Consider the following 111918-nt stretch of genomic DNA (forward strand, 5'->3'; position numbering starts at 1 on the left):
TCATGTCGCTTGCCTTGGTGCAGTGGCTGGTGGTCGAGCCTGATGTGCTCGAGCGCGAACGGCAGGAACGGTTGAAGGGCGGCCTCAGAATAGACTGGGTCGGTTTCATCCTGGTCGCCACGGCACTCGGCTGCCTGGAGATCTTTCTCGATGAGGGCCAGCGCAACGACTGGTTCGCATCAGGTTTCATCGTGACCTTCGCGGCGATTTCGGCGGTCTCATTCCTGCTGCTGATCCCGTGGGAATTCAGTCGCCGCGATCCGATCGTCGACGTCCGCCTGCTGTTCAGCCGCCAGTTCGGCACATCGTTCCTGGTGATGATGGCGGTGGGCGCCGTGCTGTTCAGCACCACCCAGTTGATGCCGCAACTGCAGCAGACCGCCTTCAACTATACGGCGACCCTGTCGGGCCTGTCGATGATGCCGGGTGGCATCGCAATGTTGATGCTTATGCCGATTTCCGGATTTGCCGGCGCCATCGTCCAGCCCAAATACCTGATCATGGCAGGCATGTCCGTCGTCGCTGTCGCGCTCTGGCATATGACATCGCTCACCCCGGACGTCAGTTTCGGCTTCTTTGCCTTCGCGCGCATCTTCCTGATGATCGGTTTGCCGTTCCTGTTCATCCCCATCTCGACGGCGGCTTACGTCGGTCTTGCTCCGCAGCAGACGAACCAGGCGTCGGCACTCATCAACGTTGCCCGTAACATCGGCGGAAGCATCGGTGTGTCGCTGTCCAACACGGTGATAGCCCAGAACGCGCAAATCCATCAGGCAAACCTCGTCGGCCACACGGCACAGTCGTCACCGGCCTACCAGCAGGTTCTGCGTCAGGCGACCGAGCACTTCGTGGCTCAAGGCTCGCCGATGATCGACGCAAAACAGCAGGCGCTCGGCTGGATAGGACAGTTGATAGCGCGGCAGGCCTCATTGCTCGCCTATATCGATGTCTTTCGGTATTGCGCGGTAGCGACCGCACTGCTCGTTCCCCTCGCCTTGCTGCTGCGCTCTCCCCGGCCCGAAAAGCGTTAGCTCGCGCCGCGGCGGTGTATGGCGCTGCCCCGCCATGCGGCTTCGGCTTCGCGAACTTCCGTTGGAACCAGCGCGTCGAGTCGACGTTCAGCCCTTGTGCAACAGGAGGAGCTGGCCATGCCACGAGGCGACAAATCGAAGTACACTGACAAGCAGGAGCGTAAAGCCGACCACATTGCCGAAGGTTATGAGAAGCGCGGGGTTTCCGACAAGGAGGCAGAGCGGCGCGCATGGGCAACCGTCAACAAGGACGATGGCGGCGGCAAGAAGGAAGGCGGTTCGGGCCGCGGCAAACACACGGGCCATCCGGCGGCGCACAAAGGCGGCAAAAGCGGCGGCAAGGCATCGGCATCACGATCTGCCGCAAGCCGATCGGAATCGGCAAAGAAAGCTGCAGCGACCCGCAAGCGCAATGCGGAACACCGTGCCCATTGATCTGACGGCGGCGCTCAATGGGGCCGAACGATGGAAGGACAGGGATGAAATCGCAGCTCGTCAATGAGATCGGCGGACAAAGGACATTTGTCCTGGTGCTCGACCCAGGCGAAGAAGCGTTCGCGGCACTGACCGCCTTCGCGGTCGACCAGAAGATCGGCAGCGCGTCCCTGACCGCCATAGGGGCTTTCGAAAAAGCCACCGTGGGCTGGTTTGATCCGGACGCGAAGACCTACCGCAAAATCCCTATCGACGAACAGTGCGAGGTTCTGAGCGCGATCGGCGATGTCGCACTGGGTGATGACGATAAGCCCAGCCTGCACGTCCATGCGGTGCTGGGATTGAGCGATGGCACCACCCGGGGTGGACATCTGCTTGACGGCATCGTTCGACCAACGCTCGAAATCACCCTGGTGGAAGCGCCCGGCCATCTGCGCCGCAGCAAGCGCCCGGATCTCGGTGTCGCGCTCATCGATCTGGACGATTGATCTCCAGCCGCTCTGGCTCGTTCTCAGGCCTTCTTGCTCCGCTCAGCAGGTGCTGTGTCCGGCGCCGCTTCCCACCCGAACACGCTGCGCCCGCCAAGCAGATGCGACTGGTCGAATTCTCCCGCGACAATTTCCTTCAGGCTGGGGCCGGTTGCGTATCGTTCGACTTGCCGCGACTGATCGTCGAGCCGCCTCAAGGCACCGATTTCCTCATCGCGACCGAGCTTTGCCTTTTGCACGGCCGACTTCAGAACCCCGATCGTCTCATCATAGACCTTCAGCGGCACTGGAAATGGATGCCTGTCCTTGCCGCCATGCGCCAGCGAGAAGCGGCCGGGATCGGAAAAGCGGCAAGGCGCGCCATGCACCACCTCGGCAACGAGGGCCAGCGCGCGCACCGTGCGCGCGCCGACGCCGGGGACCAGAAGGAGCTCGGCGAAATCGGTGGGACCGCGGTCTGCGGCGGCGGCGATATTGCCGTGAAGACGATGCATGACGACATCGCTTTCGCGAACGTCATGATGGGCCGGCATGACCAAATGCGGCAGCAGCGGCTGCTCCGGTTCCTGCCGGCGCCTCGGCTCCGCGCAACGCTCCAATGCCGCAAGCTCGCCCAGGATGCGATCGGGTCCGAGCTCCTGCAAAAGGTTCAGTTGCCCTTGGCGCGACGCGTCGGCGCGCCTGTCGGTCAGGTTGACGATCTCGCCTTGATTGATGCCCTCGATGGCGGCATGCGGCTGGTCGACAAAACTCTTGAGCCCCTCGGAGAGCCAATGGTAGCGGCGCGCCGCCTTGCTGTCACCGTTCATGCCTTGCTGCACCACGACCCAGCGACCGTCATCGGTGACGATGAAACCATGCAGGTAAAGATCGAAACCGTCCTGGACTGCGGCGCTGTCGACCTTGGCGACAAGACGGCTGACGGTGGCCAGGCCCGCTCCGTCAAAGCCGACGCGTTGGCCGATGGCTTCGAGTTCATGCGGGGTTTTTCGCGAATGCGCGCCGCGACCACCGCAGACATGAATGCCGAGCTCGCCGGAAAGCGGCGTGAGGCCACGCTTCAAAGCGCCCACGACGCTGGTCGTGATCCCCGACGAGTGCCAATCCATGCCCATGACAGCACCAAAGGACTGAAACCAGAACGGATGTGCCAGCCGCAGCAGCAGTTCGTCTCGACCATAGTGATGAATGATCGCTTCGCACATCACGGCGCCAAGACGCGTCATGCGGTCGCCGAGCCATTTTGGCACGCGCCCGCCATGGAGTGGAAGATCAGCACTTCCCGATCGTTGCGTCACGTCTGCTACCCGTTCTGGTGTCCGTTATTCTCTTAACAGATAGGCAGCCAAACCGCGCAAGGAAGCATGGACACTTTCCGCCGAGCCGAGTTAGCGAACGTCAAGTCCAGTTCGAGAGAACCGTTTCCATCTCAACCGTCTCGACCTGCTGCGCGAAACGTTGGTGGTAAACGGTCAGCAGTGCGTCGTGGGTTGCATCGGAAGAACTGCATAGCGCGTCCGTGACGAGAACCACGCGATAGCCGAAATCGATGGCTCCGAGCACCGTGGCCAGAACGCAAACATCCGTTTCGCCACCGGTGATGACGAGCGTATCGATGCCGCGCTCCACCAGGAAGGCTCTGAGGCGCCCTTCGAACCAGGGCGAGTAGATGTGCTTGTCGATGATCGCCGCTGGCGGGCAGTAGCCGGCTAAAGACGGCAACAGTTCGGTCATTTCAGGCCCGATCGTCTCGATCGTCTGTGAAGCCCAGCGCTCATAATAGCGCTTCCATGTGCCGACGCCCTGCCCCGGCTTCTTGGCTGGCAGGAAGCGTGTAAAGACCGTCTGCGGCGCGCGTCTTTCGACCAGCGTCTCGATCTGCGGGAGAACCCGGGTGATCCAGGGTGTTGCCCATTGAGACGGCTCGGCAAACAGCCGCTGCATGTCCACGCAGACATGCATGCATCGATCGCCCAGGGGACCGTATGCCAGCCCCGGCATCGACATCAGTGCTTCTCCGACCGGCCAAGCATTCCCTGACTCCTCATTTTGCCAGCAAAGACACGCAACGCCGCGCGCAAGCACTGGTTCCTGAGATAGCCAACAGGAACCGACGCAAATGACCGGCGTTTTCGCTGTGATGAATGGAGGTGCTCGCATGAGACCGCGCGAGAGGCGTTGGAGCCGCAAGTCAACCGGGGCGCCAAAATGGAACTGAGCGGAGGATGTCTCTGCGGCACGATCCGCTTCCGCGTTGGAAGCGAACCGAGAGTGCATTACTGCCATTGTGATATGTGCCGGCGAGCGACCGGCAGTGCGTTCGCGGTTCTGGCCTGGGTGCCTTCCCAAAGCGTGACCTGGACCGATGCGACGCCGACCTATCGCAGGTCTTCGCCGATTGCCTGCAGGGGGTTTTGCTCCGCCTGCGGATCGCTGCTCAGCCTCGCCTATGACGCATCGCCGGGAGAGATCGCGCTTCATGTCGGAACGTTCGACGATCCGGCTCGCCTGGAGCCGCGCTACAATTATGGATCGAGGCAGCGACTTGGCTGGGTTTGCTGCGGAATGGACCTGCCGCACCACGACACCGAGGAGCGATGGTGAAACCATGTCTGAAGGGGAAGCCTGATGAGCATGTTTTACCGGGCGGCCAAGATTGCCGAAGAGGTCCACCAGGCACAGCGCGACAAGACCGGGCGACCTTATATCGAGCACTGTCGCCGTGTCGTTGACGCGGTCGAAACCAAGGATCAGAAGGTCGTCGCCTATCTCCATGACGTCCTGGAAAAGGGCGAAGGCTGGGACCGGACCAGATTGGAAGAGGCCGGTTTTGGCCCGACGATCGCGTCGGCCGTCGACGCCATGTCGCGCAGGGACGGCGAGGATTACTTCGCGTTCGTGCGACGAGCGGCATCGAATCCATTGGCGCTGCCGGTGAAGCGCGCGGATCTGGCGGACAATATCTGGCAGGCACGACAGGCCGGGGCATCAACCGTCAGATACGAGGAGGCACTACGCATCCTTGATGAAGAGTTTCCACGCGGTTAGCACCTGCCTTGAATTTCAGCTCGCGCCGATGAGAACGGGCCATCTACTCCGTGACGTGGGGCGTATGCCTTCTGTCCTCCGCGGGCTCGACATCGATGCGCGCCTTTTCCGGATCGAATGCACCATGACGTGCAATGGCCCGCGCCGCGGTTTCAGGCGTCTCGTATGCCCACATGAAATCGTCAGCCGAGCTGCCCACGGCATGGACGCGCCAGTAGCTCGCGGTACCTTTCAAAGGGGAGCGGCTGGTGGTGTTCGTTTTTTCGAAAAGGTCAAAATAGATGTCTTCGAAAGGAATATAGAACACGGGCTCATGTCCTTCTTCCTGAAGCACTTTCGCCCGTTCCGTGGCAGCGACTATGGCGTCGGAAAATCGTACCGTCACCGTGCCCGCAAACGGTTCTATGGCCAACTGGCCAGCATGGTGTCTTGAGATTGCGCCTGAAGCTTGCATCCAAATTCTCCCTGGCTGCCGATTGATTGCGAGACCGCATTTCGGTTCGTCATGCATGGAGACGAAATGCGCGGCGATGCGTCAGGTTCCGGCCTTTACTATGGGGTCGACGGCGCCCCTCCTTCAGCGCGTGCCATGGCTATCGAGAAACGCAGCCAACATTCGTGAAACCTGATCAGAAGCCTCACGCGTCGGGAAGTGTCCGATGCCATCCAGAACCACCCGCCTGTAGAACGCGGTGAAATGCTCTTCGAGCCCCTCTGAAGACTGGGCAAACACAACGCGGTCGTCACCACCGTGAAGCGTCAGGATCGGCACGGTGATGATCTTGACCGTTGCTTGCCGGCGGGCGAGTTCGGCATAACGCGGATCGGGCTCGGCCTCTTCCCACCGGACCCGATAGGAATGCAACGTCACATCCGCCCAGTCAGGATTTTCGAACGAGCTCGCAACGCCATCGAAAATGGCGTCGTCGAACCAGCCTAATGGACCCCAGCTGTCCCACTGATACCTGGCGAATTCCTTGCCGTTCTTTCGTACGAACTCGGCGCCCCGTGCGGTCGCCATGAACCATTGATACCAAAATGCTTTCGCCTGTTCGGGCGTCGGCGTTGCTGGTTTGCCTGGTTGCCAGCCGAGGGACAGCGCAGCACAGCACTTGATGCGGTCCGGAAAAACCGACGCGAGCAGATAGGATATCCGAGCGCCCCAGTCATGTCCGACAACTGCAAAGCGGCTGATGCCAAGCGCATCTGCAAAATCCAGCACATCCTGCGCCATCGCGGCAATCTCGCCCGAGCGCATGGTTTCTTTAGACAGGAACGATGTCGGCCCAAAGCCTCGCAACCAAGGGGAAAACGTCCGGAAGCCAGCTTCATGAAGCATCGGCGAAATACGAGCGTATGTCGTCGCGTCGTCGGGCCAGCCATGCAGCAGGATAACCGGGGCGCCGTCCTGCGGTCCACCATCGAGATAGGCGACGCGCAGCAGAGGTGTGTCGCAATGTGAGACGGAGTTCATTTGCTCTGAGGCACCGTAGCTGGCTGGTCGCCGCCAGTCGTGGGGCCTGGTCTGGCGGCCTGATCAACCTGTGGGTTCTTGTTGCCGGTGGCTTTCATCGGCTCGGTGTTGTTGTCGCAGGCGCCGAGCGCAAGGGCAGCGGCCAAGACCAGGAATGAAAAGAACCTCTTCATCGAAACCTCCTCTGGTTGATGCCCGGCAAACGAGGTTCCGCCAATTTGGTTGCCCGACCGGGGTCCTCAAGACGCCATGGGATTGCCGATCAACGCTTCGAGCTATTGGAATCGGCCGCAACTGTCGGGTCAGGCAGAACCGGGCCACGTTCAGTCTCCGAACCCTCAGCTTCGATCTCCTGCACGGCCCGATCCCAGTGCTCCTGCTCGCGGCCTACCGGCCGGCCCTCTTGTTCCCAGATTTCATGGGCCCGTCGTTTGATCTTTTCGTCCCTGCTGTCCATGGCTAGATCCTCCAATTCGTCAGTCTCAATTCCGGGCCATATTTTTTGTTCCTCCTCTGTCGGCAACAGCCGCTGCCGGATTTCGGGAAGGCCCTTGTAGATTGCATGGGATGACCGGCTTGGTAAATTTCGTACCGATATTTTTTCGTGACACACCTATGCTCGCAGTTTTATGAATCAGGCTATCGGCCAGCGCCGAGCACGTCCCTCTCCGATCCCACTGCCCGGCGCTCAAAGCCGGATCGCCCGTCGCATCGACATGGCGGGCTGTTGCTTCGATTGGAGGTGACGCTCATGCGGGAATTGCCGAAAGACATCGACGCCGATGTGGTCATCGAAATCAGCAAGCTGCTGGACGACAGCCCGCTTTTCGTCCCGGTGCGGGTTCATGAACTTGCGGCCAGGGTGAGGCAGAGGGTGAAGACCGGCCTGCCAGACCTTTCGATTGAAGAACTGATCGTGGAGATGGCCTCCGTACGTCAGCTGGCCATGGCCTTTGATCTGCCTGGATCGGAGAATGTCGTGCAAATCCCGGTGCGGTATCGCCGCTAGCACTGCGACATCAAACGCTCCATCCGGAGGTCAGAACAAGCGACGCCTCAAACATCTGCGCACCGATCTCATCGCGTACCTTGACGGTTATCTTGACGAAATCGCAGTCGGGCATTTCGTCTTGCGCGACATCCTGCAAAATACGAATTGCTTCCGCTCTGGCTTGTTCCCGGGATTCGAACAGCTGCCCGTCATCGTCGGGTACCGCGCCGTCACCGTTTTGAAGATCAAAATAGTACCGTTTCATTTTTCCTGCCGCGCTGGAACATCTGGCGTTTCAATGATTCCGCTTCATGGTGGTTCCTGCCCGCTGGCCGTGCTGGTGACGACGTGGTCGTTCAACGCACCGCAGGGCGAAGCGCCGATATGAAAAGCACCAGCAACGCCAAGGCGTTGAGGCCTGCGGCGATGGCATGCGAATACTCCCATTGGCGCCGCAGCAGCTCCCAGTTTTCAGGGAGGACAGTCCAGTTCCGGGTCGCCTGATTGATTGGATAGGTCAGCGTCCAGAAGGCAAACTGCGTGGCGCCGATGCTTAGAAAGGCGACAACAACCAAGCCGAAAGATGCGCTCGCTCGATAGAGCAGGATCGCCAGGGCGGCCGTGGAGAGCAATGCTCCCAGCACCACGATGCCGAACAGGCTCCATCCATCATAGGCGCGCTGCGCAGCCAGATAGTTTGGCCCGTCGAGCTTCATCTTGTTGAACATAGCGAAGAAATGCGCGGCGGCCGGAGCGAAAGCCAGGGCAACGAAAATGAAGCTGACCACTCTCAGACTATAGATTGCCATGTCGGTCTCCTCTCCGGAGACAGCTAGGGCAATCGCCAAGGTTGAAAAGGTCGCTTTAACGGCGGCTTCCGCCCGCGATCGTATGATCTCAAGCGGGGTCGTTTTTTAGCACTCACGCATCTATCTCGGAACATTTTTTTTGGGTGCTGGTTCTACCCAGTGAAGGGACGAACCTTACCCAGGGAGATTTCCCATGAAACGTGTTCTCATTACCAGCATGCTGGCCATCGGGCTCGGCTGTGGAACGGCGGTGGCTCAGACACAACAGACCGAAAGCCAATCTGGCGCAGACGCCAACTGCGCTTCCGGGCAGGCTGACTGCCAGAACGGCTCCAAGATGGGCGAGCAGGCCCAGGGCAAAGCCAAGCTGAAGACCGACGAGCAGGCTCAGGGCAAGGCCGGCACCACCACCGACCAGCAGGCCCAGGGCAAGGCCAAGCTGAAGACCGATGAGCAGGCTCAGGGCAAGGCCAGCACCACCGACCAGCAGGCCCAGGGCAAAGCCAAGCTGAAGACCGACGAGCAGGCTCAGGGCAAGGCCGGCACCACCACCGACCAGCAGGCCCAGGGCAAGGCCGGCACCACCACCGACCAGCAGGCCCAGGGCAAGGCCTCGACACAGGATACGACGTCGACCGGTTCCATCAACAACGTGACGGTGGAGCAGAAAACCCAAGTCACTCAGATCATCCGGGAGACGAAGGTCGAGCCTGTGTCCAATGTCAATTTTGACATCAGCGTCGGCGTCGAAGTTCCGCGGCACAAGGTCAGGCTGCATCGGCTGCCGGCTCGTATCGTCAAGATCGTTCCCGCTTACGAAAGCTACGAGTATTTCGTGCTTGCGGACGGTCGGATCGTCATCGTTGATCCGGATACGTTCAAGATCGTGCTGATTTTGACCTGATATGTCCGACGAGTGGTCCGCCCTCCAGAGGGCGGACCGTCATTGCCGGACTGCTATGGATTCAAAGCAACTCCGAAGAGAACCGCAAGCGGCAGGTGATACAATCTGCCACCGCATGGCGGACTCGGCTAGAGACGCCCGAGCACGACCAGGATTATGACTATAAGCAGCAGAAGACCGAGGCCGCCGCCCCCGTAATAGCCGGTGCCGTAGAATGGCCCGCCGCCAAGTCCACTAAAGCCGCCAAGCAATGCGATAATCAGAATGATGATAAGAATTGTGCCGAGACCCATGACTTGCTCTCCTGTTTGCGGCTTCGCGCCGTGTAGACGGAGCGGCGGTCGCCGGCTGATGAGAATATGAACTCGCTACAAGCCTTCCTGTTCCCGATTGAGACCTCATCGACGCTGCAAGGTCTGGCCGCTCAAAGTTGTTTAGGCGAACAAAGGTCATCCCGAGACGCCCGAATAGCCCTGGTCTTTCAGCAATCCAGCGAGATGGGCGGCGTTTGAGGCTGCCATTTCGATCGCACCCGAGACTTTTTCCGGAGTAGCCGGCAGGTCGACATAGTTGACGTCCTCCATCGCCTCGCCAACCCAGTAGACCCCGCCATTGGCCGGGATGGTGAAGCCGACATCGTTCAATGCCTGAAAGCATTCCGCGTGGCAGTGATGCGCACCGTCCTCATTACCGACGATGGCCACCAGGGCCACCTTTCCTGCTGCCGGCATTCGCCCTCTGTCATCCGTCTCCTCGAGAAAGGCATCCATCCGCTCCAGGACGCGCTTGGCCACACTCGAGGGCTGGCCAAGCCAGATCGGAAGCCCGAGCACGAAGATGTCGGCCGCCAGTATCTTCTTTCTGAGTTTCGGCCAATCGTCGCCCTCGCCCATGTCGGAGAGCACGCCGGGCTTGATATCGTGGCTGAGCGCACGCACGATCTCGCCCTTCACATCGTATTGCATCAACGCCGCCAGGACATCGGCGAGCAACCGATCGGTGGAGGATTTTTCCCTGTCGTTCGAAGCTTTGAGCGAGCAATTGAGTGCGAAGGCCGTAAGCGGCATGTGAATCTCCCTGCATTGTCCTAATTGCAAACCGCCGCGACGACTTCGCGACTGCCCATTCGCCCGTTGCGGGATCGCCCGGCATTCTAACGCCAGGGTTAAATGCTTGTTCCGCAGGCGGACCAACAGGGCCGGTGGATGGCCCCCTCCTCCCACTTGGTGACGGTCGAGCCGGCTCAGAAAGCGGGCTGGTCCTTGAGCACAGACGTTGGAGAACGGACAGCGGCGAGCGACGCAGACTGAACTGGTGGGGCAACCTATTCGTTCGCTCTTCGTTTTCTTCTGAGTTCCCGAAAATGGATAGACGATGCTCGTCCAGACCCTCGAAGCAGGCGATATGCAGCTGGCGGTATCCACGGCCGGCGATCCGCGCCGACCGGCCTTGATCCTTCTGCACGGCTGGCCCCATTCCCGGAAAATCTATGATGGTGTGCTCGATGAACTCGGCACGCGATACTTTACGCTGGCTTTCGATCTTCCGGAGATCGGTGAATCGCGTGGCACTCCGCCGTCGGCGGAAAAGAAGGTTCTTGCCGATATTGTGATTTCAGCCGCCGAGGCGCTTGGGGCCAAATCCATCGTCGTTGCAGGCTTTGATGTGGGCGGCATGATTGCCTTCGCTGCTGCTCGCCATCATGGCGGTCGCATCGTCGGCGCGGTGCCGATGAATACGGTTATCCCCGGCCTTCATCCATGGACGAAGGTAGTCGCAAACCCGGGCATCTGGCACTTTGCGTTTCATGCGGTGCCTGAGTTACCGGAGTTGCTGGTGACGGGCCATCAACGCGCCTACTTCGATTTTTTCTTCGATCTGCTCGCCGGCCGTCCCGAAGCATTGACCAATGAAATGCGGGAGACGTTGACGCAGGCCTATGCGAGGCCGGAGGCACTTAAGGCCGGCTTTGATTGGTATCGCGCGTTCAAGCAGGATGCCGAGGCCAATGCCCCGGCGCGCATCGAAGTTCCGATCCTTTATATCCGCGGCGACGCGGATTTTGGATCGATCGACGATTACCTCGAAGGTCTGAGGATGTCTGGCGCAAAGAACCTGCAAGGTCACATGATCGCCAACTGCGGCGAATTCCTGCCGATCGAGGCACCGGCAGAATTCGTCAAGGCGCTGGTGGAATTCGCACCGAGATAGTGAAGCGATCCGCGTTATGCAGGTGCCTACTGGCTCGTGGAAGTTACGCGCCAGACCGTGTTCCCGACATCGTCGGCGATCAGCAGCGCGCCGGATTTGTCGACGGCAACGCCGACAGGCCGCCCGTGCGCCTTGTTATCCTTGCCGAGGAACCCGGTGACGACGTCCTGCGGCTTGCCATCTGGATGACCGTCTTTGAACGGCACGAAAACGACCTTGTAGCCGTTGAAGCTCTTGCGGTTCCAGCTACCATGCTCGCCAACAAAGGCGCCGTTGCGATAGAGCTCCGGCAGGTTGGTTCCAGTGTAGAACGTCAAGCCCAGAGGTGCGACGTGGGAACTCAAGGCATAGTCGGGAGGGATCGCCTTGGCGACGAGGTCCGGCCGCTGCGGCATCACGCGCGGGTCGACATGCTGACCATAGTAGCTGTACGGCCAACCATAGAACGCGCCGTCCTTGACCGAGGTCATGTAGTCGGGAACCAGGTTAGGACCGAGCTCGTCGCGCTCGTTGATCACAGCCCACAGCGCGCCGCTCTGCGGCTCCCAACTCAGCCCGTTGGGATTGCGCAGGCCGCTCGCGAAAATACGATAGCGGCCAGTGGCCCTGTCGACTTCCCAGATGGCGGCCCGGTCCTTTTCCGCCTGGATGCCGTTCTCGGTGATGTTGCTGTTGGATCCGATGCCGACATACAGCCGAGACCCGTCGGGGCTGGCCACGAGAGACTTTGTCCAGTGGTGATCGATAGGTCCGCCGGGCAATGGCGTCAGCACGGCGCCCGGCGCGGTGATCTTGGTGTCGCCCGACGTGTAGGGATAACGCACGATGGCGTCGGTGTTGGCGACGTAGAGATCGTTGCCGACCAGGGCCACGCCAAAGGGCGAATTGAGATGATCGAGGAAGACCTCCTGGACATCGGGCAGACCATCGCCGTTCGTATCCCGCAGCAGGGTGATACGGTTGCTTCCTTCGGTGCCGCCGCCCGAGGTCGCCATCGACTCGATCCAGCCCATGATCAGGTCTTTCGGCCGCTTGATCGCGGCACCGGGAGGCGCCACGGATTCGACCACCAGAACGTCACCATTCGGCAATGTGTAAAGCGAGCGCGGATGCCTCAAGCCCTTGGCAAAGGCCTGGATTTGCAAACCCTTGGCGACGGTCGGCTTCTCGTCTTGTTTCCAACCGACGACCGACGCGACATGCATGGGCGGCACCAGATACTGAATAGGTTCAGGCAGCGTCGGGTTTGCTCCGACCTGATCGGTGGGATCCGGTTCGTTATCGCTGCATGCGGGCAGCGCCAAAATCGATCCGAACAGCAGACCGAGGCTCGCGATACGCCGGATATGTCTGGCGGAGACATTCATTCGACCACCTCCACGTGAGTGCGACCGGAGCTCCATCCCAGCAGTCCCAGCAAGAGGATAACGATCACGGCGACGGCGGACAGGATGAGCCCCGTCGGCACGACCGAGGTCCAGGCATCACGGCTGTGCACCAGTGCGTTGAAGAGCGATATGACGAGCACGACGAGGCTGCCAAGGAGATATGGCCATGCAGGCCCGGCTTGACGGGCAAGTCGGCCGGTAGACAAATCGACAAGTGCTGCAAGGACCGCGAGCACGCCTACAACCAGGCCGGCAAGGAGCAGCCAGGCGGAAAAATCTGCCCACATCATTTCAGCGCTTCGCCAATAGGCAACGTCGGTCAGCAATGTGCCGACGAAACATGCGTTTGCGACCGCCATCGGCGTTTTATGGAACGGACGCCTGGCTGCCACCAACACGGATCGGGCACGGGCCATGGACATTCTCCACCTTTGAAGCTGTACCTGTCCTCCAAACCAACTTGTGGTTGGGAGGTTCCCGGAACCGTTTTGCGTTCAAGAACTCGTGATGGCGCTGGCAATGCGACAGAACGGCTCGGCGCGCGATGCTCATGCGGAGTTGGCGCGCAATGTCCTCAAGGTGATCGAGTAGCGGTGCAGGTCAACCGCCGGAATGCTGTGCTCCCATTCCATGCGCGATGGTCCGGTCATGAGATACGCCGACCTTGGTTCGACGACGATGGTCCGGCGGTCCCATTTGGTGCCATTCTTCCGCCGGAGCCGGAAGCTGCAAGGCGCCAGCAACGAAACACCCGCAACGTCTTCGAAATGAGGCTTGTCTCGATGCCAGCCGATGCCGGCGCCGGGCCGGTATTCGTTGATCAACACTTGCGCGAAGGCGTTGGCGGGCCGGCCTGCCAACGCTGCGATCTTGTCGCGCAGGGACAGCAGGAAGTCAGGGATCGGCGGCGCCTCGACGACCTGGCGTCTGTCGTAGTCGTAACGCAGGCCAAAACCGACGACGCGCCGGTTTGCCAGATGGCCATGGAAATCGAACGCCTCGAACGGCAGGCCTTCCAGATGCCGGGCAAGTTCCGTTTCTTCTTGCGCCGTGATCAACTCGGGCTGATAGAAGAAACCTTCCGGTAGGTCGTCGGCAGCACCAAAGAGATCGTGCTGAAGCCCGGATGAGCCGGAGTCGGGTGTTTTCGATTTGGGTGTCGCCATCCCAGCTAAGATGGTGAAGGCCAGCCCGCCTGGCAATATCGGAACCTGGCCAGCCAATCTGCACCCACCCTGCGGACGTCACCCCAACGACGGACAGGGCCTGCCAATCCGGACTTTATCGAGGGACTGTATTCAACTCAGGATTTCGCGAGCATGCCTTGAACGCGACCGAGGGAGTTGCGTGCATGTACGTACGGTTCTTACCAAACCGTGAGCTTTCGTTGCCAGTTGCTTGTCGGCAACTAGATTGGCAACGCGGCATCCCCAAAACATGCCGCAGTGGCCGGCGCGGGTTTAGGCAACGGTGTCTCACCGGCATCATCGCGCCGGCCACTCGAAATGTCCGCTGGCGGCTCTGGCGGAGAAGCCTCCGTTGGCCCGGCGCGCTCAAACGAGAGGCCGCTCCTGCCTCGCGGGATGCTTCGAGCCCAAATCTCCGACCAGCCGGCGGTACTGGGTTTCGGGTGGACCGTAAGAATCTCGCGCCAACGTCATGAGACCGTCTCGATCGCGGATCGTAATCTCTCCGCGGCGCGCTCGGATATAACCGTAACTTTCGATCATCTGGAGGCCGACGGTAACCCCCGGACGCCTCACACCAAGCATGATGGACAGAAATTCATGGGTTATCATAAGCCTGTCGCCGACAGTGCGGTCGCTGCACATCAAAAGCCATCTTGCCAGTCGAACTTCCAGGCTCTGCCGCGCGTTGATCGATGCCGTATAGCTTGTCTGAACATGGAAATATTGGACATAGCGCAACAGGAACGACCGCAATGTAGGGCTGTCCTCCAGGGCTTCGACGAAGGGGACAGCCTCTATCCGGAGAGCCTCGCATGTCGACTGGACGTAACAATCAAAGTTGGCCTGGTCGTCCCCCATGACCAGGGCCGAACCGGTCATTCCTTCGAACCCGATGATTCCGACTTCGGCTTCGGTCGCAGGCGAAGTCCTCGCCACTACCGAGGCCAGCCCGCTTTCCAGAAAATAGACGGCTTCGATCTTCTGCCCCGCGGTCTCCAGCGGCGCGCGCAACTCAAGAAAAACACTCGCCAGATGCGGACGTAGCCGCGCGAAATCGTCCGCGCTCATCCGGCGAAGCAATTCGCTCTTGGCTTGCAGTGTCTGGTAATCCACGAGACTCTTTTCCCTTGGGCAAGAGCACTGGGATCTCTTAGCCGGCCGCGCCCGTCGAACGAGCGGACGGTAACGAACCATAGACTTCGTCTCGCGCAGCACTAGACGGGCGGGCGCGTTGGTATGAAACCGACAGTTACTGCTGAAGACTCGAAGGCCTTGTTGGCTGACTATCTTTCGCCAGCAAACGAGCCTCCCGCAGAATAGAGGCGCGATCGAACCCGAGGAGCGATATGATTTCGCGTATCTGTTGTTCAGTGGCGCCTGTATCCCGCGCCAGCGCGGTCATCGCGCCCACTGGCAGACCGGGGTGCTCGGGCTCCTTCGCCGTGCAACACCATGCCTCGTGATGGGCAAGAGCGATGGTCACTCCCAAGCGTCAGCGCCCCAACTGTGCTGCTGACGATTTCCTTTTGTACGCTTCCGTACGGAGCTTTGCGAGTCAATTCGGACGGAGGCTGAGTTGAGGCTTCTAGCGTCCTTGCGTCGTCCGTCCGTCGCCCCCGGAATTGTTCGGAACGATTGCTCGGCTGAGAGGTTCAAATATTCCACCCAACAGGAGTCTCGAAAGATGGATCACACCAACCACGTACGCCTCACAAGCACCGAGCTGACACCAGACATTCTCGAAGACGCCACGATTTACGACGCAGACGACAACAAAGTCGGCAGCGTTTCGCATGTGCACGGCTCAGGAGCCGCCAGTCAGGTCGTCATCGATGTCGGCGGCTTTCTCGGCATTGGCGCCAAGCCGGTGGCCGTTCCCGCAAGCCAGTTGGAATTCATGCGCGATGAAGACGGCGACGTTCACGCGGTGACGAACTGGACCAAGGATCAGCTCAAGAGCATGCCCGAGCATCACGATGCATGATTTCAAGGACTTCACCTTGAACGGGAGCGGCCACTCGGCCGCTCTCTCTTAGGCGCAACAGGGTGGACAGACGATGCGGCGCGAAACCGGAGCCTGCTTCTGCGGAGGGATCGCCGCAGCCCTGGACGGAGAGCCTTTCTGGATATGCTACGATCACGACGACGATTGCCGCCGGGCCATCGGAAGTCCGCTGACGATCTGGGTTGGTTACCGGCCGAAGCAATTTCAGCTCCTTAGAGGGACGCCGAAGGCCTTTTCCCAAACGCCAGGCGTCACCCGCACGTTCTGCCCAGACTGTGGAAGCTCGATAGGCTATAGCGACGAAGGCCTGCCGGACGAGTTCTATGTGACGATCGGCTTCTTTGACAACCCTGAAGGGTTTCGGCCGCAAGCCCATGCCTATTGGGACCTGAGGCTGCCGTGGATCGAGTTTGATGACAGCCTGCCACGCATCGACCGATATTCAAGGAAACCCGCGCGACCGGTAGTCGCGGTGCGTGACGCCAGGATATCGGCGGAACCTGACGATCGCTAACGGGTTATTCGGGCAGACCTGTCGGGTGCGACCATGCCATCGACCGTGATCCGAAATGCGCAATACGATCCCGCCACCAGGATCCTGTCGGTCTGGTTTGTGCCGAGCGGCATACGCTACGAATATGAGGATGTTGCACCGGCAACTTATGCCGCTTTCACCAAAGCTTCCTCAAAAGGCCGCTTCTTCAATGAGTTCATCCGCGACCGCCATCGGTACCGCCGCGTGGCGTGACAAGTTTGGACATGAGCAGGCGATGCACGGAACCTGACCGGCATCGTCTCGTTGACGTCTCGTCATCGAAGCAAGCCAGGCCACGACAGTGTTCATCTGGACATGCTCAGGTGTTCGCACCGGCAAAGATCGATCGGAAAAGGCTTCAAGGGAGTTCAAGAGCCATGACGGCCAAGAAGCAGAAGACCGAAAGCAAGGACAAGAAGGCATTGCGCTTGGCAGAGACCACCGACGTCTCACCCAAGCAAGCCAAGGAGCTCATGCAAAAGCATGGCAAGGACAACCCCAAGGTCGAGAAGGAAGCCAGAAACTTCAAGGCGGAAGGATAGGATCCGCATGAGGCGACCTGTATGGCCCCTGCAGGTGATCGGCCAGGCAATTCGGGATTAAGGGGGTGCCCCGGCCTTTTCGGCCGCGAGCGCAAAAGGAAAGCGCAGCACCAGGTTGCGGTTCTCGTCAAAAATCTCGAAGGTCAATCCGGTACGCAGCGGCCTGCCATGCAGCAGCTCTTCGGCAAGGATTTCCTTCGCCGACGCCATCGCGTTTTCCTCAGCGCTCGCGAGATCAGAAAATTCCTGGCCCTCGGGATCCTCCTGCAAGCTTCCGCTCTCATCTCGAAGGTCGAAAAAGTACCTGGACATGCCGACTGAACTCCTGCTCATCGCGACGGTAGCATCGGAAGCGCCAGCCTCAGACTTCAGTGCCTGATGTCCCCGGATTGTCGAAGAGCACAGCGAGGCCATGCTCGATGGCGCAGGCCGCTATCAGATCATCGAAGGCCTTTCCGGAAAGCGGGCAACTTGGCATCACCTCTCGAATTGCGGTCCCGGCCTTGGCGGTAGAGATCACATCGTGGCGTTTCTTGCGTGTCTCGACATATTGCTCGACCAGGATTTTCAGGCGCCTCACCGCAACGTCGTCCGTAAACATGGATTCCTCAGCCAACGCCTGAAGTAAGGCTGTCGGCCTGATCATCGGCCGACGATCTCGGGGTTAGCCGGGATTGCTCGCACAATATTTCTATGGGCAGTTGGTTCCCCCGACCGCTTGCTTGGTAATTTTCGTACAGGGAATACCCTTGCCCGCGCTTTCATCGGGCCGAATCGACAGCCGATTTTCCGATGCCGAGGCGAGCGTTCAGGCTTGCATCACCATGCGGCTGTGACGTGCAACGACACTTTCCTCATCGGTCGCAATCACCCGTACTTCCACCTTGCTCTCGGGACGACTGAGGATCTCGGCGTGGGTGTTGTTGGCGCGATCTTCAAGCACCACGCCAAGCCAGGTCAATTTTTCGCATATGGCCTTGCGGATGGCCGCGGACCGTTCGCCGATGCCGGCGGTGAACACCAGGCATTCAAGGCCACCCATCGTGTTTGCAAGCGCCGCGGCCTCTCTCGCGGCGCGAAAGGCGAAAAGCGCCATCGCCTCTTGCGCGCGAGGATCATTGCTCGCTTCGAGCGTCCTCATGTCGCCGGAAATACCGGATACGCCGAGCAGGCCCGACTTCTCGTAGAGCATCGCCTGCAGTTCTTCCGCCGCGATGCCTCTTTCCAGCAGGAAATACAACAGCACGCCGGGATCGATGGCGCCGCACCGCGTGCCCATGACGAGGCCATCCAGGGCCGAAAAACCCATCGTGGTATCGATGCTTTTGCCCCCGTGCAGGGCGCAAAGACTTGCCCCATTGCCGAGATGGGCGACGATCGTGTGTTTCGCCGCGAAAATTGGCGATATCTCGCTGAGCCGCCCGGCGATGTATTCATAGGAGAGACCGTGGAACCCGTAGCGGCGCAAGCCTTGCTCTTCATACTGGCGCGGAAGGGCAAAGCGCCGCACGAGCGGATCGATCGTCTGGTGGAAAGCGGTGTCGAAACAGCCAACCTGTGGCAGGTCCGGTTGCAAGGCGGCTATTGCACGGACGGGCGCGAGACTGCGAGGCTGATGCAGCGGAGCAAGCGGCGTAAGTTTGTCGATGGCGTCGATGATGTCTGGGGTCAGACGGACAGGTTCGATGAACTCGCTTCCGCCATGCACGATGCGATGGCCGGCGCAGATCAGGTTTCGTTCCCCAATTTCGCCCTGCACCCAGTTCAGCATCTCGCCTATGGCCGCGTCACGCCGCTTGTCGGCGGTGAGCGGCCGATCGCACTGCACCGTTCCGTCGGCCGCTTTTGCGCGCAGTGTGGGTTTGTCGCCCAGGTCCAGCGTGCCGCGTGAAACGAGTTGCATATCCCGTGATGAGACAAGATCGTAAAGCGCGAACTTGATGCTGGACGAGCCGGCATTCAGCGCCAGGATCGACCGACGCATCATTGGCGCCCCTTTGTCGCGGCTTTGTCGGGCCAGCTCCATTTCTGGATTTCGGGCATGTCTTCGCCGTGCTCGCGCACATAGGCCTTGTGCTTCGCCAACCTGCCGTGGAGTTCGCCGGCAAGCCCTTCGGCCCTTTTGGCCAGTCCCGGCACGCGTTCGATGGCGGCGAGCGCGAGATGGTAGCGGTCGAGTTCATTGAGCACCACCATGTCGAATGGCGTCGTCGTGGTGCCCTCCTCGCGGAAGCCATGCACATGCATGTTGTCATGGTTGGCGCGGCGGTATGTCAGGCGATGAATGAGATAGGGATAGCCGTGATAGGCGAAGATGACGGGCCGTGTTTTCGTGAACAACGCGTCGAAGTCCCCGTCGGGCAGGCCGTGCGGATGCTCCGTGTTCGACTGCAATGTCATCAGGTCGACAACATTGACGACGCGGATTTTCAGGTCGGGGATCGCGGAGCGCAGAATGTCTGTCGCGGCCAGTGTTTCCAGGGTCGGCACATCGCCGGCGCAGGCCATGACCACATCGGGCTCCTCGTGCTGAGCAACCGTGCCGGCCCATTCCCAGATGCCCGCTCCAGCTTTGCAATGCGCTCCGGCTTCTTCAATGGACAGCCATTGCGGTCCCGGCTGCTTGCCGGCGGTGATGACATTGATGCGGTTATAGGTTCTCAGGCAATGATCGGTGATCCACAACAGGGTGTTGGCGTCCGGCGGGAAATAGAGCCTTACCGTGTCGGCCTTCTTGTTGGCGACCAGATCGGCAAAGCCCGGATCCTGATGGCTGAAACCATTGTGATCCTGCCGCCAGACATGCGAGGTCAAAAGGTAATTGAGCGAGGCGATCGGCTTGCGCCAAGCGAGCTCGCCGGAGGTCTTCAGCCATTTGGCATGCTGGTTGACCATCGAATCGACGATATGAATGAAGGCCTCATAGCATGAAAACAGGCCATGGCGGCCGGTGAGCAGATAGCCTTCAAGCCAGCCCTGGCAGAGATGCTCGCTCAGCACTTCCATGACGCGACCATCACGGGAAAGATGGACGTCATAGGGCTCGATGCGCTCCATCCAGATCCGATCGGTGACCTCGAACACGTCGTCGAGGCGGTTGGAGGATGTCTCGTCCGGCCCCATCAGGCGGAAGTTTCGCGCCTCGGCATTGAGGCGGAACACCTCGCGAAGATAGCTTCCGCAAATCCGCGTCGCCTCGGCAATGACGCCACCTGGACGCGGCACTTCCAGCGCCAGGCTTTTCCAATCTGGAAGCATCAGATCGCGCTTCAGCAGGCCGCCATTTGCGTACGGGCTTGCGCCCATGCGCCTTGTCCCTGTCGGGGCAAGTGCCGCAAGCTCCGGCAACAGGTGCCCGCTTTCGTCGAACAGCTCTCCCGGTTCGTAGCTTCGCATCCAGTTTTCGAGGATCTTGCGGTGCTCCTCATTCCCTCGAGCGTTCGATACCGGCACTTGATGCGAGCGCCAGAAACCCTCGACTTTTTCGCCATCGACCTCCTTCGGCCCGGTCCATCCCTTGGGGCTGCGCAGCACGATCATCGGCCATTTCGGGCGTTGACCATGCCATCCCGGAGCCCGTGCCTGCTCCTGAATGGAACGGATGCGATCGAGCACCGTGTCGAGCGTCGCGGCCATGGACCGGTGCATGGCAAGCGGCTCGTGGCCTTCGACGAAGAACGGTTCGTAGCCATAGCCGGCGAAAAGGTCTCGCAATTCCTGATCGTCCATGCGGCCGAGGATCGTCGGATTGGCGATCTTGTAGCCGTTTAGATGCAGGATCGGCAGGACGGCGCCGTCCGACGCTGGGTTCAGGAACTTGTTGGAATGCCATGCCGCCGCCAGCGGACCGGTCTCGGCTTCGCCGTCACCAACGACGCAGGCAACCACCAGACCCGGATTGTCGAAGGCCGCACCGAAGGCATGAACCAATGCATATCCCAATTCGCCGCCCTCATGGATGGAGCCTGGCGTCTCGGGCGCGGCATGGCTTGGCACGCCACCGGGAAAGGAAAACTGCCGGAACAGTTTCCTGAGGCCGTCTTCGCCCTGCCCGATATCGGGATAGATCTCGCTATAGGTGCCCTCGAGCCATGTGTTGGCGACCATTGCGGGACCGCCATGGCCCGGGCCGCAGATAAACAGAACATCGAGGTCGCGTTCGCGGATAACGCGGTTCAGATGCAGGTAGAGAAAATTCAGGCCCGGCGTCGTGCCCCAATGGCCAAGTAACCGAGGCTTGACGTGCTCGGCCTTCAACGGTTCGCGCAACAGCGGATTGTCGAGCAGATAGATCTGGCCGACCGAGATGTAATTCGCGGCGCGCCAGTAACGGTCCATGAGGTCGATCCGTTCGTGGCCGATAGCCTGCGGCGTCGCGGCAGCCTTGTCGTTCATCGACATCTCCAGCTTTCGGTTCGCTGGTGATAACTGGGGCATCTTTGCGCTTGAGCAACCCCCGACTGCCGCCGTCCGGGACAGTGTCGCGACCCGAGCGGCCAAGAGACCGGTCGCTATCCCGCTGGAGCGAGCGGCTCTGTCCGCAAATAGGCGGGAACCTTGAAGTCCTCCAGCGGTTAGAAACTGGAATCGCGAAGGCCAGGTTCAAGGCAGCTACCGCGAAGGACAACCTCGAAGCGTTGCACCAAAGGGAGCTAAAAAATGCTCGATCTTCCTCGTGCCCGTGATCGAATGGTCAATATCCACGTCGGCCGGCGTGGCATCCATGACCGTGAAATTCTGCAGGCGATGCGCGAAGTTCCACGCGAGGCCTTCGTAGAACCCGGTTTCGAGGAATTTGCTTATGAAGACACGCCGCTGCCGATCGCCGACGGCCAGACCATATCGCAACCCTACATCGTCGCATTCATGATCGAAATGGCGGACGTCAAACCGGGTGACCACGTGCTCGAAATCGGCACCGGCTCGGGTTACGCCGCCGCTGTGATGAGCCGGATCGTCGAACAGGTCTACACCATAGAGCGTCATCCCGGTTTGGCAGAAACGGCGAAACGGCGGTTTGAAAAACTCGGCTATCGAAACATCGAGGTCCGGACAGGCGATGGCACCAAGGGCTGGCCGCAGGCGGCGCCGTTCGATGCCATCGTGGTGACAGCCAGCGGTCCCGGCGCACCGCTCGCCCTTCAGGAGCAACTCGATGTCGGCGGCAGGCTCGTCATTCCGGTCGGCGACGACCCCGATCTGCAACGCCTGCTCAAAGTCACCCGGACAGGTGCCGCAACCTACAGCGAGGAGGATTTCGGCGGCGTGCGCTTCGTCCCTCTCATCGGCGAGCAGGGTTGGTCGGAAAACGGCACCGTCACCAAGGTCGGTCGTCCACTTCGACATCCGCATCCAATCAGCCTGCCCGATATGATCGCGGCCGCGGCTGAACCGCTGCCCGATTTCGACGATCCGGCCTTCGGCGCATTGTTCGATCGGTTCGCCGACCGGCGCGTCGTTCTGCTTGGCGAGGCAAGCCATGGCACGTCCGAGTTCTACAGGGCGCGCGCGGCGATCACCCGCAGGCTCGTCGAACGGCACGGCTTCACCATCGTCGCGGTCGAGGCGGACTGGCCCGATGCGGCGGCGATCGACCGCTACGTTCGCCATCGTCGGCCGCGAACAGGCGCCGGTGCGCCATTCCAGCGGTTTCCGACGTGGATGTGGCGCAACACCGATGTCGCGGCCTTCTCCGACTGGATGCGCCGTCGCAACGAGAAGCTAGAACCTTCGGAGCAAGCAGGGTTCTACGGCCTGGACATCTACAATATGAGCGGGTCCATAGGCGCGGTCCTCGACTATCTCGACCGGGTCGATCCCCAGGCAGCCAAGATTGCACGCGAACGGTATGGTTGCCTGACGCCCTGGCAACACGAACCGTCTACCTACGGCCGTGCGGTGCTCACCGCCGGCTATAAAAAATGCGAGAAAGCCGTGCTGGAACAATGCCGGGACTTGCTCGCCAGACAACTCGATTATGCAAAACAGGACGGAACCGACTTTCTCGACGCCAGTCAGAATGCCCGGCTGATCGCGTCCGCCGAACACTACTACCGGATCATGTACTATGGCGGTGCGGAGTCCTGGAACCTGCGCGACACCCACATGTTCGAGACCTTGGAACATTTGTTGGACGCCGGCGGCCCCAACTCCAAGGCGGTGGTGTGGGCGCACAATTCCCATATCGGCGATGCCCGCTTTACCGAGATGGGTGTCGTCAGGGACGAACTGAACATCGGTCAGCTCTGCCGGCAGCGTTTCGGCGATGAGGCAGCGCTAGTCGGTATGGGCACGCATTCCGGCACTGTAGCGGCCGCAAGCGACTGGGATGGCGAAATGGAGGTGAAGCAGGTTCGCGCGTCGCACGCCGACAGCTACGAACGGCTTTGCCACGATTCTCTCGTATCGCGGTTCCTGCTCGACCTCGGGCGCGACAAGACGCTGCGTGAGCGGCTGCTGGAACGCAGGCTGGAGCGATTCATCGGGGTAATCTACCGGCCGGAAACCGAGCTGGGCAGCCACTATGCGGACGCTTCCCTGCCCCAGCAGTTCGACGCGTTCCTATGGTTCGACAAAACCGCGGCAGTGACGCCGCTTGGCCCGGAGCATGCAAGAACCGGCGTTCCCGACACCTATCCATTCGGGCTCTAACCGGCGCGCGCGGCGAGCCGATGAAGCAGAGCCCTGGAACCGGAACGGCCCATCTGGCTTGCATTTTTAAACTGAAATCCCGTCGAAGGAGTTTTCTCATGACCGGAACCAAACATCCGAAATGGAAAAAACCGAGCGATGCCGACTTGGCGAACAATCCTGGTATCGGGACTTCCAAGGGAACGATCAAGGAAGGCGAAGAGTTCGAGCTTGAAGGCGAGAACACGGTCGAAGGCGATGTCGAGAACGACACGACCGCTGCTGGCGGGATCGATCCAAGACAAAAGATGCGGACCAACAAATAGCATGCCGTTGGCATCGCTGCGATCAACTTCCCCGGAAGGAGTGAACCATGCCACTTGCCCTCAGCAGCGCCGCCTTTGCCGAAGGCGGACCAATTCCCGAAAGATATACACGAGACGGCAAAAACGTATCGCCGCCGCTGAAATGGTCTGGAGTACCGGACGACGCCAAAAGCCTCGTTCTCGTCCTTCAGGATCCTGATGCGCCGAGCGGAACGTTTGGTCATTGGGCGGTATTCAACATCTCCGCGGAGACAAGGGAACTTCCCGAGGCGGAAAGCGGCAAGCCAGGTCCCGGTGCCCTTAGGCAAGCAACAAATGATTTTGGCAACGCCTATTACGACGGCCCTGAACCCCCGGTCGGACATGGCGTCCACCATTACCATTTCCGGCTGGCCGCGCTCGACACGCCGAGCCTTGCCATTCCGGCCAGCGCAGGCGTCGAGCGCATCTGGCGGGAGGCGCAGAAACACTCGCTCGAGCAGGCAGAACTCATCGGAACCTACGAACGCAATCCGTAAGTTGATGACCGAGGTGGCATTACCCTGCTGCTGCGCGGAACGGTTCTCCTCCTTGCCGGTTGTCTGGGAAAGGAGATGCCGCCATGTTTGGAGATATCATGTGGTTGGTCGTCGTTGCCGGCGGCCCATTGTTGCTGATCGTGCTGTTGGCCTATGCCGTTATCGCACGCCGCCGGCGTGGGCCCGCCGAACGAAGGGAAAGCGACCGGGCGACCGACCGGCTATACCAGGACAAGCGTTGATCCGCATCGCAAGATATCCGATCGGACGACATCCAATCGGCAAGACATCCAATCGGCAAGACAGGGGATCGTAAGCCGCAGCGGGCGACGACGATCCCCAACTGGGTCAGCGCATTATCCTTTGCCGCAACCACGCAAAGAACCTGCCGCTGACGGCTGAGCGGACTCGCGTCGCAGCCCAGCGCGCTTTCATGGTTGAGCCGACGTGGCAATCGCAGACGATGTCGTGCAACTGCCAGTCGTTCAGCTCGAAAAAGCGCTTTGCCTCGCCGTAGGTATCGTCTTTCAAACCCGATGCGCGCAGCACTGGATCTTCGAAAGCAACCGAAATTGCGGTTCCCTCGCCCCGCATCATTGCACGTGCTTCGGGGTGCAGATGTTCGGTGCCTGCAAACGCGCCAAGGCATCGCTCGGGATTACGCTCCAGCAGTTCAGCCCAGCGCTCGATGCGCTGATTTCGTGTCATTGCGGAATATGCAGCCGACGATTCAATCTTGGCGACGGCATGCAGTTGGTCGAGTGTTTGATGTTTCATGGCCAGCTCCTGTTGAGGCAGCGAAGCGCCCACGCCTTCAAGGGAATTACCGCGCCGTAATGCTTCGACAAGAGCGCCAGGCTGGAGAATTCGACACAACCGGATTGGGCCGGCGGGATCATAAACACACGTGCTGCGTTCATCGGCGGGGGCTGCTTGTGACAAGCCGCTGATCCGCGACGGGATGCATCCATGTTCATCCAGCCAATCGACTATTTCCTTGCCGTCTGGTTCGCTCTTGCCGCCGCCTCGACGCTCTATGTCGGCTTCGATCAATACCGCAACAATCCCGAACCGGTGGTGATGAAATGGGGTTTCATCCTGGTGACCCTCTATATGGGTCCATTGGGGCTGCTGCTTTATGTGCTTGCAGACAAGGAGCCACGACCGGGCGAGCATGAAGACTTCACCAGGCCGCTATGGAAGCAGGGCGTCGGTTCGACCATCCACTGCGTTGCCGGCGATGCAACCGGCATCATTCTCGCGGCGGTCATCACGGCAACGCTTGGCCTGCCGATGTGGCTCGACCTCATCGTCGAATATCTGGCGGGTTTCGCCTTCGGCCTGTTCATCTTCCAGTCGCTGTTCATGAAATCGATGATGGGCGGCACCTACTGGGAGAATGTGCGCAAGAGCTTCCTGCCCGAGTTCATCTCGATGAATTTCATGATGGCCGGCATGGCGCCCGTCATGAGCTTCCTGATGATGGGGCGCGACATGCGCGCGATGGAGCCGACCGAGCTCTTGTTCTGGGGCGTGATGTCGATCGGCGTCATTGCCGGCTTCACACTTGCTTATCCCGCCAATGTCTGGCTGGTCGCCCGCGGACTGAAGCACGGGTTGATGACGCAGCGCCCGGAGGCGGCCGAAATGAGCAGTCGAGAGCCGACCGCCCAGCAACAGCACGCTACGCATCATGCCCGCGCCGGCGATGATCGACGACAAGGCCACGCCAACACATCCCACAAATCCAAACGCAACGGCCATCAGATGGAGACGGACGCCACGACGCCGCAGATAGCAGCCCTCGGCATGGTCTCGGTGCTGGCGCTGGCGATTGGCATGGCCGCACCGGCGAACTGGCTGAACCTGACGCTTTCGGCACGTGACGTCGGCGGGGCGATCATGCCGCAAGGCATGATCATGGGCCGCGACACGCCGGCGGAAGCCATGCGTGACATGGCTGCAACCAATCCGCATCGCGTCACGGCATCCTATGGCCTTGCCGCCAAGGGCGACCAGGAACTGCCATTCCGCCTGGAGAACGGCGTCAAGGTGTTCGACCTCAGGCCCTCAGTGGTCCGCTGGCAGATCCTGCCCAATGTCGCGGTCGACGCCTATGCCTACAACGGCCAGATCCCCGGTCCGCGCATCCACATTCGCCAGGGCGATAAGGTTCGCATCGACGTCACCAATGACCTGCCTGAGGAGACCACGGTGCATTGGCACGGCATGATCCTGCCGAACCAGATGGATGGGCCCGCCGAGATCACCCAGCCGCCGATCGAGCCTGGGCAATCCTATTCCTACGAATTCACCGCGACCCAGCACGGGACCTATTTCTATCATCCGCATGCCAAGCCGGACCGTACCCAGGCGCTGGGGCTCTATGGGGCGCTGATCATCGACCCTGCCAATCCCGCCGACGAGGTTCAGGCTGACCACGACTATGTGATCGAACTTCAGGAATGGCTGGTGCGCGATGGACTGACCTATCCTTCGATGCCGATGGAAGGCGGTATGCCGAACTTCTTCACCATCAACGGCAAGGCCTATCCCGCAACCGACGCCATCCCCATGAAGGTGGGCGAGACGCTGAAGGTGCGTTTCATCGGCACCAATAATGGCTTCGTCCATCCCATGCATATCCATGGCGGACCCTTCGAGGTCGTCGCTCGTGACGGTGAGACGCTTCCTCCCTCGGCGCGCTTTCTGGCCGATACGATCAATGTCGGGCCAGGACAGCGCTATGACGTCGTCTGGAAGGCACGGCGTCCCGGCAAGTGGCTCATCCATTGCCACATCCCGCATCACACGACGAACAACAATGTCGAGGAAAAGGGCGGCGGCGGGCTGATGGTCGTGATCGACGTCGGTTAGATCTGCCACCCCCCTGTGGATTTACCTGTGTCATCGGGGGGCGCGTTGTTGCGCGCTACTTCTTGATAATGGTTCCGTTGCGCAAGTCGAATGCTTCGGTACCGCGAGCCTGGCGATAGAAATCATCCTGCAATTCACCCCATTCGCCGAGAAAGGCGCCGCAATTGCTGCAATGAATTGGCGTCGACTCGTTGGCGTCGTCGGGAATGTCCATTTGGATGGTCCCACAAGCCTTGCAATCGAGTTTGTCGTCCAGCCGTCGTCCCATTTCCCAATGATTGCGCATTTTCGACCATGAGCCAATTGTCGATTTCGTACCAAATCGCATCGACCATGGCTCATCGGTCAATCGCGAGAGTCAAAAAGGACGGCCAGACCCAGTTCCCGTGCCAGCTCGATGATCGTCTCCATCAATTCATCATCTGTATCCTGCAAATAAGGCGCGTCCCTGCGAGCGGCCTCTATCGCCGCTTTGACCGAAACGATGTCGCCGTATCGCGCACTTCGAAGCTCTTCTGCCAGAAACGCCTTGGCGGTACCGACAGGTCTTATTGCCCATCTGGCGATGCTCATGCGGCTCCCTCCCATGGTCACCTCAGCTTCATTTTGATCCTGTCCAAGGTGCAGATCAATCGATGGTACGATTCCGTACGGAGCTACCCAACCGGTTGGAGACAGCCGTGTGACGAACGCCTTGGCCAGGGTTTTCGGCGTCTCTCTGGGGTGAGTTGGGGCGAAATCGCCCGGTGGGACCGGCCTTGCGGAACCATCGCTCAGCATGGGGGTTTCTTCAAAATCTCCCTCGAAGAATGCAAGGAGCGACCATGCGCATGTTGACGATAGCTGTCGCGCTTTCCGGGGCGGTCACCATTCAGCCCGTCTACGCCCAAACTATCGGACCGCAGCTTCCCCAGGTGACGCCACCGCAGGGCGAAGCGCAGCCGGAGCTGGCGCCGCCCGATCCAGGCTCTGCCGGTTTGAATTTCACCGGCGTCGCCATTGTCGCCGTCGAGGATTTGCCGGACGAAATCAAGGCGCAGGCCGATGCCGTGATTAACCAGACCAGCGCCGAAGATTTGCTTCGCCTGCAAAGCTCCGTCGATGCCTCACCTCAGGCGACGTCGGCTTTGAGAGCGAATGGGCTCAATTCCTCGCAGGTTGTCGCTGCAAACATAGATGGCGATGGCACGCTGACGCTGATCATTCAGACGACGACTTGAGGCATCGAACCATACGCATCACTGAATCGACGAAATGCAGTCGCGGAGAGCAGCAATGGTCGAAGCCGCCGTTCGCAACTTCACCATCAATTTCGGGCCACAGCATCCCTCCGCCCATGGTGTTCTTCGGTTGGTGCTCGAACTGGACGGCGAGATCGTCGAGCGTGCCGATCCGCATATTGGCTTGCTCCATCGAGGCACCGAAAAACTCATAGAGCACAAGAACTATTTGCAAGCGCTGCCCTATTTCGATCGGCTCGACTATGTCGCGCCGATGAACCAGGAGCATGCGTTCTGCCTCGCCGCCGAAAAACTGCTCGACATAACAGTTCCAAAGCGTGGGCAGCTTGTCCGTGTTCTTTTTTGCGAAATTGGCCGGCTTCTGTCGCATCTCCTCAATGTCACGACCCAGGCCATGGATATCGGCGCCCTGACGCCGCCGCTTTGGGGATTTGCGGAGCGCGAGAAGCTGATGGTCTTTTACGAGCGCGCCTCCGGCGCTCGCATGCATGCGAATTACTTCAGAATCGGCGGCGTGCACCAGGATTTGCCTGCGAAGCTTCTCGACGACATCTGGGCTTTCTGCGATCCGTTCCTCAAAGTCTGTGACAACCTCGACGATCTGCTCACCGGCAGCCGCATCTTCAAGCAGCGCAATGTCGATGTTGGTGTGATCGGGCTGGATGATGCCTGGCGCTGGGGATTTTCCGGCGTGATGGTACGCGGATCGGGCGCGGCATGGGATTTGCGCAAGGCACAGCCATACGAATGTTACCCTGACATGGATTTCGACATCCCCGTCGGCAAGAACGGAGACTGCTATGACCGTTATCTCGTCCGTATGGAGGAGATGCGCCAGTCGGTGCGGATCATGAAGCAATGCCTGGAAAAACTGCGGTCATCCGAAGGCCAGGGGCCGGTCGCGATTCCGAACCAGAAGATCACGCCGCCGCGGCGCGCCACGATGAAACGCTCTATGGAAGCGACCATCCAGCATTTCAAACTTTATACCGAGGGGCATCGCGTGCCGGCGGGAGAAGTCTACGCCGCGGTTGAAGCGCCAAAGGGAGAATTCGGCGTTTATCTGGTTTCTGACGGGGGCAACGTCCCTTACCGGTGCAAAATACGTGCGCCATCTTTCGCCCATCTGCAGGCGATGGATTTCCTGTCTCGAGGGCACATGATCGCCGACGTTGCCGCGATCATCGGGTCGCTCGACATCGTGTTTGGCGAGATAGATCGTTAGTCCTCGGCAGGTTGCGCGCTTGCCCCGCGATGCAGAAATTCCCTCTCATGCGTGGACGGGAGGCTCTTCATTCTCGTCGGGGTTGGGCAGCGGAGTCTCGTCCGGAAGCGTTTCCGGTTCGGGTTCCTCGATCGGCTCCGGCTTCCATGTTGGAGGCGGCACGGGCATATCGCGATTTGGGTCTGGCTGTCTTGGCTGTGGCATCTAACTGTCTCCGTTCAGTCGGAACAACTCGTCCGCCGTGGCATGGTTCCTGGCAGAATACAGCCATCGAGATCGTTGCGCCCTCAAGGCAGGCGCACGTTGGTCCGCCCACGGATGCCGGCGCAAAAGTTGCAGATCGTTCGGAACCGGTCGGATTTTCGAGCCGTTGTCGTCGAAATCGACCAAGGAGAAGCGTGATGAAGGACAAGTCAGGAGATATCGACCATACATTGCCGCAGGTCGCCATCGACGATCAGCAGGTGCGACAGCTGGCCGCCACGACCGATTTGCCGTCCAGGCAGGCACGCGAACTGGTGCGCCGTCACGGCAATGATCCGCGGAAGCTGGAAGAGTTGGCGAGGTCGATCAACGCCACCAACTGAGTCCAGGCCAATGGGCATCGACGGCGCAAGCCGTTGGCATCAGATTTCCAGCAAGGCGTAGGGGCGGCCGCCAGGCTTGGCCACATGCATGGCGACGTTGTAGACCTTGGCTCCGCCAGGCGTTTGGCCTTCGTAAGAACCGCGATGTGCATGACCGTGCACGACAGCACTGACCTGGAATCGATCGATCGTTTCGGCCAGACGTGAAGAGCCCAGAAACGGAAATATTTCCAGCGGTTCTCCCGCGACGGTGTCGGCAATCGGCGCGTAGTGAAGGATCACCAGCGTGCGCTTGGCCCGCACCTGGCGCATCGCATTTTCAAGTCGCATTGCCTCGTTCACGCTTTCCGCGACCATCGTCTTGATCGCCGGTTCCCCGAATGAGCCGAGCATGCGTGACCCGAAGCCGCCTATGAATCCCTTCACGCCGACAAAACCGACCTCCTCGATTTCGACTGTCTGCCCGTCGAGGAGGTGAACATGCGCCTGCCGCAGGATCTTCGTGACGTCTTCCACCGCACCGGACTCGTAGTCATGATTGCCGAGGACTGCCACAACCGGAATCGAGCAGTTGCGCAGATCCTCGGCCAGCATCTCCGCTTCACGAGGCTTGCCGAGATTGGTCAGATCTCCCGTGAGAACGAGAATGTCCGCTTCGCTCGATATCTCGCCGAAGAGGTCTCGATACGAGTTTTGCGCATCTTCCCGGACATGGAGATCCCCGACCGCGGCAACTTTGAGCGCGCGTGCGCCGTCCTTGGGCGCGCTGCTCTTGACGGGATCAGCCATCACGGAATTCTCCCACACCACCGACGCCGGCGAAGCCCCATTCCTTGACGTCGATCTCGTAGTCGGTTTGCGAAAGCAGCCGCCCACGGCAGATCTTCATCCTTGGAGACGGCAATTGCCGTTGCTTGGCGAGGCGGTCGAGCAATTCATCGAGCAACCAGGCCGGGATATGATCGCGCTCGCTCGGATAGATCCATCTGAAATTGATAAGCTGCATCAACAGAACCTCCCAATGAACCTCCAGATAAGAAAGCAGCCGGTGCCAATCGATCTGATCGCCCGCCTTGAGAATCGTATGAGCGATATCGGCGCCGTCGTGTCGCCCTCTGTCCTGGATAAAGCATTTGGACCAGATGAGTTCGGTCGGGCCGATGATCCGCACCCTGCTGCCCAACAGCTCGGTTTGGCGGGCGTGTTCCAGCCACAGGTCGCCAACAGGCACCGTGCCGTTGGCCGAGCCGAAGATGACGTCGAAGAAATGCGTGCCCTTGAACACCTTGCCGAGCCACCGGTCGTCCTCGATTTCGACGGCATATCCAAGCTGCTTGAAATGGGCGAGGATCCGCGCGTAGTCGCCTGCCTTGCAGAAGATATCGAGGTCCTTGGTCTGGCGGGTGACACCCGTATAGGCGCTTACCGCGTAGGTCCCGGCGACCAGAAAGGGAATGTCGGTGGCGGCAAGCTCGCGGATTGCTTCGGTATAAAATACCTCCGCCTCGGCATTTTTGAGCGTCGGCGCCGCCTTTGCGTCAATCATGGGAAGCGAGACCAGAACGTTTTCAGGCAATGGGCCATTGGTCATGAAACGATGACTCCGAATCCGGCAACCGGCAGTCGCCCGCTGTGGTAACAACGTGAACCCCGCCTGGTTCCGCTACCGGGCGGCCAGCCAAAGGTTCATTCTCGTCACGTACTGGAAATTTCGGGATCGCGCCTGCCGATCCAAGCCCGGCCCAACGTCATCGCCGGCGCGCAAGTCTCTATGTCGCCTCGGAATCGGCCCATGCCGCCGCCAATGTCCCATTGGCCCAAATTTGAAACACCCCGTGGGTGCTCGATCTCGATCGTTTTAGAGTTTATTGGGCTTACCCAATCGGGTACAAAGCTGAAGCCGAGGCGCTTGATCTAACCGCACCCCGATCGGCGTGCGCCAAGCCATCATCAGGACCATCAAGGCATGACCCCCTCGCCTCCCTTTCTCGGCTTTCCCGACCGTCTTGCAGATAGCCGCGTGCCTCGTGCGGTGATCTTCGGGGCCGGTCACGGCAGCACCTATCCCGGCAAGGACAGCAGCGGCTATGCCTTGGCCGCCAACGCCATCCGTGCTGCCAGCCAGGACGATGCCGCGTTCGTCGAGCACTGGGATTTCGATCTTGGCGGCCCGCTGTTCGACGGCAAGCCGGACTCTTGCGTCGACGCCGGCGATATCTTGACCACCATGCATGACAATGCCGGCAACCGGGCCAGGATCGAGGCAAAAACGCGCGAGATCCTGACGTTGCCGGCTGTGCCGATCCTGATCGGCGGCGACTGTTCCATGACCATTCCCTTCCTCGCCGGCTTTGCAGAGCACGGGCCGGTGGGTCCTGCAGGTCGACGCCCATATAGACTGGCGCGACGAGGTTCATGGCGAACGCCACGGCTATTCGAGCCCGATGCGCAGGGCGAGCGAGATGCCGCATGTCGCCGGCATGGTGCAGGTCGGTCTGCGCAGCGTCGGCAGCGCGCGCATCACCGAAATCGAAGCAGCCCGGCGCTATGGCAGCCGCTTCGTGACCGCCCGCGAGGTTCATGCCCAGGGCGTCGAAGCCGCGCTCCGGCATATTCCGGAAGCCGCGCGGGTCGTCGTCACCCTCGACTGCGACAGCCTTGATCCAAGCATCATGCCGGGCGTGGCGGCGCGTACACCGGGCGGCCTCACCTACACGCAGGTAATCGACCTGATCGCCGGCCTCGGCAGGCGGGCCAGGATCGCAGGATTCGACCTTGTCGAGTTCTATCCTCCGGCCGATATCGACGGCCTGTCAGCGCTGACCGCCGCGCGCCTTCTCGTCAATGTGGCCGGCACCGTCGTCCGGCAGGTTTGATGTCAAAATCCCGCTCTTCGCCGCAGAGCGGCCCAAAGGCGCGTGAGCGAGCTTGCGGTTGAAATGCCCTTTTTGACACCTGGGTATTCGATCCTGCCTCGTCCGACCGGCTCGTCGCTCCAGACCAGGTTGAAAGCAATGCCCTTGAGCCCAAGCTCCCCGATCCGGCGTACGATCGTCTCCTGCAGATAAATATCGGATGTTCGCACCCCGTCGGCACGCTCGGGCAGCTTGAATATCTCGGTACCGCCGATTGCGTCCGCTCGAAGGACGAGGCTTTCGATCACCATGACGCCGCCATCGTCAAAGCGAACGATCTTTGAACGTTCCTCGTCCAGCGCATCGATCACGGTGGTGACATTGAAGAGCGATATTGGCTCGTCAGCAGGAAGCGGCAGGAATTCACCGTATGGTTGGAGGGTTGGCCGAAGCAACTTCGACGCCCTCGCTCGCAGGATGAGCACATGCTCGCCAAGCCATGGAAAATCTGAATATTGCCGGAGCGTACCGTCGTCGTGTTCGCGCAGGATCTCCATCCTGGGCGGATGCCATTGTGTCTGCTTCCGGCCGCAGAGCGTCGAAAACAGCTGGTAGTCGTCCGCCTGCCGAGGAAGGACCCATTCCTGTCCTTCGATCACGCTCAGGACATAGATGTTCATCCGGTCCCCCGCACATCATCGCCTTGGTAGGCTCGGCCTGCTGCGCTGCTCTTCGCGCGCGTTCTCACCGCTGATCCGCGACGGCCATTTGCGGCACCGGCGGCAATTCGGGTGCATCCATCCCTTTGAAAGGGTCACGCCAGGCGTCGATGTCTTCAAGTCGACGGTACCAGCGGCTGACAGAGGGATAATCGTCGAGCGGCAGTCTGGCGGCGTCGTTGAACGGTAGGAAGGTCGCCATTCGAAAATCGGCATAGGAAACCGAATTGCCGACCAGCCACTGCCGCTCGGCAAGCACGGCGTCGAGTATTGCCGCAGCCGTATGGAATTGGTTCAGGCCCTCCTCCACCCGCTTCTGATCGATCGGGCCGATGCCGTACCGCTGTTTCGTCCCACGTTCGAAATGCACCGTGTCGCAAGCGAGTGCGAAGTGCTCCTTGCCCCAGCTGAACCACCGGATCATCTCGGGTTCGTCATCGCCGGTGCGCCAGAAATCCGAATGCGCGTGGCGCGACAGCCTGCAGGCTATGGCGTCTGCCTCCCAGAGGCTCTTTCCCTCATCATCCACAAGGATGGGCAGTGAGAGGTTGGGATTTAACCGGCGAAATTTCTCCATTTGCCCGGCAGCGAATGGCGAGGCGAATTCGAAGTCCAGTTTCGTTTCGAGATAGCGTGCGACCGCGACCGCCAATCGAGGATTGGGATTGCGGCTGAAGTACAGCTTCATTGGGCACCGACGATCTGGGCGACCACGCAATAGTCGATCATGAGCAGCCTCTATGCAGCTTCGAAGTCAGCCCAAGCGCCCATGTATCCCAATGGATTGGGCTCGCCTTTCATCATCGTTTTTCGCCAAGCTTCCTGCTCGGCATTCATCAGAGCCAATTCCCAAACACAGGCAATAACAGGTCTCTTAACCGTGTCCATCGGTTCGGTTGCGGAATACAGCTTCCGATAGATGTGCTGACAAAGCACCGAACCCTGTATCCACCAGTGAGCTAAGATGGACACACCGAGCTCACCAGGATGAATGATCACAAAGCCCATGCCATTCTCGTCACCCTCGTCCGCCACACGCGGCAGAACCTCCTGTCGCACGAATGAGTGCGCCAGAGTCGCCATGGGTTCGTCGATCTTTCTGTTGTCTGCGACGAGACCATAGACTTTGAGCTTGAGACCACCAATGTCCCATTGCCCAAATTTGAAACACCACGCGGATGGTAGATCTCGATCGTTTCAGAATTCACTGAGCGCACTCCAATTGGCTATTGGCAGCAGACGTACCCGATAGCTCATCACGCGACTTGCACCCGGCGCGATCAGCATCAGGCCTGGTTTGTCGACAAAATCACCATCGAAATCCACCGGGCTTGCAAGGCCGTGCCAGGGTTCGATGCACAGGAACGGCGCGCCGCCCGGCTTTGACCAGACGCCCAACTCCCGAACCCCTTGCCAGGACATCTCGATCGCCGGGCCACGCTCGGCGGCATAACGCACACTGGAGCTTGCGGGCTGGTCCATGATCACCGCGTCCTCGTCGAACAACCGCTCGGAGAGCGGGAGTATGTTGCCTTCGACAGGCGTCGGCTGTGGCGTTTTCAGCAGCAGTCCGTCCTTAAGGCGGCGGATCGGCGCCGGCTCATCATCGGCAAAGATCAGCCGGTAGTCCGTCTTGGCCTGATCCGGCTGCAAGGGCCAATTGAATGCCGGGTGCGCCCCGATCGATGCCGGCAGGAGCTCATCACCAGTGTTGGTGATGTCGAAAGTCACATCAAGCTGCTGGCGGACCAGCGTGTAGGTCACTTCAAGCCGAAAGGCGAACGGATAGCGCGCCCGGGTGTCGACATCGTCGGTGAGCACCAGCGTGCAGGATCGCGGCCCCTTCCGCGCCCAGGCAAACGGCTTGTCGCGCGCGAACCCGTGCTGCGTCATTGGATAGGTCCGGCCGCGATGGCGCAGATGATCGCCCGCCAGCCGCCCTACGATCGGGAACAGCACCGGCGAGTGACGCCGCCATTCCGGCCCCGCCTGCCACAGGAATTCGAATCCGTGCGCATCTTGCAGCGAAATCAGTTCGGCGCCCTGCGCAACGATGGTCGCCGAGATACCGTCGCCATGAAGCGTTTGGCTGTCCTGTGCCACATTTCCTCGCGGGTCGTTGTTGAAGGCCGGCGCGGTGGGCAGACTAGCAAAAGCGCTTCGGGACTCAAGGTGCAGCCTGGTTCTGCAGGAACGAATTGTGGCCGGAGGATCTCCCTCCGGCCACCTCTCCGCATCAAGAGCAATAACCCTCGCTCTTGCCCACAGCGGATAGTCGTTATTCGCGTTCGCCGGTGAAATTCAGCAGCAGCTGGAAGATGTTGATGAAGTTCAGATAGAGCGAGAAGGCGCCGAAGACGGCAAGTTTCTGGCGCGATTCCGCGTCGAAATTCTCGGCATACTGTTCCTTGATCGTCTGCGTGTCCCAGGCGGTCAGGCCGATGAACACGGCGATGCCGATCACCGAGATGGCGAACTGCAGCGCGGTCGAGCCGAGGAAGATGTTGACGATGCTGGCGATCACCACGCCGATCAGGCCCATGATCAGGAACGACGAGAACTGGGTCAGGTCCCGCTTTGTCGTGTAGCCGTAAAGGCTCGTGGCGCCGAACATGGTGGCTGCGATGAAGAAGGTGCGCGCGATGCTGGTTCCGGTGAACACCAGGAACACGGAGGCGAGCGAGAGGCCCATGACCGCGCAGAAGGCCCAGAACATCGCCTGGGCACTCGCCGCGGACATGGTCTGCATCTTGAACGAGAACAGCATGACGAAGGCGAGCGGTGCCAGCATCACCACCCATTTCAGCGGGCTGGAGAAGATCGGCACGTAGAGCGCCGGCGTCGATGAGATCATGAAGGCGACGAGGCCGGTGACCACCAGGCCGACACCCATGTAGTTGTAGACGCGCAGCATGTGCTGGCGCAGGCCCTCGTCGAAGATGGCTCCGGTTTGGGCGCCGGCGCCGACCCGATATCCCAGATTGGGGGTGTTCATTTGCGTTCTCCTTTGTGGATCGATCAGTAGAGCGTCTTGGCGAGCGTCTCTGCGGCGCGGTCGAGGTCGTGGACCTCGCTTCGTCCGACCACCGCATAAGCCACATCGCCGATCTGGAAATAGGCCGATGAGATGTCGCCCGAGGGCGCGATCGTCGGCTTGACGACGTCGAAGGTTCCAGGCCGGATCGCAAACAGCGACACCAGCCCCATGTCTTTCGTCTCGACCGCCATCTCGACGCTCGGACCAAAGCGGGACGGATAGATCTGCACGTCGCGGACCTTCCAGTCCTTGGGCAGCGACGGCATGACGATGGCGGTCGCGGCGCGAATCTCGCCGGCGTTGTAATTGGGCGCCTCGGGCTGCGACGGCATGCTCTCGCGCACCAGCGTGGTCCTGTGGGCCCGCACTGCGTCGTCGACATAGGCGGGCGGCTGCGGCGAGGCGACGACCTTGGTCACCGACATCGGCCCGATGATACCGTTCGCCAGCCACCCGGCGGCGACGAAGACAGCAACCACCGCGGCGCGCTGCAGCACACCGAAGATGCGGCCGCGGGCAAGCCCCCTCTCCAGCCGCCGCGCGGCATCGGCGGTCGCGGGCCGTGCCATGCCTTTGGAGCCGGCAAGCGCCACGCGCAGTTCATCGCGGGTCCTGAGATCCGACATCACGCGCGCCGCCGCCTCCGGGCGAGCGGACAAGAATGCCTCCACCTCGATGCGGCGGGTGACGTCGATCTGGTCGTCGACATAGGCGTCGAGGTCGATATCCGTCACGGGATCGACAGTTGCGGTCATGAAGGGCCTCCAACGATCCTGAGGTGGTTTTTTGCCTTCGCCGGCTCCTCCATCTCGCGCAGTGCGGCGCGCGCCCTGCCGATGCGCGACATCAGCGTGCCGAGCGGCACGCCGCTGGCATCGGCGGCCTGCTGGTAGGAGAGGCCTTCGATAGCGACGAGGTGCAGCGCTGAACGCTGTTCTTCCGGCAGGCTGAAAAAAGCCTGGCGCACCTGCGCCAGGCGCACCGAATGTTCCTGTGGTGCCGGCGTGCTGCCGTCGGCCAGGTATCCAGCCTGTTCGACGCGCGACGCCTCGGACTTGCGGGCCCGCATCCTGTCGATGAAGGTGTTGTGGACGATCGACAGCAGCCACGCGCGCAGGTTTCCGCCGGAGCGGAAGGTGCTGCGCCGCTCATAAGCGCGCACCAGCGCGTCATGGACAAGGTCCTCGGCGTCGGTGCTGTCGCGCGTCAGCGAGCGCGCATAGCGGCGCAGCGAACCGAGCTGTCCTATGATGTCAAAGCGTGGCATCGGCGGTTTCATGTCCTGTTTACGGAGCATGTGGGGATTTTAATCCCTGCCCTGCCAATTTTCCTTTGGAGGACATCGTTCGAATGCAATGATTGTTGCCGGCATCAATCTTATCATCGGCATCGCCACGATGTGCCATGCCCGGTGGATCGTGCCTACTTCACACGCCTCTTCTCCAGCTTCCGCGCCAGTGTCCGGCGGTGCATGCCGAGCCGTCGTGCCGTCTCGGAAATGTTGAAGTCGGCTTCCACCAGCGTCTCGTGGATGCGCTCCCATTCGAGGTTCTTTATCGAGGTTGGCCGCTCGGCGAGCGGCACCGAAGCATTGCCCTCGACCTGGCCGAAAGCCGCTTCAATGTCGTCTGTATTGGCGGGCTTGGCGAGATACTGGCAGGCGCCGAGCTTGATCGCCTCGACAGCGGTGGCGATGCTGGCAAAGCCGGTCAACACGACGATCCGCATTTCAGGATCGTGTTCGTGCAGCGCCCTGACGCACTCAAGGCCCGAGCCGCTGGCAAGCTTGAGATCGACGACGGCATATTGGAAGGCAACGGTGCCGATCAGCGCCTGCACGCCGTCGACGCTCCGGCAGCTATGCGTTTCGTAATCACGCCGTTCGAAAGACCGGCGCAGTGCGTTGGCAAAGGCGATGTCGTCCTCGACGATCAGCAGCGTGCGTTTAGTCGGCATTGTGCCCTTGCGGAGACAGAGCAGCCAGCGGCAGATGCAACGTAACCGAAGCTCCCCCCTCGGTTCTGTTTCTTACGGTGACGCTGCCCCCCAGCTTGCGGATGACATTGACGACCAGAAACAGGCCGAGCCCGCTACCTGGCCGGTTCTTGGTCGACGTGTAGGGCTTGCCGAATTCAGCAAGCATGGCTTCTTCAAATCCCGGTCCCGCGTCGACAACTTCGATGATGAGATCGTCCGCGTGGCGGCTGACGATCAAACCGACCCATAGAGGCGACGCTTCAAGTGCGTTGTCCAGTACATTGAACATCACCTGTTTGAGCGCGGGATCGGAGACGATCTCCTGGTTGGCGCCGAAACGCCTGGTGTATTCGAAACCTTGCGGCAGCCGTGTCGACTTCCATTCGGCCACCAGCTCCGCCAGAAAGGCATCGACGGAGGTGCGAACCGTGCCTTCGCCGCGCAATTCGCCCGACGACATCAGGATTCCCGAAACGATCTTCTTGCAACGGTCCAACTGGCCCTGCATCTCCCGGATTTCCTGCGCCAGATCCGGATCGGCCTCGAGAACCGGCATGCGCTGCCAGTCGTTGAGGATGACGGAAAGCGTAGCCAGCGGCGTGCCGAGCTCATGCGCGGCGCCAGAGGCGAGCAGGCCCATCCTGACGATGTGAGCCTCCTCCGCCGATTGCTGGCGCAAATCCGCAAGATGAGCGTCGCGGGTGCGAATGTTGTTCTGGACCCTGGTGATGAACAGCACCAGAAGCGTTGCCGCCAGGACGAAACAGATGAACATGCCCTGAATGTGCAGGCTGAACAGCCCGGCACCGTGTGCGGCGGGCAGGCTGATCTCACGGTAGAAGGTGGTCAGCGCGATGAAGCACGTGCTTGCAATGAGGACAAGCGCCCAGACCGACCATGTCTCCAGCAGTACCGCGCCCAGGATGACCTGGAGCAGGTAAAGCGAAATGAAGGGATTGGACGCGCCGCCGCTCAGGTAAAGCTGGACCGTCAACGCGGTGACGTCGAGCAGCAGTCCAAGAAACAGCTCGGTGTTGGTGATCGCGTCCTGGCTGCTGTGCCGGCGCAGGCTGGCGACGTTGAGAGCGATCAGCAGCAGGATCACCACTGCCATCGGCACCAGCGGCAGGCCGATGCCAAGCGCGTAGCGGACGAACAGGATCGTCACGATCTGACCGCCGACGGCGATCCAGCGCAGTTGGATCAGAAGCAGGAAATTCTGCTTGTTGGTCTTGTCGTGCAGCGTCATTGGGCCGGGAGGTCCCCAGCCCTGGCCAAGCAGGTCACTCAAGCGGGAGTCCGATCCAGGCGCTGGTTGAGCCGCAGCGCCAGCAGCGTGCATAGCGCTCCCGACAGCAGATAGGCACCGGACGAGATCAGCCCGAAATGGGCGGACAGGAACAGGGCGACAATGGGGGCGAAGCCGGCGCCGAACAGCCAGGCGAGATCCGAGGTCAGCGCAGCACCTGTATAGCGGTAGTTCTTTGAAAAATTCGAGGCGAGTGCTCCCGAAGACTGGCCGAACGACAGGCCGAGCAGGACGAAGCCCAACACCATGAAGACGGACTCTCCGACGAAGCCGCCATCGAGCAGCTGTGGCGCGAAACCGCTGAACACGGCAATGGCCACCGCCGAGCCTCCAAGCAATGGCCAGCGCCCGACCCGGTCGGCAACGACGCCCGAGATCGCGATTGCCGCCAGGCCGAAGAAGGCTCCGATCGTCTCGATGACCAGGAACCGTGCGGGTCCCTCGCGCGTAAACAGGAATATCCAGGACAGAGGAAACACCGTCACCATGTGGAACAGGGCGAAGCTCGCCAGCGGCGCGAAAGCGCCGAGCACGACAGTGCGCCCTTCGGCGCGCAACGTCTCGCGGACGGAAGTCGGCTCCAGTTCCTGGCCTTCGAACAGTTTGGTGTATTCCGGCGTCACCACGATGCGCAGCCGCGCGAACAGGGCGACGACGTTGATGGCGAAGGCGACGAAGAACGGGTAGCGCCAACCCCAGCTGAAGAAGTCTTCAGCCGACAGGTTGCCGACGAAATATGCAAACAGGGCACTGGCGACGATGAGCCCGAGTGGCGCGCCCAGCTGCGGGATCATCGCATACCAGCCGCGACGCTTTTCGGGGGCATTCAACGCCAGCAGCGAGGCAAGTCCGTCCCATGTCCCGCCCAGCGCCAGTCCCTGACCGATCCGGAACATGGCCAGCAGCCAGGCCGAAGCCGGGCCGATCTGGTCGTAACCGGGCACGAAGGCGATCGACACGGTCGAGGTCCCCAGCAGGAACAGCGCGATGGTGAGCTTGGCGCTGCGTCCGTAGGCGCGGTCGAGCGCGGTGAAGATCGCCGTCCCGATCGGCCGCGCGATGAAGGCAAGCGCGAAGATGGCGAAGGAGTAGAGCGTGCCGGTCAACGGGTCGGCATATGGAAATACGAGCTTGGGGAAAACGATGACGGAAGCGATCGCGTAGACGAAGAAGTCGAAGAATTCCGACGTCCTGCCGATGATGACGCCAACGGCGATTTCGCCGGGCTTCACCTCATGATGCCGCGCATTGATCCGTCTTGCGTCGGCTTCGATCTTCGAAGTTGGGCTCACAGCATTCTCCGTCGCCCCGCCGCGGTCTCATACGATCGCTTGCCATGTGCGCGGGCCAGATGCTTTGATGACGCCTGCCGCGTCATTGCGGCATTGGACAAATTGTCCAATGCCTTCATCGCCGCGGTACGGTTAGCACTGGGGGGAACAACCGACAGGTCATACATTGAGCCGTCTTCGTACCCTTTTCCTGCTGCCCCTGCTGGCATCGCTCGGCTCCTGCAGCATGGTCGTCCTGAACCCTGCCGGCGACGTCGCCGAGCAGCAGCGCGACCTGCTGATGGTGTCCACGGCACTGATGCTGATCGTCATCATACCGGTGATGGCTCTCACCATATTCTTTGCCTGGCGATACCGCCAGTCCAACCGCGAGGCGCGCTACGAGCCGGATTGGGACCACTCGACCCATCTCGAACTCGTCATTTGGGCTGTGCCGCTTCTGATCATCATCTGCCTGGGCGCGGTGACCTGGATGGGCACCCATCTGCTCGACCCCTATCGTCCGATCGGACGTGTAGCGGCCGGCAAGCCGCTGCCGCCGGACGTGCGCCCGCTTGAGGTCGAAGTCGTCGCGCTCGACTGGAAATGGCTGTTCATCTATCCGGAATACGGCGTCGCCGTGGTCAACGAACTGGCTGCGCCGGTCGACCGGCCGATCAGCTTTCGCATCACCTCCGCATCGGTGATGAACTCCTTCTACATTCCAGCACTGGCCGGCCAGATCTATGCGATGCCGGGTATGGAAACCAGGCTGCACGCCGTCATCAACAAGTCCGGCGACTATGAAGGGTTCTCTGCCAATTACAGCGGCGCCGGCTTCTCGGGAATGCGCTTCGCGTTCCACGGCCTCGACGATGCCGGTTTCCAGGCATGGATCGCGAAGGCAAAGGACAGCGGCGGCAAGCTCGACCGAAACGGCTATCTGGAGCTCGAACAGCCCAGCGAGAACCAACCCGTGCGCCACTATGCGACGGTGGATAGCGATCTCTACAAGGCGATCCTCAATATGTGCGTCGAGCCCGGCAAGATGTGCATGAGCGAGATGTCGCAGATCGATGCCAAGGGCGGTCTGGGAATGGCCGGCATCCGCAACACGCTTCCGCTGCTGTACGACAAGTTCGCCCGGCGCGGCACGATATTCGGCCCTGCCCCATCCTATGTCGCCAGCATATGCACGACCGAAGAAGCACTGGCCGCTTCGAAGGCTGATCAATCCGCCACGCCGATGACCTCGACGCCGATAGTCGGCGCTGGTCTGCAACGGCCACTGCCCCTGTCGATCCGACTGCCGTCACCTTCCGCAACCGGCACGCTTCGGTCGCCCTTCAACTCCTGAGGCGCCACGCAAGACATGTTCGACAATCCTGCTCTTCTCAAGGCGATCTTCGGCCGGCTTACGCTCGAGTCGCTGCCGCTGCACGAGCCCATCGTGGTCGCGACCTTCATAGTCGTCGCGCTGGGCGGCATCGCCCTCGTCGGCGCGCTGACCTATTTCAAGCTCTGGGGCTATCTGTGGCGCGAATGGTTCACCAGCGTCGACCACAAGCGCATCGGTGTGATGTACATGGTGCTCGGCATCGTCATGCTGCTGCGCGGCTTCAGCGACGCCATCATGATGCGGCTCCAGCAGGCGATGGCCTTCGGCGGTTCGGAAGGCTATCTCAATTCACATCATTATGACCAGATCTTCACCGCGCACGGCGTCATCATGATCTTCTTCGTGGCGATGCCGCTGGTGACGGGCCTGATGAATTTCGTCGTCCCGCTGCAGATCGGCGCGCGCGACGTGTCGTTTCCGTTCCTCAACAATTTCAGCTTCTGGATGACGGTCGGCGGCGCGGTCATCGTCATGATGTCGCTGTTCGTCGGCGAATTCGCGCGCACCGGCTGGCTCGCCTACCCGCCGCTGTCGGGTATCGGCTACAGTCCCGATGTCGGTGTCGATTATTATATCTGGGCGCTGCAAGTGGCGGGCGTAGGCACGCTGCTGTCGGGCGTGAACCTGGTCTGCACCATCGTCAAGATGCGCGCGCCTGGCATGACCATGATGAGAATGCCGATCTTCACCTGGACCGCGCTCTGCACAAATGTGCTCATCGTCGCCGCCTTCCCGGTGCTGACGGCGGTGCTGGCCCTGCTGGCTCTCGACCGCTATGTCGGCACCAACTTCTTCACGAACGACTTCGGCGGCAATCCGATGATGTACGTGAACCTGATCTGGATCTGGGGCCACCCCGAGGTCTACATCCTGATCCTGCCGGCCTTCGGCATATTTTCCGAAGTGACCTCGGCCTTCTGCGGCAAGCGGCTCTTTGGCTACACCTCGATGGTCTACGCCACCATCGTCATCACCATCCTGTCCTATCTCGTCTGGCTGCATCACTTTTTCACCATGGGGTCGGGAGCGAGCGTCAACTCGTTCTTCGGCATCACCACGATGATCATTTCGATCCCGACAGGCGCCAAGATATTCAACTGGCTGTTCACCATGTACCGCGGCCGCATCCGCTTCGAACTGCCGATGATGTGGACAGTCGCCTTCATGCTGACCTTCACCGTCGGCGGCATGACCGGCGTGCTGCTCGCCGTTCCGCCGGCCGACTTCGTGCTCCACAACAGCCTGTTCCTGGTCGCGCATTTCCACAACGTCATCATCGGCGGCGTGCTGTTCGGCCTGTTTGCCGGTATCAGCTACTGGTTCCCCAAGGCATTCGGCTTCCGGCTCGATCCGTTCTGGGGAAAGATGTCCTTCTGGTTCTGGGTGGTCGGCTTCTGGTTCGCCTTCATGCCGCTGTACATCCTCGGCCTGATGGGCGTAACGCGCCGGCTACGCACCTTCGAGGATCCCTCGCTGCAGATCTGGTTCATCATCGCCGCTTTTGGCGCCTTCCTGATCCTGCTTGGTATCCTGTCCTTCCTCATCCAGATCTTCGTCAGCGTGCGCCGGCGCGAGCAGCTTCGCGACGACACCGGTGATCCGTGGGACGGGCGTACACTCGAATGGGCAACCTCGTCGCCGCCCCCGGCCTACAATTTCGCCTTTACGCCGGTCGTCCACGATCTCGACACCTGGGCGGACATGAAGAATCGCGGTTACCAGCGTCCGTTGACGGGCTTCCACGACATCCACATGCCGCGCAACACCGGAGCCGGCGTCATTCTGGCTGGGTTGAGCGTGGTGCTTGCCGTGGCGCTCATCTGGTACATCTGGTGGCTGGCGATCGTCAGCTTCGTTGCTCTGATCGGCTACGCCATCGCGCATACCTTCAATTACGACCGGGACTTCCACATTCCGTCCAGCGACGTCACCCGCGTCGAGGACGAGCGGACACGCCTGCTCGCAGCCACCAGCCAGGCGGGATGAGCACCATGGCACACGCCGACACGGTGATCGACGACACGATCTTCCACCTGGAAGACGACCACGGCCATGCCGAGAGCGGCAGCAGCACCATGCTCGGCTTCTGGATCTACCTGATGAGCGACTGCCTCATCTTTGCGATGCTGTTTGCAGTCTACGGCGTGCTCGGTGGCAACTACGCCGCCGGGCCTGCGCCGAAGGACCTGTTCGATCTTCCGCTGGTCGCGCTTAACACCACCATGCTGCTCCTGTCCTCCATCACCTACGGCTTCGCGATGCTGGAGATGGCGAAAGGGCGAGTGAGGCCGATGCAGGTGTGGCTGGTGATCACCGGCCTGTTCGGCCTCGCCTTTCTCGGCATCGAACTCTACGAATTCGCCCATTTCATCCACGAGGGGGCGACGCCGCAGCGCAGCGGCTTTCTTTCGTCGTTCTTCACGCTGGTCGGAACGCATGGCCTGCACGTCACCTTCGGCCTGGTCTGGCTGGTGGTGCTGATGGTGCAGGTCTCCAGGCATGGGCTGATCGCCGCGAACCAGCGGCGCCTGATGTGCCTGAGCATGTTCTGGCACTTCCTCGACGTCATCTGGATCGGCGTCTTCACCTTCGTTTATCTGATGGGAATGTTGCGATGAGCGCCGGGCACCAAACAGACACCAGCAACCACAGCCACGCGCATCACGGCGTCAATCACGGCTCGCTGGCCGGCTATCTGACAGGCTTCGGCCTGTCCGTCGTGCTGACCGCCGTTCCCTTCTGGCTGGTCATGACCAACGCGCTCGGCAATCAGATGGCGTCGGCGATTGCCATCATGGCCTTCGCCGTCGTGCAAATCATCGTCCACATGGTGTTCTTCCTGCATATGAACACCAGGTCGGAGAGCGGCTGGACCATGATGGCGCTGATCTTCACCCTCATCCTGGTGATGATCGCGCTGACGGGCTCGCTCTGGGTCATGTACCATCTGAACGTCAACATGATGCCCGGCCATGACATGAGTCAGATACCCTGAGAGAGGGACCTGGCTTTGGACGAACAGGCGCGGACGACACCGCATCCGAATACAGGCGACGGCCAAAGGGTTACGCGTTCGAGATGGACGCTATTGATGCTTTGCCTTTGCGGAGCCATCGGCATCGCAGGGTTCTCGGCGCTCGGTATCTGGCAGCTGGAGCGCCGCGTCTGGAAGCTCGACCTGATCGAGCGTGTCGACCAGCGTCTCAAGGCAGTACCCGTGGCCGCCCCGGCGCCTTCGGCCTGGCCAGCGATCAACGCCAGGGATGACGAGTATCGCCGCCTCGTCGTCACGGGCCGGTTTCTCGGTGATCGCGAGACCCTGGTCCAGGCGGTCACCGATCTCGGCGGTGGCTTCTGGGTAATGGCGCCGTTCCGAGCGGATGATGGCTTCACGATTCTGGTGAACAGGGGCTTCGTGCCGACGGACAAGCGCGATCCGGCAACCCGCTTCGCAGGCAAGCCCTCGGGCGATCACACCGGAATTCATGGCCTGTTGCGCATCAGCGAACCGAAAGGCGGCTTCCTGCGCACCAACGATCCGGCTGCCAACCGCTGGTATTCGCGCGATGTACAGGCGATCGCCGCCAAGCAAGGCGTCGGGCAGGTCGCTCCTTATTTCATCGATGCCGATGCCACGCCCAATCCGGGAGGGTGGCCGGTCGGCGGCCTGACGGTCGTTTCGTTCCACAACAACCATCTGGTCTATGCCCTGACATGGTTCGGGCTGGCCTTGATGGTGCTGGGCGCGGTCGCCTGTCTGTTGCGGCAGGCTGTGAAAGACAGGCCCGGCGGGGGCTGACCGCTGACCGCTGGCCGAGGCAAAGCCGAAATTACGCACGGAAGCGCTCATGCCGGCGCAGAGGATGGCGTGATCGCTCTGCTCGTGCCGGCTGGTCATTTCCGACGCGCATCAATAGGTTTCCCTTCAAACCCTCATCCATGAGCGCGCAGGGCAGGCTTCCCAGCCGTCTCGGGCTGGAGCACCTAGCTAAAACCGCTGGCGAAACGCGACCGATTTGCGTATCACTCCGCCGCCATTGGAGCCCTATCGATGTTTGAGACCCTGCAGCCCGCCCCCGCCGACAAGATCCTGGCCCTGATCGGCCTTTATCGCGCCGATCCGCGCCCCGACAAAGTCGATCTCGGCGTCGGCGTCTACAAGGATCGCGACGGCAAGACGCCGGTTATGCGCGCCGTGCGCGAGGCGGAAAAGCGCCTGCTGCAGGCCCAGGACACCAAGACCTATCTCGGCCTTGCCGGCGATACCGGCTTCAACACGGTGATGGCCAAGCTCGCCTTCGGTCCGGGCGCCGACATGACGCGCATCCGCGCCGCACAGGCGCCTGGCGGCTCCGGCGCGCTGCGGCTGGTGGCGGAATTGCTGAAGCGGACGCGTTCGGACGCAACCATCTGGCTGTCGGACCCGACCTGGCCGAACCACATGCCGGTGATGCGCGCCGCCGGCCTGCAGATCCGTGAATACCCGTATTTCGACGCCGCGTCGGGTGCTGTTCGCTTCGACGACATGCTGGCGGCCCTGCGGACCGCAAAGAGCGGCGACGTCGTGCTGCTGCATGGCTGCTGCCACAACCCAACCGGCGCCAATCTGGATGCGGCACAGTGGGCAGCCGTTACCGATCTGGTCGTCGAGCGCGCGCTGCTGCCGTTCGTCGACATCGCTTATCAGGGCTTTGGCGATGGCCTTGAGGCCGACGCCCTCGGCTTGCGCCTGCTGGCGGCGAAAGTTCCGGAAATGGTCGTCGCGTCGAGCTGTTCGAAGAATTTCGCCGTCTACCGCGACCGCGTCGGCGCAGCAATGATCCTGGCCAAGGACGGCGCACAGGCAGATGTGGCGATGAGCCAGATGCTGTCGGCGGCGCGCGCCATGTATTCGATGCCGCCGGACCACGGGGCAGCAGCCGTACGCATCGTGCTGGAGGACGCCGCCTTGCGTGCAGACTGGGAAGCCGAGCTTGAAGAGATGCGGCTGCGCATGCTGAGACTCCGTGTCCAGTTCGCCGAAGCCCTGCGCCGGCAATCCAATTCCGACCGCTTCGATTTCGTCGCCAGCCATCGCGGCATGTTCTCCCGCCTTGGCCTCACCGAAGCGCAAGTCGAACGGCTGCGCGCCGAGCACGGCGTCTACATGGTCGGCGACAGCCGCATCAATGTCGCCGGCCTGCCCGAAGACGGCATGGACGACCTCGCCAAAGCGATCGTCTCGGTGCTCGACTGACGTGGCTCGCCTGTGGACAAGGCACTCTCGCCGGCTGACAGCGTTGGCCGCGCGGCCGGCCGCGCGATAGCATCAGCCCTATGACGCCATCGAAAGACATTTCGCGCCTGATCGAGATCATGGCGGCGCTGCGGGCGCCGAAGACCGGCTGTCCCTGGGATATCGAACAGGATTTCTCGACCATCGCGCCCTACACGATCGAAGAGGCCTATGAGGTCGCGGATGCCATCGCGCGCGGCGACCTCGACGATCTGCGCGACGAACTCGGCGATCTGCTGCTGCAGGTCGTCTACCACGCGCAAATGGCCGAGGAGGCCGGCGAGTTTGCCTTCCCCGATGTGGTGCAAGCCATCACGACGAAAATGATCCGACGCCATCCGCATGTCTTCGGCGACGAAAAGGCCCGCAGCGCCGGCATGGCCAAGGGCATGTGGGAAAAGATCAAGGCAGAAGAGAAGGCAGAGAAACGAAGCGCCCGCCTCGCGCGCGGTCTCGATCCCGAAGACAATGGCAAGGGGTTTCTGGATAGCGTGCCGGTCGCCCTGCCCGCGCTGACCCGGGCGCTGAAACTTCAGGAGAAGGCCGCCCGCGTCGGCTTCGACTGGAGCGAGGCAGCACCCATCCTCGACAAGATCGAGGAAGAGATCGGCGAATTGCGCGAGGCGCTGGCCAAGGGCGACACCGCCTCGATCAAGGACGAGTTCGGCGACATGCTGTTTGCCGTCGTCAATCTCGGTCGCCACCTCAAGCTCGATTCGGAAGCAGCGCTGAGCGGCACCAACGAGAAATTCCGCTCACGTTTCCGTTATGTCGAGCAGGCTTTGGAGAAAGCCGGCAACACGCTGGACAAGGCTGATCTGGCCGAGATGGAAGCGCTCTGGCAGGAAGCAAAGACCGCGAAGTAGTCTCTCTTTTCGGGCAACTCCCGACGGAAACCGCTATACACTTTTCCTGGAACTGCTCCGGATTATCCGTTGTTTTTACGACGCAATCTGTTTTCGATCTCTTCGCGCGCGCTTTGCGTGGCCTTCAGCGAGATGGTGGCGCTGCCGTCGTCATTGTCGCTTCGCGAAACCACATCGCCATTGCGGTAAAGCCAGTCGACAAGGCCGAACTGTGCCGGCTCGATCGTCACGGTGAGGTCTTCGAGTTCGCCCGCCATCCGCGTTTCGATGATCGCCTTCAGCGCATCGATGCCCTCGCCGGTCACCGCCGACACCGCAATCGGCGGCGCCTTGTTGGCATCGGCGCCGTCTGCAAGCAGCCGGGTCCGGTTGCCTTCGTCGAGCCGGTCGATCTTGTTCCACACTTCGATCACCCGCTTGGCATCACCAGCGTCAACGCCAAGATCTGCAAGGATACGCTCGACATCCTCGGCCTGGGCGGCCGTGTCCGGATCGGAAATGTCGCGCAGATGAAGCACGAGGTCGGCCTCGACCACCTCTTCCAGGGTGGCGCGGAAAGCCGCGATCAGATGTGTCGGCAGGTCCGAAATGAAGCCGACCGTGTCGGAGAGGATGATCGGCGTGCCATGTGGCAGGCGCACGCGGCGCAGCGTCGGGTCGAGCGTGGCGAACAGCATGTCCTGTGCCAGCACATCCGCCCCGGTCAGCCGGTTGAACAGCGTCGACTTGCCGGCATTGGTGTAGCCGACGATCGCCACCAGCGGGAACGGCACCTTCCTGCGCTTGGCGCGGTGCAGGTCGCGCGTGCGCCGCACCGTTTCCAGCTCCTGCTTCAGCTTGATGATCTTTTCCTGCAACTGCCGCCGGTCGGATTCGATCTGTGTTTCGCCGGGGCCCCCAAGGAATCCGGCGCCGCCGCGCTGACGCTCCAAATGGGTCCAGCTACGCACGAGGCGGCCCTTCTGGTAGTTGAGATGGGCGAGCTCGACCTGCAGCGTGCCTTCCTTGGTGCGTGCACGCTCGCCGAATATCTCGAGGATCAGCCCGGTGCGGTCCAGCACCTTGGCGTTCAGCTCTTTCTCGAGATTGCGTTGCTGCACCGGGGTCAGCGGATGATCGACGACGACCACTTCCGCATGTCCCTCTTTGACGATTTCCGCGAACTCGGCGACCTTGCCGCCGCCGAGCAGCGTCGCCGGGCGCGGATCGTTGACGGTCACCACCGCGGTGTGAATCAGATCAAGGTTGATGGCGCGGGCAAGGCCAACGGCCTCGTCGTGACGCGCATCAGCCGAACGCATCAGCCGCGGGCGGTTGGTCTCGTCGTCGTTGCGCTGGTGGCGGGTAAGGACGGGCACAATGACCACGGCCCGGGTCGGGCCCTTGGCCTCAGTCCCGGGGTGATGCGCTGGTTTCCCGCGAACGGTGGCGTCCGCGTCTTTCTCACGTGCCAATCAGGCGCCCTGGCTTTCCTCGCCATCGAACATCTGAACCGGCTGGCTCGGCATGATCGTGGAAATGGCGTGCTTGTAGACGAGCTGGGAGTGACCATCGCGGCGCAGCAGGACACAGAAATTGTCGAACGAAGTGACCACGCCGGTCAGCTTCACGCCGTTGATGAGGAAGATGGTGAGCGGGTTCTTGCTCTTGCGAACTGAATTCAGGAACAGGTCCTGAAGGTTTTGCGATCGTTCCGCCATTGTTCTTGTCTTTCGCCGATCCCCTTCGGTTTGCAAGCCAATGCGCCAAATTAACGGGCGCATGTCAAGCTCGCAAACACCGTCTTGTCGTCAGTAACGACAAGCAGAACGAGATATATTGATGTTCATTCCACCTGTGCGGTTATCAGGCTGGACTTTTTTCCGCAATGTCAAAAAAGGCTTGCCGCAACGAAAGTGTTATTGAGCCGGGGTGCCCATTGGCGACCGTGTCGCCATCGATGGTCACCACCGGCATGGCGATCGTCGTTGCGGAACTGATGAACGCCTCGCGTGCCGTCTTGGCCTCGGCGACGGAAAAGCCGCGCTCCTCGATCTTCAGGCCAAGCTTGGCCGCCACTTCGAACATGGTCGTGCGGGTGATGCCGCGCAGGATGCCATGCTCGGCCGGCCTGGTGACCAGGACGCCGTCCCGGGTGACGATCCAGGCATTGGACGAGCCGCCTTCTTTTACGTTGCCTTCATCGTCGACGAACCAGGCTTCCTGCGCACCGGCTTCCTTGGCCTTCTGCTTGGCCAATACATTGGGCAGCAGCCCGACGGTCTTGATGTCGACGCGATCCCAGCGGTTCTCCGGCACGGTGATGACGGCGATGCCGGTCTCGGCTCGCTTCGCTCCAGCGGCAGGGTCAGCCTTCCTGGCGGTTACCACCAGCGAAGGCTTGGTGTCGGCGGAAGGGAAGACGAAGTCGCGGCTGGCCACGCCGCGCGTCACCTGCACGTAGACCAGGCCATTGGCGACGTGGTTGCGATTGACCACCTCACGCAGAATGAGCGGCAGCACGTGAGAGGTGACCGGCCAGGCGATCGACAATTCGGTCAGCGAACGGTTCAGCCGGGCCAGGTGGCGCGGCATGTCGACGATGAAGCCACGCGCTACTTCGCAGACCTCATAGACACCGTCGGCGAACTGATAGCCGCGATCCTCGATATGCACGGCAGCGTCGGCGTGCGTGACATAGCGCCCGTTGACATAGGCAATGCGCGGCATTGGCGACCCCTCAGAAATTCTCGGGCTTTCTTATGCGATTCCACCGCGGGCGTAACCGGCAAATGGTTGGACCACGCGCGGCGGCTGGACGCGCTCAGACGCCCAGGGACTTCAGCTTGCGATGCAGAGCGGAGCGCTCCATGCCGATGAACTCGGCGGTCTTCGAGATGTTGCCGCCGAACCGGTTGATCTGGGCGATCAGGTAATCCTTCTCGAACTGCTCACGCGCTTCGCGGAGCGGCAGCGCCATGATGTGTTGGTCGGATTGATTCGGGGTGCGCGGCATGACATCGCCGATCTCGGCCGGCAACAGATCAGCGGTGATCGGCGCATCGACGTCGTCGCCGCGCGCCAGGATCATCAGGCGCTCGACATTGTTGCGCAGCTGGCGAACGTTGCCTGGCCAGTTGTGAGCCTGCAGAACGGCCAGCGCGTCGTCGCCGATACGGCGCGGCTTGATGCCGGCCTGGCGGGCGATCTGCTTCATGAAGTTGTCGACGAGGTAGGGAATATCCTCTCGCCGCTCGGCCAGTCCCGGGACGATGACCGGAACCACCGCCAGGCGATGGTAAAGATCCTCGCGGAAACGACCGTCGGCAATCATCGCTTCGAGGTTCTGCGAGGTCGAGGAGATGATGCGGACATCGACCTTGACCCGCTTGGTTCCCCCTACCCGCTCGAACTGTTGTTCGACCAGCACGCGCAGGATCTTGTTCTGCGTCTCGCGCGGCATGTCGGCCACCTCGTCGATGTAGAGGATGCCGCGATGGGCCTCCTCGAGCGCGCCGACCTTGCGCTCGACGCCATTCGATTCGGTGCCGAACAGTTCGATCTCCATACGCTCGGGCGTGATGTTGGCGGCGCTCAGCGTCACGAAAGGCGCGCCCTTGCGCGCCGACAGCGTGTGGATGGCGCGCGCGGCCAGTTCCTTGCCCGAGCCAGACGGGCCGATGATCATCACGCGGCTGTTGGTCGGCGCGACGCGTTCGATGGTCTGACGCAACTGGCTCATCGCCGACGACATGCCGATCAGATCGAAGGTTTCGCCGCTGCGCAGCTTGAGGTCGGAAACCTCGCGCCGCAATTTCGAGGTCTCGAGCGCACGTTCGGCAATAAGTATCAGCCTGTCGGCCTTGAACGGTTTTTCGATGAAGTCATAGGCGCCGCGACGGATGGCGGAGACCGCCGTTTCGATGTTGCCGTGGCCGGAAATCATCACCACCGGCAAGGTCGGATGCATCGTCTTGATCTCGTCGAGCAGCGCCAACCCGTCGAGACGCGAGCCCTGCAGCCAGATGTCGAGGAAAATCAGCCGCGGCGCGCGATCAGCTATAGCAGCGAGCGCGCTGTCGGCATCGAATGCCGTGCGGGTTTCGTGACCTTCGTCGCTCAGTATGCCCGCGACGAGTTCACGGATGTCTTCCTCGTCATCGACGATGAGAATATCAGACGCCATTACCGACCTTTTCAGTTTCTCTTTCGTTTTCCGCCCTGCTTTCGCCGCGCGGAGCCGTTGCGGCCGCAGGCGGCAGGATGATGCTGATCATCGCGCCGCGCCCATCGTGGAAGTCCGCGGGAGCATCGTGTAGTTCCAGCCTGCCACCATGGTCCTCCACGATCTTCTTGACGATAGCGAGGCCAAGCCCGGTGCCCTTCTCGCGTGTGGTCATGTAGGGCTCGAGCAGCCGTTGGCGATTCTCGCGCGGCAGGCCTTTGCCATTGTCGATGACGTCGATTCGAATCACACCATTCTGGCGCCCGGCCTGAATCCGGATTATGCCGTGCGAACCATCCTTCTGTTCCAATCCGTCGATTGCCTCGGCGGCGTTCTTGATCACATTGCCGAAAGCCTGCGCCATCAGCCGGCTGTCGAACGTGCCCTTCAGCGGCTCGCTGCCGAAGATCCGCTCGAAAGTGATGTCGGCGCGGCTGACCTCGACCAGGAACGAGGCCTCGCGCAGCGATTCGCGCAGATCTATGGCCTTCATCTCGGGCTTGGGCATGCGCGCGAAAGCCGAGAATTCGTCGACCATGCGGCCGATATCCTCGACCTGCCGGATGATGGTGTCGGTGCACTGGTCGAAAACCTCGCGGTCCTCGGTAATCACCTTGCCATAGCGGCGCTTGATGCGTTCGGCCGAGAGCTGGATCGGCGTCAGCGGGTTCTTGATCTCGTGGGCGATACGCCGCGCCACATCCGCCCAGGCCGACGAGCGCTGCGCTTGGACCAGGTCGGTGATGTCGTCAACCGTCACGACATAGGACTTTTCCTCCGAGCCGTCATCGCCGGCCTCGATGGTGATCTGAACGTTGAAGGTCCGCTCGGCGCCGGCGCGGTAGAAGGTCACCTGCTCGCGATAGACAGGTTTGCCGGACTTGCGGCCGATTTCGAAGACGCGGCCGACATGCGGCAGCACGGCGGAAAGGTTCTGCCCAAGGGCTGCGCTGGCGGATATGGCCAGCATCGCTTCGGCCGAGCGGTTGACGATGGTGACGATGCCGTAGGGATCGACGCCGATGACGCCGGCAGTAACGCCGGCAAGCACGGCTTCGGAGAAGCGTCGCCTCTCGTCGATCAAGTCCTTGGCCGACAGGATCTCGTTGCGCTGCGATTTCAGTTCGAGAAGCATCTTGTTGAACGTATCGCCGAGCGAGGCGACATCGCCATCCGAAGGCCTGACCGGAACCGCGACGTCGAGATTGCCGGTCGCCACTTCGTCGGCGGCGCCGATGAGCTGGCGAATGGGCCGCACCAGACGGTCGGCGACCGCAATGCCGGTCCAGATCGCGGACAGGATGATGATGAGGGTGAGCGAAAGATAGGGCAGCGCGAAGGCCACCTGCGAGGTGCGGCGGTTGTCTTCCAGCCCCCGATATTCGTCGGTGTTGGACCTGACGATCTGGCGTGCCTTGATGACCTCGGGATCGACGAGGCGAATGGTATAGAGATAGAGCCCTTCGATCTCGCGCAGCTTGACGATGGCGCCCATGATGTTGCGCGTTTTCGGTTCGATCAGCACCGGCTTGCCGTCGGCAGCGCTGGCCACGGCGCCTTCCGGCGGCTCAGGCATGGCAAAATCCGTGTCGGTCTTGGCGCTCATGACGAAAGAGCCGTCAGGTTTGATCAGCGCCGCATGGGCCAGCGAACGGCCCACGGCTTCTTTGTTCATCAGGTCGAGAAAGCCGGTACGATCAAGGCCGTAGAGTGTGCGTGACGCATCGAGATCATAGGCCATGGACAGTGTCGTACCCTGAAGGTTGCGGGCATTTTCCTGGACATAGGCGTCGGCGATCGACAGCGACGAATTGACGATCGTCTTGGTGCGGATCTCGAACCAGCGGTCGAGGCCGATGTCGAGCGTGATCGACGCGATGATGGCCACCATGATGGCCGGAATGGCGGCAACCAGGGCGAACATGGCGACAATGCGCACATGCAGCCGCGAAGCGGCCTTGCCATGCCGGCGCGCCATCAGGATGCGGTGCACCTCACGCCCGACCAGCGCGATAAGAATCAGGACGAAAGCCGCGTTGAGGGCAATCAACGCCAGCGTCGTCGACTCGTTCGGTGTGATCGGCGTGGCGCCAACGAGGATGGTGAACGAGATCGCCGCCGTCATCAGCGCGCCGACGACCGCGATCACGCCTGGCAGCGCAAGCAGCCGGCGCCCGTCACGAGCGCCGGGTTCGCTGAAAAGCGGTTGGTTTGTTGTCGGTGCCTGCGGGGCCATGTCGCCGTCTAGTGCCATGATTGCGTCGGATGTATGCAACGCATTGTGGCGATTATGCAACAAGTGTGACCGAGACGGAAATCTTTCGCGAGCCGATCCCCTGAAAAGAGCGCGGGCTCAGATCAAGGCTCAGCCCTGGCGCGACGATTTGTAGACGTTGACGCCGAGTTCGCGAATCTTCTTGCGCAGCGTGTTGCGGTTCAAGCCAAGCAGTTCCGCGGCCTTGATCTGGTTGCCGCGGGTTGCCGTCATCGAGGCCAGGACGAGTGGAAACTCGACCTCGGACAGGATGCGTTGATAAAGCCCGGCAGGTGGCAAATCGCCGGCAAACGAGGCGAAATAGCGTTGCAGGAAGTGCTCGACCGCCTGGCCGATCGACAAATCGTCGGGAATGAGGTTGCCGCCACCCGGCACCACGGGACGTTCGCCGGTCTTGAGCTCGGCCTCGATGACCTCGGCGGAAATCTCGTCCTGCGAATAGAGCGCGGCGAGCCTGCGAACCAGGTTTTCCAGTTCGCGCACATTGCCCGGCCACGGATAGCGCTTCATCAACTCGATGCCGCCTGACGAAATGCGCTTGGTCTGCAGGCCTTCCATTTCGCCGAGCTTGAAGAAGTGGCGGACAAGGTCGGGCACATCCTCGGAGCGCTCACGCAGCGCGGGCAGCCGGAGCGGCACCACGTTGAGGCGATAGAACAGATCCTCGCGAAAAAGCCCCTGGTTGATCAGGGTGCGCAGATCTTTGTTGGTGGCGGCGACGATGCGCACGTCGGTCTTGATCGGCGTGCGTCCGCCAACCGTCGTGTATTCGCCCTGTTGGAGGACGCGCAGCAGCCGCGTCTGCGCTTCCATCGGCATGTCGCCGATTTCATCGAGGAACAGCGTGCCGCCTTCAGCCTGCTCGAAGCGTCCGGTCGAGCGATTCTGCGCGCCGGTGAAGGCGCCCTTCTCGTGACCGAACAGTTCCGATTCGATCAGGTCGCGCGGGATCGCCGCCATGTTGATGGCGACAAACGGGCCGCCGCGGCGGCGGCCATATTCATGCAGCGCGCGCGCCACCAGTTCCTTGCCGGTGCCGGATTCGCCCGAGATCATCACCGTCAGGTCGGTCTGCATCATGCGCGCCAGCATGCGGTAGATGTCCTGCATGGCGGCCGAACGGCCGACCAGCGGCATTGCATCGGGCTGCTCTTCCGGCCGCGCATCGATCTTCGGCCGTCGCGGCTCGGAAAGCGCCCGATTGACGATGTTGAGCAGTTCGGTCAGGTCGAACGGCTTGGGCAGATACTCATAGGCGCCGGTTTCAGACGCGCGGATCGCCGTCATGAAGGTGTTCTGGGCGCTCATGACGATGACCGGCAGTTCCGGCCTCGCCTTCTTGATGCGCGGCAGCATGTCGAAGGCGTTTTCGTCCGGCATCACCACATCGGTGATGACCAGATCGCCCTCGCCCGCCGCCACCCAGCGCCACAAAGTCGAAGCATTGGAGGTGACGCGCACCTCGTGGCCGACGCGCGAAAGCGCCTGGTTGAGGACAGTGCGGATCGCCGCATCGTCGTCGGCGACGAGAATATTGCCGCGAACGGTCATTTGCGGTCTCCTTCACCGTCTTCATCGGCGCCGTATGGCGCTTCTTTCCAGGCCGGCATCAGGATGCGGAATGTGGTCCCGCGCGGCGTCGATTCGCATTCGATGATGCCGCCATGTTCGCCGACGATTTTGGCGACCAGCGCCAGCCCCAGCCCCGAGCCGTTCGGCTTGGTGGTGATGAACGGGTCGAACAGGATCGGCAGGATATCTTCCGAGACGCCGGAACCATTGTCACGCACGCAAAATTCCAGCGGCAGCGACACGCGGTCCTGCGTGCCCGGAACGGAAACACGGATGCCTGGCCGGAAGGCGGTCGACAGCATGATCTCGCCCTGCGGGTCACTGCCGATCGCCTCGGCGGCGTTCTTGACCAGGTTGAGGAACACCTGGATCAACTGGTCGCGGTTGGCAAACACCGGAGGCAACGAAGGATCATAGTCCTCCAATATCTTGATTCTCTTGGCAAAACCGTTCTTGGCAATGGCCTTCACATGGTCGAGCACGACATGGATGTTGACGGGGTAGCGGTCGATCGGCCGCTCGTCGGAAAACACCTCCATGCGATCGACCAGCGACACGATGCGGTCGGTCTCGTCGGTGATCAGCCGCGTCAGCGCACGGTCTTCGTCGGAAGCCGACAGTTCCAGCAACTGGGCAGCGCCGCGGATGCCGGAGAGCGGGTTCTTGATCTCATGGGCAAGCATCGCCGCCAGGCCGGTGACCGAGCGCGCCGCACCGCGATGCGTCATCTGCCGGTCGATCTTGTCGGCCATCGACCGTTCCTGGAACATAACCACCACCGAGCCCGGAAATTCCGGTACCGGCGCGACATAGAGATCGACGACCTTCTCGATGCCGAGACGCGGCGACGACACGTCGACCCGATACTCGTTGACCGGTGCCAGGCGCTCACGCACCTGGTCGACCAGCGTCAGCAGCGGGCTGCCGAAGGGAATGAGTTTTGACAGCGTGTTGCGGGCGAGCATGGTCGCGCTTGAACGAAAGAAGTCTTCCGCGTCGGCGTTGGCGAAGGTAATGAAGCCTTCCTCGCTGATCATGATCACCGGGCGGCGGATGGTGTTGAGCACGATCTGGGCGGCATCCGCCATTTCAGCGCCTTGGCCGGCGGCGGCGTTCATGCGGCACTCCGCAGGGTCAAAGGTTGCGGATCGCGCGAAAACACATCGCGCAGCAAGGCAATGACGCGCGCGGGCTCGAATGCGGTCAGTACGGCCTTTCGGCTGTCGTCGGCGACGCCGCCTGCATGCCGATCAAGATACCAGCCGAGATGCTTGCGCGCCTGGCGCAGGCCGCTTTCGGCGCCGTAGAGCGCCAGCATATCCTCATAGTGGGCCACGATGTAGTCGGCGAGCGCCGTCGGGTTCTGTGGAATATTTGGCGTCATTTCGCCTGTCGCTGCGGCCGCAATGCCACCTGCGATCCAGGGCGCGCCATAATGGGCACGGCCAATCATCACGGCGTCGGCACCCGATTGATCGAGAATGTCGGCCGCTTCCGCCGGCGAAGAGACGTCACCATTGGCGACGACCGGGATGGACACGGCTTCCTTGACGCGGGCGATGGCGCGCCAGTCGGCCTTGCCCTGATAGAACTGGCAGCGCGTTCGGCCGTGCACGGTCACCATGCTGACACCGGCCTGCTCGGCGCGGCGCGCCAGCATCGGCGCGTTGAGCGCGCCTTCGTCCCAGCCAAGCCGCATCTTGACCGTCACTGGCACCTCGACCGCGCCGACAACGGCGTCGATCAGCGACAGTGCGTGGTCGAGATCCAGCATCAATGCCGAACCAGCGTAGCCGCCAGTGACCTTCTTGGCCGGGCATCCCATGTTGATGTCGATAATGTCGGCGCCCTCGCCGGCGGCGATTCTGGCACCTTCGGCCATGTGCACCGCCTCGCGGCCTGCAAGCTGAACCATATGGACGGGCAGGCCGGAGTGGCGTATGCGCAGGTTGAAACCGGCCCTGCCCTTGGCGAGCTCGCCGCTGGCAACCATTTCGGACACGACCAGGCCCGCTCCATGCGCGTGGGCACGCTGCCGGAACGGCTCGTCCGTAATGCCCGACATCGGCGCGAGGAACACGCGATTGCGGAGTCTCACGCCGCCGACGTTAAGCGGCGCGGCCAATTTGGTCAAATTAACCATGCACAAAAACCAAGCATCTTCATTCGTTGCACATTCTCTAGCCATATCGGCCGCAATGTGCAACGCGGAATGACGCCACATTAAGGCGCAATTGGGAAAATGCTGGCCTTCGGGATTGGGTGTGGCCAAAGCGCCGCGCGCCCCGTGGGACGCGCAAAGGACGCTTTGGGATTCATATTTGACGCACGATCTTTGCCGAAAACCGATTACACTTTTCGGGATCGTGCGCTAAGCCAATCTGCAAATGACTGACGCAAGTGAAAATCACGTTTCGAGTGCGGATGGCAAGGTCGCGGTGGTAATCGTCGCGGCCGGCCGTGGTGCGCGCGCCGGACAGGCCAACGGACCGAAGCAATATCAACACATTGGCGGCTTTGCCGTTATCGCACACACGCTGGACATTTTTCTGGCCCACCCGCGGACCAGCGAGATCGTCGTCGCCATTCATGCCGACGACCATGAACTGTTCCGGCAGGCGGCGGGCACCAACGCCGAGCGCGTTAGCGCCGTTATCGGCGGGGCGACCAGGCAGGAATCCGTCCGGCTCGGCCTGCTTGCCCTTAGAGACCACGCGCCTGGGCAGGTTCTGATCCACGATGCCGTGCGTCCGTTTGTCGATGCGGACCTGATAGATCGCACCATCGCCGCCATCGGCGAGCGCGAGGGCGCATTGCCCGCTTTGCCCGTCGCCGACACGCTGAAGCGCGAGTCGGCCTCCGGGGTGGTTGGCGAAACCGTTTCGCGCAGCGGTCTTCACGCGGCGCAAACGCCGCAGGGCTTTCCGTTCTGGCCCATCCTTGCCGCGCACGAGAAAGCCCATCATCTGGGAAAAATGGATTTTACCGACGATGCCGCGATCGCCGAATGGGCGCATATTCCGGTCAAGATCGTTCCGGGCTCGCCGGACAATGTCAAACTCACCTGGGCACGGGATATTGCCATGGCGGATCAGCGGCTTTCCGGCGAACGTGTGCGCTTTCCCGACATCCGGACCGGCAATGGCTACGACGTCCATGCTTTCGAGCCCGGCGACCATGTCACACTGTGTGGAGTCGCCATTGCACACGACAAGAAACTGTCCGGCCATTCCGACGCCGATGTCGGTCTGCATGCTCTGACCGATGCGTTGCTGGCGACCTGCGGCGCCGGCGACATCGGTACGCATTTTCCGCCGTCCGACCCGCAGTGGAAAGGCGCTGCGTCGCGGATCTTCGTCGAGCATGCGGCAGGGCTGGTGCGCGAGCGCGGCGGCCGCATCGCCAATGCCGATATCACGTTGATCTGCGAAGCGCCGCGCGTCGGCCCGCACCGCGAGGCGATGACGGCAGCCCTGTCGCAGATGCTGGCAATTTCCGCGGATCGCATCTCAATCAAGGCGACAACCAACGAGAAGCTCGGCTTCGTCGGGCGCGAGGAAGGCATTGCGGCGATTGCCACTGCCAGCGTGGTGTTTCCCGGCGAGGTGCCGGAATGACCAACAGCGACCTGGCAAATGCCTTGCTTAAAGCCTGCCAGAAACGCGGCATCATGCTGGCAACGGCGGAAAGCTGCACCGGCGGCATGATCATCGCGGCACTCACCGACATCGCCGGCTCGTCCGCCGTGGTCGATCGCGGCTTCATCACCTATTCCAACGAAGCCAAGATGGACATGCTCGGCGTTTCCGCCGCCACGCTCGATGCGCATGGCGCGGTTTCGCGCGAGACTGCGATCGAAATGGCGACAGGCGCGCTTACCCGTTCGCGCGCCGGGCTGACCCTGGCGGTTACCGGGATCGCCGGGCCTGGCGGCGGTTCCGCGGAAAAACCGGTCGGCCTGGTCTGGTTCGGGGTTGCGCTGGACGGCCGACCGATTGTCGCCGAGCACCAACTCTTTGCAGACAAAGGCCGCGATTTCATCCGTCGCGAAACGGTCCGGCAAGCGCTGGAACTGGGCCTGCGAGCACTCGGATAGAATTATAAAACGTTGGGCGGGCGGACCCGAAAGCCGGATTTGCGGCTACGTTTTCGATTCCGGGCTGCTTTGTCCCAAGTGTGGCTCCGTCCCAGCCAGCAGCCGCTGAATGTTGGCACGATGGCGCATAACCACGTAGATGCTGCCCGCAATCACCAACAACCGATAGGCCAATGGTTGCTCCAGGCCACAGATGAGGGCGATCGCGGTCAACGCCGCTACCATCGAACTCAGGGAAACTATCCGAGACGTAGCCAGCACAGCACCAAAAGCCGCCGCAGCCCCCACACCTACCGGCCAAGACAGAGCCAGCAACACGCCAAGCCCCGTCGCAGCGGATTTGCCACCTGTAAAATTCAACCAGATCGAACGGCCATGTCCCAACAACACGGCAATTCCGGCCAGGCAAACAGCCCAAGGCACCCAAGCTTGCAGGTCAAGCGGGGTCGATGGCGTAACCAACGGCAACGTGATGAACCAGGGATAGAACCAGCGGGTAAAGACGATCGCCGCAGCACCTTTCAGCACATCCACCAGCAACACCACCAACGCAGGCCATTTTCCCAAGACCCGCAAAACGTTCGTTGCCCCGGTGGATTTGGAGCCATGCTCCCGGATATCGATGCCCTTGAGCAGCTTCCCCGCCAGATAACCCGTGGGCATGGAACCGAAGAGATAGGCGATCGCCAGTCCAACGGTGCTCGCTATCCAGAAAAGCATGCGCAAGCCTCAAGACGGTTTTGTACCGTAGATGACGTCGGCGCGCTTCTCAAAGGCTTCGGCGAACATGCGGAAGGCACGATCGAACATGGTTCCCATGACCGCGCCCAGAATGCGGCTCTTGAACTCGTAGTCGATGAAGAAGCGGACGGCGCAACCGGCGCCGTCGGGTTCGAAACGCCAGACATTGCTCAAATATTTAAACGGCCCGTCGATGTACTTCACGTCGATGGTGTTCTCATCGGGCTTCAGCAGTACCTGCGTCGTGAAGGTTTCGCGGATCGCCTTGTAGCCGATGCTCATGTCGGCAAGGAGAACGGTACGCCCGTCACGCTCCTTGCGCGAGCGAACCGTCAGCGCTTCGCAAAGCGGCAGGAATTGCGGATAGGATTCAACATCGGCGACCAAAGCGAACATCTGCTCGGGTGTATGGGATACGCGTCGGGTGGCTTCGAATTTTGGCATGAAACCGGCTGATTAAGCTGATTTCTTGAGAATCGCTTCCCGTGCCGCACGCAGCTTGGCGAAATCGTCGCCGGCGTGATGCGATGAACGCGTCAGCGGGCTGGACGCCACCAGCAGGAAACCCTTGGTCCGGCCGATCGTCTCAAAGGATTTGAACTCCTCCGGCGTAACAAAGCGGATCACCGGGTGGTGCTTCTTCGACGGCTGCAGATACTGGCCTATGGTCATGAAGTCGACATTGGCCGAACGCAGATCGTCCATCAACTGCAGGATTTCATTCCGTTCTTCGCCCAGCCCCACCATGATGCCGGACTTGGTGAAGATCGACGGATCAAGCTCCTTGACCCGCTGCAACAGCCGGATCGAATGGAAATAGCGGGCGCCCGGACGAACCGTCAGATAGTTCGACGGAACGGTTTCGAGATTGTGGTTGAAGACGTCGGGTTTGGCCGCCACGACGATCTCCAGCGCGCCGTCCTTGCGCAGGAAGTCGGGCGTCAGGATTTCGATCGTCGTCAGCGGCGTCGCCGCCCGGATGGCGCGGATGACCTCGGCGAAATGCTGCGCACCGCCATCGGCGAGATCGTCGCGGTCGACCGAGGTGATGACGACATGGGTAAGGCCCATCTGCTTGACCGCATGCGCGACGCGGGCCGGTTCATCCGAGTCAAGAGCGGTTGGAATGCCCGTGGCGACGTTGCAGAAGGCGCAGGCGCGGGTGCAGATCTCGCCCATGATCATGAAGGTGGCGTGCTTCTTTTCCCAGCACTCGCCGATGTTGGGGCATCCGGCTTCTTCGCAGACCGTCACCAGCTTGTGCGACTTCACGATCTCGCGCGTTTCGGCATAACCCTTCGACGTCGGCGCCTTGACGCGGATCCAGTCGGGCTTGCGCAGGACATCCTGATCAGGCTTGTGCGCCTTTTCCGGATGCCGCAGGCGCGGTGCGTTGGCGATCGTATCGAGGACAGTGACCATCGGGAAACCTGGTTCATTGGCGAGCGCCAGTCAGGCGTTCGTTGTCATAACGTCATCTAGGACTTTTCGGCGCAAAGAAAAAGGCCGCTGCGGCGCATGCCGCAACAGCCTTTTTCGCATGGCAGCTCTTCAGGGATGTCAGCGGCGCACCAGGCGTCCCGCCCAGATCAGCAGGCAGGCACCGATAAAGCCGGTGATCAGATAGGCAATCCAGCCGACGCCGAACGGGCCAAAATTGAGAGCCTGCAGAATGGCGTTCAGTACGATCGCGCCGACGATGCCCATAACGATGTTCATGAAGATGCCGGTGTTGCTCTTCATGAACATTTCGGCGAACCAGCCTGCCAGGCCGCCGATAATGATGGCTGCTATCCAGCCGACGCCATTCAGGTGCATATGCCTTCTCCTTGTGTGATGGATGAAAGTGCATCCGCAAACGATGTACCTTGCCGCCGGGTTCCATCTGTAGCAGCGCTTTCAATCTATCACGCGTTGAGCGCGCGGCCATAGGCGTCGAGCACGCTTTCCTTCATCATCTCCGACAGCGTCGGGTGCGGGAAGATGGTGTGCATCAGCTCTTCCTCAGTCGTCTCCAGGTTCATCGCCACGACGAAGCCCTGGATCAGTTCGGTCACTTCGGCGCCGACCATGTGGGCGCCGAGCAATTGACCGGTCTTCTTGTCGAAGATGGTCTTGATGAAGCCCTGATCCTCACCGAGCGCGATCGCCTTGCCATTGGCGGCGAACTGGAAGCGCCCGACCCGGATATCCCAGCCCTCGGCCTTGGCCTTGGCTTCGGTCAGGCCAACCGAGGCGACCTGCGGATTGCAGTAGGTGCAGCCCGGAATCTTCAGCTTGTCGGTGGCATGTACGCCAGGAAAATCAGCGATCTTCTCGATGCACACGACACCCTCATGTTCGGCCTTGTGGGCGAGCATCGGCGGGCCGGCGACATCGCCGATGGCGTAGATGCCCGGCACATTGGTCTTGCCGTAACCATCGATGACGACGCAGCCGCGTTCGGTCTTCACGCCAAGCGCCTCAAGCCCGAGGCCCTCGATGTTGCCTTGCACGCCGACGGCCGAGATCATCCGGTCGGCGGTGATCTTCTCGACCTTGCCGTCCTTCATCTCGACATGCGCCGTGACCGAGTTCGTGCCCTTCTCGACCTTGGTCACCTTGGCTTCGAGGATGATCTTCATGCCTTGCTTCTCGAACTGCTTCTGCGCGAACTTCGAGACTTCGGCGTCCTCGACCGGCATCACCGCCGGCAGCAATTCGACCACCGTCACCTCGGCGCCCATTGTGCGGTAGAAGGAGGCGAATTCGATGCCGATGGCGCCCGACCCCATGACGAGCAACGACTTCGGCATCTCCTTCGGCACCATGGCCTCGAAATAGGTCCAGATCAGCTTTCCGTCCGGCTCGATGCCGGGCAGCGCGCGTGGCCGGGCGCCGGTCGCCAGGATGATGTGCTTGGCGGTATAGGTGCCCTCGCCCTTGACGCCTTTCGGCACCGGCGGCTGTGGCTCCATCGGCTTCTTGGCCGTCTTGGACACGACGATCTCGCCCGCCTTCGAAAGCTTGGCCTCGCCCCAGATGACGTCGACCTTGTTCTTCTTCATCAGGAAGGCAACGCCGCCATTGAGCCGCAGCGACACCTTGCGCGAGCGGTCAACGACGGCCGATGTGTCCACGCTGACCTTGCCGTCGAGCTTCAGCCCGTAATCCTTCAGGTGATCCGAATAGTGCATAATCTCGGCCGAGCGCAGCAGCGCCTTGGTCGGGATGCAGCCCCAGTTAAGGCAAATGCCGCCGAGATGCTCGCGCTCGACGATCGCCGTCTTGAAGCCGAGCTGCGCGGAACGCACCGCGGTGACATAGCCGCCGGGACCGGAGCCGATGATGATGACGTCATAGTTCTCAGCCACGGGTTTTCTCCTTCACAATTCCAGCATGACGCGCACGACTGGTGTCAGCGCCTCGCCGATGTTTCGCGTATTTTCGGCGTCAAGATGAACACCGTCGAGAGGTGTGGTTTGCGCCACGCTGCCGGCGTCGAAGAAGCCGCAGCCGGCCTCATCGGCGAGCGCGGCATATTGCGGTGCCAAAAACTTCGAGGCGTCGTCGCCGCCGGCAAACATTTCCTTGAATTCGGCATTTTCGGTGCGACTGACGACAGGCGGCGAAACGATGAGGATCTGCGGCGCCGGCCAGTCGAACGGATAGTCGTGACCGCGCACGATGTCGATCAGCCGCTGGATACCCTGCTTGGCCGCGACGGGATTGCCGTGGATCCACGGCTTCATGTCGTTGGCGCCGAGCATGATGACAATCAGGTCGATCGGCGCATGCGTCGTCAGCACCGTTGGCAGCAGCCTGGCGCCGTTGCGATCAGCACCGGCCAGGTGGTCGTCGAAGGCGGTGGTACGGCCATTGAGGCCTTCGGCGATAACTTCGACGCCACTGCCAAGGCCGGCCTGCAGCACGCTTGGCCAGCGGTCTTCCAGCGCATGGCGGCCACCTTCGGCATTGTAGCCCCAGGTCAGCGAGTCGCCGTAACAAAGAACCGTCTTCATGCACCCACCTGCGCGTCGATCAACCCATGCTTCACCCGCCATCCATGGGTTGTGACCGCCCGTTTCCGAGCAGCCAGTCCGGTGGCGAATCCGGAAATGATGAAAGCGAAGAGGCTGGTGAAGACTATCCGCACCGCCCTCTCGCTTCCCTAAACCAGCATGCCCATCGGGTTCTCGATCAGGCGCTTGAAGGCGACCAGCAGTTCGGCACCCAGCGCACCGTCCACGGCGCGGTGGTCGGTCGACAGCGTCACCGACATCACGGTGGCTATTCTGATCTCGCCATTCTTGACCACTGCCCGCTCCTCGCCGGCGCCGACCGCCAGGATGGTCGCGTGCGGCGGGTTGATGACCGCGGCAAAATCCTTGATGCCGAACATGCCGAGATTGGACACCGCCGTGGTGCCACCCTGATACTCTTCCGGCTTCAGCTTGCGGCTGCGCGCGCGACTGGCCAGATCCTTCATCTCGTTGGAGATGGTGGACAGCGTTTTTTCGTCGGCATGCCGAATGATCGGCGTGATCAGGCCGCCGGGGATCGACACCGCGACGCCGACATCGGCGTGCTTGTGCTTGACCATGGCGCTTTCGGTCCACGAGGCATTGGCATCCGGCACCGCCTTCAGCGCCATCGCCATCGCCTTGATGACCATATCGTTGACCGACAGCTTATAGGCCGGAGCATCACCCTTGTCGGTCTTCTTCACCGGGGCTGCCGCATTGATCTGCGTGCGCAGCGCCAGCAGCGCATCGAGCTCGCAGTCGAGCGTCAGATAGAAATGCGGAATGGTGGTCTTGGCCTCGACCAGGCGGCGCGCAATGGTCTTGCGCATATTGTCATGCGGGACAAGGTCGTAGGAGCCCTGTTCGAACAGTTTCAGCACCTGATCGTCCGACATCGCCTTTACCGGCGCGGCAGCAGCAGCGGGCACCCCAGCCGGAGCCTTGGCGGCAGGCGCCGCCTGGGCGCCGCCACCGGCAATCGCCGCGTCGACATCCGCCTTCACCACCCGGCCATGCGGACCGGTGCCGGTCACGGCAGACACATCGACACCGGCTTCCTTGGCTATGCGACGTGCGAGCGGCGACGCGAAGGTGCGTCCTTCCGGCGACTGGCTGATCTCCCCCCTTGTGGGAGAGATGGCCGGCAGGCCAGAGGGGGGCGTCTCGCGCTGAGAGGACGGCGGGACAGCGCCCCCCTCTGTCGACTTCGTCGACATCTCCCCCGCGGGTGGGGAGATTGGCGCCTTGTCCTGCTTGGCCTCGGCTTTCGCTGGAGCAGCATCGCCCCCGCTTTTCGCGGCAGCGCCTGCATCCTCACCTTCGGCAGCGAGCACGGCGATCAGAGCGTTGACCTTGACGCCTTCGGTGCCGGCGGGAACGACGAGCTTTGCGACCGTGCCCTCATCGACAGCCTCGACTTCCATCGTCGCCTTGTCGGTCTCGATCTCGGCAATGACATCGCCCGGCGAAACCTTGTCGCCTTCCTTGACGAGCCACTTGGACAGATTGCCCTCTTCCATCGTGGGCGACAGGGCCGGCATGGTGATGTTGATTGGCATTTTGTCCTCCCGCCCGGTTCAGCGATATGTGACGGCTTTGACCGCCTCGATGACTTCGCCGACGTTCGGCAAAGCCAGTTTCTCGAGGTTGGCGGCATAGGGCATCGGCACATCCTTGCCGGCGATGGTGATGACCGGCGCGTCGAGGAAATCGAAGGCGCGCTGCGACACCTGGTTGGCGATATGGTCGCCGACCGAGTTCTGCGGATATCCCTCTTCGACAACGATCATCCGGTTGGTCTTCTTGACCGAGGCGATGATGGTGTCGAGATCGAGCGGCCGGATCGTGCGCAAGTCGATGATCTCGGCATCGATGCCCAAGCCGCGCAGCTCGGCTTCCGCCTTGACCGCATAGGTCATGCCGATGCCGAAAGAGACGATGGTGACGTCCTTGCCGGTCTTGTGGATGCGCGCCTTGCCGATCGGCAGCACGAAATCATCCAGCTTCGGCACGTCGAAGGACTGGCCATAGAGGATCTCATTCTCGAGGAAGATGATCGGATTGGGATCGCGGATCGCCGCCTTCAGCAAGCCCTTGGCATCGGCGGCGGTGTAGGGCATCACCACTTTCAGGCCCGGAATGTGGCTATACCAGGCGGCATAGCACTGTGAGTGCTGTGCGGCGACGCGTGCGGCGGCGCCGTTCGGTCCACGGAAAACGATCGGCGCACCCATCTGGCCGCCAGACATGTAGAGCGTCTTGGCGGCGGAGTTGATGATCTGGTCGATCGCCTGCATGGCGAAGTTGAAGGTCATGAACTCGACGATCGGCTTCAGGCCGGCCATCGCCGCGCCGACGCCGACGCCGGCAAAGCCATGCTCGGTGATCGGCGTGTCGACGACGCGCCGCGGCCCGAATTCCTGCAGCAGCCCTTGCGTGATCTTGTAGGCGCCCTGGTATTCGGCGACCTCCTCGCCCATGACGAAGACATCGCCGTCGCGGCGCATTTCCTCGGCCATCGCATCGCGCAGCGCTTCGCGCACCGTGGTCGAGACCATCTCCGTGCCGGCCGGAATGTCCGGATCGGCGGCGATTTCCGTCTTCGGTGCAGCAGCCACCGGCGCGGCAGCCGGTTTTGCGGCCTCCGCCTTGTCCTCCGCCGCGGCTGGAGCCTCTGCCTTTGCCGGTGCTTCCGCCTTGGCGGGAGCCGAGGACTTGCCGATATCGCCGGCACTTTCGCCGTCCTGCAGCAAAACGGCAATCGGTGTGTTGACCTTGACGCCTTCGGTGCCGGCGGCGATCAGGATCTTGCCAAGCGTGCCTTCGTCGACGGCCTCGACTTCCATCGTCGCCTTGTCGGTTTCGATCTCGGCGATGACGTCGCCGGCGACGACCTTGTCGCCCTCATTCTTCAACCACTTGGAAAGATTGCCCTCTTCCATGGTCGGCGAGAGAGCGGGCATGAGAATTTCGATCGGCATGTCCTTGCCCTCCCGTTACAATACGATATCGGTCCAGAGCTCGGACGGATCCGGCTCTGCATCGTTCTGGGCAAATTCGGCGGCGTCAGCGACGATGTCGCGGACCTCCTTGTCGATGGTCTTAAGCTCGTCCTCGGTTGCCCACTTCTTCTCGATCAGCCGCGCCTTGACCTGTTCGATCGGGTCATGGTCGGAGCGCATCTTCTGCACTTCTTCCTTTGAGCGGTATTTCGCCGGATCGGACATCGAGTGACCGCGATAGCGGTAGGTCTGCATTTCGAGAATGATCGGTCCGTTGCCGGCGCGGCACCATTCGGTCGCCTGGTCGCCGGCGGCCTTGACAGCGCGCACGTCCATGCCGTCGACCTGGATGCCGGGAATCTTGAACGAAGCGCCACGGTGCGAAAAATTGGTTTCCGCCGAAGAGCGCGACACCGAGGTGCCCATGGCATACCGGTTGTTCTCGATGATGTAGATCACCGGCAGCTTCCACAGCGAGGCCATGTTGAAGCTTTCATAGACCTGGCCCTGGTTGGCCGCACCGTCGCCGAAATAGGTCAGCGAGACATTGTTGTTGTCGCGGTAGCGGTTGGCGAAGGCCAAGCCCGTGCCGAGCGACACCTGCGCGCCGACGATGCCGTGGCCGCCATAAAAGTGCTTTTCCTTGGAGAACATGTGCATGGAGCCACCCTTGCCCCGTGACAGGCCGCCGCGACGCCCGGTCAGCTCGGCCATGACGCCGCGCGGCGACAGCTCCATCGCCAGCATGTGGCCGTGGTCGCGATAGGCGGTGATCATCTGATCGCCGTCGATCAGCGCCATCTTCATGCCGGTGACGACCGCTTCCTGGCCGATATAGAGGTGGCAGAAGCCGCCGATGAAACCCATGCCGTAGAGCTGGCCGGCCTTTTCCTCGAAACGACGGATGAGCAGCATGTGCCGGTAAGCGGCAAGCTCTTCGTCCTTGGTGAATTCGACAGGTTTGGGGGCCGAAAGCCCCGATTTGCCGTCGGATTTGGATTTGGCAGGCGCTTTTCTGGCGGCGGTGGCCATGCATCACTCCCTGTTGGCGTCTCTTCGTGGACATTAGAGCAGGATGAAATCTGCTCTGGGGAGATCAGCTCCTCCCCACCGATTTTAGGGAGGCTAACACGCGTCAAAGCGTTGCGCCATGCCGAATTTGCATAGCTGGCATGCGCCTAAGCGATTAAAATCATTGAAAATATTGGTGATTAACTTGAAATCAGTTATTTCGCCGAGGCCGGCAACATAATGGTGATTTCGTCAGCTTGGGACAGATTGAGCGCCTTGCGCGCCTGCTCATCGAGCATGTCCTTCTCGAGCGTGCCTTCATGCATCAGCCGAACGCGGCGCTCGAGCTCCATGCGGCGCGCCTTGATCGCATCGAGCTGGCCCTGCAGCGCAACCGTCTGGGCTTCCAGCTGATATTTCGAGTAGATACCGAATTCGCCGTGATAGGCATGAAAGCCGAAATAGGCCAGGAACGCCACGCAAAGCGAGGGAATGATCAGCCGGCCGGTGTTTCTCTGCTTGTGCTGACGCGTCCACATCGCCCGATTCCTCTAGAGCATGATGCCGAAAAGTGTGAAGCGGTTTTCGGACGACATCATGCTCTATCTCTTTGATTTAGAGTCGGATTCAGATTTCAGGTCGAACAGACCTGAGATCATCCGGCTCCAGCCCGCGAACTCAGGCGGCTCACGATCTTTCTCGCCCGATTGTGCTTAACGGACGGTTACGGGTGACCTGTTTGGCGGCGCCGAAACGAAAAAGGGCGGGAATGCTCCCGCCCTTTTGTCCGGTATCGATGAGCCGGTGTTTCCGGATCAGCCCTTGACCACCGACTTGCCGGCGTAGCTTGCCTGCTTGCCGAGCTCTTCCTCGATGCGGATCAGCTGATTGTACTTGGCCATGCGGTCCGAGCGCGACAGCGAGCCGGTCTTGATCTGTCCGCAATTGGTGGCGACGGCGAGATCGGCAATGGTCGAATCCTCGGTTTCGCCCGAGCGGTGCGACATCACGGCGGTGTAGCCGGCCTTGTGCGCGGTCTCGACGGCGTCGAGCGTTTCCGTAAGCGAGCCGATCTGGTTGACCTTAACCAGGATCGAGTTGGCAACCCCCATGCGGATGCCGTCGCGCAGCCGCGCCGTGTTGGTGACGAACAAATCGTCGCCAACCAGCTGCGTCTTCTTGCCGATCAGGTCGGTCAGGTACTTCCAGCCTTCCCAATCGTCCTCGGCAAGACCGTCCTCGATCGAGATGATCGGATAGTCGGCGGCAAGCTTGGCCAGGTATTTGGCCTGGGCCTTGGGATCGCGCGTCTTTTTCTCGCCTTCATAGACGTAGTTGCCGTCCTTGAAGAACTCGGTCGCGGCGCAATCGAGGCCGAGCGCGATCTCGTCGCCCGGCTTGAAGCCGGCCTGCTCGATCGATTCCATGATGAAATCGAGCGCCACCGGAGCGCTTTTCAGGTTCGGGGCAAAGCCGCCCTCGTCGCCGACATTGGTGTTGTGGCCGGCATCCTTCAGTTTCTTGCGCAGCGTATGGAAGATTTCCGAACCCCAGCGGACACCTTCGCGCAGCGTCGGCGCGCCGATCGGCAGGATCATGAATTCCTGGAAATCGATCGGGTTGTCGGCATGCGCGCCGCCATTGATGATGTTCATCATCGGCACCGGCAGGAGATGCGCCTTGGTGCCTCCGACATAACGGTAGAGCGGTAGGCCGGCGGCATCAGCGGCCGCCTTGGCCACCGCCAGCGAAACGCCGAGAATGGCGTTGGCGCCAAGCCGGCTCTTGTTGGGCGTGCCGTCGAGCTCGATCATGGTCTGGTCGATATGGATCTGGTTTTCGGCTTCCATGCCGCCGATGGCCTCGAACAGCTCGCCGTTAACCGCCTCGACGGCTTTGAGCACGCCTTTGCCGAGATAGCGGGCGCCGCCGTCGCGCAGTTCGACGGCCTCGTGGGCACCGGTCGAAGCACCCGACGGCACCGCCGCGCGGCCCATCGAGCCGTCTTCGAGAATGACATCGACCTCGACGGTCGGATTTCCACGGCTGTCCAGGATTTCACGCCCGACAATGTCGACGATGGCGGTCATTTGCGATGTCCTCGATTGATCTGAAGAATGCCGCACGTCTTAGCCAAAGTGCTGCAAAAGGCAATCGGCCCGCTGGCAATTATTGCCGCGGCATCGGCCTCCGAACGATTCACGAAGCGCAAATCGCCGTCATCATAAGTCATGTACGGTCGGCTGACTTCCGGTTAAGGTGCAGCGCGCGGGGCGAAACAGGAGGAGTTTCGCCATGTCTCAGTTGAGCGGTATCGTGAGTCTGTTTCTAATCGCGGCGGCATTCCTGACGTCATGCGACAATCAGCAGTCGCCGCCGAAGGCGATGGCCCCCTTACACGTCAGCGAATAAGCCGGAATCCAAAGCGGCCCCGTCTCTCCCGACGGGGCCGCTTTGTCGTTGTTGTTAATGCCAGTAAGGCGTGACCTTGTAATAATTGTAGGATTCGTCGCGCGCCGCCTCGCCATCGGCACCGGTCAGTTCGTTGATCGAATAGGCCGGTGCCGCCATGAGTTGTTCCTTGGAAAACGGTACGACATAACCGCCCTTGTCCTCATCATAGTCGAGGCTTGCCCACGGAATGGCGTGATATTTCTCGCCGATGCCAAGGAAGCCGCCAAAACCGATGACCGCGAACATGATCCCGTTCGTCATCTTGTCGAGCATCACATCCTCTATACTGCCGATGCTTGTGCCTTCGGTATTGTAGACCGATGTGCCGATGACCCGCGAAGCGGCGATGGCTTGGGTGTGGCCAGTCTGGGTTGCCATGATTGTGCTCCTCATTGTGGTTTCGAACCATAATTGGACAATGAGGGGCGCGGGCGAAGGTTCCCGACTTTTTCGGCGTCGACCGATCACTCCGCGAGGATGAAGGTAACCTTCATGTTGACGCGATAAGCAACGATCTTGCCGTCCTGGACGACGATCTTCTGGTCCTGGATCCAGGCGCCCTCGACGTTCTTCAGCGTTTTGGATGCGCGCGCAATTCCCTGTTCGATGGCGTCCTGAAAGCTCTTCTTCGACGACGATGTGATTTCGGTGACGCGGGCGACAGACATGGCTTCCTCCTGCCAAAACGCTCATTTGCCGGAAGAGCGTACAGGCGGCTTGCGCCGTCCACAAGCATCGGCGGTCGACAGAGGATATGTCCGGCCTAGAGACCCTTGGCGATGCGGTCGAATGCCATCAGCCGCTCGAGTAGAGCGGGCATGTCCTTCAACGGCAGCATGTTGGGGCCGTCGGAAGAGGTCGAGTTGTCAGGATCCTGATGGGTCTCGATGAAGACGCCGGCAACGCCGACAGCGACGGCCGCGCGCGCCAGCGTCTCGACAAAACGACGTTCACCGCCCGAGGAACCGCCCTGCCCGCCCGGCTGCTGCACCGAATGGGTCGCATCGAAGATCACCGGCGCGCCGATCTCTGCCATGACAGGCAAAGCGCGCATGTCGGAGACCAGCGTGTTGTAGCCGAAAGAAGCACCGCGCTCGGTGGTCAGCACATTGGCATTGCCGGATCCGGTGATCTTGGCGACGACGTTCTTCATGTCCCAGGGGGCAAGGAACTGTCCCTTCTTCACGTTGATGACCTTGCCGGTTTTCGCCGCGGCGACCAGCATGTCGGTCTGGCGCGACAGGAAAGCCGGAATCTGCAGGACATCGACATGCGGCGCCACGATGGCGCACTGCTCCTCGGTGTGGACATCGGTCAGCACCGGGAGCGAAAATTCCTTGCGCAGTTCGTCGAAGACGGGAAGTGCCGCGTCCATGCCGGCGCCGCGCGTCGCCGACAGCGAGGTGCGGTTGGCCTTGTCGTAGCTGGTCTTGTAGACGAGGCCTATTCCGAGCCTGCCGGTCAGTTCCTTCAGCGCGCCGGCCATGTCGAAAGCGTGCTGACGCGACTCGAACTGGCACGGGCCGGCGATCAGCGACAGAGCCGCCTTGTTGTCGAAGACGACATTGCCGACAATTACCGCTGAATTGGGCGCGACGGGCTTGTTCATTTGGTCTCCCGGAAGATGAAAGCCGCGCCCTGTCCGGGTGCAGGCTGCACGACAATATCATTGCCCGCTATATCGTGTTGGATGGAATTGGCCGCAAGCAGCCTCGATGTCACATTGGCGTTCCGAACCGAAAAGACCACCGCTGCGAAGCGTAGATCTGTCGGCGCGCCGGCCGGCAGGCCAAAGCGCGCGGTGAAAGCCGCGCGGTCAAGCACGCTCAAATCTGCATTCGGCAGGGAAAACATGCCGCCCTGCCTTTCGGCGGCCGGATTGTCCACCGTGACAGAAATCAACTCATGCTGCTTTCCAGGCGCATCGCTGACCGCCAAGATCTCGACAATTCCGGTCGCGCCGTTGGCGTGGGCCTGCAAAGCCGCGCGGTCGACATCAGGCGCGTTGACCCGCTCGCAGGCAAACAGGAAGGCGTCCGTGGCTTCGGCTCCGGCCGCGAAAGCGAGCTTGAACGATGCGATGTCGCTCTTGCCGGCTGGGTCGGTGAAAGCGCGCGAAAAACCCAGCATGTCTCCCGCCGAGATGCCGGCATCGACATAGCGTGCATGGTCGGCATCGGCATTGCCCGTACCTAGAACAATGGCGGAAAACCCCTCGTCGCCGTTGCTGTCGCGATAGGCGCGATCACGCGTGACGAAGACATTGCCGTCCGCGATAGCCTTTGCCGCCACCTGCTCGTCGCCGACCGCCAGCGGTTCGAGATACGTGCCGTCGGCCAGGAAAACACAGCAGTTTTCCGTTCCGAAGGGATGGATGCCGGTCGGGGCCACGACGAAGCCAAGCGCGGCGAGCCGGGCTCGCGCCACCTCAAGGCTCTGCGTTGGCAGCACCAGGTGATCGAGCGGATGAGTGCCAGTGATGGTTCGGGTCATGCAGCCGCGATGTGCATCATTCCGCAAATCGGTTCAAGACTTGATCGCAATCCCGGCCATTTCGCCCCCGCCAGTTCACCGGACGTCGAAAAAGGCACCAGTTGGGACAAAGCCTCGATCAGCTTCCGGCAATGACATCGGCGGAATAGCGCAGTTCGCGCATCGGTTTGACCTTGCTGGTGGTCTGCGCATAGAGCGGGTGCGCCTTGTAGGCGGCCAGCGCGGCGTCATCGGCGAACTCCGCATAGACGACCACGTCGACCTCGTCCGACAGCGGATCCACCTTGGTGTTGAGCGTGACCTCGAACAGGCTGGAATGAGGAATGTTGCCGAGCGCCAGCAAGCCGGTGCGCACAGCCTCGACATCCTCTTTTCGCCGCGCGCTGAAGAAAACGATATGCCGGATCAACCCCGCCTCCTCGATCAAAATGCTGGGGTCTTTTGTGACGGCAGGACGTTGGCGTCAATCGACTAGGATGTCGCGGCTGCCGCCACTGGAGTTAAGCTCTGCCGGTAACATATCGCACAACATGGCTAAGCTCTCTCACTGTTGTGTCGAGATAGCGGCCCTGATTGTACATGCCATCCCAGATCAGGAAAAACGCGATGGCGGCAATGACGATTACATAACGCATGGCTAGATCTATCGCACGAGCAATTCTGCGACCATAGGCGTTTTTTGCGCGCTCGGCCTTTGCTGTGCAAAAAAGCGGATTCTCGCTGGCGCAAGCATTCCGCGTGGCACAGCCCCGCTTGCGGCCTGCCTCTTGAAGTTTCGCCGCATGACGTGGAAGATCGCCGCAGGGATTCACTGGGAAGCGCTAAAGCTCTGGTAAAAGAGCGCGTGTTTCATTCGAGCCCGCCCGTCACTGAGCCGGTCAGCGCCCGGGACCGGCAACGGCGTTCGAAGCTGGCGAATGATCCAAGAGAACCGTGGCTCGGCAATCTGCCCCGACACCGCGGAAATCCAGGGGGCACGAGATGGCACAAAAGGAACTTTTTGGCGCAGCATTGAGCGACGCGGTCAGGCTCGATGAGTTCAATTTCGCCGAGATCGTCAAAGGTCTGCCGGCGAAAGCGCGCATGGTGCTGTCGGCGGCGATGAACCTGCCGCGCGGTTCGCTCAAGGTGAGGCTGCCGGACGGCCGCGCCGTCCTCGTCGGCGGCAAGGGACCTGGCCCAGATGCCGAACTGGTGCTGAAGAATTGGCGCTTGCCCGGCCGCGCCTTTTCCGGCGGCACGATCGGCGTAGCCGAATCCTACATGGACGGCGATTGGGAAAGCCCTGATGTGACCAGCTTCCTGGAGCTGTTCGTGGTCAATTCGGTCATTGGCGAGCGTATCGCGGGCGGCACCAGTTGGCTGATCAACACCGTCCAGCGCATCCGCCACTGGTTCAACCAGAACACCCGCACCGGTTCGAAGCGCAATATCTCGGCGCATTACGACCTCGGCAACGCCTTTTACAAGCAATGGCTCGATCCGAGCATGACCTATTCCTCGGCGCTCTACACGACCGGCGCCAACGACCTGGAAAGCGCCCAGGCCGCCAAATATCGCGCGCTGGCGAAAGACACAGGGATCGGCCCGAAGGACCATGTGCTGGAAATCGGCTGCGGCTGGGGCGGCTTCGCCGAATTCGCCGCGCGCGAGATCGGCTGCCGCGTCACCGGGTTGACGATCAGCCGCGAGCAGCACGATTTTGCAACGGCTCGCATCGCCAAGGCTGGCCTTGCCGAAAAGGTCGACATCAAGCTGCAGGACTATCGCGACGAAACCGGCACCTATGACCGCATCGCCTCGATCGAGATGTTCGAGGCGGTCGGCGAGAAATACTGGCCGGTGTTTTTCGGCAAGATGAAGGCTTGCCTGAGACCCGGCGGCACCGCCGGCCTGCAGATCATCACCATCAACGAAGCCGCCTACGACACGTATCGCGCAAGGCCGGATTTCATCCAGCGCTATGTTTTCCCGGGTGGCATGCTGCCGACACCGTCGATCCTGAAGACACTGGGCAAGGATCATGGCCTTGCCCATCTGCGCGAGCGCGTGTTTCCGGATGACTATGCGCGCACGCTTGCCGAATGGCGCCACCGGTTCTGGGCGTCATGGGAGAAGATCGTCCCGCTCGGCTTCGACGACCGCTTCAAGAAGCTCTGGGAGTTCTACCTGCACTATTGCGAGGCCGGATTCCGCGCCAGCTACATCGACGTGCGCCAGGTGGTCTACAAGGCGTAAGTCGACACGTTCTTCGATTTCATTGCCGCCGACCAGGCGATATCGAGGATGATCTCGATGTCGCCGCCCGGTCGCCGTCAAAAAGTCCGATCGCAAAGCAGGATGCCGCGCAGGACGGACGAATCGGAAATCACTTGATGCGCAAACGGACGATCTTCTTCGGCATCATCGTTGTCGCCGCGGCGGGCATCTGGCTCAACAACACCTCGCTGTTGTCGAGCCGCCCCGCCGGCAAGCCGGAAGTGCTTGCCCATCGCGGCCTTGCCCAGGACTACGCACGGGAAGGCATGACGGGTGAGACGTGCACGGCCAGTCGCATGTTGCCGCCGCGCCATGCCTACCTCGAAAACACGATCCCCTCGATGGAAGCAGCCTTCGCGCTGGACGCTGACGCGCTCGAACTGGATGTTCACCCGACGACAGACGGCAATTTCGCCGTCTTCCACGACTGGACGCTGACGCGCTCGAACTGGATGTTCACCCGACGACAGACGGCAATTTCGCCGTCTTCCACGACTGGACGCTGGATTGCCGCACGGAAGGCAAGGGAGAAACACGCAACCATTCCATGGCCGAGTTGAAGACCCTCGATGTCGGCTATGGCTATACGGCGGATGGCGGCAAGACCTTTCCGTTTCGCGGCAAGGGTATCGGCATGATGCCGTCGCTGGATGAGGTTCTGGCGCACTTCCCGGCCCGCCGCTTCAACATCAACGTCAAGAGCAACGATCCGGGCGAAGGCGAAAAGCTGGCCGCACGGCTTGCCATGCTATCGCCGACCGAGCGCTTCTATCTCTCGGTCTATGGCGGCGACAAGCCGATTGCCGCAGTCAAGGCAGCACTGCCGGACATGCATACGCTGAGCCGCGCGTCGCTGACGCAATGCATTCTGCGCTATGCCGCGCTTGGCTGGAGCGGCTATGTTCCAGATGCCTGCCGAAAAGGTACCTTGCTCATTCCCGTCAACATCGCGAAATGGATGTGGGGTTGGCCGAACCGGTTTCTCGATCGCATGCAAGGCGTCGACAGCCGCGTCTATCTGCTCGGCCCGTACACCGGCGGCGACTTTTCGCAAGGGCTGGACGATCCCGAACTGATCAAGCGGCTGCCGAACGGTTATTCCGGCGGCATTTCCACCGATGCGCTGGATCTCGTCATGCCTGACATCAAGGAACGTTTCACCCAGCCGGCTCAATCCACGCCATAAGGCCGGGACTCGAGCCGACCCAAACCACCCTTCAAAGCAGGATGCGGTATCTCGCGAAACCTGCCTCGCCCTCGCCTGCCGGCTCGATCTTCAGCGATTTCACCTGCGCAATAAAATCCTTCGCCTTTGCGCCGGTTTCGAACACGGCGCTGGTTCCAGGCAGCGGCGCGAACGACCAGTTGTCGTCCGCGGACGGGTTGATTGTACCTTCGCTGACGATGTAGCGGACGATGACGTCGCGATTGGTGTCCGGCGCTTCATAGATGATCTTCGAGGCATTGATGTCGGGGAAATTGCCGCCGCCACCGGCCCGGTAGTTGTTGGTCGCGACGACGAATTTCTGTTTGGGGTCAATTGGTTTTCCATCGAAACTCAGGTCGACGATGCGATTGACGCCGGCGTTAGCCAGCCCGCCCTTGGCATCGTATTTCGGCGGCTGCGACAGGTCTATTTTATAGGTGACGCCGTCGATGACGTCGAAATTGTAGGATGGGAAGTCAGTGTTGATGAGGGCCTGGTCGGCCTTCCCTGGCTCGATCCGGTTGAAGATCCCGGCCGACATTTCCAGCCATTCCTTGACCTGCGCACCGGTGATTTCGACCGCACGCACGGTGTTGGGATAGAGATAGAGGTCGGCGACGTTCTTGATGGCGATATCGCCGGCGGGCACGTCGGTATAGTAGTCGGCGCCGTTGCGCCCGCCGGCCTTGAACGGAGCGGCCGCCGACAGCAGCGGCACATCCTTCCATTGCGTGTTCTTCAGAATATCCCTGAGGTACCAGGTCTGCGCCTGGCTGACGACCTGCACCGACGGATCGTCGGCGACCAGCGCGAAATAGGAATAGAGCGGCGCGGAGGTCTTGCCAACGGGGCGGCGCACATAGGCCAGTGTTGCCTGGTGGTCCTGCTCAAGGGCCGCGATGATGCGCTTGTCGTCCGGGACAGTCGGTTTGTTCTTATTGTCGACGCGTTCGAAGATCGGCCGCGCCTCGGAGGTGGCGGAAACGACCTTCCATTTCGACCCGTCGCGTTCCAGCATCAGGTCGATCAGCCCCATATGCGAGCCCCAGAAGCCGCCCATGACGGCGGGTTTGCCCTGCAGCGTGCCTTTTTGCGTGTCGACACCATCGAGCGACTGGAAATCCTTCTTGCCGGGGAACACCAGATGCTGGTGCCCGGTGAACACCGCGTCGATGCCGTCGACGCCGGCGACGAAGAACGAAGCGTTCTCCATCATGTCGCCGTGCTTCACGTCGATGCCGGAATGCGACAGCGCAATGACGATGTCGGCGCCCGCCTCCTTCATCTGCGGCACCCAGGCCTTGGCCGCCTCGACGATGTCGCGCGTCTTGACGTTGCCTTCGAGGTTCTTGAGATCCCAGACCATGATCTGCGGCGGCACGAAGCCGATGATGCCGATCCTGATCGGCTGCTCGGCGCCCGAACCGTCCTTGATCTTCTTGTCGAGGATGACATAGGGCTTGAGATAGAGCTTGTCGTCGCGCGGGTTCGCGGCAAGCTCGGTGCCGCGGATCAGATTGGCGCAGACGAAGGGAAAATTGGCGCCGGCCAGCACCTTGTCCAGGAACGACAGGCCATAGTTGAACTCGTGGTTGCCCAGCGTCGAGCACTCGTAGCCGAGCAGGTTCATACCCTTCATGATCGGATGCAGGTCGCCGTCCTTCAGACCTTTTTCATAGGCGATGTAGTCGCCCATCGGGTTGCCCTGCAGCAGGTCGCCATTGTCGATCAGCATCGAATTCACGGCTTCCTTGCGCACGGCGTCGATCAGGGAGGCCGTGCGCGACAAGCCCAGCGTGTCGTTCGCTTTGTCGGCGTAATAATCGTAAGGCAGCACGTTCACATGGATGTCGGTGGTCTCCATGATCCGGAGATGCGCCTGGTTGGCCTGTGCGCGAGCGGAGAAGGGATGAAGCACGATCAGCGCCCCTGTAGCTGCGGTGCCAGCGAGGAAATCGCGGCGGGAGACGGGATGGAGCAGTTGCGACATGTTTTCTCCTCATCGACAACGTGACACGCCCTGCCCCGAAGCGAACTTCGCGCCGAAATCGGCTCAAGTCCATTCAAGAAATTGCGTGCATCGGAAGGTCAGTCGACCAGCAACAGATGACGTGCGGATGAACGGTGCCGGTGAAGAAATCAGCCCTTGTCGTCGTCGCCCTGGGTGATCAGCCGCGCGCTGCGTTGCCCCGTCGCGTAGATCCATAGCCAGCTCAGCGAAACAGCAAGCCGGTTGCGAAAGCCGATCAGGAAATAGATGTGGGCCACTCCCCACAGCCACCAGGCGAGCCAGCCGGTGAGCTTGATCCAGCCGAAATCGATGGCGGCGGCGCGTTTGCCGATCGTCGCCAGATCGCCGGCATGCCTGTAGTGGAAAGGACGCGCGGTCGTGTCGCCGCCGAGCCTGGCCTTGATGGTAGCCGCAACATGTCGGCCCTCCTGCTTGGCGGAAGGCGCCACGCCGGGAACCGGCCGCCCGTCTGGCCGCAGCACATGAGCGGCGTCGCCGATGACGAAGATCTCCGGGCTGCCAGGCACACTTAGATCGGGCTCGACCAGCACCCTGCCCGCGCGGTCCGCCTTCGCTCCCAGCCATTCAGCGGCTGGCGAAGCGGCAACGCCGGCTGCCCACAGGATCGTTCGGGCGGCCAGTTGCTTATCGCCAAACACGACACCTTCGGCGTCGCAGAGCGTGACGGCCCGGCCGAGCTCAACCGTCACGCCGAGCCGCTCGAGCGCTTTGCTGGCATAGTCGGAAAGTTTCGGCGCGAAATTGGCCAGAATGCGGTCGCCGGCCTCGATCAGCACCACGCGCGTCTGCCGCGTGTCGATGTTGCGGAACTCGCCGCGCAGCGTGTCATGCGCCAGCTCGACGATGGTGCCGGCAAGCTCGACGCCGGTCGGCCCGCCACCGACGATCGCAATGGTCAGCAGCGCCTGGCGCTTGGCGGGATCAGCCTCCCGCTCGGCCTGTTCGAAGGCCAGGAGAATTCGCCGCCGAATGGTGGTGGCGTCCTCCAGCGTCTTCAGGCCAGGCGCGAACGGCTCCCATTCGTCATGGCCGAAATAGGCGTGGCGGGCACCGGTGGCGAGCAGCAGCGTGTCGTAGGCGACCGCGCTGCCGTCATCGAGCAGCACGCGCTTGCCGGCGCGATCGACACCGGTGACATTGGCGAGCAGCGTCGTCACATCCTTGCGGTTGCGCAGGAGGTGGCGGATCGGCCAGGCAACCTCGGAGGTGGCCAGCGCCGTCGTCGCCACCTGGTAGAGCAGCGGCTGGAAGAGGTGATGGTTGCGCTTGTCGATCATAGTGATGCGCACGGGAGCGCCGGCAAGCGCACGGGTGAACTCGAGCCCGCCGAAACCCGCGCCGACAACGACGACATGATGCCTGGCTTCGTTCATTTCGTTCACCTTGATAGCAAGATTGCCTGTCCTGCATGTAGGTATTTTTGTGCAATGCAACAACAGATGGCCAGTGCCCGAGACTCGTCGTTGCATGTCGTGAATGCACATGTTGTATCGTATCGCGAGGTATAGCGTCATCGAACACGCGATGAGGTGAGGCATGGCCAACGATCGTGACGACGATGCTCCGGCGCAGTATTCTTCGCCGCCCTGTTTCATGCACGAACTCGATCCGGAATTCCGTGCGCCTTCGAGCGACTGGACCGATGTGAGACGCTGGCGCAAGGCTGAGCGCGAACGCCTGATCGCCGCGCGTCTTGCTGTTTCGGCCGACGCGCGAACGGTAATGTCGCAACGCATCGCCGATGGCCTCGACGCGGTAATCGGCGAGATCGCCGGCCGCATGGTCAGTCTCTACTGGCCGTTTCGCGGCGAGCCGGATTTGCGGCCTTGGATGGCGTCCATAAACGAACGCGGCGGCCGCACCGCCCTGCCCATCGTCATCGAGAAGGGGCAGCCGCTGATCTTCCGCGCCTACAAAGCAGGCGACCGGCTGGAGAAAGGTGTCTGGAACATCCCGATCCCGGCCGAGGGCGATCCGGTGCTGCCGGACATCGTTATCTCGCCGATCGTCGGCATCGATCCCCTGAACTACCGCCTGGGTTATGGCGGCGGTTTCTTCGACCGTACGCTGGCAGCGATGCCGTTCAAGCCACTGGTCATCGGCGTCGGCTACGAGCTGCAGCGCATCGCGACCATCTACCCGCAGCCGCACGACATTCCGATGGATCGGGTGGTAACGGAGGCCTAGGCCATTTCCGGCTTCATGCCCATGGCGGTCCTGTCGACGATTTCGCGTAGCGCAAAGGACGAATTGATCTTGGTCACATGCGGCATCGCCGACAGCCATTCCTTGTGGATGCGCTCATAGTCGACGAGATCCTTCGCCGCGATCCGCAGGATGTAGTCGTATTCGCCCGACATCAGGTGACAGGACAGCACGTTCGGGCAGCGCTTGATCGCCGCCTCGAAATCCGACAGCGTCTTCTCGAACTGCCCCGACAGCGATATGTGCACGATCGCCGTCATCTGGTGGCCAAGTGCCGCATTGGAAAGCCGGGCGTGGTAGCCGCGAATGGTTCCGGATTTCTCCAGATTGTCGAGCCGGCGCGAACAGGCCGACTGCGACAGGCCGACCTTCTCGGCCAGCGCCGCATTGGGTATCCTGCCATCCTTCTGCAAAGCCTCGAGAATGGCGATATCGATCCTGTCGAGCGGCATTATTCGTGAATCCTGCGAATATCTTGCTGTTTCGCGCAACGATTATCGAAACCGGCCGGTGGGCGCAAGCGCATTCGCAAACACCTGCGCAACGATTCGTGGTTCACTCCAGCCATACAGGGAACGAGCCCAAAAGGGCCGGATCAGGAGAAGAAAATGCGCGTCGGCTGCCCCAAGGAAATCAAGAACCACGAATACCGCGTCGGCCTCACCCCCGGCTCGGTCCGCGAATATGTCGCCCATGGCCACGAAGTGCTGGTCGAGACCGGGGCCGGTGCCGGCATCGGCGCCGATGACAACGCCTATCGCGCCGCCGGCGCCACGATTGCCAAGACGGCCGCCGAGGTGTTCGCCAGGTCGGACATGATCGTCAAGGTCAAGGAGCCGCAGCCCAGCGAATGGGCGCAGCTTCGCGAAGGCCAGATCCTGTATACCTACCTCCACCTTGCTCCGGATCCGGAGCAGACCAAGGGCCTGCTTGCGTCCGGCGTGACGGCAATCGCCTACGAGACCGTGACCGACGACCGTGGCGGCCTGCCGCTGCTGGCGCCGATGTCGGAAGTTGCCGGACGCCTGTCGATCCAGGCCGGCGCCACGGCGCTGCAGAAGGCCAATGGCGGCCGCGGCGTGCTGCTGGGCGGCGTGCCCGGCGTGCTGCCCGGCAAGGTCACCGTGCTCGGCGGTGGCGTCGTCGGCCTGCACGCGGCCAGGATGGCGGCCGGCCTTGGCGCCGACGTCACCATCATCGACCGCTCGATCCCGAGATTGCGCCAGCTCGACGATCTCTTCGCCGGCCGCGTCCACACCCGTTACTCGACTGTCGAGGCGCTGGAAGAAGAGTGTTTTTCAGCCGACATCGTCGTCGGCGCGGTGCTGATCCCGGGTGCCGCGGCGCCAAAACTGGTTTCGCGCGAAATGCTGTCGGGCATGAAGAAAGGCTCGGTGCTGGTCGATGTCGCCATCGACCAGGGCGGCTGCTTCGAGACCTCGCACGCCACCACCCATGCCGACCCGACCTATGAGGTCGACGGCGTCATCCACTATTGCGTCGCCAACATGCCGGGTGCCGTGCCCGTCACGTCGGCCCACGCGCTCAACAACGCGACGCTTCACTACGGCCTGCAGCTCGCCGACAAGGGCCTGAAGGCGCTGGTCGACGATCATCACCTGCGCAACGGCCTCAATGTCCACAAGGGCAAGATCACCAACCGCGCAGTTGCCGAGGCGCTCGGCTACGAACTGGTCGAGCCGAAAGCGGTACTCGCCGCCTGATTTTCGCGAAAACAGCTCCTTTCAATCCAGCCCGCCGGTTCCATGCCGGCGGGTTTTTTCTTGCGAGCCTGTTTTTCAGGCAAAGCATGGCGTGGAAAGATGTGACGCAACGGCACTTTGCTCATCATTGTTGCATATTTGTCATTCCCGTGCCGGCCGGTTCCCTGCTAGAGACATTCTGGGTTTACTCATGGGGTACGGGCATATGTTCATTCGCACATCCGCGAAATCTTTTCTTCTTGGTGCTGTTTCTGCTGTGGCTTTGATATCTGCTGCTCACGCAGCAGACGTCGTGCAGCCGGTAGAAGAAGCTGCCGGCTTTAACTGGAGCGGTCTATACGTTGGTTTTGGCGTCGGCGCCGGTGCCAACGTACACAAGCTCAGCAGCGATTTTATTCCAGTCTCGCTGAACGGCATTGGTGGCGAAGGCGTCTACGGTGAGCTGACGGTTGGCTATGACTATATGGTCGCGCCGCGGTTCCTCATCGGAGGTCTGCTGGACGCTCACGTCGGCAACATCGGGACCACGCTGGACATTACGGGATTCGACGCTTCGATCAAGGAAACCTACGGTTTCGACGCTGGCCTGCGTCTCGGCTACCTCTTGACGCCAAACACTCTGGGATACGTGCTGGGTGGCTATTCCTGGCAGAAGTACAAGCTCGATACGAACGCTGGCTTCGACTTTGATTGGGATCAGAGCGGGTATTTTGTAGGAGGTGGCATCGAAACGGCCATCAACAGCAATTGGACGATCAAGACTGAGTATCGCTATACGGGCTTCGGGACCAAGGACGATCTTCTTTCCGAGGCTGGCATCGTCGGGGTTCCGGACGGTCTCCTCAATCTTGACACCTCGCGCCATACTTTCCAGATCGCAGCCAATTACCGTTTCGGTGCCCAGAACGGCGGCGGTGCTGCCTTCGAGACGCCAGCCTACAACTGGACCGGCTTCTATATCGGCGGCGCTGGTGGTGCCGGTGCGTCCGTGCACCAGATCAACGTTCCGCCGCTCGGCGACCTGGAATTCAATGGTCTCGGTGGCGAAGGTGCCTTTGGTGAACTGAACGTCGGCTACGATCATGACTTCGGCAGCTGGGTCGCAGGCGTCATGGTCGATGCACGCTACTCCGGCATGACTTCCAAGCTGGATCTCGGCGGCGGATCGATCAACGTCGATACCGACTATGGGTTCGATGTGTTGGGCCGCGTTGGCATGAAGATGAACGAATCGACCCTTGCCTATGCGCTTGCCGGCTATAGCTGGCAGCATTTCGACCTGAACGCTTCCGACCCGATCGGCGACATCCTCGACTGGGGCTCCAGCGGCTTCTCGGTCGGTGGCGGACTGGAAACGGCTCTGTCCAGCAACGTCACCGTTGGCCTCGAATATCGCTATTCGCAGTTCGCCAAGAAGGACTTTTCTTCGGAATTCGGCGCACCTGACGACACCCTTACCTCGACTTCCTCTTTCCACACCGTGCGCCTCGGCGCGAAGTACAAGTTCAACTAAAAGGCCCTCCAGCCAAACAGTTGCAGCCCGTCGGCCATGCCGGCGGGCTTTTTTCTTGCGTGGAATACGTCTGCTCCAAACGCAGGCAACAAAAAAGCGGAGCCAAAGCCCCGCTTCCTCGATGTCGAGATTTGCCGCCGGTTCATCCGCGGTCGGCAAATCGATCGACAATGGCTTTCTATCGCGACTATGCGACGGGAGTACGACAGTTGTTTCCAGCGGCTAATCTCAGCCTCAAGCGCGCTCGATGCGGCACTGGTAGCAATTGTTGCGCGCCGAGCGCACATGGACGTAGGCGATCTCGTCGCTTTCCAACAAGGTCTTGGCCCGCCCGGTGATGTCTCCGGTCGAGATCACGCCGCCGCTGCCATAGACGATACGATCATCCCTGCCATAGCCGCGCACGATGTAGTCGGGGCTTTCGAGAATCTCGGGCAGCGCCTCGCTCTCGGCAGCGCGGTCGCATGCCTCGGCATGCAGGAAGATCGGCCCGGTTTCGGCATAAGGCTGAAGCTCCGGGAATGGCCTGTATGCCAGAACAAGATAGGCATCGCCGGCTCCTATGTTCTTCAAACAATGCCGGCAAGGCATGCCGTCACCGTCGGAGATCTTTCGCTCGGGCGTTTGGCCATAAGCATCGGCGCCACCGCGCTGCAACGTCCTGACATCTTCGGTCGGCAAAGCTTTGAACTGGATGGTCATGGAAAAATCTCCGGTGTCGTGATTGGAAATTATGTCCTAGAATCCCTCGCCGCCCACCCGATTCCTGCCAAATGTCGAAAAGCCGATCGCCCTCGGCGATCGGCTCTCATCAGGTTCCTGTCAAAGGCGCCGGCTAATTAAAATTCGGAGCTGCGACTCAACGGATGAAATCGTCGAAGCGGCGCAGCGTCACCCGGCGATTCTGCCAGTTTTCGTTCTGCGTCTGCACCAGCAAAAACTCCTCACCGTAACCAACGGTTTCCAGTGCATGGCCGGGCACCCTAAATTCGCGCACCAATGTGCGCTTGAGCGAAGCGGCGCGTTGTTCGGACAGGGCCTGGTTCGACTGGAAGGAGCCGACGGCGTCGGTATGGCCCTCGATCAGCACGCGGGCGCCGGGATCGCGGCGCAGGATTCGCCGCAGCGCGTCGGCAATAGTCTCGATCTTGTCGTATTGCGAGTTGGCAATAGCCGCCGAACCGAAGGCGAAGTTGATCGACTGGATATCGATCGAGCGGGCCATGCGGCGCAAATCCGGGCGCCGCTTGAATTCCCGGATGGTGACGCGCTCGTTCGGCCGCAATTTCACACGCGGTGCCGCCTCGAGCTTCCGCTCGATCGTCGCGGCCGAAGGCGTTGTCGCCTGGGCTGCGGCCAGGCTTGGCATGGCAATCGCCGCGATCAGCGCGGCGGCAAGTGTACGGCGGGTCAGCATGTCTTCGTCTCCTTCGGCCTTTGCCGCATTGATGGTGCGAGCAACATGCCAAAAGCAGCCTGAAGGGCTGATGAACGACAGGTTCAGATTCGAGCTGGTGTCAGCTTCCGGCTAGGGCCGCATGACGCTGGCCGCGCGCTCGGCGAAAGGCAGCGGATGCACGATTTCCTTCTTTTGCGCCACCGGTGCAAAGCCGAGCTTCTGGTAAAGCGGCAGAGCCGCCGGATGATCGAGCGTGCAGGTCTGCACCGTCACGCGCTTCGGACCATGCGACCAGGCGGCTGCGATCGCGGAACCCAGGAACCAGCGGCCGATGCCTTGTCCCGTCGCATGTTCCATCATGCCGAAATAGGCGAGCTCGACTTCTTCCGGCAGATGCGGCTTGAGATCGAAGAAGCCGGCGGGTGCGCCGTCGAGATAAAGGACCCTGATGTCGCGATCCTCGCGATGAATGCCGGCGGCAAGCTCGTCGTCATCCAGCCTCAGCACATTGACCCAGTGCCATTTGCGCCCCACCCGGTCCATCAGATAGCGGTAGAAATGCAGCGGAATGTCCTTGGTCTTCAGCAGCGCGATCTGGCGGTTGTAGGGCACCGGCGGCGAATAGGCCGGCGGCACATGCATCTCGAGAAACGTCACCGTGACGTCAATATCTTCCAGCGCGCCGTTTTCCATCGTCTTCATTCCTTGCCGATCACAAAACGGGGCCGGTCACGACAGGCGTGTCGGAAAGCCCGCCCCACTCCGTCCATGAGCCGTCGTAAAGCCTGTTGTTGGTATGGCCAAGCGTTTCCAGCGCCAGCGTCACCACCGCTGCGGTAATGCCGGAGCCGCATGAGGTGACGACAGGTTTCGACAGATCGATGCCGGCCTCCTCGATCGCCTTGCGCAGGCGGTCCTTCGACAGCAGCTCGCCATTTTCCGACAGCGCCGAATAGGGCAGATTGCGCGCGCCAGGCATATGGCCGGAGCGGATACCCGCGCGCGGCTCAGGTTCAGTGCCGGTGAAGCGGCCCGGTCCCCGGGCGTCGGCGATCTGGCTTGCCCTGGTGTCGACGATCCGGCGCATGTCGGCGAGGCTGGCGACGCGCCCGGAGTCGAAATCGGCATGAAACACGCTTGGCGCGATCTTCGTCGGCTCAGCCGTCACCGGTCTGCCGGCGGCTTTCCAGCCATCGAAGCCGCCATCCAGAATATAGGTCTGGAAGACGCCCATTACCCTGAACATCCACCACGCCCGGGGCGCCGAGAAGAAAGCCGGACCATCGTAGACGACGATGGTGTCATCGGCCGAAACGCCCATGGCGCCAACATACTGGGCAAAATGCTGCGGTGACGGCAGCGTATGCGGCAAGGGCGAATCCGGATCCGAAACGGCATCCTGATCCAGAAATCGTGCGCCCGGGATGTGGGCCGAATCGTACTCGCCGCGCGCATCGCGCTTCTGCGCCGGGAGATACCAGGATGCGTCGATGATCGTCAGGCCCGGCTCGCCGAGACGTTGCTGCAGCCAGTCTGCGTCGACGGTGAAGGGGCTGTCCTCGGCCATTTTGTGCTCCTGCTCGCCTTTTGGCGATCACTGTCTGTTCAGTTTGCCGGCATCGGCCCAAAGCGGATGCGGAAGCGCCGGTTTTCACGGCCCTTCTTCTCGATCTTGCCGATGTGGATTTCGCCGACTTCGCCAGTGCTCTTCACATGGGTGCCGCCGCAGGGCTGGCTGTCCACCGAGGCGTTGTCACCGATACAGACCAGGCGGATCTTGCCGGTGCCGGCCGGCGGCCGAACGTTCTTGGATTTCACCAGGCCGGGATTGGCGGCCAGTTCCTCGTCACTGATCAGCCTGACAAAGATCGGATGATCGGCCCGCACCAGCTCCATCAGCCCGGCGGTGATGTCCTCCTTGGTGAAGCCGGCATCCGGAGCGTCGAAGTCGACACGGCTGTCGTCCTCGGAAACGGCGGCACCGGTGATTGGAAACGGACAGACGACGGTGAGCAAATGGCAAGCCGCATGCATGCGCATCAGGAGATGCCGGCGTTCCCAGTCGATGGCCAGCCTCACCGTCTCGCCGACCTGTGGCACTGCTTGCTCCGGCGCCGGCACATGGATGATCTCGTCCTTGGTCTCGCCGGTGAGGGTAGCGGCAATGGCGATGCGGCTGCCGTCCGCGCGTTCGAGATAACCGGTATCGCCCGGTTGGCCGCCCGAAGTGGCGTAGAAGATCGTCCGGTCGAGGATGATGCCGCCGCGGTCGTTGACGGCAACGATCTTCGCATCCGCCGTGCGCAGATAGGCGTCGTCGCGAAACAGGGCATCCGTCCTGTTTGCCATCACGCGACCTTTTCGAACGGCACCGAAATTGTGCTCTTCAGCTCCATCCAGCCTGGCACCGGCAGTTGCTTCTCGCGCAGGAATTCCGGGTTGAACAGTTTTGACTGATAGCGCGTGCCGTAGTCACAAAGAATGGTCACGATGGTGTGGCCGGGACCCAATTCCCTGGCCAGGCGGATCGCGCCGGCAATGTTGATACCGGTCGAGCCACCGACGCAAAGCCCCTCTTCTTGGATCAGGTCGAAGACGATCGGCAGCGCATCCTCATCGGGGATCTGGAAGGAAAAGTCCGGCGTGAACCCTTCGAGATTGGCGGTGATGCGCCCCTGCCCGATGCCTTCGGTGATCGAGCTGCCTTCGGACTTCAGCTCGCCGCTGGTGTAGAAGGAGTAGAGCGCGGCCCCCAGAGGGTCGGCCAGCGCGATCTTCACATCCTTGCTTTTCGCCTTCAGCCCAAAGGCGACGCCGGCCAGCGTGCCGCCGGAACCGACCGCCGAGACAAAGCCATCGACCTTGCCCCCGGTCTGGCTCCAGATTTCCTCCGCTGTGGTGCGGATATGGCCGTCACGGTTGGCAACATTGTCGAACTGGTTGGCCCAGATGGCGCCGTTCGGCTCGGTCCGCGCCAGTTGCTCGGCCAGCCGCCCCGACAGTTTCACATAATTGTTAGGGTTCTTATAGGGCACGGCAGGCACTTCGATCAGTTCGGCACCGAGCAGCTTGATCGTGTCCTTCTTCTCCTGGCTCTGTGTGTCGGGAATGACGATGACGGTGCGATAGCCGAGCGCCTTGGCGACCAGCGTCAGCCCGATGCCGGTGTTGCCCGCCGTTCCCTCGACGACGACACCGCCGGGTCTCAGCAGCCCACGCTGCTCGGCATCGCGGATGATGAACAGGCCGGCGCGATCCTTGACCGACTGGCCCGGATTCATGAATTCGGCCTTGCCCAGGATCTCGCAACCGGTTTGTTCCGAAGCTTTGTTGAGGCGGATCAAAGGCGTTTTGCCGATCGCGTCGATCACAGAACGGGGCATTCAGGATTCCTTGTGTAGGTGCGCCGAAACCCTAGAAACCCGAAGCTGCAGTTTCAAGGCAAGAATTTGTCTGGTCCAGTCGCATTTGCGGTACTGTAGTTGCGTCAGCGCTTCCCGAAACCGACCTCTTGCGCCACAGCTCATTTTCCGGCTGACGTTGAAAAGCAGCTTTTCATTCGATTTCTTCATCGCTAGAGCAAAGCACCAACAAGTCGACAGGGCGCAGCATGACACTCTACCGGGCCAACCCGAAGCACGGCGTCGCCTGGATCACGGGCGGATCGAGCGGCATCGGCCGTGCGCTGGCCAGGGACCTTGCTTCCCAGGGCTATGCCGTCGCGGTGACGGCGCTCGACGACGATCCGATCGACACGCTTGTCGTCGAGACCGCGCAGATGCCGGGCAGCGTCACGGCCTTTCCCTGCGACGTCACCGACGAGCCGCGCATGGCAAGGACCGTCGCTGCCATCGAGAAGGAGCTCGGTCCCATCGTGCTCGCCATCTTCAATGCAGGGAATTACATTTCGACGCCGGGGGAGAATCTTGTCGTCAACGACTTTCGCCGGTCCTTCGAGGTCAATTATTTCGGCATCATCAACGGTCTCGTGCCCGCGGTCGAACGCATGCGTGTGCGGGCGCGCGGCCATGTCGTGCTGGTCGGCTCCGTGACATCCTATTTCGGCTGGCCGACAACGGCCGCCTATGGCGGCACCAAGGCGGCCATCAACATCCTGGCCGAGTCGCTGAAGTATGATTTCGACAAGATGAACGTGCGTATCCAGGTGTTCAACCCAGGCTTCATCGACACCCCGCTGACCGAGAAGAACATGCTGCCGATGCCGGGACTGATGCCGGTCAGCCGTGCGTCGCGCCGCATGGCGCGGGGCATCAAGTCGGGCGGTTTCGAAGTCCATTTCCCGCGCCGGACAAGCTGGCCGCTGAAACTGCTCGCCCTGCTGCCGAGGCCGCTGTGCAGAGGGTTTATCAGCCTGATGACCAATTGGAAGGCGCGGCCTCTGCATTACGACCGCAAGCCGCCGATCGAATAGGACGCCTGCGAAATTGGCAGGCTCCCCGTTTTCGGGCCGCCGTCGCCATGGTTGAGACAAGTGCCGCGTGGAGTCTGCGATGGGGCGACGGATCGTGCTTGCTGTGCTGGGCCTTATTGCCGTTCTCGCACTGGCCTTCGTGTTCGGCCCGCGCGTTCGCGTCGACACCACGATCCGTTTCGATCCCTCGCTCATCGGCGACGATCCGCAGGCCTATGTGGCAAAGGCGGAAGCCGCCATCCCCGGAATCCGAGACGGGCTGGAGAAGGAGATCGTCTGGGCCGATCCGTTGGTGCATGCCAGGACCCCGCTATCGATCGTCTACATCCACGGCTTTTCCGCATCGAAGGGCGAGGTCCGCCCGCTGCCTGACGAAGTGGCGGAACAGCTTGACGCCAATCTCTTCTACACACGGCTTACCGGTCATGGGCAGGATGGCGCGGCGATGACGCAAGGCAGCATCAATGCCTGGATCAACGACTATGAGGAGGCGCTCGCCATCGGCCGGGCGATCGGCGACAAGGTGATCGTCATCTCGACTTCGACCGGCGGCTCGCTGGCGGTCTGGGCGGCAACGCAGCCCGGTGCGTCGGACGGGGTGGCGGCGATTGCGTTCATCTCCCCGAACTTCGGCGTCAAGGCTTCGGGCGCCGGGATCCTGACCATGCCGTGGGGCAAACAAATCGCCAGGCTGGTCGCCGGCAAGGAACATAGCTTCGTGCCGCGCAACGCGCTGAATGAAAAATTCTGGACCACCCGCTATCCGATCGAAGCAACCTTGCCGATGCAGGCGCTGACCGAGCTTGCCTATGGCGCGCCGGTGGAGAAGGCGACCGTCCCTGCTTTGTTCATCTTTTCTGATTCGGACAAAGTGGTGCGGGCCGACCGCAGCCGCGAGATTGCCGGGCGCTGGGGCGCGCCGCATGAACTGGTTCCGGTCGACGACACTGGCGACCCGGACAATCACGTCATTGCCGGCGACGCGCTGTCGCCATCGACCACGGCGTTTCTGGCGCAAAGGATCGCCGTCTGGATCGAAGCGGTGGTGAAGTAGGCCGACGAAAAAGGGCGACCGAAGCATCGCTTCGGCCGCCCTTTTCTTGTTTCGTCTCGGCAATCAGCCAGCCGAAGCTTGACTGACTGCAGCGCGGTCTGGCTTACGCGGCCCGCGCAGCCGGACGCTTACCGCCGAAGCGGCGCTTGTTGTTGCCCTTGAAGGCCGGCTTGGCGCCATCGGGCTTGCGCTCGCCGGCGAAGGCCGGCTTGTCGCCGAAGCGCTTCTTGCCAAAGCCGTTGCCTTTGTTCTCGCCACCGGGCCGCCTGCCGTCGCGACGGCCATTGCGGTCGTTGCGGTCATTGGCCGGCTCGAAACGCTCGTTCTTTTCAGCCGGATTGCGCAGCGGATCGGGGCTGCCGAGATGGTCGGCAACGATCGGCAGCTTGGTGCGGATGATGCGCTCGACCTGGCGCAGCTTGCTGTTCTCGGAAGGATCGCAAAGCGTGATCGCGATGCCGTCCATGCCGTTGCGGCCGGTACGGCCGATGCGGTGGACGTAGCTCTCGGCTTCATCAGGCAGATCGAAATTCACGACATGGCTGATGCCGGGCACGTCGATGCCACGCGCCGCGATGTCGGTCGCCACCAGAATGCGCACCGAGCCGTCGCGGAAATCGTTCAGCGCTTTCTGGCGGGCGTTCTGCGACTTGTTGCCGTGAATGACGGCGGCCTTGAAGCCATCGCGCTCGAGGTCCTTGGTCACCCTGTCGGCACCATGCTTGGTGCGCGAGAAGATGATGACGGACTTCATCGCCTCATCGGCGAGCATCGTCGACAGCACCTGGCGCTTCTGCTTGGTGCGGGCAAAGACGACGCCTTGCACGATCTCGGCCGCTGCCGTGCTTTGCGGCGCGACTTCGACGCGGATCGGGTTCTTCAGCAGGCCCTTGGCCAGTTCGGCGATTTCATTGGGCATGGTCGCCGAGAACAGCACCGTCTGACGATCGGGCGCGGTCGCCTTGGCGATGCGCTTGACGTCGTTGATGAAGCCCATGTCGAGCATGCGGTCGCCCTCGTCGAGCACCAGCCATTTGGTGTCGGCAAGCATGAGGTCGCCCTCACGCACCAGGTCGGTCAACCGGCCGGGCGTTGCGATCAGGATATCGACGCCGGGCGCAACCTTCTTCACCTGGCTGAAGCGCGAGACGCCGCCAAGCACGAGCGCGGTCGAGACATGCGCGCCCTTGGCGAGGATCTTGATCGTGTCCTCGATCTGCACGGCGAGTTCGCGCGTCGGCGCCAGGATAAGCGCACGCGCCGTCTTCGGCCGGCGCTTGGTGCCGAGTGCGATGATCTTCGACAGGATCGGCAGAGCGAAGGCCGCGGTCTTGCCGGAGCCGGTCTGGGCGATGCCGAAAATGTCACGGCCTTCCATCTGCGGCGGGATCGCCTGCGCCTGGATAGGCTTCGGCTCGGTGAAGCCGGCGTTGTGGGTGGCCTTGAGCAGCGCGCCCGTAATACCCAGTGCCGCGAAACCGGTGAGTTCCGCAGTGTTGCTACCGGGCAAAGTGTTTTCGTTGGTCAAAATAATCTTCTTTCACGCGGCTTCTGGCCGCAAACATCGATGGCGGCAGGGCGCAACCTGCCGTCGAACAAATTTTCATGAAACGACAAGGCGGGCGGACGGGTTCGTCCACTCGGCTGCGCTGTCGTGCCCGCAGGCATCATGCCACGGGGCTTTTTCGCCGCTTTGTGATTTACCGGAAAAAGGGCCGATATACCGGAAAGAGGGAAAACAGACGCAACCAGTCTCATTCGTCGAGAAGGCCGGATAAGTCCCGGCCCAAGCGCCTATGCCGCCGCATATGGCCCAGTTCGCCACCAAATGCAAGGGGCGTCATGCTGCAGCGCAGCAAAATCCACGGAGCAAGCGGCGCTTGCGCTCGCTTGCCGGCACGATTACCACGAAATGCCGCTGGCTTGGGAGGTAATCGATGAAGGACGTGCTGAAGGAACTCGAGCGCCGCCGCGAGATCGCCCGCATGGGTGGTGGCCAGGCCCGCATCGATGCCCAGCACAAGAAGGGCAAGCTCACCGCGCGCGAACGCATCGAGGTGTTTCTCGACGAGGGCTCGTTCGAGGAGTTCGACATGTATGTCGAGCACCGCTCGACCGATTTCGGCATGGAAAAGACCAAGATCGCGGGCGACGGCGTCGTCACCGGCTGGGGCACCGTCAACGGCCGCCCGGTCTACCTCTTCGCCAAGGATTTCACCGTGTTCGGCGGCTCGCTGTCGGAAGCGCATGCCGAGAAGGTCATCAAGGTGCAGGAGATGGCGCTGCGCAACCGGGCGCCGATCATCGGCCTCTACGATGCCGGCGGCGCGCGCATCCAGGAAGGCGTGGCAGCACTCGGCGGCTATGCCGAGATCTTTCAGCGCAACGTGCTGGCCTCAGGCGTCATTCCGCAGATTTCCGTGATCATGGGGCCTTGCGCCGGCGGCGACGTCTATTCGCCTGCCATGACCGACTTCATCTTCATGGTGCGCGACACCTCCTACATGTTCGTCACCGGGCCGGATGTGGTGAAGACCGTGACCAACGAGACGGTGACCGCCGAGAGTCTCGGCGGCGCCTCCGTCCACACGACGAAATCGTCGATCGCCGACGGCGCCTATGACAATGACGTCGAGGCGCTGCTGCAGATGCGCCGGCTGGTCGACCTGCTGCCGGCTTCCAACACATCGGAGCTTCCCGAGATCGAATGCTACCAGTCGGTCACCGACCATGATTTGTCGCTCGACCGGCTGATCCCCGACAACGCCAACAAGCCCTACGACATCAAGGAGCTGATCCTGAAGGTCGCCGACGAAGGCGATTTCTTCGAGATCCAGCAGAGTTTCGCCAAGAACATCGTCACCGGCTTTGGACGCGTCGAGGGCCGCACGGTGGGCTTCGTCGCCAACCAGCCGATGGTGCTGGCCGGCGTGCTCGATTCCGATGCCAGCCGCAAGGCGGCGCGCTTCGTGCGCTTCTGCGACTGTTTTTCGATCCCGATCGTCACCTTCGTCGATGTCCCCGGCTTCCTGCCCGGCACGGCGCAGGAGTATGGCGGCCTGATCAAGCATGGCGCGAAACTGCTGTTCGCCTATGCCGAGGCCACCGTGCCGAAGATCACAGTCATCACCAGAAAAGCCTATGGCGGCGCCTATGACGTGATGGCCTCAAAACACCTGCGCGGCGACATGAACTATGCCTGGCCAACGGCACAAATCGCGGTGATGGGTGCGAGGGGCGCGGTCGAGATCATTTACCGCAAGGACATCGGTGATGCCGAAAAGATCGCAGCCCATACAAAGGCTTACGAGGATCGCTTCCTGTCGCCCTTCGTCGCCGCCGAACGCGGTTATGTCGACGAGGTGATCATGCCGCACTCGACCCGCCGCCGTATTGCGCGGGCGCTGCGCATGCTGCGCAACAAGGACATGCAGAACCCCTGGAAGAAGCACGACAACATCCCGCTGTGAGGCGCTGATGTCGCGCTTGATCCTCTATTCGGGAACGCGCTTTGGCAGATTTGCCATCCTGCTTTTTGCTCTCCCGCTGTTCTGCCCGGTGCTGCTGTGGCTGGTGTTGCTTGATCGGCACCCGCTCGCGGTCATCGCGGGCGGTATTGTCGCCATACCGGCTGCAATGTTGGCTTTCGTTTTGTTGATCGGGATGCTCTTTGCCGGCTTTCGACGCAGCAAGGTGGAAGGCATGTCTCGCAATTCGGCTCCCCAGTTATGGGCCGTGTGGGAAAGCATTGCGGGCAAGCACCGCGCCAGCCGAACCACGATCGTGCTGAGCGACAGCCTTAACGCCAGCATAGGGGAAGAGCGTCCATTTCTCGGTCTGCTCGGCCGTCGGGCGGTCTTGACCGTAGGCATTCCATTGCTCGCGGTGACCGACGACAAGGCCTTCGCCGCGATTCTGGCTCACGAAGATGCACATTTGAAGAACAAGGATACGAACGGCGGGCTCAATCTTGCCGAACTCGACAAAAGCTTCGACTTGATCTTCGACTACGCTCCCCCAGGAAAGACCGTTTCCGGAAGCCTGTTCTACATGCTGCTGGGTCCGCTCTCTCAGTCACTGGAACGCGAAGAGATACGATTGTCGCGACGAGCAGAAATCGATGCCGATCTCCATGCGGCAAAGTCAGGCGATTCTCACGAAGCAGCGCGCGCGCTGCTCTTGATCGCCGCTGCCGATGCATTTTTCAATGATAGAGTTTACACGCCGCTCAAGCGTGAACTGCTTGGCATGATGGTCCCGCCTCATCCGCCGCTTCAACGGGTTCTGATGGCCGCCAATGAGCTATTGAGCCACCCCATCCTGCAAGAATATGCGCAAAAGGCCTGGGATGCCCCCGATGACGAAAAGGCAGACCATCCACCATGGTCGGAACGTCTGGCTGCGCTTGGATACAACTCGGCTCCCACAATAGAACCGGTTTCGATTTCTGCCCTGTCGAGCCTGCTGAGCAGTGAAATTGTTGCGGAGCGGGTCCATCATTTCGATAGCGAGTGGACGTCGAAAATCGCCGCCTATCTCGATCGGTAGGTGCCGCCCGGAATTGCTGCCAAAGCTGTAGCTCACTCCTCTTCCGCCGCGCCGAACCCCGCCCCCATCGTGGCACGGACAGGGCTGCCCCATGGCGTTGCGTGGTTGTCGATGCGCATCTGGAAGATGAAATAGGTCGGCGAGCAGAAGCCGATGCCTTTCACTTTGCCGATGCCGGGCGTGTCAGACGGCAGCGACTGGCACATATAGTCCTCGCGGCAGAAATGATCGGCCGAACAGGCCGGCCGGTTGCCGCGATTGACGGCGCCGCCAAGGCATTGGTCGAAATTGTTGGTGGCCACGCAGATGTCGAATTTCTTGCCGCCGACCAGCCCGCAAATCTCGTTCGGCATCGGCTTGCCGGCTTTGAAGGCCGCGAAGGAGCGGTCCTTGTCGTCGCAGCCGCGATAGGCGATGCCGCCAGGCACGCCGATCTTCGGCGGTCGGCAGGTGTAGGCGGTACGGGAAATGTCCGAGGCGAAGGCCGCGAACTGGCCCGATTTGCTGTAGCGGTCGTTGAAAGGCTGCGCCGCATTGCTGGCGATCGAGCCGGTCAGGCAGGGATGACCGGAAAACAGTTTTTCGCTGTCTTTCGGCAGCAGGCATTGCGCCAGTTTCGTGTGCACGCCCGAAGCGGCGGCCAGCGGCGTGCAGACGGTGCCGCCGCCGCATTTCCAGGTCGCACCGAAGCGGTCCGCATCTTCCGGCATCAGGCACGGCATGGCCATCTCGGCCGGCGCGTAGTCGACCGCGGCGTCCGTCCAGGCTGCCGGCGGCGCAAAGGAGAGCGGACGGAAGCGGTTTGGCTCCCTGCCCTCAGCTGTAGCGCGCAGCCAGGCCTGGCGGCGCGGGATCTCGGCATGAAGATGCGGCGAGATGCCGACCTCGATGCGGTTGAGCGGCGATGTCGTCTTGTCGTCAAGGCCGATGAAATGAAAGCCGGCAGTGGAGCCGGCCTGATGGCAACCCTGGCAGGCGCCATTGTCCAGCCGCTCGACCAGCGCTTCCGGCGTGCGCACCAGTTTCAGCGTGGAATAATCGAGCGATGCGAATTCCTTGGGCTGGAACAATTGCGTAAACGGATGATTGGCCTGCCGCGCGCTGCCGAAGGTCGACCATGAGATGATCTTCCTGGCCAGGAACTCGTCGGGAATCTCATAGACGCCTTCGTCAACCGCCGGCAAATTGGCGCCGACATAGGCGGCGAGCCGTGCTTTCAGCGCCGTGTCCTGCGAGAGCCGTGCGGTGTCGGGCGTGTTCTCCAGCGGCTTCTCGCTGATAGCAGCGCCATCGATGCCGAATACCCGCATGAGATAGGCGGCCTGCCCGCCGAACTCGGTTTCCTGACCGGACGGGAAGCGCACCACCTGCGCGTTGAGCTCCAGCTGCTTGAAGGCCAGCCCGGCCTTCTCCAGCGGCCCGCCGGTCAGCCAGCCGGCATCGACGGCCTCGTCAAGCTGTGGCGTCCAGCGCCCGGCAGTGCCGACGCAGCCGCCATCGGCATCGGGGGCGGCGCTGTAGACGGCATTGAAATTGAACGGCAGGCGCGACGCCAGCAGCTTGCCGCTTTTGCGGAAGCTGTAGGCCAGGCGGTAGATGAAGCGCACCTCGCCGCAGCTCCTGTCGCCTTGAAGCACCGCGAAGTCGCGACGATCGAGCCGGTTGACGACGCCGACCAGCCGGAAGCGCGCGGCGTCGGTCTTCAGCCAGCGCATGTCCATGATGCGGCCGACATTGCCGTCGGTGACTTCGTAGAGCGTCCGGCCGCCGGCTTTCATATCGGCACGCAGTGCCGCAACATCGGAGGCAACCGTTTCGACGATGGCATGATAGGCCGGCGCCTCGTCGTAAAGCGTCTTCAGACCGTCCTCGCCGTCGACCCCCAAAACATCGGCGAAACCGAAACCCCTGGCATCGAGTGCGGCGAGCACCGCCGGATCGTCGACGATCGTCACAGGACCTTCGGCGCGCGCCGTCGGCGCCATGAAGACAGCGATGAGGGTGGCAAGCAACAGAACGAGCGCGCGGCTCATTGGGCAGCCATGCGCGCGTCGAAGAGTTCGCGCAACACCGGCACCAGCGCCAGCGGCAGATCCTCGGCGATCAGACCGGGTCCGAACCGGCTGCCTGCTTCGGCGTGCAGCCACACCGCCGCGCAGGTGCCCTCGAAGGGCGGCATGCCTTGCGCCAGCAGACCGGCAATGATGCCCGACAGCACATCGCCTGACCCTGCCGTGGCCAGCCACGGCGCGCCGTTGGAATTGATCGCCGCTTTGCCATCGGGCGCTGCTATGACCGTGTCGGCGCCCTTGTAGACGATGACGGCGTTGGCCCGCGCGGCGGCCGTTCGCGCCTTGGCCAGCTTAGACAGGCTCTTGTCGCCTGCGATATCGGGGAACAATCGGCCGAATTCACCGTCATGCGGCGTGATCACCAACGCCGGAGCGTTTGGCTGACGGGCGGCTTCGAACAGCGCCTGGGGTTGGTGGGCCAGAGAGGTGATGGCGTCCGCGTCCAGCACGATCGCAGCGTGGCTTGGTGCTGCCTCGTTGCGTGCACCATCCGCAAAAACCTTGATCAGCTGCAGGGCGAAATCGCCCACCTTGGGCTTTGGCCCGAGCCCCGGTCCGAACACCAGCGCTTCGGGATGCCGCGCCGTCAAGAATTCCTGCACCTCCTCGAGCGAACCCGCCTCGCGCAGCATGATCGAGGTCAGGTGTGTCGCGTTCACCTGCATGGCATTGCCAGGCGACAGCACGGTGACCGCCCCTGCCCCGCTTCTGGCGGCGGCCAGCGCCGACAGCCGCGCCGCGCCCGTAGCACTTGGGCCGCCGGAAAAGACGCCGACATGGCCGCGCTTGTATTTGTGCGCATCCATCGCCGGCACGGGAAATTCCTGCAACCACAGGCCGGGCGCATTCTCGAAGGTCGAAACGGCGAGTTGGGCGATGATGCCGTCGCCGATGCCGATATCGGCGAGCACGATCTCACCGCATTGCCCGCGCCCCGGCAGCAGCAGGTGGCCAGGCTTTTTCCGCGCGAAGGTGATGGTGACCTCGGCACGAAACGCCCTGCCCAATATGTCACCGCTCCTTCCAGAGACGCCGGACGGCAGGTCGACCGCGACCACGGGCAGGCTCAGGGCTGTCACTGTATCGATGGCTTTCGCGGCGTCGCCGGACAGCGGCTTCGACAGCCCCGCCCCATAGAGCGCGTCGATCACGATCGAGCCAGGCTTGGCGTCAAAGTCAGACAGCGGCCGGGGCTTGATCGGGCATTCCGCGGCGGCGAGCGCCGCATCGCTTTTCGGCCTCGGCGCGCCGGATGCCCAGACCGATGTGCCGACGCCGCTGCCGGCCAGGATGCGGGCAACGACATAGCCATCGCCGCCATTGTTGCCGGGCCCGCACAGCACATGGATGTGCTTTGCCGAGGGGTAGCGCTTGAGAACCTCGGCCGCGACCGCTCCACCAGCGCGCCGCATCAGGCCGATGCCGTCGGCTGGGCCGGCGGCAATCGTCAGCCGATCGGCCTCGCTCATTTCGGCCGGGGAAAGAAGTTCGTTGCTCATGGATTGCCGATCCGCATGCGATCAAGCATTGTCCGATTTCGATCCTAAGCAAACAAGGGGGAGTTGCCGAGATCTGCAGCCATAACGTTGGCACGAAGGCCTCGCGGGCAGAAAATTGCCTGGGGGATAGGCAATATGCCTGATTTTTGTGCGGACGGAGGTGCTGGCGCTGTGTAGGCTCTGGCAGTCTATGCCGCTTCCGGTGCAGCGAATGACGCGAATTTGCATCCCGGTGCGGCGCGGCTTTGAAATCTTATGAGACCGCTTAGAATCCGCTGAATTGGCACAGTTCGTGCTTGATGGAGGCGCAAGCGGGGGGTCACAACCCGTTTTTTTGGCAGTGGAGGCCACTTTTTACATGAAAAAGATCGAAGCGATCATCAAGCCATTCAAGCTCGACGAAGTGAAGGAAGCGCTTCAGGAGGCCGGACTGCAAGGCATCACCGTCACCGAAGCAAAAGGCTTCGGTCGTCAGAAGGGCCACACCGAACTCTACCGCGGCGCCGAATATGTCGTCGACTTCCTGCCCAAGGTGAAGATCGAGGTCGTGCTTGGCGACGACGCGGTCGAAGGTGCGATCGAGGCCATCCGCAAGGCGGCCCAGACCGGCCGTATCGGCGACGGCAAGATCTTCGTTTCCAATATCGAGGAAGTCGTGCGTATACGCACCGGCGAAACGGGCATGGACGCGGTCTGACCGACCGCGCCATCCTCCCGAAAAACGTCATCATCAAAAAAAGTCATCACACAGGGATACATGACATGACGACAGCCAAAGACATCATGAAGCAGATCAAGGACAACGACGTGAAATTCGTCGACCTGCGCTTCACGGACCCGAAGGGCAAGCTGCAGCACGTGACGATGGATGTCATCGAGGTCGAGGAAGACATGTTCGCCGATGGCGTGATGTTCGACGGCTCGTCGATTGCCGGCTGGAAGGCCATCAACGAGTCCGACATGGTGCTGATGCCCGATCCGGAAACGGTCCACATGGACCCGTTTTTCGCGCAGTCGACCATGGTCATCCTGTGCGACATCCTCGATCCGGTTTCGGGTGAATCCTACAACCGCGATCCGCGCGGTACGGCCAAGAAGGCCGAGGCCTACATGAAGGCCGAAGGCATCGGCGACACCATCTTTGTCGGCCCGGAAGCCGAGTTCTTCGTGTTCGACGATGTGAAGTACAAGGCCGATCCCTACAACACCGGATTCAAGCTCGACTCCACGGAACTGCCGTCGAACGACGACACCGATTATGAGACCGGCAATCTCGGCCACCGTCCGCGCATCAAGGGCGGCTACTTCCCGGTGCCGCCGATCGACAGCGCGCAGGACATGCGCTCGGAAATGCTGACCGTGCTCGCCGAGATGGGCGTGCGCGTTGAAAAGCATCACCATGAGGTGGCGGCGGCTCAGCACGAACTCGGCATCAAATTCGACGCACTGGTGCGCAACGCCGACAAGATGCTGATCTACAAGTATGTCGTCCACCAGGTCGCCAACGCCTATGGCAAGACGGCCACCTTCATGCCGAAGCCGATCTTCGGCGACAACGGCTCGGGCATGCACGTCCACATGTCGATCTGGAAGAACGGCAAGCCGACCTTCGCCGGCAATGAATACGCCGGTCTGTCGGAAAGCTGCCTGTTCTTCATCGGCGGCGTCATCAAGCATGCCAAGGCGATCAACGCCTTCACCAACCCGCTGACCAATTCCTACAAGCGCCTGGTGCCGGGTTACGAAGCGCCGGTTCTGCTCGCCTATTCGGCGCGCAACCGCTCGGCGTCCTGCCGTATCCCGTTCGGCTCGTCGCCGAAGGCCAAGCGCGTCGAGGTCCGCTTCCCCGATCCGGGCGCGAACCCCTACCTCGCCTTCTCCGCGCTGCTGATGGCCGGCCTCGACGGCATCAAGAACAAGATCCATCCCGGCCAGCCGATGGACAAGGATCTCTACGACCTGCCGCCGAAGGAGCTGAAGAAGATCCCGACCGTCTGCGGCTCGCTGCGTGAAGCCCTGCAGAGCCTCGACAAGGACCGCGGCTTCCTGAAAGCCGGCGGCGTCTTCGATGACGACCAGATCGACAGCTACATCGAGCTGAAGATGGCCGAAGTGATGCGCTTCGAAATGACCCCGCATCCGGTCGAGTACGACATGTACTACTCCGTCTGAGATTCAATCTCGGTCCAAGATTAGCTATAATGCTCAAGCCCTTGAAAGACGTCCCTCTTTCAAGGGCTTTTTGCTGCGCTCCATAGGAATTGCCAGCCGACCGGCATGCCTCGCCTGCACGGCAGCCGCGCATGGACAGCCGTATCCGCCTTTCGTCTTCGACGATCATAGGATGCCCGGATTCTTGGACCTACGGTCCATCGGAGCGGCCGGCTTTTGAGCGCGTCGCTTCAATCACAACTCGGCGGTGTTCAGTAAATGATCAAGGGAGGCGGTTCGGCCGCCAACGTCGGAGCCAGGAGCGAGCGGAGCACTGTCTCAGGCTACAGTGACCGCTCGTCCGGCGCCCACGCCAATGCCGCCGTTCAAGAAAACCCCGCCCGTCCGAACAGCATTGCGTGACGTAACCCCAAGCCCGCGAATACGCATGCCGTAGCGTGATCTGTCAACGCCGCCAGCCGGGTGGCGAATGACCGATTCCGTTGCATGAACAGATGCTTATGGAATATCCATCGCCCCGGACAAGGGCTGGAAAAGGCGGTTTTCCGGGCTTTCTGGCGAGTGATCGCCGCAGACCCGCACGGCTGCGGCCGGAACTCACGGGCGATTAGCGACCGCCGGAACTGCCTGACTTTTTCTGGGTATGTTTTACCGGGAATGCAGTCAGCCGGGTAACGGCCAAAAAAGAACCCCGGCGCGAAACGCCGGGGTCCTCTTGTCATACAATCCGAAACACTTACGCGGCGGCTGAAACCTGGGCGCTTGCCGGAACCGAGGCGATCGTCTTCAGGATTTGCGAGGCGATCTGGTAGGGGTCGCCCTGCGAGTTCGGACGGCGGTCTTCCAGATAACCCTTATAGTCGCTCTTGATGAAGGAATGCGGCACGCGGATCGAGGCGCCACGGTCGGCAATGCCATAGCTGAACCGGTTCCACGGCGCGGTCTCGTGCTTGCCGGTCAAACGCTTGTCGTTGTCCGGGCCGTAAACGGCGATGTGATCCATCAGGTTCTTGTCGAAAGCCGCCATCAGCGCTTCGAAATAGGCTTTGCCGCCGACTTCGCGCATATAGGCGGTCGAGAAGTTGGCGTGCATGCCAGAGCCGTTCCAGTCGGTGTCTCCGAGCGGCTTGCAGTGGTATTCGATGTCGATGCCGTATTTCTCGGTCAGGCGCTGCAGGAGGTAGCGGGCCATCCACATCTGGTCGGCGGCCTTCTTGGAGCCCTTGCCGAAAATCTGGAATTCCCATTGGCCTTTGGCCACTTCGGCGTTGATGCCTTCGTGGTTGATGCCGGCGGCGAGGCAGAGGTCGAGATGCTCCTCGACGATCTGACGCGCGACGGAGCCGACATTGGAATAGCCGACGCCGGTGTAGTACGGGCCCTGGGGTGCGGGATAGCCGCTCTCGGGGAAGCCGAGCGGGCGACCGTCCTTGTAGAAGAAATATTCCTGCTCGAAGCCGAACCAGGCGCCCTCGTCATCGAGGATGGTGGCGCGCTTGTTTGAGGCATGCGGCGTGACACCATCGGGCATCATGACTTCGCACATGACCAGCACGCCGTTGGTGCGGGCGGGATCCGGATAGACCGCAACCGGCTTCAGCACGCAATCGGAGCTGTGCCCTTCGGCCTGCTGGGTCGAGGAACCATCGAAGCCCCACAGCGGCAGCTGCTCGAGTTCAGGGAATTCGGCGAATTCCTTGATCTGCGTCTTGCCGCGAAGGTTGGGGACCGGGGTATATCCATCGAGCCAGATATACTCGAGCTTGTATTTCGTCATTCTAGCCTCTCGTTGCTTGATCACCGAACACTGAACGGCGTCGACATGCGTCTGCCGTCAGCAGCTGGCCTGCCGCACACTTAAAATGCAATTCGTGTGCCATTCTTGGTCCGGAGGGTGCGACAAAATTGACGCGGCATCCACCGGAAGTCGGTGAGCCGCCTAAGCAATGCGCCCGGATCCATCACGGTCCTTATTTGCACAAATAGTGTGCAACTGCTGATCTTTTCATAGGCATATTGCCTAACTTGATTGCAGACCTTATCTTCGGGCCAAGTTGAATCGAAAAGGTTCGGCGGAAGAAAGGAACCCGGCAATGGAAGTCATTTCCACACGACCGTCGGCCAAAATTTTGATGTTCCCGGCGGCAGCACGCCTCTCTGCCTCAAATTTGAGCGGAAAGGCTAAGTTTGCGGCAGAGCTTGCCTCGCTGCGTGGTGCCTGCGCGGATTTCGGCGACGGCTGGTACCATGAGGCAGCCATCGAGGAAGAGGCCCGGGGCCGCAAGAGCTGACACAAAGGGCAGCAGCCCTCGCCAACGAATTGGCCTGAAAAGAAAAAGCCCGGCGCGATCGTTCGCGCCGGGCTTTCTTTTGAACGCTGGGGCTGCCTACTCCTTGGCGTGCAGGTCGGTGCCGAGCGTATCCTTGACGAAGATCATGCCGATGACCAGTGTTATAGCCGCGATCACCACCGGGTACCAAAGGCCATAGTAGATGTCGCCTTTGTAGGCGCTGAGCGCGAACACGGTTGCCGGCAGCAGTCCACCGAACCAGCCATTGCCGATGTGATAGGGCAGCGACATGCCGGTGTAGCGAATGCGGGTCGGGAACATTTCGACCAGGATCGCCGCGATCGGCCCGTAGACCATGGTCACGAACAGCACCAGGATGAACAGGATGCCGATCGTCATTGGCCAGTTCACTGCTGCAGGATCGGCGAACATGGCGAACGCGCCGCCGCCTGGAATGTTGTAGACGGTGACTTCGGGTGCGCCCGCTGCCTCATCGGTGGTCAGCAGCTTGTCCTTGACCGCCTGGTCGATCGGCACCGTCGCCTTTTCACCGGCGCGGACGGCAGCGGCGTCCAGCTTCAGTTCCGGGTTGGCGGCAACAAACGCATCGAGCTTCTGGTCCGCAACCTTGGCTGCCGCGCGCTTCAGCGGATAGCCGCCGTCCTGCAGCGACATATTGACGGCCTTGATGAAGGCCGCTTCCTTGGTCTTGGCCTGATCACCGGCGGCGATGGCGTCATAGGACTCGACCGTCTCGTTGCCGATTTTGACAGATGCGGGTGTGCCGGCGGCAGCCGTCGACACCACGTCATAGGGAACCGAGTTCTTGGTCAGGAACGAAGTCGCGATATCGCAGGATGTCGTGAACTTCGCCGTGCCAACCGGATTGAACTGGAACTTGCAGTCGCCCGGCGCCGCGGTCACCGTCGCCCTGGTGTTCTGCTGCGCCGTGGCGAGTGCCGGATTGGCAGCCCATGTCAGTGCCTTGAACAGCGGGAAGGTGCAGACAATCGCCAGCGCAAGGCCCGCCATGATGATCGGCTTGCGGCCGATCTTGTCGGAGAGCCAGCCGAAGACGACGAAGAAGATCGAACCGACCGCCAGGGCGACCGCGATCATGATGTTGACCGACTGCGCGTCGACCTTGAGCACGTTGGTCAAGAAGAACAGCGCGTAGAACTGGCCATTGTACCAGACCACGGCCTGACCGGCTGTGAGGCCGAGCAGCGCCAGCAGTGCAATCTTGGCGTTCTTCCATTGGCCGAAGGCTTCCGTCAGCGGCGCCTTGGAGCCCTTTCCCTCATCCTTCATGCGCTGGAAGGTCGGGGATTCGGAAAGCGAAAGCCGAATCCAGATTGAGATGCCGAGCAACAGGAAAGACACGATGAACGGGATACGCCAGCCCCAGGCAGCATAGTTTTCCTTGCTCAATGAAGCCTGTACGATCAGGATCACAACCAGCGATAGGAACAGGCCGAGCGTCGCCGTGGTCTGGATCCACGAGGTGTAGTAGCCGCGCCGGTTGTCCGGCGCATGTTCGGCGACGTAAGTGGCCGCGCCGCCATATTCGCCACCCAGAGCCAGGCCCTGCAGCATGCGCAGGATGATCAGGATCACGGGAGCGGCGATGCCCAAAGTGGCATAGCCGGGCAGCAAGCCGACCAGAAAGGTCGACAGGCCCATGATCGTCATGGTGACAAGAAAAGTATATTTACGGCCGACAAGGTCACCGATGCGGCCGAACAGCAGTGCGCCGAACGGGCGCACAAGGAAGCCTGCGGCGAAAGCCAACAGCGCGAAAATGTTGCGGGTCGCTTCCGGAATGGCTGGGCTGAAAAAGGTCGAACCGATGAACACCGCCAGCGAGCCATAAAGATAGAAATCATACCATTCGAAAACGGTGCCGAGCGAGGAAGCGAAGATGACTTTCTTCTCTTCCCGCGTCATGCCGCGGCTTGTTCCGCCGGCGGTCGATGCTATTGCCATTGCGTTATCCTCCCGTGAGACCCGTTCTCAATGCTGCGCGACACTGTCCGCGTTCTCCTCCGAGCACGGACTCAACGACAGCCATCGGGGAAAAATGACAGAAAGCGCCCGCCAAAGGCAGCGCGTCTTTGGGATTATGACTTTGGTATTAGGTGCGCTGCGGGATGAAACCGGGCGAGTTGGGACCCCTAGCCCTTGAGCGCTTGCAGCAGGCCGGCAGCAGCCATCATGTCGCGCTTGCGAGCCGCGCGGCGGGCAACGGCCTCCGCATCCTGCCCCCAATGCTCGATCTGCCAGTCCTCGTCGACATGAGCAGCGGCCCAGGCAGCCTCAGCGTCGATCTCGCCGAAATCGACAGCCAGCGCCAGCAGCGCCGAACCGGTCAGCGACGTCATCACATGAATGGCGGCGAGCCGCAGCGGCTCGGCGCGCTGGGCAAGATGGCTGCCCAGCATGGCGATGGTCTCGCGCGGCTGTTCGACATGGATGATGCCCTCGGCCAGATTGAAACGTGCTCCGAGTGTCCTCGCCCAGTCGATCACCGGATCCCAATGCTGATTCTGCCGCTCCACCAGCCCTTGCGGTGCGTCGGCGCGATAGCAGGTGAGATCGGATGAGGCAAAGCGCAGGATATCCTCCAGCACCGCCTGCGGGTCGCTGGCGACGCCATCGATGGCCGTGTTGACGAGGCGCATCACCGGCATCTTCACCGGATCGATGGTCTCGCTTTGGGCGGCGAACTCGTCGGCGACGAGCGCGGCTGCTGCCTCGGTCGGCAGCACCAGCAGCGCCTTGCCCGGCGTCCGCACCGGCTTGCCGTCGAGATGCACGGCAAAGCCATTGTCGACAGGTGCCACAGAGGCGGCCTTGTAGAAGCGTTTGGGCAGAGGCATCTTCATCTGGATCTGGGCGCGGCGCACAGGATCCGGGTCGGAGAGATACTTGCCCGCTTCGAGGTCGTTGAGGATGTCACGCATGAAGGTCTCTCTTACACCGGCGTCAGCTTGCGCGCCGGCCGGTTGACGATGATCAGGCCGGCGGCAATCAGGCCAAGTGCCAGGAAAATGCGCATGGTCAGCGGCTCATTCAAGAACATGGCTCCGCACAGGACGCCGAAAACCGGCGACAGGAAGGTGAAACTGGACAGGCCTGACGCCGGATAGCGCCGCAGCAGCCAGAACCACAGCACATAGGTGAAGGCGACGATGTAGACCGCCTGGAAAAGCAGCGCCAAGGTCGGCAGCACGGTCGGGTCGCGAACGGGCGGGCCGGCGAGAGGCAGCACCAATACGCCTACGATCGCTGCCCCGGCGAGCTGGTAGAGCAGAAGCTTCTCGGCGCTCGCCTCGACCAGCTTCGACCGCTTGATGAGGATGTTGGTCAAAGCCCAGAAGAATCCGGAGCCAAGGCTCAGCAGATCGCCGAACAGCATGTCTCCGCCGCCGCCAAGCTTGTCGGAAAACACCGCGGCAAGGCCGGCAAAGGCCAGCAGCAGGCCAAGGAATTTTCTCAACGTGATCTGCTCGCCGAGCAGGAAATGGCCGCCGAGCAGCATCCAGAACGGCATGGTGTTGACCAGCAGCGTGTTGCGGGCAACGGTCGTATGCTCCAGGCCGACATAGAGGCAAAGGAACTCGATGCCGAAAAGCGCGCCAACCACGATGCCGGCGAGCAAGGTCCCGTCGCGCGTGAAAAGCGCGATGCCGCGCCACCGGCACCAGGCAAAGACACACATGCCGCCGATGATCGAGCGCGCGATCGACAGGAAAACCGGATCATAGCCAGCGTAGGAGATCTTGGCGGCGACGTAATTCAGCCCCCAGGAAAAGGTCAGCCCGACCATGATCGCGGCGGCGGCCAGGTCGACCGTGTCGCGCCGGTCGAGCGCGTCGGTGGCGCCGCTCACGATCAGTCCTCCGCGCTGGCGTCGTCGAAGCCGATCAGGTTCCAGCTCTGGCGCATATGCGGCGGCATTGGCGCCGTGACATCGATGACGCCCTTGTCGGGATGCGGAATGATGATGCGGCGGGCGTGCAGATGCAGGCGGTTTTGAATGCCCCCGGGAAAGTCCCAGTTGGTGTCGGCCTCGAAATATTTCGGATCGCCCAGGATCGGGCAGCCGATGTAGGCGGCATGGACGCGAAGCTGGTGGGTGCGGCCCGTATAGGGCTCCATTTCAAGCCAGGTCATCGTCTGCGCCGCCTGCTCGATGATGCGGTAGTAGGACACAGCGTGGTCGGCGCCCTTTTCGCCATGCGCGGCGACCCGCACGCGGTCACCGTCCGGCGTCGGCTCCTTGATCAGCCAGGTCGAGATCTTGTCCTCGCGTTTGGGCGGCACGCCCTTGACCAGCGCCCAATAGGTCTTCTTGGTCTCGCGGGCGCGAAACGCTTCCGAGAGCTTCATGGCGGCCAGTCGGGTGCGGGCGACGACCAGCACGCCCGAAGTGTCGCGGTCGAGCCTGTGAACCAGTCTGGGCTTCTCGCCCTTCTGGTTGCGCCAGGCCTCCAGCATGTCGTCGACATTGCGGGTGACGCCCGAGCCGCCCTGCACCGCAAGGCCCGCCGGCTTGTTGAAGACGAAAACCTTAGGGTCTTCATGGATCAGCATTTTCGACAGGACATCGGCATCGCCCTGGTTGCGGATCGAGTGGCCGGTCAGCGCACTCTCGCCCTTCTTGTCAACCTCGAGCGGTGGGACGCGAACCATCTGGCCGGGCTCGACACGGGTGTCGGCCTTGACCCGGCCGCCGTCGACACGGATCTGGCCGGAGCGCAGAAGCTTCTGCAAATGGCCGAAACCAAGGCCCGGGAAATGGGTCTTGAACCAGCGGTCGAGCCGCATGCCCGCCTCGCCGGCTTCCACCGTGATCTGTTCAACGCCTGCCATGTTTTTTGTCGCTTATCCGTTTCCCGAGCCAAGCTCGGCCTGTTCTTGGCGCGGCAATAGCACTAAGGCAGGCTTCTTGCGAGCCAAAGTCCCAGAAACAGGGCGATAATGGCGCCAATGACGCTGGCAAGGGCATAACCCAGCGCAGGCAGCGTGGCTCCCCGCTCCCACAGCGTCGCAAAATCGAGCGAAAAGGCTGAGAAGGTGGTGAAGCCCCCAAGAATGCCGGTGGCAACGAACAGCCTGACCTCGTTCGATCCGCCACGGCGCATCATGGAGGCGATGAACAGCCCCATGGCGAAGGAGCCGATGACGTTGATGGCCATCGTGCCCCAGGGATAGTTGGGGCCGACAAAACGCAGCGCGCCGATGTTGGTAAGGTGACGAATTCCGGCACCGATGCCGCCACCGACGACGACGAGAAACAGATTGAACATGACCGTCTACTGCCCCCGCAGGGCTGCCCGGTCAATCCCTCGCTGTGGGCGCAAGCGCACGGATCAGCCGAGCTCGTCACCACTCAGGCGTTGCCCATCCCGGATATTTTTTCCTGAACTCGTTATAGAGGTCATCGATCTCCGTTTTTCCGATAGGGCGCACCTGTTCGTAGAGGTAGCCCTTGACGTCGCCGGACAGCTGGTACGCCGCGATGCGCCTGTATGCAGCGCCGATGCCTTTGCCCTCGACAATGTATTGGTCCGGTATCGAGACACAGAGCTGCGCACCCGGCTGCAGATGGGTAACGGGCGGATCGGTCACGACAACGTATTTGGACTTCAACGCCGCCGGTCTGAACCGATCGCGACTATCGACCTGACAAGCCCACTCGATGCGGGGGTAAAGGTCCTTGTCCATTTCATAGAGCAATGAGTCGCTCATGATCCCGCTGGACGCAAATACCGACAACCGGTCCCCAGGTCCCATCTTTCCAAGAAGGTCATCGATAAGGCGCCTGTATTCTGGAAGATTGTCGAGTTGCAGCGGGAGCGTGGCTTCCCTGGCAAAGACGTAGCTGACCGGTGACAGCACCTGGCGGCCAATCGGGAAAAAAGTACCGAAAAACGCCAGCACGGCGGCAACGGCTATCGCGGCGGTCGACCATCGCGATCTCAGCGCCGGCATCGAAACGATCGCAACGATTGCCTGGGCGTAGGCAGGAAAAAGCCAAAGAAACATTGGCACCGAATGGTGGCGATCCGGGTCCTGCATGCGGGTGAAGAGGAAGAAGGTAAGTACCGAAGCAACGGCACAGAACAGGGAAAATCTGTTTTGGCGTATGATGGAGATGCAAAGGCCGAATACGATCAACAGCCAGTTCACATAGCTGAGCCGCGATCCTACCTGGTCAACCTGTGAAACGAAGCTTGTCTTGTATCCGCTGTAAAGGTCGCCATAGCTGGTTCCCAGTATCTTGAGGATCAGAGGTTGCTGGGAGGTCAGCGCGGCTCCGACAACCACGAGGATCACACACAGGCCCCCGACGGCGGCATTGCGGAGTGCCGGGACGTCGCGGTCTTTCGCGACCTGCAGAAAACAGAAGAAGGCCGCGGAAGTTCCGACCCCGATGACGGGATAGGCATACCAGCGGCGCAGCACGAATGCCAACCACAGGCATACGCCG

116 protein-coding genes and 2 pseudogenes (2 of these 118 running past the window's edge) are annotated in these 111918 nt (G+C 61.5%); 42 read left to right on the plus strand and 76 right to left on the minus strand.

Annotated elements, in window-relative coordinates; all coding sequences use genetic code 11:
* The 3 genes from A4R29_RS14170 to A4R29_RS14180 all read left to right on the plus strand — a co-directional run.
* Positions 1–1031, plus strand: partial view of a DHA2 family efflux MFS transporter permease subunit gene (locus A4R29_RS14170; RefSeq protein ID WP_063172168.1) — the 3' portion only. 565 nt of this gene lie to the left of the window's left edge; only the last 1031 of its 1596 coding nucleotides appear in the window; the start codon falls outside the window, past its left edge; its stop codon occupies positions 1029–1031.
* Positions 1032–1148: 117 nt separating this feature from the next.
* Positions 1149–1466: a hypothetical protein gene (locus A4R29_RS14175; protein ID WP_013531559.1), complete on the plus strand. Its 318-nt coding sequence runs from the start codon at positions 1149–1151 to the stop codon at positions 1464–1466.
* 44 nt (positions 1467–1510) lie between these two features.
* Positions 1511–1954: a PPC domain-containing DNA-binding protein gene (locus A4R29_RS14180; protein WP_027161655.1), complete on the plus strand. Its 444-nt coding sequence runs from the start codon at positions 1511–1513 to the stop codon at positions 1952–1954.
* A 23-nt stretch (positions 1955–1977) separates the two neighbouring features.
* On the opposite strand, the gene A4R29_RS14185 is transcribed toward A4R29_RS14180, so the two are convergent.
* Both A4R29_RS14185 and A4R29_RS14190 read right to left on the minus strand, forming a co-directional pair.
* On the minus strand, positions 1978–3252 hold the full coding sequence (locus tag A4R29_RS14185; RefSeq protein ID WP_063172169.1) for a DUF763 domain-containing protein: 1275 nt from the start codon (positions 3250–3252) through the stop codon (positions 1978–1980).
* A gap of 100 nt (positions 3253–3352) precedes the next feature.
* The gene (locus A4R29_RS14190; protein WP_013531556.1) at positions 3353–3961 is read right to left on the minus strand and encodes a cysteine hydrolase family protein; all 609 of its coding nucleotides are present in this window, start codon (positions 3959–3961) and stop codon (positions 3353–3355) included.
* 201 nt (positions 3962–4162) lie between these two features.
* On the opposite strand from A4R29_RS14190, the gene A4R29_RS14195 reads away from it, so the two are divergent.
* Complete coding sequence (locus A4R29_RS14195; protein ID WP_082827399.1) at positions 4163–4558, plus strand: GFA family protein; 396 nt, start codon at positions 4163–4165, stop codon at positions 4556–4558.
* Positions 4559–4582: 24 nt separating this feature from the next.
* Positions 4583–5002 (plus strand): HD domain-containing protein, encoded by a 420-nt coding sequence (locus A4R29_RS14200; protein ID WP_027161658.1) that lies wholly within the window; start codon positions 4583–4585, stop codon positions 5000–5002.
* 43 nt (positions 5003–5045) lie between these two features.
* Here the strand turns inward: A4R29_RS14200 and A4R29_RS14205 are convergent, their stop codons facing one another.
* The 4 genes from A4R29_RS14205 to A4R29_RS14215 all read right to left on the minus strand — a co-directional run bounded on the left by A4R29_RS14205 (position 5046) and on the right by A4R29_RS14215 (position 6933).
* The gene (locus A4R29_RS14205; RefSeq protein ID WP_013531554.1) at positions 5046–5456 is read right to left on the minus strand and encodes a DUF427 domain-containing protein; all 411 of its coding nucleotides are present in this window, start codon (positions 5454–5456) and stop codon (positions 5046–5048) included.
* A 123-nt stretch (positions 5457–5579) separates the two neighbouring features.
* Positions 5580–6476, minus strand: coding sequence for an alpha/beta fold hydrolase (locus tag A4R29_RS14210; protein ID WP_063172171.1), 897 nt, complete (start codon positions 6474–6476; stop codon positions 5580–5582).
* Complete coding sequence (locus A4R29_RS33085) at positions 6473–6649, minus strand: hypothetical protein (protein WP_082827400.1); 177 nt, start codon at positions 6647–6649, stop codon at positions 6473–6475. Before A4R29_RS33085 ends, A4R29_RS14210 begins: the two co-directional genes overlap by 4 nt.
* A gap of 89 nt (positions 6650–6738) precedes the next feature.
* Positions 6739–6933, minus strand: coding sequence for a DUF2934 domain-containing protein (locus A4R29_RS14215; RefSeq protein WP_063173683.1), 195 nt, complete (start codon positions 6931–6933; stop codon positions 6739–6741).
* Between the two features lie 294 nt (positions 6934–7227).
* Here A4R29_RS14215 and A4R29_RS14220 point away from each other — a divergent pair, with 294 nt between their 5' ends.
* On the plus strand, positions 7228–7485 hold the full coding sequence (locus A4R29_RS14220; RefSeq protein WP_013531550.1) for a hypothetical protein: 258 nt from the start codon (positions 7228–7230) through the stop codon (positions 7483–7485).
* Positions 7486–7495: 10 nt separating this feature from the next.
* On the opposite strand, the gene A4R29_RS14225 is transcribed toward A4R29_RS14220, so the two are convergent.
* Together A4R29_RS14225 and A4R29_RS14230 are read right to left on the minus strand one after the other, a co-directional pair.
* The gene (locus A4R29_RS14225; RefSeq protein WP_027161660.1) at positions 7496–7732 is read right to left on the minus strand and encodes a DUF6894 family protein; all 237 of its coding nucleotides are present in this window, start codon (positions 7730–7732) and stop codon (positions 7496–7498) included.
* 91 nt (positions 7733–7823) lie between these two features.
* A complete protein-coding gene (locus A4R29_RS14230; protein ID WP_013531548.1) occupies positions 7824–8276 on the minus strand; it encodes a membrane protein in 453 nt (150 codons plus the stop codon).
* Between the two features lie 193 nt (positions 8277–8469).
* On the opposite strand from A4R29_RS14230, the gene A4R29_RS14235 reads away from it, so the two are divergent.
* Complete coding sequence (locus tag A4R29_RS14235) at positions 8470–9180, plus strand: DUF1236 domain-containing protein (protein WP_063172172.1); 711 nt, start codon at positions 8470–8472, stop codon at positions 9178–9180.
* Positions 9181–9308: 128 nt separating this feature from the next.
* Here the strand turns inward: A4R29_RS14235 and A4R29_RS33090 are convergent, their stop codons facing one another.
* Both A4R29_RS33090 and A4R29_RS14240 read right to left on the minus strand, forming a co-directional pair.
* Positions 9309–9473, minus strand: coding sequence for a DUF3309 family protein (locus tag A4R29_RS33090; RefSeq protein WP_013531546.1), 165 nt, complete (start codon positions 9471–9473; stop codon positions 9309–9311).
* A gap of 156 nt (positions 9474–9629) precedes the next feature.
* Positions 9630–10247: a flavodoxin family protein gene (locus A4R29_RS14240; protein ID WP_013531545.1), complete on the minus strand. Its 618-nt coding sequence runs from the start codon at positions 10245–10247 to the stop codon at positions 9630–9632.
* Positions 10248–10554: 307 nt separating this feature from the next.
* On the opposite strand from A4R29_RS14240, the gene A4R29_RS14245 reads away from it, so the two are divergent.
* On the plus strand, positions 10555–11391 hold the full coding sequence (locus tag A4R29_RS14245; protein ID WP_063168027.1) for an alpha/beta fold hydrolase: 837 nt from the start codon (positions 10555–10557) through the stop codon (positions 11389–11391).
* A 26-nt stretch (positions 11392–11417) separates the two neighbouring features.
* Here A4R29_RS14245 and A4R29_RS14250 read toward each other — a convergent pair whose 3' ends face one another.
* The 4 genes from A4R29_RS14250 to A4R29_RS14265 all read right to left on the minus strand — a co-directional run bounded on the left by A4R29_RS14250 (position 11418) and on the right by A4R29_RS14265 (position 15082).
* Positions 11418–12758, minus strand: coding sequence for a PQQ-dependent sugar dehydrogenase (locus A4R29_RS14250; RefSeq protein WP_013531543.1), 1341 nt, complete (start codon positions 12756–12758; stop codon positions 11418–11420).
* Positions 12755–13195: a DUF2231 domain-containing protein gene (locus A4R29_RS14255; protein WP_063172173.1), complete on the minus strand. Its 441-nt coding sequence runs from the start codon at positions 13193–13195 to the stop codon at positions 12755–12757. Before A4R29_RS14255 ends, A4R29_RS14250 begins: the two co-directional genes overlap by 4 nt.
* 132 nt (positions 13196–13327) lie before the next feature.
* Positions 13328–13945: an alpha-ketoglutarate-dependent dioxygenase AlkB gene (locus tag A4R29_RS14260; protein ID WP_063172174.1), complete on the minus strand. Its 618-nt coding sequence runs from the start codon at positions 13943–13945 to the stop codon at positions 13328–13330.
* A gap of 387 nt (positions 13946–14332) precedes the next feature.
* On the minus strand, positions 14333–15082 hold the full coding sequence (locus A4R29_RS14265; protein ID WP_082827402.1) for a Crp/Fnr family transcriptional regulator: 750 nt from the start codon (positions 15080–15082) through the stop codon (positions 14333–14335).
* Positions 15083–15653: 571 nt separating this feature from the next.
* Here A4R29_RS14265 and A4R29_RS14275 point away from each other — a divergent pair.
* From A4R29_RS14275 to A4R29_RS33095, 4 genes are all read left to right on the plus strand, one after another.
* Positions 15654–15953, plus strand: a complete 300-nt coding sequence (locus tag A4R29_RS14275; RefSeq protein ID WP_013531539.1) for a PRC-barrel domain-containing protein — start codon at positions 15654–15656, stop codon at positions 15951–15953.
* Between the two features lie 73 nt (positions 15954–16026).
* The gene (locus tag A4R29_RS14280) at positions 16027–16488 is read left to right on the plus strand and encodes a GFA family protein (protein ID WP_167355176.1); all 462 of its coding nucleotides are present in this window, start codon (positions 16027–16029) and stop codon (positions 16486–16488) included.
* Between the two features lie 33 nt (positions 16489–16521).
* Entirely contained in the window at positions 16522–16722 is a 201-nt protein-coding gene (locus A4R29_RS14285) for a KTSC domain-containing protein (protein WP_063172175.1), read from the plus strand.
* Positions 16723–16886: 164 nt separating this feature from the next.
* The gene (locus tag A4R29_RS33095; protein ID WP_013531536.1) at positions 16887–17051 is read left to right on the plus strand and encodes a hypothetical protein; all 165 of its coding nucleotides are present in this window, start codon (positions 16887–16889) and stop codon (positions 17049–17051) included.
* Positions 17052–17108: 57 nt separating this feature from the next.
* On the opposite strand, the gene A4R29_RS35630 is transcribed toward A4R29_RS33095, so the two are convergent.
* The 4 genes from A4R29_RS35630 to A4R29_RS14305 form a co-directional block, all read right to left on the minus strand.
* Positions 17109–17465, minus strand: coding sequence for a DUF6894 family protein (locus tag A4R29_RS35630; RefSeq protein ID WP_395387698.1), 357 nt, complete (start codon positions 17463–17465; stop codon positions 17109–17111).
* Complete coding sequence (locus A4R29_RS14295) at positions 17413–17652, minus strand: hypothetical protein (RefSeq protein WP_013531534.1); 240 nt, start codon at positions 17650–17652, stop codon at positions 17413–17415. Before A4R29_RS14295 ends, A4R29_RS35630 begins: the two co-directional genes overlap by 53 nt.
* Before the next feature lie 207 nt (positions 17653–17859).
* The gene (locus A4R29_RS14300; protein WP_082827568.1) at positions 17860–19038 is read right to left on the minus strand and encodes an acetate/propionate family kinase; all 1179 of its coding nucleotides are present in this window, start codon (positions 19036–19038) and stop codon (positions 17860–17862) included.
* Positions 19035–21446: a phosphoketolase family protein gene (locus tag A4R29_RS14305; RefSeq protein ID WP_063173685.1), complete on the minus strand. Its 2412-nt coding sequence runs from the start codon at positions 21444–21446 to the stop codon at positions 19035–19037. Before A4R29_RS14305 ends, A4R29_RS14300 begins: the two co-directional genes overlap by 4 nt.
* Positions 21447–21710: 264 nt before the next feature.
* Here A4R29_RS14305 and A4R29_RS14310 point away from each other — a divergent pair, with 264 nt between their 5' ends.
* The 4 genes from A4R29_RS14310 (at position 21711) to A4R29_RS33100 (ending at position 24767) form a co-directional block, all read left to right on the plus strand.
* Positions 21711–23702, plus strand: a complete 1992-nt coding sequence (locus tag A4R29_RS14310) for a protein-L-isoaspartate(D-aspartate) O-methyltransferase (protein ID WP_063172176.1) — start codon at positions 21711–21713, stop codon at positions 23700–23702.
* A gap of 98 nt (positions 23703–23800) precedes the next feature.
* On the plus strand, positions 23801–24007 hold the full coding sequence (locus A4R29_RS14315; RefSeq protein ID WP_013531530.1) for a hypothetical protein: 207 nt from the start codon (positions 23801–23803) through the stop codon (positions 24005–24007).
* A 47-nt stretch (positions 24008–24054) separates the two neighbouring features.
* Positions 24055–24525: a YbhB/YbcL family Raf kinase inhibitor-like protein gene (locus A4R29_RS14320; RefSeq protein ID WP_063172177.1), complete on the plus strand. Its 471-nt coding sequence runs from the start codon at positions 24055–24057 to the stop codon at positions 24523–24525.
* 83 nt (positions 24526–24608) lie between these two features.
* A complete protein-coding gene (locus tag A4R29_RS33100; RefSeq protein ID WP_013531528.1) occupies positions 24609–24767 on the plus strand; it encodes a hypothetical protein in 159 nt (52 codons plus the stop codon).
* A 106-nt stretch (positions 24768–24873) separates the two neighbouring features.
* Here A4R29_RS33100 and A4R29_RS14325 read toward each other — a convergent pair whose 3' ends face one another.
* Entirely contained in the window at positions 24874–25302 is a 429-nt protein-coding gene (locus tag A4R29_RS14325; RefSeq protein ID WP_013531527.1) for a hypothetical protein, read from the minus strand.
* 192 nt (positions 25303–25494) lie between these two features.
* On the opposite strand from A4R29_RS14325, the gene A4R29_RS14330 reads away from it, so the two are divergent.
* The gene (locus A4R29_RS14330; protein ID WP_063168034.1) at positions 25495–27402 is read left to right on the plus strand and encodes a multicopper oxidase domain-containing protein; all 1908 of its coding nucleotides are present in this window, start codon (positions 25495–25497) and stop codon (positions 27400–27402) included.
* 55 nt (positions 27403–27457) lie between these two features.
* Here A4R29_RS14330 and A4R29_RS34635 read toward each other — a convergent pair whose 3' ends face one another.
* Both A4R29_RS34635 and A4R29_RS14340 read right to left on the minus strand, forming a co-directional pair.
* Entirely contained in the window at positions 27458–27751 is a 294-nt protein-coding gene (locus tag A4R29_RS34635) for a hypothetical protein (RefSeq protein ID WP_164745831.1), read from the minus strand.
* On the minus strand, positions 27748–27975 hold the full coding sequence (locus A4R29_RS14340) for a hypothetical protein (RefSeq protein WP_013531524.1): 228 nt from the start codon (positions 27973–27975) through the stop codon (positions 27748–27750). The genes A4R29_RS34635 and A4R29_RS14340 overlap by 4 nt, the downstream gene beginning before the upstream one ends.
* A 251-nt stretch (positions 27976–28226) precedes the next feature.
* On the opposite strand from A4R29_RS14340, the gene A4R29_RS14345 reads away from it, so the two are divergent.
* The 3 genes from A4R29_RS14345 (at position 28227) to A4R29_RS14360 (ending at position 30455) form a co-directional block, all read left to right on the plus strand.
* Positions 28227–28622, plus strand: coding sequence for a hypothetical protein (locus A4R29_RS14345; protein ID WP_013531523.1), 396 nt, complete (start codon positions 28227–28229; stop codon positions 28620–28622).
* Between the two features lie 55 nt (positions 28623–28677).
* Positions 28678–29868, plus strand: a complete 1191-nt coding sequence (locus tag A4R29_RS14350) for an NADH-quinone oxidoreductase subunit D (RefSeq protein ID WP_063168035.1) — start codon at positions 28678–28680, stop codon at positions 29866–29868.
* Between the two features lie 401 nt (positions 29869–30269).
* Positions 30270–30455, plus strand: a complete 186-nt coding sequence (locus A4R29_RS14360; protein WP_013531520.1) for a hypothetical protein — start codon at positions 30270–30272, stop codon at positions 30453–30455.
* 39 nt (positions 30456–30494) lie between these two features.
* Here the strand turns inward: A4R29_RS14360 and A4R29_RS14365 are convergent, their stop codons facing one another.
* Both A4R29_RS14365 and A4R29_RS14370 read right to left on the minus strand, forming a co-directional pair.
* The gene (locus tag A4R29_RS14365) at positions 30495–31244 is read right to left on the minus strand and encodes a metallophosphoesterase family protein (RefSeq protein WP_013531519.1); all 750 of its coding nucleotides are present in this window, start codon (positions 31242–31244) and stop codon (positions 30495–30497) included.
* Positions 31237–32046, minus strand: a complete 810-nt coding sequence (locus A4R29_RS14370; protein WP_063168036.1) for a nucleotidyltransferase family protein — start codon at positions 32044–32046, stop codon at positions 31237–31239. The genes A4R29_RS14365 and A4R29_RS14370 overlap by 8 nt, the downstream gene beginning before the upstream one ends.
* A 375-nt stretch (positions 32047–32421) precedes the next feature.
* On the opposite strand from A4R29_RS14370, the pseudogene A4R29_RS14375 reads away from it, so the two are divergent.
* Positions 32422–33331: pseudogene (locus A4R29_RS14375) on the plus strand (agmatinase).
* Positions 33332–33333: 2 nt separating this feature from the next.
* Here the strand turns inward: A4R29_RS14375 and A4R29_RS14380 are convergent.
* The 10 genes from A4R29_RS14380 to A4R29_RS14425 form a co-directional block, all read right to left on the minus strand.
* Positions 33334–33990, minus strand: a complete 657-nt coding sequence (locus tag A4R29_RS14380; protein ID WP_013531516.1) for an imm11 family protein — start codon at positions 33988–33990, stop codon at positions 33334–33336.
* Positions 33991–34054: 64 nt separating this feature from the next.
* The gene (locus tag A4R29_RS14385) at positions 34055–34717 is read right to left on the minus strand and encodes a glutathione S-transferase family protein (RefSeq protein ID WP_063172180.1); all 663 of its coding nucleotides are present in this window, start codon (positions 34715–34717) and stop codon (positions 34055–34057) included.
* A gap of 50 nt (positions 34718–34767) precedes the next feature.
* Positions 34768–35112: a hypothetical protein gene (locus A4R29_RS33110; RefSeq protein ID WP_167355177.1), complete on the minus strand. Its 345-nt coding sequence runs from the start codon at positions 35110–35112 to the stop codon at positions 34768–34770.
* A 114-nt stretch (positions 35113–35226) separates the two neighbouring features.
* Positions 35227–36132, minus strand: coding sequence for an aldose 1-epimerase family protein (locus tag A4R29_RS14395; protein WP_063172181.1), 906 nt, complete (start codon positions 36130–36132; stop codon positions 35227–35229).
* A gap of 175 nt (positions 36133–36307) precedes the next feature.
* Positions 36308–37024: a Bax inhibitor-1/YccA family protein gene (locus A4R29_RS14400; protein WP_023812012.1), complete on the minus strand. Its 717-nt coding sequence runs from the start codon at positions 37022–37024 to the stop codon at positions 36308–36310.
* A gap of 23 nt (positions 37025–37047) precedes the next feature.
* On the minus strand, positions 37048–37821 hold the full coding sequence (locus tag A4R29_RS14405; protein ID WP_013531511.1) for an anti-sigma factor family protein: 774 nt from the start codon (positions 37819–37821) through the stop codon (positions 37048–37050).
* A complete protein-coding gene (locus A4R29_RS14410; protein WP_174299063.1) occupies positions 37818–38333 on the minus strand; it encodes a sigma-70 family RNA polymerase sigma factor in 516 nt (171 codons plus the stop codon). The genes A4R29_RS14405 and A4R29_RS14410 overlap by 4 nt, the downstream gene beginning before the upstream one ends.
* A gap of 155 nt (positions 38334–38488) precedes the next feature.
* Positions 38489–39022 (minus strand): response regulator transcription factor, encoded by a 534-nt coding sequence (locus tag A4R29_RS14415; RefSeq protein WP_024505205.1) that lies wholly within the window; start codon positions 39020–39022, stop codon positions 38489–38491.
* On the minus strand, positions 39012–40292 hold the full coding sequence (locus A4R29_RS14420; protein ID WP_063172182.1) for an ATP-binding protein: 1281 nt from the start codon (positions 40290–40292) through the stop codon (positions 39012–39014). The genes A4R29_RS14415 and A4R29_RS14420 overlap by 11 nt, the downstream gene beginning before the upstream one ends.
* Positions 40293–40330: 38 nt before the next feature.
* A complete protein-coding gene (locus A4R29_RS14425) occupies positions 40331–41644 on the minus strand; it encodes an MFS transporter (RefSeq protein ID WP_024505203.1) in 1314 nt (437 codons plus the stop codon).
* A 166-nt stretch (positions 41645–41810) separates the two neighbouring features.
* Here A4R29_RS14425 and cyoA point away from each other — a divergent pair, with 166 nt between their 5' ends.
* The 7 genes from cyoA to mazG all read left to right on the plus strand — a co-directional run bounded on the left by cyoA (position 41811) and on the right by mazG (position 49163).
* Positions 41811–42980, plus strand: coding sequence for a ubiquinol oxidase subunit II (gene cyoA, locus A4R29_RS14430; protein WP_082827405.1), 1170 nt, complete (start codon positions 41811–41813; stop codon positions 42978–42980).
* A gap of 15 nt (positions 42981–42995) precedes the next feature.
* Positions 42996–45008 carry a cytochrome o ubiquinol oxidase subunit I gene (gene cyoB, locus A4R29_RS14435; RefSeq protein WP_024505201.1) on the plus strand — a complete coding sequence of 671 codons (2013 nt, stop codon included), beginning with the start codon at positions 42996–42998 and terminating at the stop codon, positions 45006–45008.
* A 5-nt stretch (positions 45009–45013) separates the two neighbouring features.
* A complete protein-coding gene (gene cyoC, locus A4R29_RS14440) occupies positions 45014–45640 on the plus strand; it encodes a cytochrome o ubiquinol oxidase subunit III (RefSeq protein WP_013531504.1) in 627 nt (208 codons plus the stop codon).
* On the plus strand, positions 45637–46017 hold the full coding sequence (gene cyoD / locus A4R29_RS14445) for a cytochrome o ubiquinol oxidase subunit IV (protein WP_013531503.1): 381 nt from the start codon (positions 45637–45639) through the stop codon (positions 46015–46017). Before cyoC ends, cyoD begins: the two co-directional genes overlap by 4 nt.
* A 96-nt stretch (positions 46018–46113) precedes the next feature.
* Positions 46114–46821: an SURF1 family protein gene (locus tag A4R29_RS14450; protein ID WP_032899651.1), complete on the plus strand. Its 708-nt coding sequence runs from the start codon at positions 46114–46116 to the stop codon at positions 46819–46821.
* A gap of 252 nt (positions 46822–47073) precedes the next feature.
* On the plus strand, positions 47074–48258 hold the full coding sequence (locus A4R29_RS14455; RefSeq protein ID WP_063172184.1) for an amino acid aminotransferase: 1185 nt from the start codon (positions 47074–47076) through the stop codon (positions 48256–48258).
* 80 nt (positions 48259–48338) lie between these two features.
* Complete coding sequence (gene mazG, locus A4R29_RS14460; protein WP_063172185.1) at positions 48339–49163, plus strand: nucleoside triphosphate pyrophosphohydrolase; 825 nt, start codon at positions 48339–48341, stop codon at positions 49161–49163.
* A gap of 62 nt (positions 49164–49225) precedes the next feature.
* On the opposite strand, the gene hflX is transcribed toward mazG, so the two are convergent.
* The 8 genes from hflX to dusB form a co-directional block, all read right to left on the minus strand.
* Positions 49226–50617: a GTPase HflX gene (hflX, locus tag A4R29_RS14465; protein ID WP_063172186.1), complete on the minus strand. Its 1392-nt coding sequence runs from the start codon at positions 50615–50617 to the stop codon at positions 49226–49228.
* On the minus strand, positions 50618–50863 hold the full coding sequence (gene hfq, locus A4R29_RS14470) for an RNA chaperone Hfq (RefSeq protein ID WP_006202172.1): 246 nt from the start codon (positions 50861–50863) through the stop codon (positions 50618–50620). It lies immediately after the preceding gene.
* 145 nt (positions 50864–51008) lie between these two features.
* Entirely contained in the window at positions 51009–51872 is an 864-nt protein-coding gene (locus A4R29_RS14475) for a D-amino-acid transaminase (protein ID WP_013531497.1), read from the minus strand.
* A gap of 94 nt (positions 51873–51966) precedes the next feature.
* A complete protein-coding gene (ntrX, locus tag A4R29_RS14480; RefSeq protein WP_013531496.1) occupies positions 51967–53328 on the minus strand; it encodes a nitrogen assimilation response regulator NtrX in 1362 nt (453 codons plus the stop codon).
* Positions 53318–55603, minus strand: coding sequence for a sensor histidine kinase NtrY-like (locus A4R29_RS14485; protein ID WP_024505196.1), 2286 nt, complete (start codon positions 55601–55603; stop codon positions 53318–53320). The genes ntrX and A4R29_RS14485 overlap by 11 nt, the downstream gene beginning before the upstream one ends.
* Positions 55604–55732: 129 nt before the next feature.
* Complete coding sequence (gene ntrC / locus A4R29_RS14490) at positions 55733–57193, minus strand: nitrogen regulation protein NR(I) (protein WP_013531494.1); 1461 nt, start codon at positions 57191–57193, stop codon at positions 55733–55735.
* The gene (locus A4R29_RS14495; RefSeq protein ID WP_027163473.1) at positions 57190–58332 is read right to left on the minus strand and encodes a two-component system sensor histidine kinase NtrB; all 1143 of its coding nucleotides are present in this window, start codon (positions 58330–58332) and stop codon (positions 57190–57192) included. Before A4R29_RS14495 ends, ntrC begins: the two co-directional genes overlap by 4 nt.
* Positions 58329–59357, minus strand: coding sequence for a tRNA dihydrouridine synthase DusB (dusB, locus tag A4R29_RS14500; RefSeq protein WP_063172187.1), 1029 nt, complete (start codon positions 59355–59357; stop codon positions 58329–58331). The genes A4R29_RS14495 and dusB overlap by 4 nt, the downstream gene beginning before the upstream one ends.
* A 244-nt stretch (positions 59358–59601) precedes the next feature.
* Between dusB and A4R29_RS14505 the strand changes: the two genes are divergently transcribed.
* Together A4R29_RS14505 and A4R29_RS14510 are read left to right on the plus strand one after the other, a co-directional pair.
* Positions 59602–60831, plus strand: a complete 1230-nt coding sequence (locus tag A4R29_RS14505; protein WP_013531491.1) for a bifunctional 2-C-methyl-D-erythritol 4-phosphate cytidylyltransferase/2-C-methyl-D-erythritol 2,4-cyclodiphosphate synthase — start codon at positions 59602–59604, stop codon at positions 60829–60831.
* On the plus strand, positions 60828–61310 hold the full coding sequence (locus A4R29_RS14510; protein ID WP_063172188.1) for a CinA family protein: 483 nt from the start codon (positions 60828–60830) through the stop codon (positions 61308–61310). The genes A4R29_RS14505 and A4R29_RS14510 overlap by 4 nt, the downstream gene beginning before the upstream one ends.
* 45 nt (positions 61311–61355) lie before the next feature.
* Here A4R29_RS14510 and plsY read toward each other — a convergent pair whose 3' ends face one another.
* The 16 genes from plsY to A4R29_RS14590 form a co-directional block, all read right to left on the minus strand.
* Positions 61356–62030 carry a glycerol-3-phosphate 1-O-acyltransferase PlsY gene (gene plsY, locus A4R29_RS14515; RefSeq protein WP_027163469.1) on the minus strand — a complete coding sequence of 225 codons (675 nt, stop codon included), beginning with the start codon at positions 62028–62030 and terminating at the stop codon, positions 61356–61358.
* 9 nt (positions 62031–62039) lie between these two features.
* A complete protein-coding gene (locus A4R29_RS14520) occupies positions 62040–62495 on the minus strand; it encodes a type II toxin-antitoxin system RatA family toxin (RefSeq protein ID WP_013531488.1) in 456 nt (151 codons plus the stop codon).
* A 12-nt stretch (positions 62496–62507) separates the two neighbouring features.
* Positions 62508–63473, minus strand: coding sequence for a lipoyl synthase (lipA, locus tag A4R29_RS14525; RefSeq protein ID WP_063172189.1), 966 nt, complete (start codon positions 63471–63473; stop codon positions 62508–62510).
* Between the two features lie 138 nt (positions 63474–63611).
* Positions 63612–63869: a GlsB/YeaQ/YmgE family stress response membrane protein gene (locus A4R29_RS14530; protein ID WP_013531486.1), complete on the minus strand. Its 258-nt coding sequence runs from the start codon at positions 63867–63869 to the stop codon at positions 63612–63614.
* 89 nt (positions 63870–63958) lie between these two features.
* Positions 63959–65404 carry a dihydrolipoyl dehydrogenase gene (gene lpdA / locus A4R29_RS14535; protein ID WP_013531485.1) on the minus strand — a complete coding sequence of 482 codons (1446 nt, stop codon included), beginning with the start codon at positions 65402–65404 and terminating at the stop codon, positions 63959–63961.
* A gap of 12 nt (positions 65405–65416) precedes the next feature.
* The gene (locus A4R29_RS14540) at positions 65417–66052 is read right to left on the minus strand and encodes an SGNH/GDSL hydrolase family protein (RefSeq protein ID WP_013531484.1); all 636 of its coding nucleotides are present in this window, start codon (positions 66050–66052) and stop codon (positions 65417–65419) included.
* Between the two features lie 149 nt (positions 66053–66201).
* Positions 66202–67614 carry a pyruvate dehydrogenase complex dihydrolipoamide acetyltransferase gene (locus A4R29_RS14545; RefSeq protein ID WP_063172190.1) on the minus strand — a complete coding sequence of 471 codons (1413 nt, stop codon included), beginning with the start codon at positions 67612–67614 and terminating at the stop codon, positions 66202–66204.
* Positions 67615–67632: 18 nt separating this feature from the next.
* Positions 67633–69036, minus strand: coding sequence for a pyruvate dehydrogenase complex E1 component subunit beta (locus A4R29_RS14550; RefSeq protein WP_063172191.1), 1404 nt, complete (start codon positions 69034–69036; stop codon positions 67633–67635).
* Positions 69037–69051: 15 nt separating this feature from the next.
* Positions 69052–70089, minus strand: coding sequence for a pyruvate dehydrogenase (acetyl-transferring) E1 component subunit alpha (pdhA, locus tag A4R29_RS14555; RefSeq protein ID WP_013531481.1), 1038 nt, complete (start codon positions 70087–70089; stop codon positions 69052–69054).
* A 194-nt stretch (positions 70090–70283) separates the two neighbouring features.
* Positions 70284–70607: an FtsB family cell division protein gene (locus tag A4R29_RS14560; protein WP_013531480.1), complete on the minus strand. Its 324-nt coding sequence runs from the start codon at positions 70605–70607 to the stop codon at positions 70284–70286.
* Positions 70608–70883: 276 nt separating this feature from the next.
* Positions 70884–72158: a phosphopyruvate hydratase gene (gene eno / locus A4R29_RS14565; protein ID WP_013531479.1), complete on the minus strand. Its 1275-nt coding sequence runs from the start codon at positions 72156–72158 to the stop codon at positions 70884–70886.
* A 376-nt stretch (positions 72159–72534) separates the two neighbouring features.
* Positions 72535–72900: a PRC-barrel domain-containing protein gene (locus tag A4R29_RS14570; protein WP_024505095.1), complete on the minus strand. Its 366-nt coding sequence runs from the start codon at positions 72898–72900 to the stop codon at positions 72535–72537.
* Between the two features lie 86 nt (positions 72901–72986).
* Positions 72987–73190: a dodecin family protein gene (locus A4R29_RS14575; RefSeq protein ID WP_013531476.1), complete on the minus strand. Its 204-nt coding sequence runs from the start codon at positions 73188–73190 to the stop codon at positions 72987–72989.
* Positions 73191–73285: 95 nt separating this feature from the next.
* Positions 73286–74131 carry a 3-deoxy-8-phosphooctulonate synthase gene (kdsA, locus tag A4R29_RS14580; protein ID WP_013531475.1) on the minus strand — a complete coding sequence of 282 codons (846 nt, stop codon included), beginning with the start codon at positions 74129–74131 and terminating at the stop codon, positions 73286–73288.
* Positions 74128–75015 (minus strand): VOC family protein, encoded by an 888-nt coding sequence (locus tag A4R29_RS14585; protein ID WP_027163380.1) that lies wholly within the window; start codon positions 75013–75015, stop codon positions 74128–74130. The genes kdsA and A4R29_RS14585 overlap by 4 nt, the downstream gene beginning before the upstream one ends.
* 118 nt (positions 75016–75133) lie before the next feature.
* Positions 75134–75424, minus strand: a complete 291-nt coding sequence (locus tag A4R29_RS14590; RefSeq protein ID WP_027163379.1) for a Dabb family protein — start codon at positions 75422–75424, stop codon at positions 75134–75136.
* 572 nt (positions 75425–75996) lie between these two features.
* Between A4R29_RS14590 and A4R29_RS14595 the strand changes: the two genes are divergently transcribed.
* Positions 75997–77253 carry an SAM-dependent methyltransferase gene (locus A4R29_RS14595; protein WP_063168054.1) on the plus strand — a complete coding sequence of 419 codons (1257 nt, stop codon included), beginning with the start codon at positions 75997–75999 and terminating at the stop codon, positions 77251–77253.
* A gap of 137 nt (positions 77254–77390) precedes the next feature.
* Positions 77391–78460 (plus strand): annotated as a pseudogene (locus tag A4R29_RS14600) (glycerophosphodiester phosphodiesterase family protein).
* Between the two features lie 31 nt (positions 78461–78491).
* Here A4R29_RS14600 and A4R29_RS14605 read toward each other — a convergent pair.
* Both A4R29_RS14605 and A4R29_RS14610 read right to left on the minus strand, forming a co-directional pair.
* Positions 78492–80471, minus strand: coding sequence for a bifunctional 2',3'-cyclic-nucleotide 2'-phosphodiesterase/3'-nucleotidase (locus A4R29_RS14605; protein ID WP_063172192.1), 1980 nt, complete (start codon positions 80469–80471; stop codon positions 78492–78494).
* Positions 80472–80620: 149 nt separating this feature from the next.
* Entirely contained in the window at positions 80621–81886 is a 1266-nt protein-coding gene (locus tag A4R29_RS14610) for an NAD(P)/FAD-dependent oxidoreductase (RefSeq protein ID WP_063172193.1), read from the minus strand.
* Between the two features lie 163 nt (positions 81887–82049).
* Here A4R29_RS14610 and A4R29_RS14615 point away from each other — a divergent pair, with 163 nt between their 5' ends.
* Positions 82050–82700 carry a 5-formyltetrahydrofolate cyclo-ligase gene (locus tag A4R29_RS14615; RefSeq protein ID WP_013531468.1) on the plus strand — a complete coding sequence of 217 codons (651 nt, stop codon included), beginning with the start codon at positions 82050–82052 and terminating at the stop codon, positions 82698–82700.
* Here the strand turns inward: A4R29_RS14615 and A4R29_RS14620 are convergent.
* Positions 82697–83170 carry an Lrp/AsnC family transcriptional regulator gene (locus tag A4R29_RS14620; protein ID WP_013531467.1) on the minus strand — a complete coding sequence of 158 codons (474 nt, stop codon included), beginning with the start codon at positions 83168–83170 and terminating at the stop codon, positions 82697–82699. The two genes, A4R29_RS14615 and A4R29_RS14620, sit on opposite strands and share 4 nt — an antisense overlap.
* 156 nt (positions 83171–83326) lie before the next feature.
* Between A4R29_RS14620 and ald the strand changes: the two genes are divergently transcribed.
* Both ald and A4R29_RS14630 read left to right on the plus strand, forming a co-directional pair.
* Entirely contained in the window at positions 83327–84442 is a 1116-nt protein-coding gene (gene ald / locus A4R29_RS14625; protein WP_063172194.1) for an alanine dehydrogenase, read from the plus strand.
* Between the two features lie 205 nt (positions 84443–84647).
* Complete coding sequence (locus tag A4R29_RS14630) at positions 84648–85955, plus strand: outer membrane protein (protein WP_063168057.1); 1308 nt, start codon at positions 84648–84650, stop codon at positions 85953–85955.
* 234 nt (positions 85956–86189) lie between these two features.
* Here A4R29_RS14630 and A4R29_RS14635 read toward each other — a convergent pair whose 3' ends face one another.
* The 6 genes from A4R29_RS14635 to A4R29_RS14660 all read right to left on the minus strand — a co-directional run bounded on the left by A4R29_RS14635 (position 86190) and on the right by A4R29_RS14660 (position 90737).
* A complete protein-coding gene (locus tag A4R29_RS14635; protein ID WP_063172195.1) occupies positions 86190–86657 on the minus strand; it encodes a DUF1203 domain-containing protein in 468 nt (155 codons plus the stop codon).
* A gap of 157 nt (positions 86658–86814) precedes the next feature.
* Positions 86815–87372: an OmpA family protein gene (locus A4R29_RS14640; protein ID WP_013531463.1), complete on the minus strand. Its 558-nt coding sequence runs from the start codon at positions 87370–87372 to the stop codon at positions 86815–86817.
* Between the two features lie 111 nt (positions 87373–87483).
* Positions 87484–88047, minus strand: coding sequence for a GNAT family N-acetyltransferase (locus tag A4R29_RS14645; protein WP_013531462.1), 564 nt, complete (start codon positions 88045–88047; stop codon positions 87484–87486).
* A 19-nt stretch (positions 88048–88066) separates the two neighbouring features.
* Positions 88067–88921, minus strand: a complete 855-nt coding sequence (gene sseA, locus A4R29_RS14650) for a 3-mercaptopyruvate sulfurtransferase (RefSeq protein ID WP_063172196.1) — start codon at positions 88919–88921, stop codon at positions 88067–88069.
* 38 nt (positions 88922–88959) lie between these two features.
* The gene (locus tag A4R29_RS14655; protein ID WP_027163370.1) at positions 88960–89703 is read right to left on the minus strand and encodes an alanyl-tRNA editing protein; all 744 of its coding nucleotides are present in this window, start codon (positions 89701–89703) and stop codon (positions 88960–88962) included.
* Entirely contained in the window at positions 89703–90737 is a 1035-nt protein-coding gene (locus tag A4R29_RS14660; RefSeq protein WP_013531459.1) for a cysteine synthase A, read from the minus strand. The genes A4R29_RS14655 and A4R29_RS14660 overlap by 1 nt, the downstream gene beginning before the upstream one ends.
* A gap of 227 nt (positions 90738–90964) precedes the next feature.
* Here A4R29_RS14660 and A4R29_RS14665 point away from each other — a divergent pair, with 227 nt between their 5' ends.
* Both A4R29_RS14665 and A4R29_RS14670 read left to right on the plus strand, forming a co-directional pair.
* Entirely contained in the window at positions 90965–91786 is an 822-nt protein-coding gene (locus A4R29_RS14665; RefSeq protein WP_063172197.1) for an SDR family oxidoreductase, read from the plus strand.
* 79 nt (positions 91787–91865) lie between these two features.
* Entirely contained in the window at positions 91866–92840 is a 975-nt protein-coding gene (locus A4R29_RS14670) for an alpha/beta hydrolase (protein ID WP_013531457.1), read from the plus strand.
* 103 nt (positions 92841–92943) lie between these two features.
* On the opposite strand, the gene A4R29_RS14675 is transcribed toward A4R29_RS14670, so the two are convergent.
* The gene (locus A4R29_RS14675) at positions 92944–94368 is read right to left on the minus strand and encodes a DEAD/DEAH box helicase (protein WP_024505079.1); all 1425 of its coding nucleotides are present in this window, start codon (positions 94366–94368) and stop codon (positions 92944–92946) included.
* A 409-nt stretch (positions 94369–94777) separates the two neighbouring features.
* Between A4R29_RS14675 and A4R29_RS14680 the strand changes: the two genes are divergently transcribed.
* Together A4R29_RS14680 and A4R29_RS14685 are read left to right on the plus strand one after the other, a co-directional pair.
* Positions 94778–96310, plus strand: coding sequence for an acyl-CoA carboxylase subunit beta (locus tag A4R29_RS14680; protein WP_027028871.1), 1533 nt, complete (start codon positions 94778–94780; stop codon positions 96308–96310).
* A gap of 7 nt (positions 96311–96317) precedes the next feature.
* Positions 96318–97388, plus strand: a complete 1071-nt coding sequence (locus A4R29_RS14685) for a M48 family metallopeptidase (protein WP_063172198.1) — start codon at positions 96318–96320, stop codon at positions 97386–97388.
* A 32-nt stretch (positions 97389–97420) separates the two neighbouring features.
* Here A4R29_RS14685 and A4R29_RS14690 read toward each other — a convergent pair whose 3' ends face one another.
* Together A4R29_RS14690 and A4R29_RS14695 are read right to left on the minus strand one after the other, a co-directional pair.
* The gene (locus tag A4R29_RS14690) at positions 97421–99421 is read right to left on the minus strand and encodes a hypothetical protein (RefSeq protein WP_063172199.1); all 2001 of its coding nucleotides are present in this window, start codon (positions 99419–99421) and stop codon (positions 97421–97423) included.
* Complete coding sequence (locus tag A4R29_RS14695; RefSeq protein ID WP_063172200.1) at positions 99418–100959, minus strand: bifunctional ADP-dependent NAD(P)H-hydrate dehydratase/NAD(P)H-hydrate epimerase; 1542 nt, start codon at positions 100957–100959, stop codon at positions 99418–99420. Before A4R29_RS14695 ends, A4R29_RS14690 begins: the two co-directional genes overlap by 4 nt.
* 358 nt (positions 100960–101317) lie before the next feature.
* Here A4R29_RS14695 and A4R29_RS14700 point away from each other — a divergent pair, with 358 nt between their 5' ends.
* Positions 101318–101656, plus strand: coding sequence for a P-II family nitrogen regulator (locus A4R29_RS14700; protein ID WP_006205430.1), 339 nt, complete (start codon positions 101318–101320; stop codon positions 101654–101656).
* A gap of 65 nt (positions 101657–101721) precedes the next feature.
* A complete protein-coding gene (gene glnA / locus A4R29_RS14705; RefSeq protein ID WP_013531452.1) occupies positions 101722–103131 on the plus strand; it encodes a type I glutamate--ammonia ligase in 1410 nt (469 codons plus the stop codon).
* Positions 103132–103867: 736 nt separating this feature from the next.
* Here glnA and A4R29_RS14710 read toward each other — a convergent pair.
* Positions 103868–104908 carry a glutamine synthetase beta-grasp domain-containing protein gene (locus tag A4R29_RS14710; protein ID WP_013531450.1) on the minus strand — a complete coding sequence of 347 codons (1041 nt, stop codon included), beginning with the start codon at positions 104906–104908 and terminating at the stop codon, positions 103868–103870.
* 316 nt (positions 104909–105224) lie between these two features.
* Here A4R29_RS14710 and A4R29_RS14715 point away from each other — a divergent pair, with 316 nt between their 5' ends.
* On the plus strand, positions 105225–105422 hold the full coding sequence (locus A4R29_RS14715; RefSeq protein ID WP_063172201.1) for a DUF2735 domain-containing protein: 198 nt from the start codon (positions 105225–105227) through the stop codon (positions 105420–105422).
* A gap of 96 nt (positions 105423–105518) precedes the next feature.
* On the opposite strand, the gene A4R29_RS14720 is transcribed toward A4R29_RS14715, so the two are convergent.
* The 6 genes from A4R29_RS14720 to A4R29_RS14745 all read right to left on the minus strand — a co-directional run.
* On the minus strand, positions 105519–107408 hold the full coding sequence (locus tag A4R29_RS14720; protein WP_063172202.1) for an MFS transporter: 1890 nt from the start codon (positions 107406–107408) through the stop codon (positions 105519–105521).
* Positions 107409–107596: 188 nt separating this feature from the next.
* On the minus strand, positions 107597–108385 hold the full coding sequence (locus A4R29_RS14725; protein WP_063172203.1) for an ATP12 family chaperone protein: 789 nt from the start codon (positions 108383–108385) through the stop codon (positions 107597–107599).
* An 11-nt stretch (positions 108386–108396) separates the two neighbouring features.
* Positions 108397–109314, minus strand: coding sequence for a DMT family transporter (locus tag A4R29_RS14730; protein WP_024505073.1), 918 nt, complete (start codon positions 109312–109314; stop codon positions 108397–108399).
* A gap of 2 nt (positions 109315–109316) precedes the next feature.
* Positions 109317–110297, minus strand: coding sequence for an RluA family pseudouridine synthase (locus A4R29_RS14735; protein WP_024505072.1), 981 nt, complete (start codon positions 110295–110297; stop codon positions 109317–109319).
* A 62-nt stretch (positions 110298–110359) separates the two neighbouring features.
* Positions 110360–110734 (minus strand): fluoride efflux transporter CrcB, encoded by a 375-nt coding sequence (crcB, locus tag A4R29_RS14740; RefSeq protein WP_063172204.1) that lies wholly within the window; start codon positions 110732–110734, stop codon positions 110360–110362.
* Between the two features lie 76 nt (positions 110735–110810).
* Positions 110811–111918 carry the 3' portion of a hypothetical protein gene (locus tag A4R29_RS14745; protein ID WP_063172205.1) on the minus strand. Its footprint extends 551 nt past the window's final position, so the window shows 1108 of its 1659 coding nt (coding positions 552–1659); the start codon falls outside the window, past its right edge — the gene reads right to left on this strand; it ends in the stop codon at positions 110811–110813.

The organism is Mesorhizobium ciceri biovar biserrulae (genome assembly GCF_001618845.1).
GTDB classification, from domain to species: domain Bacteria; phylum Pseudomonadota; class Alphaproteobacteria; order Rhizobiales; family Rhizobiaceae; genus Mesorhizobium; species Mesorhizobium ciceri.

Coding starts and splice junctions, on each gene's coding strand:
- A4R29_RS14175 (WP_013531559.1), top strand. CDS start 1,149: ATGCCACGAGGCGACAAATCGAAGTACACTGACAAGCAGGAGCGTAAA.
- A4R29_RS14180 (WP_027161655.1), top strand. CDS start 1,511: ATGAAATCGCAGCTCGTCAATGAGATCGGCGGACAAAGGACATTTGTC.
- A4R29_RS14190 (WP_013531556.1), bottom strand. CDS start 3,961: ATGTCGATGCCGGGGCTGGCATACGGTCCCCTGGGCGATCGATGCATG.
- A4R29_RS14195 (WP_082827399.1), top strand. CDS start 4,163: ATGGAACTGAGCGGAGGATGTCTCTGCGGCACGATCCGCTTCCGCGTT.
- A4R29_RS14200 (WP_027161658.1), top strand. CDS start 4,583: ATGAGCATGTTTTACCGGGCGGCCAAGATTGCCGAAGAGGTCCACCAG.
- A4R29_RS14205 (WP_013531554.1), bottom strand. CDS start 5,456: ATGCAAGCTTCAGGCGCAATCTCAAGACACCATGCTGGCCAGTTGGCC.
- A4R29_RS14210 (WP_063172171.1), bottom strand. CDS start 6,476: ATGAACTCCGTCTCACATTGCGACACACCTCTGCTGCGCGTCGCCTAT.
- A4R29_RS33085 (WP_082827400.1), bottom strand. CDS start 6,649: ATGAAGAGGTTCTTTTCATTCCTGGTCTTGGCCGCTGCCCTTGCGCTC.
- A4R29_RS14215 (WP_063173683.1), bottom strand. CDS start 6,933: ATGGACAGCAGGGACGAAAAGATCAAACGACGGGCCCATGAAATCTGG.
- A4R29_RS14220 (WP_013531550.1), top strand. CDS start 7,228: ATGCGGGAATTGCCGAAAGACATCGACGCCGATGTGGTCATCGAAATC.
- A4R29_RS14225 (WP_027161660.1), bottom strand. CDS start 7,732: ATGAAACGGTACTATTTTGATCTTCAAAACGGTGACGGCGCGGTACCC.
- A4R29_RS14230 (WP_013531548.1), bottom strand. CDS start 8,276: ATGGCAATCTATAGTCTGAGAGTGGTCAGCTTCATTTTCGTTGCCCTG.
- A4R29_RS14235 (WP_063172172.1), top strand. CDS start 8,470: ATGAAACGTGTTCTCATTACCAGCATGCTGGCCATCGGGCTCGGCTGT.
- A4R29_RS33090 (WP_013531546.1), bottom strand. CDS start 9,473: ATGGGTCTCGGCACAATTCTTATCATCATTCTGATTATCGCATTGCTT.
- A4R29_RS14240 (WP_013531545.1), bottom strand. CDS start 10,247: ATGCCGCTTACGGCCTTCGCACTCAATTGCTCGCTCAAAGCTTCGAAC.
- A4R29_RS14245 (WP_063168027.1), top strand. CDS start 10,555: ATGCTCGTCCAGACCCTCGAAGCAGGCGATATGCAGCTGGCGGTATCC.
- A4R29_RS14250 (WP_013531543.1), bottom strand. CDS start 12,758: ATGAATGTCTCCGCCAGACATATCCGGCGTATCGCGAGCCTCGGTCTG.
- A4R29_RS14255 (WP_063172173.1), bottom strand. CDS start 13,195: ATGGCCCGTGCCCGATCCGTGTTGGTGGCAGCCAGGCGTCCGTTCCAT.
- A4R29_RS14260 (WP_063172174.1), bottom strand. CDS start 13,945: ATGGCGACACCCAAATCGAAAACACCCGACTCCGGCTCATCCGGGCTT.
- A4R29_RS14275 (WP_013531539.1), top strand. CDS start 15,654: ATGGATCACACCAACCACGTACGCCTCACAAGCACCGAGCTGACACCA.
- A4R29_RS14280 (WP_167355176.1), top strand. CDS start 16,027: ATGCGGCGCGAAACCGGAGCCTGCTTCTGCGGAGGGATCGCCGCAGCC.
- A4R29_RS14285 (WP_063172175.1), top strand. CDS start 16,522: ATGCCATCGACCGTGATCCGAAATGCGCAATACGATCCCGCCACCAGG.
- A4R29_RS33095 (WP_013531536.1), top strand. CDS start 16,887: ATGACGGCCAAGAAGCAGAAGACCGAAAGCAAGGACAAGAAGGCATTG.
- A4R29_RS35630 (WP_395387698.1), bottom strand. CDS start 17,465: ATGGCCTCGCTGTGCTCTTCGACAATCCGGGGACATCAGGCACTGAAG.
- A4R29_RS14295 (WP_013531534.1), bottom strand. CDS start 17,652: ATGTTTACGGACGACGTTGCGGTGAGGCGCCTGAAAATCCTGGTCGAG.
- A4R29_RS14300 (WP_082827568.1), bottom strand. CDS start 19,038: ATGATGCGTCGGTCGATCCTGGCGCTGAATGCCGGCTCGTCCAGCATC.
- A4R29_RS14305 (WP_063173685.1), bottom strand. CDS start 21,446: ATGAACGACAAGGCTGCCGCGACGCCGCAGGCTATCGGCCACGAACGG.
- A4R29_RS14310 (WP_063172176.1), top strand. CDS start 21,711: ATGCTCGATCTTCCTCGTGCCCGTGATCGAATGGTCAATATCCACGTC.
- A4R29_RS14315 (WP_013531530.1), top strand. CDS start 23,801: ATGACCGGAACCAAACATCCGAAATGGAAAAAACCGAGCGATGCCGAC.
- A4R29_RS14320 (WP_063172177.1), top strand. CDS start 24,055: ATGCCACTTGCCCTCAGCAGCGCCGCCTTTGCCGAAGGCGGACCAATT.
- A4R29_RS33100 (WP_013531528.1), top strand. CDS start 24,609: ATGTTTGGAGATATCATGTGGTTGGTCGTCGTTGCCGGCGGCCCATTG.
- A4R29_RS14325 (WP_013531527.1), bottom strand. CDS start 25,302: ATGAAACATCAAACACTCGACCAACTGCATGCCGTCGCCAAGATTGAA.
- A4R29_RS14330 (WP_063168034.1), top strand. CDS start 25,495: ATGTTCATCCAGCCAATCGACTATTTCCTTGCCGTCTGGTTCGCTCTT.
- A4R29_RS14340 (WP_013531524.1), bottom strand. CDS start 27,975: ATGAGCATCGCCAGATGGGCAATAAGACCTGTCGGTACCGCCAAGGCG.
- A4R29_RS14345 (WP_013531523.1), top strand. CDS start 28,227: ATGCGCATGTTGACGATAGCTGTCGCGCTTTCCGGGGCGGTCACCATT.
- A4R29_RS14350 (WP_063168035.1), top strand. CDS start 28,678: ATGGTCGAAGCCGCCGTTCGCAACTTCACCATCAATTTCGGGCCACAG.
- A4R29_RS14360 (WP_013531520.1), top strand. CDS start 30,270: ATGAAGGACAAGTCAGGAGATATCGACCATACATTGCCGCAGGTCGCC.
- A4R29_RS14365 (WP_013531519.1), bottom strand. CDS start 31,244: ATGGCTGATCCCGTCAAGAGCAGCGCGCCCAAGGACGGCGCACGCGCG.
- A4R29_RS14370 (WP_063168036.1), bottom strand. CDS start 32,046: ATGACCAATGGCCCATTGCCTGAAAACGTTCTGGTCTCGCTTCCCATG.
- A4R29_RS14380 (WP_013531516.1), bottom strand. CDS start 33,990: ATGAACATCTATGTCCTGAGCGTGATCGAAGGACAGGAATGGGTCCTT.
- A4R29_RS14385 (WP_063172180.1), bottom strand. CDS start 34,717: ATGAAGCTGTACTTCAGCCGCAATCCCAATCCTCGATTGGCGGTCGCG.
- A4R29_RS33110 (WP_167355177.1), bottom strand. CDS start 35,112: ATGGCGACTCTGGCGCACTCATTCGTGCGACAGGAGGTTCTGCCGCGT.
- A4R29_RS14400 (WP_023812012.1), bottom strand. CDS start 37,024: ATGAACACCCCCAATCTGGGATATCGGGTCGGCGCCGGCGCCCAAACC.
- A4R29_RS14405 (WP_013531511.1), bottom strand. CDS start 37,821: ATGACCGCAACTGTCGATCCCGTGACGGATATCGACCTCGACGCCTAT.
- A4R29_RS14410 (WP_174299063.1), bottom strand. CDS start 38,333: ATGCCACGCTTTGACATCATAGGACAGCTCGGTTCGCTGCGCCGCTAT.
- A4R29_RS14415 (WP_024505205.1), bottom strand. CDS start 39,022: ATGCCGACTAAACGCACGCTGCTGATCGTCGAGGACGACATCGCCTTT.
- A4R29_RS14420 (WP_063172182.1), bottom strand. CDS start 40,292: ATGACGCTGCACGACAAGACCAACAAGCAGAATTTCCTGCTTCTGATC.
- cyoB (WP_024505201.1), top strand. CDS start 42,996: ATGTTCGACAATCCTGCTCTTCTCAAGGCGATCTTCGGCCGGCTTACG.
- cyoC (WP_013531504.1), top strand. CDS start 45,014: ATGGCACACGCCGACACGGTGATCGACGACACGATCTTCCACCTGGAA.
- cyoD (WP_013531503.1), top strand. CDS start 45,637: ATGAGCGCCGGGCACCAAACAGACACCAGCAACCACAGCCACGCGCAT.
- A4R29_RS14450 (WP_032899651.1), top strand. CDS start 46,114: ATGCTTTGCCTTTGCGGAGCCATCGGCATCGCAGGGTTCTCGGCGCTC.
- A4R29_RS14455 (WP_063172184.1), top strand. CDS start 47,074: ATGTTTGAGACCCTGCAGCCCGCCCCCGCCGACAAGATCCTGGCCCTG.
- mazG (WP_063172185.1), top strand. CDS start 48,339: ATGACGCCATCGAAAGACATTTCGCGCCTGATCGAGATCATGGCGGCG.
- hfq (WP_006202172.1), bottom strand. CDS start 50,863: ATGGCGGAACGATCGCAAAACCTTCAGGACCTGTTCCTGAATTCAGTT.
- A4R29_RS14475 (WP_013531497.1), bottom strand. CDS start 51,872: ATGCCGCGCATTGCCTATGTCAACGGGCGCTATGTCACGCACGCCGAC.
- ntrX (WP_013531496.1), bottom strand. CDS start 53,328: ATGGCGTCTGATATTCTCATCGTCGATGACGAGGAAGACATCCGTGAA.
- A4R29_RS14485 (WP_024505196.1), bottom strand. CDS start 55,603: ATGGCCCCGCAGGCACCGACAACAAACCAACCGCTTTTCAGCGAACCC.
- ntrC (WP_013531494.1), bottom strand. CDS start 57,193: ATGACCGTTCGCGGCAATATTCTCGTCGCCGACGACGATGCGGCGATC.
- A4R29_RS14495 (WP_027163473.1), bottom strand. CDS start 58,332: ATGAACGCCGCCGCCGGCCAAGGCGCTGAAATGGCGGATGCCGCCCAG.
- dusB (WP_063172187.1), bottom strand. CDS start 59,357: ATGGTTAATTTGACCAAATTGGCCGCGCCGCTTAACGTCGGCGGCGTG.
- A4R29_RS14505 (WP_013531491.1), top strand. CDS start 59,602: ATGACTGACGCAAGTGAAAATCACGTTTCGAGTGCGGATGGCAAGGTC.
- A4R29_RS14510 (WP_063172188.1), top strand. CDS start 60,828: ATGACCAACAGCGACCTGGCAAATGCCTTGCTTAAAGCCTGCCAGAAA.
- plsY (WP_027163469.1), bottom strand. CDS start 62,030: ATGCTTTTCTGGATAGCGAGCACCGTTGGACTGGCGATCGCCTATCTC.
- A4R29_RS14520 (WP_013531488.1), bottom strand. CDS start 62,495: ATGCCAAAATTCGAAGCCACCCGACGCGTATCCCATACACCCGAGCAG.
- lipA (WP_063172189.1), bottom strand. CDS start 63,473: ATGGTCACTGTCCTCGATACGATCGCCAACGCACCGCGCCTGCGGCAT.
- A4R29_RS14530 (WP_013531486.1), bottom strand. CDS start 63,869: ATGCACCTGAATGGCGTCGGCTGGATAGCAGCCATCATTATCGGCGGC.
- A4R29_RS14540 (WP_013531484.1), bottom strand. CDS start 66,052: ATGAAGACGGTTCTTTGTTACGGCGACTCGCTGACCTGGGGCTACAAT.
- A4R29_RS14545 (WP_063172190.1), bottom strand. CDS start 67,614: ATGCCAATCAACATCACCATGCCGGCCCTGTCGCCCACGATGGAAGAG.
- A4R29_RS14550 (WP_063172191.1), bottom strand. CDS start 69,036: ATGCCGATCGAAATTCTCATGCCCGCTCTCTCGCCGACCATGGAAGAG.
- pdhA (WP_013531481.1), bottom strand. CDS start 70,089: ATGGCCACCGCCGCCAGAAAAGCGCCTGCCAAATCCAAATCCGACGGC.
- A4R29_RS14560 (WP_013531480.1), bottom strand. CDS start 70,607: ATGTGGACGCGTCAGCACAAGCAGAGAAACACCGGCCGGCTGATCATT.
- eno (WP_013531479.1), bottom strand. CDS start 72,158: ATGACCGCCATCGTCGACATTGTCGGGCGTGAAATCCTGGACAGCCGT.
- A4R29_RS14570 (WP_024505095.1), bottom strand. CDS start 72,900: ATGGCAACCCAGACTGGCCACACCCAAGCCATCGCCGCTTCGCGGGTC.
- A4R29_RS14575 (WP_013531476.1), bottom strand. CDS start 73,190: ATGTCTGTCGCCCGCGTCACCGAAATCACATCGTCGTCGAAGAAGAGC.
- kdsA (WP_013531475.1), bottom strand. CDS start 74,131: ATGAACAAGCCCGTCGCGCCCAATTCAGCGGTAATTGTCGGCAATGTC.
- A4R29_RS14585 (WP_027163380.1), bottom strand. CDS start 75,015: ATGACCCGAACCATCACTGGCACTCATCCGCTCGATCACCTGGTGCTG.
- A4R29_RS14595 (WP_063168054.1), top strand. CDS start 75,997: ATGGCACAAAAGGAACTTTTTGGCGCAGCATTGAGCGACGCGGTCAGG.
- A4R29_RS14605 (WP_063172192.1), bottom strand. CDS start 80,471: ATGTCGCAACTGCTCCATCCCGTCTCCCGCCGCGATTTCCTCGCTGGC.
- A4R29_RS14610 (WP_063172193.1), bottom strand. CDS start 81,886: ATGAACGAAGCCAGGCATCATGTCGTCGTTGTCGGCGCGGGTTTCGGC.
- A4R29_RS14615 (WP_013531468.1), top strand. CDS start 82,050: ATGGCCAACGATCGTGACGACGATGCTCCGGCGCAGTATTCTTCGCCG.
- A4R29_RS14620 (WP_013531467.1), bottom strand. CDS start 83,170: ATGCCGCTCGACAGGATCGATATCGCCATTCTCGAGGCTTTGCAGAAG.
- ald (WP_063172194.1), top strand. CDS start 83,327: ATGCGCGTCGGCTGCCCCAAGGAAATCAAGAACCACGAATACCGCGTC.
- A4R29_RS14630 (WP_063168057.1), top strand. CDS start 84,648: ATGTTCATTCGCACATCCGCGAAATCTTTTCTTCTTGGTGCTGTTTCT.
- A4R29_RS14635 (WP_063172195.1), bottom strand. CDS start 86,657: ATGACCATCCAGTTCAAAGCTTTGCCGACCGAAGATGTCAGGACGTTG.
- A4R29_RS14640 (WP_013531463.1), bottom strand. CDS start 87,372: ATGCTGACCCGCCGTACACTTGCCGCCGCGCTGATCGCGGCGATTGCC.
- A4R29_RS14645 (WP_013531462.1), bottom strand. CDS start 88,047: ATGGAAAACGGCGCGCTGGAAGATATTGACGTCACGGTGACGTTTCTC.
- sseA (WP_063172196.1), bottom strand. CDS start 88,921: ATGGCCGAGGACAGCCCCTTCACCGTCGACGCAGACTGGCTGCAGCAA.
- A4R29_RS14655 (WP_027163370.1), bottom strand. CDS start 89,703: ATGGCAAACAGGACGGATGCCCTGTTTCGCGACGACGCCTATCTGCGC.
- A4R29_RS14660 (WP_013531459.1), bottom strand. CDS start 90,737: ATGCCCCGTTCTGTGATCGACGCGATCGGCAAAACGCCTTTGATCCGC.
- A4R29_RS14665 (WP_063172197.1), top strand. CDS start 90,965: ATGACACTCTACCGGGCCAACCCGAAGCACGGCGTCGCCTGGATCACG.
- A4R29_RS14670 (WP_013531457.1), top strand. CDS start 91,866: ATGGGGCGACGGATCGTGCTTGCTGTGCTGGGCCTTATTGCCGTTCTC.
- A4R29_RS14680 (WP_027028871.1), top strand. CDS start 94,778: ATGAAGGACGTGCTGAAGGAACTCGAGCGCCGCCGCGAGATCGCCCGC.
- A4R29_RS14685 (WP_063172198.1), top strand. CDS start 96,318: ATGTCGCGCTTGATCCTCTATTCGGGAACGCGCTTTGGCAGATTTGCC.
- A4R29_RS14690 (WP_063172199.1), bottom strand. CDS start 99,421: ATGAGCCGCGCGCTCGTTCTGTTGCTTGCCACCCTCATCGCTGTCTTC.
- A4R29_RS14695 (WP_063172200.1), bottom strand. CDS start 100,959: ATGAGCAACGAACTTCTTTCCCCGGCCGAAATGAGCGAGGCCGATCGG.
- A4R29_RS14700 (WP_006205430.1), top strand. CDS start 101,318: ATGAAAAAGATCGAAGCGATCATCAAGCCATTCAAGCTCGACGAAGTG.
- glnA (WP_013531452.1), top strand. CDS start 101,722: ATGACGACAGCCAAAGACATCATGAAGCAGATCAAGGACAACGACGTG.
- A4R29_RS14710 (WP_013531450.1), bottom strand. CDS start 104,908: ATGACGAAATACAAGCTCGAGTATATCTGGCTCGATGGATATACCCCG.
- A4R29_RS14715 (WP_063172201.1), top strand. CDS start 105,225: ATGGAAGTCATTTCCACACGACCGTCGGCCAAAATTTTGATGTTCCCG.
- A4R29_RS14720 (WP_063172202.1), bottom strand. CDS start 107,408: ATGGCAATAGCATCGACCGCCGGCGGAACAAGCCGCGGCATGACGCGG.
- A4R29_RS14725 (WP_063172203.1), bottom strand. CDS start 108,385: ATGCGTGACATCCTCAACGACCTCGAAGCGGGCAAGTATCTCTCCGAC.
- A4R29_RS14735 (WP_024505072.1), bottom strand. CDS start 110,297: ATGGCAGGCGTTGAACAGATCACGGTGGAAGCCGGCGAGGCGGGCATG.
- crcB (WP_063172204.1), bottom strand. CDS start 110,734: ATGTTCAATCTGTTTCTCGTCGTCGTCGGTGGCGGCATCGGTGCCGGA.